The organism is Caulobacter sp. Root655, from assembly GCF_001427665.1.
In the GTDB taxonomy this organism is placed as follows: Bacteria; Pseudomonadota; Alphaproteobacteria; order Caulobacterales; family Caulobacteraceae; genus Caulobacter.
In genome coordinates this window covers 111661-227003 of sequence record NZ_LMHC01000024.1, presented here as the reverse complement: position 1 = coordinate 227003, position 115343 = coordinate 111661, and the positions used below count along the sequence as shown (strand labels likewise).

Below are 115343 nucleotides of genomic sequence, written 5' to 3'. Positions count from 1 at the left end.
CGGGCTTGATGCGACTGAGGATCTTGTCCAGTCGCCGCTCGACCAGGAAGGATTTTAGAGATTCACCGGACTCGGCATGGTTGGCGACCGAGATCTCGGGCTTGAAAAACCGGGGCAGCATCTGGCCCCAGCTGGCGGCCGGCTCGAAGCGCTGGTCGGTGACGGTCGAGTCACCGGCGAGGAACATCGTGGGCACGGTGACGGGCTCGATCCGCAGTCGGCGCAGGGCTGGGGCGGGGCCGCAGAACTCCAGGGTCAGCTTGCCATCCCAGTCGTAGGAATCGATCTCGCGTGGATTGAGCGGCACGCGCGCCCCGCCCGGCGCGTTGGGCGGCGGGGCGGTCAGAATCGGGGTGCGGACATTGACCACGAACTCCACCGTCGCCGTCTTCCCGGGGCGGGTGACGATGCGCTCGGCCATCAGCCGCCGGGACTCGGCCTTGACCGTGGTATCCGACGCCGCCTTGCCGCCAAGTTCCAGGATCACCCGGTAGTCGCCTTCCGCCGCGGCGATCGAGAACAGGAAAGGCCCCGGTGTCGGCGAGGGTTCGAAGCCATAGCCGACCGCGGGATCGTAGGCGGCGTCGCGCGCGACCCGGAGGTGGCCCGGGGCGAGTTGGTTGTCGCCGAAATCGAAAGCCCAGGCCTGCATGAGTCTGGCCGGTTCCGCTGCTCTTGCCGCCACGCCAAGTCCGGAGGCGGAGGCGAGGGCGGCCAGGACGGCGCGTCTATGCAACATCACTGCGTGGCCTCCCTGCGCGATCCTCTCGGCGCGTCACGCTTGTTGACCCTACGAATATCGGGCGGCCCGCGTGGACGCAACGAATTTCACATTTCGAGATGTTATCCCGTAAAATGAAACTCAGGGCATCAGCTGCCCGCCATTGACGTGCAGGATCTGGCCGGTGACGTAGCCGCTGAGGCTGGGCGAGGCGAGGAACAGGATCGGGCCGACCACGTCTCGGGGCTCGCCGATCCGGCCCAGATGCACGGCGTTCTTCATCGCCTCCATCCGGTCGGCCGGTGTCTGGACGTGGAAGGGCGTGGCGATCACACCGGGGGCGACGGCGTTGACCCGGATGTTCCGCTTGGCGAGGTCGCGGGCCATGTGGCGCGTCAGGTTATGCACATAGGCCTTGGCCGAGGCGTAGTGGCCCGAGCCCGGTCCGCCGCCGTCGTTGGCGGCGATCGAGCCGAGGTTGACGATCGCCCCGCCGCCCTGGGCTTCGAGATGCGGCACGACCGCCTGGGAGGCGGCGATCAGTGAGCGGACATTGAGGTTCATCACCGCGTCGAAGGTGTCTTCGGTCCAGTCCATGAACTGGGTCCTGCCGGTCAGGGAACCGGCGTTGTTGACCAGTACATCCAGCCGGCCGAGCGCCTGGGCGGCGGCCTCGACCATCGGTGCGGCCTGGGCTGGATCGCCCAGATCGGCCTGGATCGCCGCCGCGAAGCCGCCGGCCGCCGTGATCTCGTCGACCACGGCCTGGGCGGCGGCGGCGCTGGAATTGTAGTGGACCGCCACCCGCGCGCCCTTGCGGGCGAAGGCCAGGGCCGTAGCGGCGCCGATGCCGGTGCTGGCGCCGGTGACCAACACGCCCCGGCCGTCGAAATCGTCAAACATGGGAACTCCGTTCAGGGCCGTGGCGAGCCGGTTGGGATGGTCAGGGCGGCGGGTTTCAGGCCGGGCGCGCTGGCCTGGACGGTGACGCCGCCACTCGCGCCTGATCCGCGCACGAAGGCGGTGGCCTTGCCGCGATAGGCCTGGCGGGTCGGCGAGGCGAAGATCGTATGGTCGGTCGGGGCGCCGTTGTCGGCGGCGACGAAGCGGCCCCGGCCGCTGACCGTGAAGGTGATCGGGGCTTCGGACGACGGCACGACCACCCCCTTGGCATCGGTCACCTGAGCGCGGACGAAGGCCAGGTCGTCGAAGGTCGACCCCACGCTCGTCACGTCGGCGACCAGTTCGATGCGGGCGGCGGGGCCGGCGGTGCGCAGCCGGTCGCTGGGGCCGCCATCGGCGCAGCGGGCCATGACCTCGCCGGGCGCGAAGGTCACGTTCCACTGGCGCGGCGCGCCGTTGGCGGGCAGGGACTTGGCCCCCAGGGCGCGGCCGTTGAGCGAAACCTCGACGCTGGAACAGTTGCTGTAGACCTCGATGGTCTCTGGATGCGGCGTCAGGTCGGCCGGGGTCCAGTCGTCGAGAATCTCGGTCTTCGGCGGCGGCGTGGCCACCGCGACCATGGTCGGCAGGGTAGGGGCCGGTCCCGCCCCGTCGTTCGAGGGGGGCGGGGCGGCGGGGGCGGCGTTGCGTACGACGTGGATGACCGGACTTTCGGCCCACCAGCCGGCCCGCTGCATGCCCGCGACCTTCAGCGCCCCGGCGCGGTCGAGCAGGCCGGCGGGATTGTCGATATTGGGCCAGCCGCTGCGGTCGGCCTCGCCCAGATAGTCGACCCCGGTCCACAGGAACATGCCAGCATAGGGGGCGTAGTCGCGCACGGCGATCCACGAGCCGCGCGTCTTGCTGTTCTCGGTCCCGACGATCTTGCGGCTGGGCCTGGCCTCGTGGGCGGCGGTCAGTTCGGCCTCGCGATAGTTCTGGCCGACCACGTCGAGCATGTCGGCCAGACCGTTGTCGTAGTCACCGGTCACATTGGGGCGGAACAGACCCATGGTCACCGGTCGGGTCGGGTCGGTGGCGTGCATCACCTCGAGCAGGCTTCTCAGCGCCGCCTTGGCCTGGACCGGATAGGCGGTGTCGTGGATCTCGTTGCCGGCGCTCCACAGGACGACGCTGGGGTGGTTGCGGTCGCGGCGCAGCATGTCGCGGGCGTCGCGCCTGTGCCAGTCGCTGAAGAACAGGTGGTAGTCGCCCGGCGTCTTGGCGACGTTCCACTGATCGAACAGCTCGTCCATGACCAGGAAGCCCATCTGGTCGGCCAGGTCGAGGAACTCTGGCGAGGGCGGGTTGTGGGCGGTGCGGATGGCGTTGACGCCCAGGGCCTTCAGGGCAGTGAGGCGCTGGCGCCAGACCGCCAGCGGCACGGCCGCGCCCAGGGCCCCGCCATCGGCGTGCAGGGCCACGCCCTTCAGCTTGACGTTCCGGCCGTTCAGCCAGAAGCCGGTGTCGGCCTCGAAGCGGGCGTCGCGGACGCCGAAGGCCACGGCCTCATTGTCCTGCACGGCGCCATCGGCGTCGACCACCCGGACGGTCGCCCGGTAGAGGTTTGGGGCCGAGGTGTCCCAGAGCCGTGGCGAGGGGATGTCGAGCTCACCGCCCAGGGTCTGGGTGCGTGCGACGCCAATCTCGGTGGGCGCGACGGTCTTTCGAGCCACGATCCCACCGTCGGGGCCGGTGATGACGATCTCGAGGCCCGTCCGCGACCCGGCCTTGCCGTCATTGACGACATCGACCTGGATGCGGACCGTGCCGCGATCCTTCGTGATCGTCGGCGTGGTAACGAAAACGCCGCCCTGGTCTACATGCAGGTCGCCGGTTTCGATCAGTCGCACGTTCCGGTAGACGCCTGAACCGGCGTACCAGCGCGACGAGGGGGCGGCCGAGGTGTCGGCGCGCACGGCCAGCATGCTGGGGCCATCCGGGTTCAGAAAGTCGGTGACATCGTAGCGCAGGCCGACATAGCCGTTCGGTCGATGGCCCAGGTGGTGGCCGTTAATCCAGACGCCGCTGCGCTCCATCACCCCGTCCAGTTCGACGAACCAGCGGCGACCGGCGACCGGCCGCACGTCCAGGGTGCGGCGGTACCAGGCCACGCCGGTCGCCAGGAAGCCGCCAGCCCCGCCGGCCCGCGCCTCCACGTCGAACGGCCCAGTGATCGCCCAGTCGTGGGGAACCGAGACGCGAGTCCAGCCCGTGTCGTCGAAGCCGGCCGTCTCGGCCCCTTGCGGGTCGCCCTGGATGAAGCGCCAGCTGTCGGCCAGCGGCAGGGTCCGGCGTTCGGCCGCCCGCGCGCCGGCGGACAGTAGCGCGAGGGCCGTTGCGATGAGCAGGGTCGATGTCTTGCGCACGCGCGTACTCCTGAAGTCCGGGCAGTGCCGACGGGAGGGCGCTTCGCCATGACAGCATCCGGCGCCACATCGGCGCCCGCTTCCGGGCGGCAGACCCTCCCTGGACCAGTCCGCCAAGGTCTTCACGCTATCGCGGCCTGGTCGTCTCCAGCACCAGCAGGGATACACCCTGTCGCGGCAGTTGGAAGGTCAGGGTTAGCCCGGACTTGGTCCGAGCCGGCAGTGGACCGTCGAGCACGGCCAAGCCGCTGGCCTGCTCCAAGGTGTCGTACTGGGCCTTGGTTGGGGCCGGTGGCGAGCCCATCCGCCGCCATGCGCCGTAGACATTGCCGTGATCCTCGTCCACCCGGTAGTGGGTCAGCTTGGCGCCGGCGAAAGCCCGCGGCAGGTTTCTGAGGTCCAGGCTAATGTCGGCGGCAGGGCCAGGCACGTCATCGTCGTGGTAGTTCCAGACCAGGATCGCCAGTCGATCGGATCCCAAGCTGGCCAGGGCTCCGATATCGGGTCGTCCGCGGACGCCTTTGCTGAGGATTTCGTCGAGCGGGATTTGCCCCGAACTGACGGCCTCGATCCGCTGTGGCCCCATAAGGCTGAACATTCTGAACACGTTGACCACCGCCAGGTCGAGGCCATTGCTGGACAGTTGGCGGAAGCCCGCGAAATAGGGCTGGTCCTCAAACTCGAAGGCCCAGGTCAGGGCGCCGTCCAGCGTGACGCCGCGCCGGGCCGCCAGGTCATACTTGCGAGCGAAGCTGGCGGCCGTGTAGCTGGAATAGACCGTGCCGTTCCGATAGCTGAAACTGGGTCCTTGGCAGGCGGCGCACCCCTCTGGGTCGGATTCGCCGATCACGATCGGCTTGGCCTTCAAGGGCGGCCGCGCCGCGATCATTGCAAAACCCTTGTCGATGCCGGCCAGTTGTGTGGCGATCCCCATCTGGATGTGGCCATCGACGAAGCGCGGCGCGCCCTTGGCGTGGAAGGCCAGGAAGTCGGTCGGCGTGCCTTTTTGGCCGGTGACGTAGTTGGTCCCATCAGTCACGTGGGTGAGGAAGTCCTCCATGAACTGGCCGCCGCTGCCGGCGACATCGGGCCCGCCCACGCGAGCCGTCGGCAGGGCGCGTCGCACCCCGGCGATGGCGTAGTCGTGCAGCTTGTAAAATTCCTCAGGCGTGCCTTTCCAATAGGCGGGGCCATTGGGTTCGTTCCAGACCTCGAAGTACCAGGTCTCGACCTCGGCACGGCCGTAGCGCTCGACGCAATGGCGCACCCACTGGTAGGCCAATTCTGACCACTTGTCGTAGTCCTTGGGCGGATAGCCCCATCCGCCGCTGATCAGGTTGTAGTCGAAGCCCGGCCGCCAGGCGTGTTGGTAGGGCTCGGGATGGCTCGAGAGCGCTTGCGGCATGAAGCCGATCTGGACGTAGGGCCGGACGCCGTTGGCTAGGTAGGTATCGAACAGCCTGTCCAGGATCGTCCAGTCGTAGACCGGTCGTCCGTTGGCGTCCTCGGTGTAGACGTTGGTGCTGCCCCATTTCAGAGCGGGGGCGCCGTCTCCGGTGTTGAGCAGGTTATGCGCTCGGAAGTAGACGGCCTTGGGCTTGAGCGCGCCCAGATGACCAAGCAGTTTGCGGCCGTCCTTCATGGTTGCGTAGTTCGGCTCGTCGGCTCCAAAGAACCGCCAAATCGGCCGAAGTTCCTCAAGGGGCTTGGCGGCATCGACGGTGATCGAGACGGGAACGGCGGCGGGTGTCTGGGCGAGCGCCGGCGCACCCACGGACAACAGGGCGGCCAGCAAGCCGACACCAGCGCGGTTTCGCATGGGTTCACTCCCCTGACCGACGCCGTGCGTCGCGCCGTTGGTCGTTGCCTAGCACGGATCACGGGAGGCACGAGTGTAATTGTGTGACAATTGTGAGCTCGCCTCGGGAGCCGGCGCCGTCGCGCCGTCGATCTGCCCTCCCTTGGGAACGGCCTTTTGCGCATGAGCGGTGCGGGATATGCCGTTAAGCTGCGGATCAAATTCGACCGACTGGCGCTGCGTGGAATTCGATAGCGCACGGCGCCCCGCCGCTTCATGGAGGGGCGAGGTCGCGTCCAACGCGTCGCCTAGTACGTACCGAAGCGAGTGCGGAGTTCTGGCCGATAGGGCGCCGTATTGTCCGACCAGGACTCGTTGAAAAGGTCGCCGCCATCGTGAACGATTGGCGTCGAAGGTGACAGGATATAGAGAGCTACATTTTGGAAATTATCTAGTAAATCTAATTAGATGGATAGGATAGTCCGTCTATGGCGTCAGATTCTACCGGTGCCGCCTCGGCGCCAGAATGCCACCGGTGTCATTGTGCCGTTGAGGCATCCGTCAAAAATGAATTCTATTTGTCTGAGGAATTGACTTGCCAATTTCCGGTAATGGGATAGGTCCATAGGGCAATGACAACGCTGCCATCTGGCGGTGGTCAACATGGTCCAGTCGGCGCCTTCAGAGCGCCAGGACCCAGGCGCGCCGATGGGAGGGACAAAATGCTTCGGAGGCAGAGCGTTCTACGGGCGATGTTGTTGCAGGGCGCCTCGATGGGCGGCTACCTCGACGACCGCAAGTACATCCGCAGCGGGTTCATCGCCGACCGTCGCGTGAGCGCCAGCCTTCGGCTGTCTTTCTAATTTTTCCTCCCCCTTCGCCCTTCGGCCAGTTTTTCCCCGGCCGAGGGGCGACTTTTTTCTTTCCGGAGGAGGCTCTTGAGTAAGCGAATACTGATCGTTGGCGGCGGAACGGCCGGCTGGCTGGCGGCCGCTTACCTGGCCCGAACCCTGGGCGCGCAGTCTCCCGGCGGCATCGAGATCTCGTTGGCCGAGTCCGCCGAGATTGGTATTCTCGGGGCGGGCGTGGGCGTCTTTCCGATCACACCGACCTCGGCGCGGCCGAGCGTGTCCTGCGCGACTATGTCGGCAAGGCCGGAGATGGGTTGGACGTACGGCATATCGAGTTATGAGGCGCGGCGGTTCGTGCGGCATGTGCGCGACATGATCGGCAAAACCGCTCAAGCCATGCCGCTCCATGCCCAGTTCCTGGAAGGCCTGGCGGCCGCGCCCGCCACGGCCCAGGCGGCCTGCTGATGCGTGGCATGAGAGGCGAACGGCCGAGTGTCAGCGGCGAAAACTCCGAGGACCGCGCGGCATCCTGCGCGCCACCGACGAGGATGTGGGACAAAGGAAGATCTCGGATCGGCGCGGCGACGCTGCGGGTCGGAGCTCACGAGCGTATTGGGGAGGAAGACATGCATCAACGGAACAAGAGCACGCGACGTTCGACGGCTGGACTGGTCTCGGCCCTGGCCTTGAGTCTCGCCGCCGGCGCGGCGATGGCCGAGCCCTTGGCGGTAATGGACCGCAACGGCTCCTACGTCTCGGTCGAGACCTACGCCCCCAACATCGTCCGGGTGACCATCAGCCAGGACAAGGACCTGGCCGCCGCGGCTCCCGGCTACGGCTTCACGGGAGCCAGCGACGCCAAGGGCTGGCGCCATGACCAGAAGAGCGGGGCCGACGTCTTCACCTCCGGCGCCCTGTCGCTGGAAGTGGTCGCCCAGCCCTGGCCGGGTCCGCCTTCCCAGATGGATCGCTATTTCGCCCCGGCCTTGCCGCCGGTGTCGGTGAAGGTGCGCAAAGCGGATGGTTCGGATCTGGTGGCGATGAACGGCTGGGAGATGTCGCCGCACGTGGTCAACGGCGAGCGGACCTATAGAGCCGGGGCCAGCTTCTCGACGACCGTCGACGAACACTTCTACGGCCTGGGCCAGAACCAAGAGGGGATACTCGACCTGCGCGGCCGGGAGATCGACTGCAAGCACGACTACGACGCCCCGCACGGCGAGACGGTCTGCGTGCCGTTCATGGTCTCGAACAAGGGCTACGGAATCCTGTGGGACAATCCGTCCGACACCAAGGTCTATCCGGCCGTCAACGGCCGCACCCTGTGGCAGTCGAAGGTCGGCGAGCGAGTGTCGTTCTTCGTGATCACCGGCGGCAGCTATGACGAGATCTACGCCGGCTACCGCAAGCTGACCGGCGTGACGCCGCTGCCGCCCAAGGCCGCCTTCGGCTACATCCAGAGCAAGGCCCGCTACGAGACGCAGGCGCAGATCCTCGACGTCGCCAAGGGCTATCGCGACCGCGGCTATCCGCTCGACATCATGGTGCTGGACTGGTTCCACTGGACCCGGATGGGCCAGATGGACATCGATCCGGTCGCCTTCCCGGACCCGTCGGCCATGAACAAGACCCTGCATGACGCGGGCGTCTCCAGCATCATCAGCGTCTGGCCGCGCTACGAGAAGGAAGGCCGCTACTTCAATTTCCTGGCCGACAAGGGTTGGCTGCTGAAGGACGCCGACGGCAAGCCGGCGGACGGCCTCGCGTTCCGCAGCGACCGCGCCGGGGCGCTGATCGACAGCACCAATCCTCAGGCCCGCGAGTGGTTCTGGGGCAAGATCCGCGACAACATCGCCTCCAAGGGCTTCGACTGGTTCTGGCTGGACGAGACCGAGCCAGACCTGGTTCCGGACGGCTATTTCTTCTCGATCGGCTCGGGCGACCGCTATCACAACCTGTTCCCGTTGGTGCACACCCAGGGCGTGGCCGAGGGCTCGCGCCGCGACCGGCCCGACAAGCGCAACCTGATCCTGGCCCGGGCCGCCTATATCGGCGCCCAGCGCAACGGCGCGCTGTTCTGGTCGTCCGACATCCAGCCGACCTGGGAAGCCCTCAAGCGCCAGGTGCCGACCGGCCTGAACTTCACCGCCTCGGGCCTGGCCTATTGGGGCAACGACATCGGCGGCTGGCAGTGGCTGCCGCAGACCACGACGGCGACCAAGCCGCCGCTGCTGGATCCGTCCGACGCCCGCGCCGTGGTCGGCCAGAACAACGACTATCCCGAGCTGTTCGCCCGCTGGTTCCAGTACGGAACCTTCACCCCGACCCTGCGGGTGCATGGCATGCGCAAGGACACCGAGGTCTGGACCCTGGGCAAGGGGGCCGAGGGCGTGGTCGCCAAGTACCTGAAGCTGCGCTACGCCCTGATGCCCTACCTCTATTCCATGGGGCATACGACCTACGAGACCGGCGCGCCGTTCATGCGCGGGCTGTTCATGGACTTCCCCAACGATCCCAAGGTGGCCACCCTGGGCGACCAGTACATGTTCGGCCCGGCCTTCCTGGTGGCGCCGATCACCGACCAGGGCGTGGAGAGCCGCGACGTCTACCTGCCGGCCGGCGCCGACTGGTACGACTACTGGACGGGCAAGAAGTTCACCGGCGGCCAGACGATCGGCGTCCATGCGCCGATCGACACCATCCCGTTGTTCGTCCGCGCCGGCTCGATCATCCCGATGGGCGCGCCGATCCTCAATACGGCCACGCCGCAGGCGATCAGCGCCGTGAAGGTCTATCCGGGCCGCGACGCCGAATTCACGCTCTATGACGACGACGGGGTGACCAACGCCTACGAGAAGGGCGTCAGCAAGGTCGTGAAGCTGCGTTGGGACGACAAGGCCGGCAAGCTGACAGCCTCCGGCGACAAGGCGATGGCCGCCCAGGCGTTGGCGGCGGTGCAGGTTGTCTCGCGCTAGGGAGGGCGCGCGCGCGAACGTCGGCATGAGCAAGCACGGCAAGAGGCGGGCCGCCGCCATGCGCGACGCCCTTCGGCCGAACGGCGCGCCGGGCAATTGAGGTGAGCAGAATGAATGAGATCAGCGGTATGAACTTGGACCGCCGCCGCTTCCTATGGACGAGTTCCGCTGTCGCGCTGGTCGGCGCCGGCGGCGCGCCCGGCTTGGCCTGGGCGGACGCGGACCTCGCCGCCCGACCCGAGCGGTTCTACCCCAGGCCTGAGCTCAAGGCGCCGGGCGAGCGGGTGTCGCTGGATCAGGGCTGGCGCTTCCATCTTGGCGACGTGCCGTTTCCGAAAATCAGGGGCCATGGCTGGTCCTATGCCAACGCCAAGGCCGGCAACGCCGGGGGCGCGGCCTCGCCCGAGTACGACGATAGCGACTGGCGCGAACTGGACTTGCCGCATGACTGGGTGGTCGAGGGGCCGTTCGACAAGGACGAGAACCTCGCCCAAGGCTATCGCCCGCGCGGCAAGGCCTGGTATCGCCGCGCCCTGCGGTTGGATCCCGCCGATCGCGGCAAGCACATCTCCATCGCGTTCGGGGCCATCGCCACCCATGCGACGGTCTGGTTCAATGGCAGTGTCGTGGCGCACAACTGGAGCGGCTACAACGCCCTGCAGATCGACCTGACCCCGTTCGCCCGCTACGGCGACGAGCTCAACAGCATCGCCGTGCGCGTCGACGCCGATCCGATGGAGGGATGGTGGTACGAGGGCGGTGGCATCTATCGCCACGTCTGGCTGACCAAGCGCGCCGCCGTGCACATCGTCGACGACGGCGTCCACGCCGATCCGCGACGAGACGGAGCGGGGCGCTGGACCCTGCCGGTGGTCGCCACCCTGGGCAATATCGGCCCCAAAGCCGAGGCGGTCGAGGTCGAGGCCCAGCTGATCGATCCCTGGGGCAAGGTGGTGGGCGCGGGGCGCGTGGCCGCCGAGGCCCCATCGCTGGACCAGGCCGAGGCCCGCCTCGTGCTGGACGTCGCCGCGCCGCGCCTATGGTCGGTCGACGATCCGGCCCTCTACACCGTGCGCACCCGCGTCTTGCAGGCTGGCAAAGTGGTCGACGAGGCGATCACCTCGACCGGCTTCCGCACGCTGCGGTTCGACGCCGCCCAGGGGTTCTTCCTCAACGACCGCGCCTTGAAGATCCACGGCGTGTGCCTGCACCAGGACCATGCCGGGGTCGGCGTGGCCGTGCCCGACAGCCTGTGGGATTTCCGGTTGCGCCGGGTCAAGGCGATGGGCGCCAACGCCGTCCGCTGCGCCCACAACGCCCCGGCCCCGGAGATGCTGGAGGCGGCCGATCGGCTGGGCGTCCTGATCCTCGACGAGAACCGCAACTTCAATCCCAGCCCCGACTACATGCGGCAGCTGGAATGGCTGATCCGCCGCGACCGCAACCACCCCAGCGTCTTCCTGTGGTCGGTGTTCAACGAGGAGCCCATGCAGGGCACCGAGGCGGGCTATCAGATGGTTCGGCGGATGGTGGCGGCCGTCAAGCGCCTGGACGACAGCCGCCCGGTCACCGCCGCGATGAACGACGGGATGTTCAACCCGATCAATGTCTCGCAGGCCGTCGACGTGGTCGGCTTCAACTACCAGTCCGACAACTACGACCGGTTCCACGCCGAGCATCCGCAGTTGCCGATGATGAGTTCGGAGGACACCTCCGCGTTCATGACCCGGGGCGAATGGTTCACCGACCGCTCGCGCAACATCCTGGCCGAGAACGACGAGGAGCCGTCGTCCTGGGGAACCACCCATCGCAAGGGCTGGGAGGCGATCGCCAAGCGTCCGTTCGTGGCGGGCGCCTTTCTGTGGTCGGGCTTCGACTATCGCGGCGAACCGACGCCGCTCGAATGGCCCTCGGCCAGCTCGTTCTTCGGGGCCATGGACCTGTGCGGCTTCCCGAAGATGGCGTTCTTCCTGCACCGGGCGCAGTGGATCAAGGACCGCCCTCTGCTGGACCTGGCTCCGCACTGGACCTGGCCAGGCAAGGAGGGCCAGCCGATCAAGGTGATGGCGCTGACCAACGCCGAGGCGGTGGAACTGCGCCTTAATGGCAAGCTGGTCTCGCGTCAGGCGGTCGATCCCTTCGTCATGCCGTCCTGGACCGTGCCCTATGCGCCCGGGCGCCTGGAGGCGATCGGCTATGTCGGCGGCCAGCCGGTGTCGAAGGCGATCGTCGAGACCGCCGGTCCGCCGGTCGCCTTGCGCCTGACGCCGGATCGAACCGTCCTGACCGGCGACGGCGGCGACGCCGCGCCGATCACCGTCGAGGCCCTGGACAAGGCCGGACGGGCCGTCCCCACGGCCAACCTGGCGGTGACCTTCGAGATCGACAACGGGCGGATCATCGGCCTGGGCAACGGCGACCCCAATTGCCATGAACCGGAAAAGGGCAATGCGCGCAGCCTGTTCAACGGCCTGGCCCAGGTGATCGTGCAGAGCGAGCGCGGGTCCAGCGGCGTCCTGCGCCTGAAAGCGTCGGCGCCGGGGCTGCGAGCGGCGCAAACCCAGCTGTCCGTCCATTCCGGAACGCTGCCGGCGGCGCCGCGGACCCCGCCTATCTCGATCCTGTCCGATTGGCGCGTATCGCCGGTGGCGCGCGTTCGTCCCGACCCGTTGACCAAGCCGGCCGACAACGACATGAATTCCTGGACCTGGGCGAGGCCTGGATTGCTGCAGGACGCCGTTCCCGAGGGCGGGTTCGCGCTCTATCGCGCGATCTTCACGCCGCGCGCGACAGTGCGGCGGGCTGGCGGAAAGCTCCTGTTCAGCCGCCTGACGGGGCCCGCCGAGATCTATGTCGACGGCGTCAAGGTCGCGGCCAAGACGGACACCGCGCCTGGAGCCCTGACCGCACCGCTGCCGGCCAAGGAGGGCGAGCGGACCGTGGCGGTGCTGATGACCGTCGCGCCCGGCGAACCGTTCGGAATGAGCGCATCCGTGATCGTCGGGGAACGCGAATGAACGCGACCGAACGACAGGGAAGCCTCGCCAGATCCTCATCCAACACGTCGACCTCGCCATTCGGGCGGGCTCATGGAGTTTTTCCGCGCATGTGGACTTCGATCCGTGGCGGCCGGTCGCCGCGTTTCGTGAGCAGCCTGGCGGCCCTCGTCCTGGCTTTCGCCGGCGGAGCGGTGGCGGCGGCCGAGGCGCAGCCGACCAACCCGGTTCCGCGCATCGTGACCCGCGACGGCCGCCACGCCCTGTTCGTCGACGGCGCGCCGTTCCTGATGCTGGGCGCCCAGGTCAACAACAGCAGCAACTATCCGGACGTGCTGCCGGAGGTCTGGCCCACGATCAAGCGCATCCACGCCAACACCGTCGAGGTCCCGGTCGCCTGGGAGCAGATCGAGCCCGTCGAGGGTCGGTTCGACTTCTCGTTCGTGGACACGCTGGTGGAGCAGGCCCGCGCCAACAAGGTGCGGCTGGTGCTGTTGTGGTTCGGCACCTGGAAGAACACTGGGCCCAGCTACACGCCGGAATGGGTCAAGCTCGACGGCAAGCGCTTCCCGCGGATGATCACCGCCAGCGGCCAGCCCCACTATGTGCTGTCGCCGCATAGCCGGACCACGCTGGAGGCCGACAAGCGCGCCTTCGTCAAGCTGATGGAGCACATCCGCCAGATCGACCCGCAGAACACGATCATCATGATCCAGCCGGAAAACGAGGTCGGCTCCTACGGCAGCGTCCGGGACTTCTCGCCCGCGGCCCAGAAGCTGTTCGACGGACCAGTTCCCGCCGCCCTGCTCAAGCGCCTGGGCAAATCGCCGGGAAGCTGGAAGGCCGTGTTCGGGGCCGACGCGGACGAATATTTCAATGCCTGGTCGTTCGCCGCCTATGTCGAGGAGATCGCCAAGGCTGGCAAGGCGGTCAAGCCGCTGCCGATGTACATGAACGCGGCCCTGGCTTCGGCCTTCGGCCGGCAGCCGGCCCCGACCTACGCCAGCGGCGGGCCGGTGCATCACGTGATCGACGTCTACAAGGCCGCCGCGCCGTCGATCGACCTGGTCGCGCCGGACATCTATGTCCGCGACCACGCGGCGTACCTGGCCTATCTGGACTACTACTCCAGGCCCGACAACGCGCTCTTCGTGCCCGAAACCGGCAACGACACCGAGTTCGCCCGCTATTTCTTCGCGACCATCGGCAAGGGCGCGATCGGGTTCTCGCCGTTCGGCATGGACGACACCGGCTATTACAACTACCCGCTCGGGGCCAAGGACTTCGACGAGTCCAAGGCCAAGCTGTTCGCCCGGAATTACACCCTGTTCGAGCCCATGGCGCGCGAGTGGGCGGCCCTGGCGTTCGCGGGCAAGACCTGGGGCGTCTCCGAGCCGACCGACCCCAAGGCCAACCACACCCAGGTGATGGAGCTCGGTCCCTATCGCGCCGTCGCCACCTTCGGCCAATGGCAGTTCGGAACGGACAAGCCGACCGGCAATCCCCAGCCCGTGGGCGGCGCGGCGGTCGCCGAGCTTGGTCCGGGCGACTACCTGCTGACCGGTTTCAACACCCGCGTGAAGTTCGAGCCGTCCAAGCCCGAAAGCGGCCAGATGCTCCGCGTCGAGGAGGGCCGGTTCGAGAACGGAAAATGGATCTTCCGGCGGGTCTGGAACGGCGACCAGACCGACAACGGCCTCAATCTGGTCGATCGCCAGCAGGTCCTGCGGATCAAGTTCGGAGCGGCCCAGGGCGCGGCGATTATTCCGGTGGGCAACCCGAACTGATCGTCGGCCAAGCCTCCGGAACGGGGCGCGCGAGAGCAGGAAACGGGGGGGCAATTTCAGGCTTCCACCCGTGAAGGGAAAGGGGACGCACGTGAAAACCGGTTGGGCTTCCATAGCGATGGCCATTCTATTGGCGGCGTCGAGCACGGACTTGCGGGCGGCCTCGCCGTCGCCTCCCGCGGCGAGCGCCAAATCCGTGACCGTCGACCGTATCAAGGTCCACGGCGCGGCCTTGGAGGGCAATCTCGAAGGCGAGTCGGCTGATCGGGATGTCGTGGTCTATCTCCCACCCGGCTATGCCGCCAACCCGTCGCGCCGCTATCCGGTCGTCTACGCGCTGCATGGATATGGCATGACCGCCGACGCGTTCGCGGGATTGCTCCAGACCCCGCGAACCGTCGAGGCCGCCTTCGCGTCGGGCGCGCCCGACGTGATCGTCGTCTTGCCGGACACCCAGACCCTGCACAACGGCTCCATGTACTCGAGTTCAGTGACGATCGGCGACTGGGAAGGGTTCATCACCCGCGACCTGGTCAGCTACGTCGATACCCATTACCGCACCCTTCCGGACCGCCTGAGCCGCGGCCTCGCCGGTCACTCCATGGGCGGCTACGGCGTCGCGCGCATCGGCATGAAGCACCCCGAGACGTTTGGCGCGCTCTACATCATGAGCCCATGCTGCCTTTCGGCCCGCGAGGTTCCGCCGCCAGAAGCCGCCGCGAGTGTTGAAGCCGTCAAAACCCGGGAAGAGGCGACCAAGCTCGGCTTCCTGCCGCGCGCGACCTTCGCCGTCGCCGCCGCCTGGTCGCCGAACCCGAAGAAGCCGCCGTTCTATGTCGATCTGCCGACGTCGAACGGCGTCGTCGACCGGTCGGTGCTGGCGCGATGGGCCGCCAACGCGCCCCTGAGCATGCTCGACCAGTACGTCTTCAATCTGCGGCGATATCAGGCGATCGCCATGGATGTGGGCGACCAGGACGGGCTGAAGGTCGACGCGGCCGAATTGCACGAACGCATGGACGCCTCTGGCGTGGAGAACACTTTCGAAATTTACAGTGGGGACCACGGCAGCGCCGTCGCCAGTCGTTTCCAGAATAACGTTCTGCCGTTCTTTGGGCGCGTACTTCATTCCGTCGGAAAATAGCGGACATCTTGGTCGTCGGGTTCGCGATCCGTAGGTCGCGGTCCAACAGGAATATTCAAAGAAATTTGGGAGTTGAGCATGGTGACGTTGAACAAGCGGCATTTCCTGGGTGTCCCAGCCCTCGCGGCGCTGGGCCTGGCGGGAGCCGCCCAGGCGAGGCAGGAGCCGTCCGCGGACGCCTGCGCCAAGCTGCCGGCGCCGGACTATCGGCTGCCCATGGCCAAGGGCCCGTTCCGCCAGGAGCCCGAGTCCCTGAAGACCTACCAGGCCCCCGACTGGTTCCGCGACGCCAAGTTCGGGATCTGGGCCCATTGGGGCCCGCAGGCCGTGCCGCGCCAGGGCGACTGGTACGCCCGGCAGATGTACGTTCCGGGCCACCCGCACTACGACCACCACCTGAAGACCTACGGCCAGCCTTCCAAGGTCGGCTACAAGGACATCATTCCCTTGTGGACGGCGGAGAAGTTCGATCCCGAGGTCCTCATGGACCAGTACGCCGCCGCCGGCGCCAAGTACTTCGTCAGCATGGGCGTGCATCACGACAATTTCGACCTGTGGAACTCCAAGCATCATCGCTGGAACGCGGTGGCCATGGGCCCCAAGCGCGACATCGTCGGCGCCTGGAAGGCGGCTGCACGCAAGCGCAAGCTGCGTTTCGGCGTATCGGAGCACCTGGGCGCCAGCCACAACTGGTGGCATCCCAGCCATCTCTATAACCAGGCCTGGCCCGAAAACGGCGTGGCCTATGACGGCGCGGACCCCAAGTACGCCGACCTCTACCATCCGCCGCACAACGAGCCTTATCGCGTCGCCCCCGACACCTGGTACACCAAGGATCCGCGGTTCCATCAGATCTGGTTCGACCGCATGCGCGACCTGCTTGACACCTACGAGCCGGACCTTCTGTACTCGGACGGAGGGCTGCCGTTCGGCGTGGTCGGGCGAAGCCTGGTCGCGCACATGTACAACAGCAGCATCGCGCGCGGCGGCAAGCTCGAGGCCGTCTACAATTGCAAGGATCTGGGCTCCGGCGAATTCCACAAGGAATGGGCGGTCCAGGATGTCGAGCGCGGGGTCCTGAACGGCATCAATCCGCTGCCGTGGCAGACCGACACCTCCAACGGCGATTGGTTCTACAGCGACGGCTACAAGTACAAGACCACGTCGGAAGTCATCGCCATGCTGGCCGACATCGTCAGCAAGAACGGCAACCTGCTGCTGAACGTCGTGCTGTATCCGGACGGCAGCCTGCCGCCCGAGTCGCAACTGCTCCTGGAGGAGCTGGCGCCATGGATGGCGGCGAACGCCGAAGCCATTCACGGAACACGGCCGTGGAAGGTGTTCGGCGAAGGGCCGACCGAAGCCGCGGCCGGGGCGTTCCAGGAGAGCGCGGCCTATACCGCTCGGGACATTCGCTTCACGACCAAGGGCGACACGCTCTATGCGATCGCGCTCGGAGAACCGTCGGGCTCCACCGAGATCGCCGCGCTCGCCGCGGGCAATCCCCATGAGCGTCGGCGCGTGGCGCGGGTCGAGATGCTGGGCCGTCGCGGGCCGCTCAAGTTCCGCCAGGGCGCCGGCGCGCTGTCGATCGAGGTCCCGGCGCGCGCGCCGACCCGCCACGCCAGCGTTTTCAAGATCAGCTTCGCCTGAGGCCATTGGCGGTGGGTAACCGCAGCCATCGTCTTCGCGCCCTCTGAATCTCACTCCAAGGGAATCTTCCGTTGTTCAACATCATGATGGCGCTGGCCGTGTCCCAAATCGTCGTGGCCTCGCCCGACAAGAAGGCGGAGATCAGGATCGCGGCCGACGGGGCGAGCTACTCGGTCTATCGCGAGGGCGAACCGATCGTGTCCGCTTCTCCGATGGGCCTGGAGCTGGCGAACGCACCCGATTTCTCGGATCTGGAGGTCGTCGATATTCAAAAGCAAAGTCAGAAGCGCGACCTTGCCTTGACGGCGACAAAGGCCAGCGCGGCGCGAGACTGGCACAATGGGGCGATCGTCACCTTCCGTGAAAAGACCGGCGCCCATCGGACGCTTTCGGTGGAAGCACGGGCCTCCAACGACGGAGTCGCGTTTCGCTATCTGTTGCCCAAGGACGCGCCGGTGGTGCTCAAGGGGGAAAAGACGGCGTACCGCTTTCCGAACGACCCCGCCTGCGAAGTCACCGAATATTCGAGCTCTCATGAGAATTCATGGGCCCTGAAGAAGATCTCCGAACTGGACGGCGCCAAGCTCTATGACGTTCCGGTGGTCTGTTCGTCCGCCTCCGGCCGCACCCACTATGCGATCGTGCAGTCGGGGATAGAGGCCTATGCGGGATCGAGCCTGTCCCCGGTCGACGGCGGGCTGAAGGTCAGGGTGACGCCGCTACCCGACCGCAAGGATGTCGCCGTCAGATCCGCCGCCGGCCTGACCAGCGCCTGGCGCGCGGTCATGATGGCCGACCGCGCCGGCGATCTCATCCAATCCCACCTGATCGGAAATCTCTCCGCCCAGGCCGAGGGCGACTATTCCTGGGTCAAGCCCGGCAAGGTGGCCTGGGACTGGTGGTCTGGACCGACGGCCGGCGAGAAGCCGACCATGGAGCGTTTCCGCCGCTTCATCGATTTCGCGGCCGAGTCCGGCTTTCCCTATTTTCTCATCGACGCAGGATGGCCCCTCAACGCCACTCCGTGCTGCGACGCGGACCCGAAGACCGACATCACCCAGAGCAATCCGGTGATCGATATGCCGGCCCTGGTGAAATACGCGGACTCAAAGGGCGTCGGGCTCATCCTGTGGGCGCACTGGAAGCATGTCGAACCCCGGATGGAGGCGGTGCTCGACACCTATCAGCGTTGGGGGATCAAGGGCGTCAAGGTCGACTTCATGGAACGGGACGACCAGGAGATGGTCCAGTTCTATGTCCGCCTGGCCCAGGAAACCGCCAAGCGCCATCTGCTCCTGGACATGCACGGCGCCTTCCCTCCGGCCGGGCTGGCGCGCACCTATCCCAACTACATCACCCAGGAAGGCGTGCTGGGGCTGGAATACAACAAGTTCGCCTGGGGACAGGTCACGCCCGGGCACAACGTCAAGCTCGCCTATACCCGCATGCTGCTGGGCCCCATGGACTATACCCCGGGCGGTTTCCGCAACAGCACGCCGCAGACCTATGTCGCCCGGGAAGTCATGCCGATGACCCGCACGACGCGCGGCCAGGCCCTGGCCCAGTACGTGGTGTTCGACAGCCCGCTGCAGATGATCTCCGACGACCCCGCGGCCTATGCGAACGCGCCGGGCTTCGAGTTTCTCAAGGATGTTCCGACCGCCTGGGACGAGACGCGGTTCATCGATGGATCGCCGGAAAGCCACGTCGTGGTGGCGCGGCGCAAGGGTCAGACCTGGTACGTCGGCGCCATGACGAACGAGGAGTCACGCACCGTCGCCATACCGCTCGGCTTTCTGGGGGGAGGGAAGTTCAAGGCCGAGATCTGGCAAGACGGCGCTGGGGCCAATGACGTCGAACATGTCGTCAAGTCGATCTCGAACCGCGACGTTCTTCACATTCCCATGAGCGTGGGCGGCGGGGCCGCGATCACCATCAAACCCGTTCACTAGGGTTGGAACGCGCGGTGCGATCCACACGACTTTGCGAGGATACATGACTGAGCAAACTGGGGCGCTCGCCATGCCCGGATCGGCCGCGGCGACGTCGACAGACGCCACCGCGCCGGCGAAGGGCCACTATGTCATCCTCGATGGCTTGCGCGGCGTGGCGTCCCTGATGGTGGTCATCTTCCATCTCTTCGAGGCCTATGCCGGAGGCAATCCACAAAAGCAGATCGTCAATCACGGCTACCTCGCGGTGGACTTCTTCTTCCTGCTGTCGGGCTTCGTGATCGCCTATGCCTATGACGAGCGCTGGGCGGCGGGGATGAGCCAATGGGCGTTCTACAAGCGCCGTCTGGTCCGGCTCCAGCCGATGATCATCATGGGCAGTCTGATCGGCGCGGCCCTGGTCGCCTTCCAGCACTTCTCGATCTTCCCCAAGCTGGAGGCCGTTTCGGCCTGGCAGGTGGTGGCGGTGATGCTGCTCGGCTGCCTGATGGTCCCGCTGACGCCATCGGCGGAAATTCGCGGGTGGGGCGAGATCTATCCGCTCAATGGGCCGGCCTGGTCGCTGTTCTACGAGTACCTCGCCAACATCCTCTACGCGGTGGGCCTGCGGAAGCTGTCGAACCGGGCGCTGGGCGTCCTGGTGGCCCTGGCGGCCTTGGCGCTGATCCACATGCTGGTGTTCGGTCCCAGGGGCGACGTCATTGGTGGGTGGGCGCTCGACGCCGGTGGAATTCGCATCGGCCTGACGCGCGTGCTCTTCCCGTTCTTCGCTGGGGTGCTGCTCATGCGGCTGGGCAAGCGGGTCAAGGTCGGCGGCGCCTTCGCGGTCTGCAGCCTGCTGCTGGTCGCGGCGCTGGCGCTCCCGCGGTTTGGCGGAACGGAGCGGCTGTGGGCCAATGGCCTCTACGAAGCGGCCTGCGTGATCGTGCTGTTTCCGCTGATCGTCATGATCGGGGCCGGCGAGAAGGACGCGAGCGGCCCCTCGGTGCGGATCGCCCGCTTCTTCGGCGACCTGTCCTATCCGCTCTACATCACCCACTATCCCCTGATCTACATCTACACCGGCTGGGTGGTGGACAAGAAGGTTCCCCCGGCGCGGGGCGCCCTGGTGGGGGCCGGCGTGTTCGTGGCCGCTGTCGCGATCGCCTATGCCTGCCTCAAACTCTACGACGAGCCCGCCCGGCGCTGGCTGGCCGACAGGCTGCTGGCCCGCGGTCGCTTCCGATCCTCCAACTGATCACTCCCATCTCCATTTCGATTTCCAGACAGGACACACGCCCATGACGATCATCAAAGGCCGGACTTCAGCCCGGGTCGCGGCCGCCGCCCTCCTCGGCCTCGCCAGCCTGGTCGGCGCGACGCAGGCCCAGGCGGGCGAGAAGGGAGGTTTCCAATGGCATTCCTCAGCGCAGCTGATCGCGCCGTCCGCCAAGGGCGAGCGCTATGCCGGCCTCAAGGATCCCTCGGTGGTCTATTTCAACGGCGCCTACCACGTCTTCATGACCACGGCCGCCCCCGATGGATGGAACCTGGCCTACAGCCGTTTCACCGACTGGTCCGAGGCGCCCAAGGCCGAGGTCGTCAGCCTGAAACAGTCCGGCATTGGCCCCGGCTATCGCGCCGCGCCGCAGGTCTTCTACTTCGCGCCGCAGAAGCTCTGGTACATGGTCTATCAGGGCGGCCCGCCGCTCTACTCGACGACCGCGAACATCGAAGACCCCATGTCGTGGAGCACGCCGAAGCCGTTCTTTTCGCAAACGCCGGCCGTCGTCAAAGACTCGGGTCAGGAGAGCTGGCTCGACTTCTGGGTCATTTGCGACGACGCCACCTGCCACCTCTTCAACACGGGCGACAACGGCAAGCTCTACCGGTCGCAGACGCCCATCGGCCGGTTCCCCGAGGGCTTCACGGACACCAAGATCGTCATGGCCGGCGAGCGCGACGACATCTTCGAAGCCAGCATGCACTACAAGATCGCGGGGACGAACACCTACCTCACCGCGGTCGAGGCCATCAGCCCGCGCGGCCGCTACTTCCGCGCCTGGACCAGCGACAGGCTGGACGGCGAGTGGCGCCCGCTGGCCATCAGCGCCTCGAAGTCCTTCGCCGGGGGGGACAATGTCACGTTCGACGGGCCGGCCTGGGCGGAAGGCGTTTCCCACGGCGAACTGCTGCGCAGCGGCCATGACCAGACGCTGACGATCGATCCCTGCAAGCCCCTGCGGTTCCTCTATCAGGGCCTGGAATCCCACCCGGCCGGCACGGACTACATCAATCTGCCCTACCGTCTTGGCCTCCTGACCGCGACAGGATCCAATCCCATCAGCCAGATGTGTCCGCGATCTGTTGAGTGACGAGGTTCGATCAGCCCCGGCCGAGCCGGAGGGGAGAGTCGTGGCTCAAGCGGCTGGGATGGTGACGACATCCAGGCTCGGCTGGATCGCTCCGGAGATGCGGCGTCGGCTAGGCTCGCTGGTCAATGCCAGGTCTGGTGCGAGGGGGGCTACCTGTCGCGGTTTCGCCGCGACATGTCCATTCTGGGTTCCTTCTCTAGCCCCGCGCGATGGAGGCGTGGATCGGCAATAGCGCGGCGCCCAGAGCGGTCGAACTACCCCCGAAGCTGGACACGGCGATTTCGATGGCGGCGCGGTGTAGGCCCCAAAGAAGTCGATGCTGATTAAGTCGATCCGCCAATCGCGCGACCAGGGACGCTGGTAAAGGGCTCGCGAGAATGATCGCGCCGGGGTCGAACCAGGCGATCCCGCTGTTGACGGCGATTTCCAGCTGATGGGACGCGCGTTCGAGCCAGCGGTCTATGACGTGCTCGTACCCACGCGTCTGTTCCTCGAAATCGGCGACGGAATTGATGTCGCATCCCTCGTCACGCAGCACCGAAAGGAGGTCGAGCGTCGTTGGGCGGGGCCGGTCGCTAGGATAGAGGGTCCCGACCTCGCCGGCGTTGCCGAACTCGCCCTTCAACAGGCGTCCATCGTCGATGACCCCGGCCCCGATGCCATAGCCGAGCAAGAAGACGATCGCGGTGGAGCATCGCCGCAGGAGGCCTCCGAGATAGAATTCCGCCAGCACCGCCGCGGTGGCGTCATTCTCGAGCCAGACCGGCAGGCCGAGCGTTTCGTCCATGATCTGGCGTAGCGGCACGTCGCGCCAACCCGGAAGGGTGTGTACAACGCTCCAACGGTTGCCGTCGCGGGAAAGCGATGGTCCTGGAACGCCTATGCCAACGCCCAACAGGCGGGTTCCGAGCAGGCGATGTTCAACGGCGAGATCGTGGATTCTTCGATCCACCAGCCTGGCGAAGCGGTGCGGATCGGGCGGATCGATCTCTTCGCTGGTCAGTGAAATGATCCCGCCCGCGTAGTCGACTAGGGCTATTTCAAAAACACCCTGATGGACTGTCGCGCCGACGGCATAACCGCCCTCCGCCGCGACACGAAGGGGCGTCGTAGGGCGTCCGCGACCTTGCGGGTCTGGCGATTCCACCGCCTCGATCAGTCCCAAGGCGAGCAGGTTACGGGAGAGCTTGGTGACCGTGGCGTTGCTCACACGCAGCACGGCCGCGAGTTCCGTCCGCCCGGCAGGGCCGTGGGTCCGCAGGCGCCAGAGCAATCGCTTTTCTTCGTCGGACAAATTGAAGGGCGCGGAATTCACCAAGGGTCTCTGTAGGGGCGCGGAGCGGTGAACGGTCAGAATCCGATTTATTTTACAAGTAATAAATAAATATGTCGCAGCGCGCCTCCATACGCCACCCAACCGAAATCCCATGGGGGTACCGATGACCAAGACCATGCTTGCCCGAGGTTGCGCCTTGGCCGCCTTGTGCGCCGCCGCCTTCCCAGTCGCGGCCCAGACCAGCGCTTCACCTGCCACCACGCGACCCGCCGCCGTGGTCGACGCGACGGCCGAAACCTCCTCCCAGGTCGACCAGGTCATTGTCACGGGTTCGGCCCGGGCCGAGCGTCGCTTCGACGTGTCCTATGCGGCGAACGCCCTGTCTCAGAACCAAATCCAGAAGCTGGCGCCGCTGAACATGGCCGATCTGCTCGGAAAGCTTCCGGGCATCCAGGTCGAGCCGACCGGCGGCGAGGTGCAGAACATCACGCGTGTCCGCGGCATTCCCACGGACGGCGGCTATGCCTATTTCCAGCAGGATGGACTGCCGCTTTTCCACGAGATCGACGGCTTCTTCTTCCGCGCCGCCGACCTCGAGCGCTACGATCTGATGACCGATCGCATGGAGGTCGTGCGCGGCGGTCCCGCGCCCATCTACGCCAGCCAAGCGGCCGCGATCGTCAACAACGTCACGGTCTCGGGCAACGACACGACCCGGGGCAAAGCGCAACTGACGCTGGGGACCACGGGCCTCTATCGCCTGGACGCCTATCAAGCCGGGCCGATCAGCGACAAAACCTACTATGCTGTCGGCGGCTTCATCCGGCAGGACGACGGCCATCGTGACAACGGCTTCGCCAACGATCGCGGCGGCCAGATCCGGGCCAATATCAAGCACGACCTCGACAACGGTTCGATCCGCGTCAGCGTCAACTACCTCGACGACCACAACCTCTTCTATCTGCCGATCCCGACCGCCGATCCGCGGGACCCGTCGGTCTCGCTCGACAAGTACATCGACTACTTCGACGGCACGATGAACTCGCCGTCGCTCCGAAACGTCAACCAGAAGTACCGGAACGGCGCTGGCGTGATGCAATACGACACGCGCGATCTCGCGGACGGTCGGCACATGCAGTACGGCAACATCGGCCTGCAGTACGAAGGCGAGTTCGACGGCTGGCTGGTCGCGGCGAAGGGCGGCTTCACCAAGGGGAGCCTGAACTTCGACGCCTTCTATTCGACGTCGAACCCGGCGGACGCGACCACCTTCGCGGCCGGCTTCGTGAGCGCGGCGACCACCGCTTTCGGCGCGGTGAGCCGGCTTGGCTATGCGATCGCCGGCACGAACGGCGCTACGGTCTACAATCCGGCGTCGGCGTCGGGCCTGGTCATGCAGGGCCAGTATCGGGCCGTCGGCTCGGACTTCTACTCGACCCAGGGCGATCTGAGCGTCACCCGCAGGTTCGAAACCGGTCTGGGCTCCCATGACATCAAGGCCGGCGTTTATGGCAGCATCTACGGTCAGACGAGCAAGTCGGTCTATCAAGACTATCTGATCGAGGTCGCCGGCAAGCCGCGGACGCTGGATCTGGTCGCCTACTCCTCGACCGGCGCCGTCCTCGGCTACGTCACCGACAAGGGGGTTCTGCGTTACACCACCACCCTGAACCAGGGGGACGCCGACGCCAAGATGGTCGCGCTCTACGCCAACGATACCTGGGACATCACGGACAAAATCCGCCTGGACGCCGGCGTCCGTCATGAGCGCTACAGCTTCGACGGCTACGCGCTGCTCACCGACCAGACGAACCTCGGCGACACCACCACCCTGGCCGACGACGCCACGCGCTACTTCACGGGCGCGACCCAACCTCACAAGCTGAGCCCCACGGTCACGAACTGGACGCTGGGCGCCAACTACGACTTCACCAGCGACCTGGGCGTCTATGCACGCGCGTCGCACCTGGAAGTGCCGCCCAGCCTGCAGGTCACCGCCTCGGTCAACCCGACCATCGTCAAGACCAAGGCGGACCAGTTCGAAGTCGGCTTCAAGGCCACCTACGGCCGGTCGTACCTGTACGTGACGGGCTTCTACACCAAGTTTGATCCGCTCAACGCCTCGTTCCTCGCCTTCAATCCGGTGACCGGCCGCAACGACCAGACGGTTCCGTTCGTCGGCACGGCGGTCGTCAAGGGCGCGGAGATGGACGGCGCGCTGCGCCTGGCGAACTGGTTCTCGATCGACGGCTCGCTGACGGTTCAAGATCCGCAATACAAGAGTCTCGTCAACGCTGCCGGCGCGGACCCCAGCCAGGTCGAAGGCAACCAGATCATTCGTGAGTCCAAGATTTTCGGCAATATCCGCCCCAACTTCACTTTCGAGACGGCGATGGGCAGCGTCGAGCTCTATGGCCGATACGAATACACGGGCAAGCGATACGTCGATTTCTTCAACAACACCGCTCTGCCGAGCTACGGCGCCTACAGCGCCGGAGTGATGTTGACGAACGGCGCCTGGCGCGCCCAGGTCGTCGGCGACAACTTGACCAATGCCCACGGCTTGACCGAGGGCAACACCCGCACCGACACCCTGTCGGGACAAGGCAGCCGCGAGGCGATCTACGGGCGGCCGATCTTTGGCCGAAGCTTCCGGTTCGTGGTGAGCAAGTCATGGTGAGGGCAGGGCTGACCTCGGCTCTTGTCCTGGCGACGCTGCTGCTGGCGCGGCCGGGGCATTGCGCCCCGGTTGGCGACCAGCAGTGGTCGGTGCTCGCGGCGCGCCTCTTCCCCGCGCTGACCGCCTTGGAGCGGGCCCAGGCCGCCGCCGGCGACAAGGCGTCGAACCTGAGCGCGCCGCTCGCCGAGCGTCGCGGGCGGATGGACGCGTGTCAGCAGGCCCCAGGCTGTCTTTTGCGCGCCGGTCTCTGGAGCGATGCGGAGATCGCGGACGTCGCGGCGCTCGCGGATCACGCTCTGCAAGGACCCGCGCGTCAGGCCGCCTCGGCCGACGACGGCCTTCAGGCCCAGGTCGCGCGCGAACTGAAGGGTCTCAACAGCATCCTGCAGGTCTACGGCCTCGGCGCGCCGCCGCGCTATCCCCAGATCGATGGCCCAATCGACCCCCCAGGCGCCGCCTTGTTCAGCGCGACCCTCGTCGACGCCGTGAGTGTGGCGGAGGCTGGCAAGCAGGATCGTAGCGCGGTGCTTGATCCAAGCATCTCCCTGGCCCTGGCGCTGCTGGACGTGAACGATCGGGGCACGGCGTCGGCGTTCGAGCCGCTCGACGAACGCTACAACGGCGCCGCCCTGGCGCACGCGCGCGCCATCGACTGGCGGCGCTACCGGTTCACGGCGATCATCGTGCCTGGCGTCGGACCCGAGAATCCAGGGCTGACGCTCAGCGCGCGGGGCAAGCTGAACGTCCGCATGGCGGCCCAGCGCTTCGCCGACGGCGCCGCGCCCTTCATCATCCTCAGCGGCGGCGCCGTGCATCCTCGACTGTCGCCCAACGTGGAAGCCCTGGAGATGCGAAATGCGCTGATCGAGCGTTTCGCCATTCCGCCCGAGAGCATCGTGGTCGAGCCTTATGCCCGGCACACGACGACCAATCTGCGCAACGTCACGCGCCGGCTTGTCGCGCTGGGGGCGCCGGTCGATCAAGAGGCCCTGATTGTCACGAATGCCGAGCAGAGCAAATACATCGAGAGCGCCCTGTTCAGCGAGCGCAACAGGATCGAGCTCGGCTATCAGCCGGGCAAGGTCGGAGAGAGGCTCTCGTCTGTCGAACTGACCTTCCGGCCCGCGGCGTCGTCGCTGCGCGTCGATCCCTTGGATCCGCTCGATCCCTGATCGGCGCCGAGCCTCCGCGCGCCCAGCGCGCGGAGGACTCTCGCATGGGCCAGATGTCCGACCGAGAGGTGCGAGAGCACCGGGATGGCGACCATGCCGCCAACGATCGGCACACCGCACGCCAGCGCCTTCATCCCTGCGAGGACCGCCCAGGCTTGATGGGCGCCGGGCGTGTAGCCGAGTTGGCCCAGCGTCCAGCCTATGACACCCGCGGACGCCGCTCCCCCGGCCTTGAGGATCACGAGAACGAGGGCGGGGCGGGCGGCTCGCCGCCCGTGTGGTCTGGTTTCAGCGGAAGACGGGCGTAGAGCCAGACTGGGTGCGGCGGTCGCCCGCCTCGGCCAAGGCCCGGCCAAGCTCGGCGATCCGGCTCTCGCCGCGCACGAGGGCTTCGGCCGAGGTGTGGACCGAATAGTAGCCCATGTGCAGGTCATGCGGGTGCGGTGCGGCCGAACCCAGCACGAAGACGGCGTCCTGGTCGCCCAGCGCGGAGAAGATGATCCTGTCCTGCGACGGGGCGAAGACGGCCATGTCGCCGCCAGACAGCGCCTCGGTGGTCTGAAGCTTGCCGCTGGCGACGGCTACCCAGGCGGCCTCGTGCCCGGCTGGCGGCGTGTACGACCAGGTTTCGCCCGGCCGCAGCGTGACCAGCAGATAGTTGACGCCGGCCGGCGCGCGGACAGGGCTGCCAACGCCCTCGTACTGGCCAAGGATCACATGGGCCGGTCCGACATTGGCGATGCCTTCCGCCGGAATATATTGGCTCTCGGACGGCGCGTTCTCCGTCTCGGGCGGCAGCGCGATCCACAGCTGGAAGCCCTGGATCCGCGCCGAAGCGCCGGCCGACAGTTCCTTGCCATGCCAGACCCCGCCGCCGGCCCGCATCCATTCGACGCCGCCGTAGCCGATCGTGCCTTGCCCGGCGTCCGGGTCATCGAAGCGAAGATCGCCTTGAGTGAGGAGCGTGATGGTGGCGATGCCCGAGTGGGGATGAATCCCCATGCTTTCCGCCATCATCCGGGGATCGGCCTCGAACAGGTCGAGGAAGACGAAGGGCTTCAGCGCCTGACCCAGGTCGCCAGGGCTCATCAGCCGGGTGATCGGTCCGTGGCCGCGCCCCCGCGTGCGGTGAACGATCGGACGCGGGGATGACAGGACGACCGGGGCGGGGTTGAGGGTAGCCAGAGACATGAGGCGCTCCTTGGGCGTGGGTTTGCTGAACCGCTCAGCGCGGGGCGAGGGCGGCGAGATCAGTTGCGTGGGCGGTGAGGATAGCGCGGGCGTCGTTCGCCACCGGCGAGGCCCAGTCGCGAAACAGTTCGGTGACCACGGCCATGGCGGTGTTGGGCGCCGCGCCCGCCTGGGTCAGCCGTTCAACGGCGGTGCGGTGGGCCAACTGCGACATGCCGCCGACGGCGTCGACGACGAAGGTCACGTCATAGCCGTCGGCCATGGCCTCCAGGACGGGGAAGGCCAGGCAGATCTCGGTGTAGAGGGCGCCGAAGATCAGCTTCTTGCGTCCGGTCTTCTCGACGGCCGCGCGAAAGGCCCCGTCTTCCCAGGCGTTCATGGACGAGCGGTCGATGACCTCGACGCCCGACAGTTCGTCGGCGATGGACTGACGGGTTGGGTGGTTCACGCCCATCTTCACACCGACCGTCGACAGGATGACGGGCATGCCGAAGGCCTTGGCGGCCTTGATCAGCAGGCGAACGTTCAGGTCGATCAGGTCGGTGGAGGTTTCAGAACGGACATTGTCGAACATCTCGGTCTGGTAGTCGATCAGCACGAGGGCCGAGTCTTCGTGCCTGAAGACGCGCTGCGAGGTGGTCATTTGGATCTCTCCGGTTGGCAGGGCCCAAATGCCCTCAGTCGATGAGGAGAGATTGGCGTTCCTATATGGGTAATGGTAGATTGACAAAAGCGACATCTGTGTCGCGAAAAGTGGAACGCTATCGATGTTCGACCTGGAAGATCTCGCCACCTTCGTCGAAGTGGCCGACGCCGGCGGCGTGACCGCCGGGGCGAGACGGCTGGGACTTCCCAAGTCGATCGTCAGCCGTCGCCTGAAGCGCTTGGAGGCCGCCCTCGACGTGGAGCTTCTCACACGGACCACACGCGGCGCGGCGCTGACGGAAGCCGGCGCGACCTTTCGCCAGCATGCGGCGCGGGTGGTCGCCGAGATCGAGGCCGCGCGGGACGCCGTCGCCCCGGAAGGCCAGTTGACGGGGCGGTTGCGGATCGCGGCGCCGCTGACGCTGGGACCCACCCACTTCGCGCCGGTGCTAGCGTTGCTGGCGAGTCGACACCCCAAGCTGCATGTTCACACGTCCTACAGCGATCGCTTCGTGGACCTGGTCGGTGAGGGATTCGATGCCGGCATCCGCGTGGGCTACCTGACGGATTCCAACCTGCTTGCACGCCGGATCGCGCCTCTGCGGGGACGCTGCGTCGCCAGTCCCGACTACATCGCCACGCATGGCGCGCCGGAAACGCCCGAGGCGCTGGCCGAACACGAATGCCTCATGCAAGGCACGGAGACGTGGCGGTTCATGACTGGCGGGCAGATGCTTTCGGTTCGGCCCCATGGGCGTTTCAAGGCCGACAACGGCGTGGCCCTGGCCGCCGCCGCGATCCAGGGCCTGGGCATCGCGGCCTTGCCGGATTTCCTGATCCAGGACGCAATCGCCTCGGGCGCCCTGGTCACGGTGCTGGAGGCCTTTCCCTCGCCGCCGGCCGGTATCTATCTTGTCCGCCCGCCGAGCGATTTCCAGACGCGCAAGGTGCGGGTGCTGGGGGATGTGCTGGCCGAGTGCTTCCAGCGCCACGCTGGTGCGGAAGGCGACGATCGACGCACGGGAGCCGCCTCTTGAAGAAGCGGCTCCGCGGCCTGGTCGTCAGGCTCGAAGTTGGTCGCTTGCAAGCAGTTCGCGGGTCCGCTTCAGCGTCGACAGCAGGGCGATCCTGTAGCCGCCGCTGTCGAATTGCTTCTGGTCGGCCTGCTCTTCGGGGCCGTTGGGCTCCTTGTCGCGCAGGCCCAGATAGCAATAGAAGCGCAGTTGCAGCGCTCCAGTCTCATCCTCGAACAGTTCGTTGATGATGGCGCCTTCACGCGGACCGGCGGCCTGGAAGAAGGTGACCTTGCTCCGAGGTTCCAGGGTGACGATCTCGCGGAGGTCGGCGCCGCCGATCGTGGCTTCGCGGACGAAATGGGTCGCGCTTTCCTCCACGACATCGCAGTGCGTGCAGAGGCCCGGCGGCAGGAACAGGCGGGCGTCGCGGGCCTTGAGTTCCAGGCCAGCCCAGACTTGCGCACGGGTCAGCCTGGTTTCGCCTTCCGGGTTCACCGGGACGGTGGCGGTTGAATAGATCATGGTCGTCTTCCTCGGGAGCGTGCTGAGCGGTCAGGCCGACTTGGCGGCGGCCGCGGCGATCTGGGTCGCGAAGTCGCGATAGGTGTGCAGCGGGCGGCCCAGGATTCCGGTCAGGCGCGCGATGTCGCCAGCCTCGGGGAGCATGCCGTCGCCGACAAAGCGCTCGGCCATCAGGCGCATTTCATAGGCCATCCATTTGGGCATGAAGTTCGTCAGGTTCTGCTCGAACGCCGTGGGATCATCGCCGCCATAGACGACCGGGCGGCCCAGGACGTCCGACCAGATCGCCGCCACGTCCGACCCGGTCAGCGTATCGGGGCCGACCAGATTGAGGGTCTCGATCGGCAGCTTGCCCGGGGCCCGGTCGCGGCGGATCAGCTCGATCGCCGCGACCTCGGCGATGTCGCGGGCGTCGACCATGGCCAGGCCCTTGCCGCCAATCGGCATCGGATAGACGCCGTGGTCGAGGACGACGTCCTTGATCGTCAGCTCGTTGTCGATGAAGTAGGCCGGGCGCAGGATCGTGGCGCTGAAGCCCATCTGCTCGATCATCCGCTCGGCGCCGGACTTCACCGCGAAGTGCGGCACGTTCACGAAGCGATCGGCGTGGATCACCGACAGATAGACGACCCGTTCGACGCCGGACTCGCGGGCGACGTTGAGCGCGATCAGCGCCTGGGTGAATTCGTCCGCCGCCACCGCGTTGAGCAGGAACAGCGTACGGACGCCGGCGAACGCCGCGCGCACCGCGTCGATGTCGAGCAGGTCGCCTTGCACGACTTCCACGCCGGCCGGGAAGCTGGCCTTCGAGGGATCGCGGACCAGGACGCGCACGTCGGCGTCGCGCTGCACGAGTTGCTGGACGACTTGGCCGCCGACACGGCCGGTGGCGCCGGTAACAAGGATGGTCATGGAAGATCTCCGGGGTTTGAAGGAACACCCGGGAAATTAGTGATCCACATGCAGACCAATAGACTCTAGATATGAACAGCATGTCTCACTGGTGGAACGCATGGATTTGCTTGCCCTTGCTGACTTCAATCTGGTCGCGCGGCATGGAGGGGTCGGCCGAGCCGCGCGCGCCGCCGGGCGGCCCAAGGCGACCTTGTCGCGCAGGGTCGTCGAGCTTGAGGCTAGCCTCGGCCTGCGCCTCTTCGAGCGTGGCGGGCGGACGCTGAAGCTCACCCAGGAGGGACGGGCGCTCCATGAGCGAACCGCCGCGTTGCTCACCGAACTCGACGAGACCGCGGCGGGGATTGCTTCCGGCGGGAGCACCCCCCGCGGATTGCTGCGGATCAGCGCGCCCTTGCTGTTCTCGCAGATCGCGATGGGAAGGCTGGCCGCCGAGTTCGCCATGAAATTCCCGGACGTCCGCCTGGAGGTGACGACGGAAGATCGAGCCGTCGACATGGTCGAGGAAGGCTACGATCTGGTGATCCGCGTGAATCCGGACCCGGACGAGACCCTCGTCGGGCGCGCCTTCATGCGTGATCGCCTGGTGGTCGTGGCCAGCCCCGATCTTGCCCGGCCCACGGACGGATCGGCCGTCCCCGCCATCGTGCGCGGGGCAGGGTCCGGAACCGAGGCCTGGAAGGTGGCGAACGCGACTGGGCGTTCGACCATCGTGGTCGATCCCGTCCTTGGTCTGTCATCGATGATCATGGTTCGCGATGCGGTTCGGGCTGGTGTCGGCGTCGCGCGACTTCCCGTCTCGCTGGTTGGTCCCGACTTGGCGGCGGGCCGCCTGTTGCACTGGGGTGACATCGACGGGCCAGAAATTGCCCTTTGGACGCTCTACCCGTCGCGGCGCCTGCTCAGCGCGCGGGTGTCGGCGTTCCTTGATCACCTCAAGTCCGCATTTCCCACGGGAGAGCCGGAAGAACTGGCCGCCTTTGTCCGAATTTGAGGGCGGCGAGGCGACATGCCTGCTTAGTAGGCCTGCCCATTGTGCTAGATGGGCGCTCATGACCTGAGAGCTACGGGCTGAAAGTCGTGTTGTTGGAATGCTCCGCGAGTCCGCTATTGGCGGCGTTGCCGACGGCCAGGCGTACTCGTAGTGATCGGCTTCGTCCGACAGCGGGCGCCAATTCGGTACCAAACTGCGAACGTCTAGCGCCGCCGGCTCCACGCCGCCGTTCGACGCCAGCGTCCGTAGCAATTCGATCTTGGATGTCTTTGAAAACAATGCGTTATAATGGTGCCGGTTACAGGAATCGAACCCGTGACCTTCGGTTTACAAAACCGCTGCTCTACCAGCTGAGCTAAACCGGCCAATCCGCTGCGCCGAGCGGGGCTTCTCCTTAGCCGCAACGATGGGCGGCGGGCAAGGGCGTCTCCAAGTTCTCCCTTGGAGGGGGACGATTTCCTATCGTCATTGCCGATGGGCCAAACCAAGCTAAGGTGCTCTCAAACAACTGTTCGGGGGCAGTGGATGCGGGTTCGGCTGACGATGGCGGCGGCGATGGCCGTCCTGACCCTGGCGGGCGGTCCCGCCTGGAGCGCCCCGAAGGCCGCGCCGGTCGCGATCCTGACGTCCGCCGAGCCCCAGGCCGTCGGCTTCTCGCCCGAACGCCTCAAGCGCCTGGACGCCTACATGCAGGGCCTGGTCGACCAGGGCCACCTGCCGGGCGCCACCACCCTGATCGCCCGCCACGGCAAGGTCGTCAGCTTCGAGACCTTCGGCCGGAAGGCGATCGGCGGCGCGCCGATGACCAAGGACACGGTCTTCCGGATCTATTCCCAGACCAAGCCGGTGACCGGCGTGGCGATGATGATCCTGTTCGAGGAGGGCAAGTGGCGCCTCGACGATCCGGTCACCAAGTTCGTGCCCGAATTCGCCGACCTGCGGGTCTACAAGGGCCAGAACCCGGACGGGACCTTCATCACCGAACCCGCCTCGCGGCCGCCGACCATGCGCGAGATCATGAGCCACACGGGCGGCTTCGCCTATGGTCTGCGCACCGACCAGCCGGTCGAGAAGGCCTATCGCGACAGCGGCCTGCTCAGCTCCAAGACCCCGCGGGCCTTCATCGACACCCTGTCCAAGCTGCCTCTGGCCAGCCAGCCGGGCACGGAGTGGCGCTACAGCGCCTCGGTCGACGTGCAGGGCTATATCGTCGAGAAGCTGTCGGGCCAGAGCCTGGCGGACTTCATGCAGAGCCGGATCTTCGGCCCGCTGAAGATGGTCGACACCGGCTTCTGGCTGCCGCCGGCCAAGACCGACCGCCTGGCTACGCTCTACGCGATCGACCCGAAGGCCAAGAAGCTGGTCGTGGCCGACAACTTCATGGTGCTGGACGTCAGCAAGCCGCCGCCGGTGGCCTCGGGCGGCGGCGGGCTGGTCTCGACCACCGCCGACTACGCCCGCTTCGCTCAGATGCTGCTGAACGGCGGCCAGTTGGACGGCGCGCGGATCCTGGCCCCGGGCACGATCGCGCTGATGGCCGGCAACCACCTGTCCGACCCCGTCATGGGCGCGCCGGGGGCGATGTTCTCGCCGGCCCGCGGACTGGGCTTCGGCCTCGACGTCGCGGTGGTCACCGACCCGGTCCGAGCGGGAACGTTGCAGGGCGAGGGGACCTATAGTTGGGGCGGGGCGGCCGGCACCTGGTTCTGGATCGACCCCAAGAACGACCTGTTCATGCTGGGAATGATCCACATCCTGGGCAAGGAGGCCGATCCGACCCTGGCCCGTATCGATCTGGACGCCGCCACCCTGGTCTACCAGGCCCTGGTCGATCCAACCAAGTAACCGCCCCGTTTTGGGCCAACGAAAACAGAAGCTTAGGGAGCGCCCCATGAAGGCCGCCGTCTATTACGAAACCGGTTCGCCGGACGTGTTCCGCTATGAGGACCTCGCCGATCCGGAATGCCACGCTGGCGGCGTGGTGATCCGCGTCGAGGCGGTCAGCATCGAGGGCGGCGACACCCTCAACCGCGGCGGCGGCCAGATGGCCGGCAGCCCGCACATCGTCGGCTACCAGGCGGCCGGCGAGATCGTCGAGGTCGGGGCCGAGGTCACGCACCTGAAGGTCGGCCAGAAGGTCGTCACCGTGAACGCCTTCGGCTCGCACGCGGCGCTGCGCGGCGTGCCGGCTCGCAACGCCTGGTCGATCCCCGACGGCTTCGACATCCGGCAAGCCTCCGCCATCCCGGTGCCGTTCGGTACGGCGCATGAGTGCCTGTTCGGGACCGGCCGCCTGAAGGCCGGCGAGACCGTGCTGGTCCAGGCCGGGGCCGGCGCGGTCGGCATCGCCGCCATCCAGCTGGCCAAGCGGGCCGGGGCGACGGTGCTGGCCACCGCCTCCAGCGACGAACGGCTGGAGAAGCTGAAGGCCTTCGGCCTCGACCACGGTATCAATTACGGCCGCGACGACGTGGTCGAGCAGGTCATGAAGCTGACCGGCGGCAAGGGCGTCGACCTGGTGGTCGATCCGGTCGGCGGCCAGACCTTGCAGGGCAGCATCCTGGCCCTGGGCTACCGCGGCCGCATCTCGCTGGTCGGCATGGCCGGACGCGAGCCGACCAAGGTGGACGTGTCGTCGCTGATGGGCGGCAACCGGTCGCTGTCGGGCGTGTTCCTGGGGGCCGAGATCATGACCGACCGCGTCCACGACATGATCCAGCAACTGATCGACGAGGCCGCGCGCGGCGAGCTTCAGGTGGTGATCGACCGGACCTTCCCGCTGTCGGAGGCCGCCGCCGCCCACGCCTATATCGAGAGCCGCCAGGCCGTCGGCCGGGTGCTGCTGATCCCCGAAGCGCCCGCCAAATGAGTAATCGCGTCCTGGCCCACACGGGCGCCAAGTACCCCATCGTCCAGGCCCCGATGGGCTGGATCGCCCGCTATCCCCTGGCCAGCGCCGTCTCAAGGGCCGGGGGATTGGGGATCATCGAGACCTCGTCCGGCGAGACCGAAAACTGCAAGGCCGAGATCCGCAAGATGGCCGACAGCGGCCTGCCGTTCGGGGTCAACCTGCCGATCCTGTTCCTCAAGGACGACGCCATGCTGCGTTTCGTCTGCGAGAGCGGCGTCAAGTTCGTCACCACCTCGGCCGGCAGCCCGGCCAAGTTCATCGGGCCGCTGAAGGACGCCGGGATCGTCGTCTACCACGCCGTGCCGACGGTCGACGCCGCCGTGAAATGCGCCGAGGCCGGGATCGACGGCCTGGTGGTCGAGGGGGCCGAGGGCGGGGGCTTCAAGAACCCCGAGGAGGTCTCGACCCTGGTCTTGCTGCAGGCCATCCGGGCCCGGGTCGACGTGCCGCTGATCGCGGCCGGCGGCATCTGCGATGGTCGCGGCATGGCCGCCGCCTTCGCCCTGGGGGCCGAGGCCGTGCAGATGGGCACCCGCTTCGTCAGCGCCGCCGAGAGCCCGGTGCACGACAACTACAAGGCCGCCATCACCGGCTCCAAGGAGACGGGCACCTGGATTCTCAACAAGAAGGCCAGCCCCTGTATCCGCGCCCTGAAGTCCGAACGCACGCGGGAAATCCATGAGGCCGGCCTGATGCCGCCAGACGCCCTCAAGGGCATTCTGGGCGTCTATTTCGGCGGCGACATGGAGGCGGCGCCCGCGCTCGCGGGGCAGACGGTCGGCCTGATCGACGAAGTGAAACCCGCCGCCCAGATCATCGACGAAACCGTCGCCGAATTCTTCGCCATCACCCAACGGCTCGGCGCGCTCAGCGCCGCCAGACACTTTTGAACCCACTTCTGAAAGACAAGGCCATGATGCAGAACCTGTTTTCCCTGAAGGGCCGCGTCGCCCTGGTCACCGGCGGCTCGCGCGGCATCGGCAAGATGATCGCCGAGGGCTTCCTCACCTACGGCGCCCGCCGGGTCTATGTGTCGGCCCGCAAGGCCGCCGCCTGCGACGCCGCCGCCGAGGAACTGTCGGCGATCGGCGAGTGCGTCTCGCTGCCGGCCGACGTCTCGACCCTGGAGGGGATCAACGGCCTGGTGGCGCGGATCGCCGAGCGCGAGGACAAGCTGGACATCCTGGTCAACAACGCCGGCGCCGCCTGGGGCGCGCCCTTCGACGAGTTCCCCGAGAGCGGCTGGGACAAGGTCGTCGACCTCAACATGAAGACCCCGTTCTTCCTGACCCAGGCCCTGATCGGCCACCTGCGCGCGGCCGGCAAGGACCACGTCGCCAAGGTCATCAACATCGCCTCGATCGATGGCCAGTCGGTGGCTGGCGAGGAGACCTATCCCTACGGCGCCAGCAAGGCTGGCCTGCTGCACATGACCAAGCGCATGGCCCTGCGCCTGGCGGGCGACAACATCGCCGTCAGCTGCATCGCGCCCGGCGCCTTCGCCTCGGACATGAACAAGGTGGCCCGCGACCACGCCGAGGCGGTGTCGCAGCGCATCCCGGCCGGCCGCATCGGCACGACCGAGGACATGGCCGGGACGGCGATCTTCCTGGCCTCGCGGGCCGGGGACTATGTGACGGGCTCGGCCGTGACCGTGGACGGCGGGGTGAGTTTCGCGCGGTAGGTCAGTGCGTCCTTCGAGGCCCGCTGCGCGGGCGCCTCAGGATGAGGAGCTTTGTTGCTCTGACTTCCTCATCCTGAGGTGCGAGGCGAAGCCGAGCCTCGAAGGACGCAAAGCGCCTAAGGCTTCCCCGGCGACGGGAAGCCCGCCAGTTCCGCCGGCTCGGCGTCGCTGAGTTCCACCCCGGCAGTGGTGGATCCGCCGCCGCCGACCGGCTTGGGCGGCCTCGCGCCGCGTTCGCGGGCCGACATCAGGGCCCAGCCGCCGGGCTTGAGGATCTCCAGCGGCGAGAAGCGGGCCTTGTAGGCCATCTTCTCGCTGCCCGGCACCCAGTAGCCCAGATAGACATAGGGCAGGTTGTTGATCTGGGCCTGGAGGATGTGGTCCAGGATGATGAACGAGCCCAGGCTGCGCTTGACCAGGGTGGGGTCGTAGAAGCTGTAGACCAGCGACAGGCCGTCGGCGAGGACGTCGACCAGCACGCAGGCGATCAGGTCGCCGGGGCCGCGGTCCTGCGAGCGCAGGCGGTATTCGATCAGGTGGGTGCGGACCGCCGTGTCCTCGACCATGGCCACGTAGTCAGGCCAGGTCATCTCGGCCATGCCGCCGTCGGCGTGGCGGGTCAGCAGGTAGCGGCGCAGCAGCTCGAACTGCTCCAGCGTGGCCTCGGCCTCGACCAGGTGGCGCTCCAGGTCGGTGTTGCGGACCAGGGCCCGGCGCTCGGAGCGCGAAAATACGTAGTCGCCGGCCGGGGCGCGGGCCGACTGGCAGGCGCGGCAGGTCTCGCAGGCGGGGCGGTAGGCGATGTTCTGCGAGCGGCGGAAGCCGACCTGGGTCAGGCTGTCATTGACCGTGGGGCCGTCGGACAGCGGCAAGTGGGCGAAGACCTTCCGCTCCTCGCGGCCGGGCAGGTAGGGGCAAGGCGTGGGCGCCGTCAGGAAGAACCGCAGCTGTCGCGTCGGAAAATGCTGCGTCACGGAAAGCGCCTGTTCCCTCTAGTGGTTCGGCCAGCCGATCCTGGCCGATAGCCGATTAGGGGGCATCCGCGCCGCTTGCGCAAGCCATGCCGGCGAGGTCAGCGGCATCGCGTCACAGGCTCCCGTCAAAGGCCATCGGGCAGCACGGGCTTTTCGCGCAGCAGCACGATCGAGATGCGCCGGTTGCCGGCCAGGGTGGGATCGTCCGCGTACAGCGGCTCGGAATTGGCCTTGCCCGACACCTGGTAGATGCGGTCCTCGTCGACGCCGGCCCCGCGCAGGATCTGGCGCGAGGCGTCGGCGCGCCCGGCCGACAGGGCCCAGTCCGAGTCGGCCCGCTTGCCGGCGGCGCTGGCGCTGGTGTGGCCCGAGATGGTGATGCGGTTGGGCAGCTGGTTGATGATCTTGGAGATGGCGCGCAGCAGGATGCGGGCCCGGTCGTTCGGCTCGCGCGAGTTCTCCTTGAACATCGAGCGGCCGTCCTGGTCGATCAGCTGGATGCGCAGGCCCTCGGGGGTCTGGTCGATCATGATCTGCTTGGACAGTTCGGCCAGCTCCGGCATTTCCTGCAGCGACTGGCGCAGCGACTGGGCGGCCGAGGCGAAGCTGTCCTGCTCCTTCTTGGCCAGGGCGTCGCGCAGAGCCTGCTCGCTGGCCGAGTCGAGGCTGGCGGTGGTCGAGCTCTGGCCGTCCTTGCTGGTTTCCGTCGGGGCCTCGGGGGCCATCTGCTGGACGACCGACATCTTGCCGTCGGCCTTGGCGCCGTCGTCGCCCAGCGACGTGCCGCCGAGAATGCCGCCCGAACCGCTGGTGGTCTGCGAGATCGAGGCCGGCGCGAAATAGTCGGCGATGCCCTGTTTCTGCTCGGGGCTGGTGACGTTCAGCAGCCACATCAGCAGGAAGAAGGCCATCATCGCGGTCACGAAGTCGGCATAGGCCACCTTCCAGGCGCCGCCGTGGTGACCCCCGCCGACGACCTTCTTGACCTTCTTGATGACGATCGGCTGTTCGCCGCTGACGGCCATTGTGCTTAAGCCTGCTTAACCCTGTTCCCCGGAACCTGGGGCCTGGACGTTAAAATGCCGTTGCGATCGCGGCCGCGAAGGGCGATGTCGCGGGGAAGGGCGCAGGCCATGTGAGGAGTTCGACCATGAAGACGGCGTTTATCGGCCTGGGCGTGATGGGCTTTCCGATGGCCGGCCACCTGAAGGCGGCCGGCCACGACGTCACGGTCTTCAACCGCAGTCCGGAAAAGGCCGCGCGCTGGGTCGAAAAGCATGGCGGCGGCGCCAGGCCGACCATCGCCGAGGCGGTGGCGGGCGCGGAACTGGTGGTGCTGTGCGTCGGCAATGACGATGACGTCCGCGACGTCGTGGCGCAGGCTCTGCCGGCGATAGCGGCGGGCGGGGTGATCGTCGACCACACCACCACCTCGGCCACCGTGGCCCGCGAGATGGACGCGGCGGCGCGCGCCGCCGGCCGGTGGTTCATCGACGCCCCGGTGTCGGGCGGTCAGGCGGGGGCCGAGAACGGCCAGCTGACGATCATGGCCGGCGGCGACGAGGCCGCCTACGCCCGGGTCGAGCCGGTGCTGGACGCCTACGCCAAGGCCATCCGCCACATGGGACCGTCGGGCGCGGGCCAATTGACCAAGATGTGCAACCAGATCGCCATCGCCGGGGTCGTGCAGGGCGTCGCCGAGGCCCTGCACTTCGCCAAGCGCGCCGGCCTGCCGACCGACGACGTGCTGGCGGCGATCTCCAAGGGCGCCGCCCAGTCGTGGCAGATGGAGAACCGCTGGAAGACCATGTCGGAGGGCAAGTTCGACTTCGGCTTCGCGGTCGACTGGATGCGCAAGGACCTCGGCATCGCCCTGGGCGAGGCGGCCGTCAACGGCGCCCGGCTGGAGACCACGGCTCTGATCGACGGCTTCTACCAGGAGGTCCAGGCGATGGGCGGCCAGCGGTGGGACACCTCCAGCCTGGTGGCGCGGCTAGAGAAGTAGGGGTAGGCGCCATGACGTACCACCCCACGGTCGGCCGGATCCGGGCTGGTGTGATGAGCTTAAAACCCTCTCCCATGGGGAGAGGGAGGGACCCAAGCGAAGCTTGGGAGGGTGAGGGGTTTTGACGCCTAACGGCGTGCCGGTAGGGCGTTGAGGAAAACGGTGAGGGTGTAATCCCTCACCTTCCCACCGCTACGCGGCGGGCCCCTCCCTCTCCCGCTGGGAGAGGGTTTCTCGAACACTACTCCACCTCGTCCAGATACGTCTTCACCCGCCCGAACAGGTCCTCGAACATCGGCGTTGTCAGCCGCCCGGTGTTGGTGTTCAGCCGCGAGCAGTGATAGCTGTTGAACACCCGGTACGGCCCGGCCTGGAACTCCGAGCCGTGGCCGGGGATGCCCGCCGAGGCCTTCAGGCCCAGGGCCTTCAGCAGGTTCCGTCGCGAGACGTCGCCCAGGGTGACAATGGCCTTCAGCTTGGGGAACATTTCCAGCCGTGCGGTCAGGAAGGGGCGGCAGTTGTTCTCTTCCGAGGTCTCGGGCTTGTTGCCGGGCGGGGCGCAGCGCACGGCGTTGGTCACCGCGCTGCCGACCAGTTTCAGGCTGTCGTCGGGCCGGGCTTCGAACTTGCCGGTGGCGAAGCCGTACTTGATCAGGGTGTCGTAGAGCAGGGTCCCGGCATAGTCGCCGGTGAACGGCCGGCCGGTGCGGTTGGCCCCCTTGCGGCCCGGAGCCAGGCCGACGACCAGCAGCCGGGCGTCCCTGTCGCCGAACGACGGGGCGGGGCCGTTGAACCAGTCGGGATAGAGGTCCTGGTTCTCGCGACGATAGGCCACCAGCCGCGGGCACAGCGGGCAGTCGCGCGGCGGCTCGGCGCGTGAGGGCACGACCTCGCCGGGGATGTTGGAGTGCTGGGCCATCCTAGTCTTCGTCGTCCATGTCGCGGTCTGGCATGTCGCGTTCCGACGATCGCGCCGGCTCGGTGACGAAGCGGGGCAGGGGATTGCCGCGCTGCGGGCGGCCGATGATGGCGCCCAGGTCGGCCAGGTCGACGAAGTTGTCGGCCTGGCGGCGCAGGTCGTCGCTGGTCATCGGCGGCTGGCTCTTCATGGTGGAGACCACGGTGACGCGGCGGCCCTTGCGCTGCACGGCCTCGACCAGGGCGCGGAAGTCGCCGTCGCCGGAGAACAGCACCAGGTGATCGACCGTGGCGGCCATCTCCAGCATGTCGACGGCGATCTCGACGTCCATGTCGCCGCGCCAGCGCTTGCGGCCCTGGCTGTCGGTGAATTCGCGGGCCGGCTTGGTCACCAGGGTGAAGCCGTTGTAGTCGAGCCAGTCGACCAGCGGCCGGATCGGGGAATACTCCTCGTTTTCGGCGATGGCGGTGTAGTAATAGGCCCGCACCAGCACGCCGCGCTTGCGGAACTCGTCCAGCAGCTTGCGGTAGTCGATGTCGAGGTTCAGGGCCTTGGCGGCGGAGAAGAAATTGGCCCCGTCGATGAACAGCGCCAGGCGCTCGGTCGGATAGAAGGTCACTGGGTCGGAATTCCTTGAAAAATCAGTTCGATCAAAATTGGCTGGATGACGTGACGGTGGTGGCGCTGGGCTGCAGCCTGGCGGGAGCTTACCCGAGTCGCGAGGCTCTGTTGGACGCCGCAGTCGAGGCCCTGGCGTCCGAGGGGCTGAAGGTCGCGGCCTGCTCCTCGTGGTGGACCTCGGCCGCCTGGCCCGACCCGACCGCGCCAGCCTATCTCAACGGCGTGGCCCTGGTCGAGACGACGCTGGCGGCGGACGCGGCGCTGGCGGCGCTGCATCGCATCGAGGCCCGCTTCGACCGCCGGCGCGGCCAGCCCAACGCCCCCCGCACCCTGGACCTCGACCTGGTCGCCCACGGCCGGACGGTGCTCAAGGGCGAGGTGGTCGTGCCCCATCCCCGCGCGCGGGAGCGGCTGTTCGTGATGGGCCCGCTGGCGGAGATCGCGCCGGGTTGGCGGCATCCGGTCGGCGGACGAACGGCTGGCGAGCTGGCGACGGAAGCGACGGTCGGGACGGACGCCGCGCCAGAGTTGGGGACACCCACCCACCGCTAACACGACGGCAGGATCGCAGGACGCTCTGGGGTGAGCGTGTGTCCCCGGTCGTCCGTCAACATTGCCAAACTTTAATTCGCGGCCCGCCGGCCTCGGCTCAATAGTCCGCCCAAACTTCGCGTTGAGCGTCGTCGCGCCGCCCGGCGCGCGCGCCTTGGGGAATTTTCTCGCATGTCCTTCACACGTTCGCTGCTCGCCTGCGCCGCCGCCTGCGCGTTGCTCTCCGCCGCTCCGCCGTTCGTTTCGGCCGCCTTCGCCGGCGACAAGAGCGGCGTCGACCAGACCAGCTTCGACAAGGCCGTCGCCCCGGGCGCCGACTTCTGGACCTACGCCAATGGCGAATGGGTCAAGGCCCATCCGATCCCGGCCGACCGCAACAGCTACGGCAAGAGCGCGGTGATGGTCGAGGAGGCCGCCAAGCGGACGGTCGACCTGATCCAGACCGCGGCGAAAGCTGGCGGCGCGGGCGACGGCCAGAAGGTCGGCGACTACTACGCCAGCTACATGGACGAGGCGGGCATCGAGGCCAAGGGGACGGCGCCGCTGAAGGCTGGCCTGGCCCGCATCGCCGCGATCAAGGACAAGACGGCCCTGGCCGGCGTGCTGGGCGGCAACCTGCGGGCCGATGTCGACGCCCTCAATTCCACCGATTTCTACACCGACAACGTCCTGGGCCTGTGGGCCTCGCCGGCCTTCGACGACACGACCAAGTACGCGCCGTTCCTGCTGCAGGGCGGGTTGGGCATGCCCGACCGCCAGTACTATGTGGGCGACAGCGCCTCGATGCAGGAGGCCCGGACCAAGTACCAGGCTCACATCGCCAAGATCCTGACCCTGGGCGGGATCGCCGACGCCGAGGCCAAGGCCGCGCGGATCATGGCCCTGGAGACCAGGCTCGCCCAGGCCTCGGGCAGCCGCGCCGACAGCGCCGACGTCCAGAAGGCCAACAACAGCTGGACCCCGGCCGACTTCGCCGCGAAGGCGCCTGGGCTGGACTGGAAGGCCTTCTTCGCCGCCGCCGGCCTGTCCGACCAGCCGCGCTTCATCGTCTGGCACCCGACCATGGTCACGGGTCTGGGCAAGGTCGCCGCCGACGAGAGCCTCGACACCTGGAAGGACTATCTGACCTTCCACCTGCTGGACCACTACAGCAACCTGCTGCCCAAGGCTTTTGTCGACGAGCGCTTCGCCTTCTACGGCACGGCCCTGCAGGGCACGCCGCAGCTGGCCGCCCGCTGGAAGCGCGGGGTCAATTCGACCAACGCCGTGCTCGGCGACGCGGTCGGCCAGCTCTATGTCGCCAAATACTTCCCGGCCCAGTCGAAGGCCGAGGTCTCGGCCATGGTCGACACCATGAAGGTCGCCTTCGAAAAGCGCATCGACAGCCTGGACTGGATGGCGCCCGAGACCAAGGCCGAGGCCCATCGCAAGGTCGACGTGCTGAAGGTCGGCGTCGGCTATCCCGACAAGTGGCGCGACTATTCGGGGCTGAAGGTCGTGCGCGGCGACGCTCTGGGCAATTTCCAGCGCTCGGAGGTCTTCGACTACCAGACCACCCTGGCCAAGCTGGGCAAGGCGGTCGACCGCGGCGAGTGGGTGATGACGCCCCAGACCGTCAACGCCGTGAACCTGCCGATGCTGAACGGCCTGAACTTCCCGGCCGCCATCCTGCAGGCCCCCAACTTCGACGCCAGCTATGACGCCGCCGCCAACTACGGGGCGACCGGCGCCACCATCGGCCATGAGATCAGCCACAGCTTCGACGACCAAGGCGCGCAGTTCGACTCGCAGGGCCGTCTGCGCAACTGGTGGACGCCGTCCGACTTCGACCACTTCCAGAAGGCGGGCACGGCCCTGGCCCTGCAGTTCGACGGTTACAAGCCGTTCCCCGACCTGGCCGTGAACGGCAAGCAGACCCTCAGCGAGAACATCGCCGACGTCGCCGGCCTGGCGGCGGCGCTGGACGCCTACCACGCCTCGCTGGGCGGCAAGCCGGCGCCGGTGATCGACGGCCTGACCGGCGACCAGCGGTTCTTCCTGGCCTACGCCCAGAGCTGGCTGACCTATGCGCGGCCGGCGGCCCTGCGCCAGGCCCTGGTCACCGACGGCCACGCCCCGGCCCAGTACCGGGCCCTGACGGTGCGCAACCTCGACGCCTGGTACGCCGCCTTCCAGATCAAGCCCGGCGACCCGCTGTACCTGTCGCCCGAGCAGCGCGTGAAGGTCTGGTAGGTCCCGCCTTCAAGCTCGTCGTCCCGGGCCGCGCGCCCGGGACCGTTCGTCCGCCGTCCGAGGATCATTGATGGCTGCAATCGAGGTCGATCCGGCGCGGGTCCATGAGTTCGTGGACGCCGACGCCTTCTACGCCTGGCTCGCGCGCCATCATGACCAGGAGAGCGAGGTCTGGATCAAGATGCACAAGGTCGCATCGGGTCTGCCCTCGATCACCTGGGCGCAGGCGGTGGGCGTGGTGCTGTGCTGGGGGTGGATCGACGGGGTGCGCAAGGGCTTCGACGACAAGAGCTTCCTGCAGCGCTACACGCCGCGCGGCAAGAAGAGCATCTGGAGCCAGATCAATGTCGACAACGTCGCCCGCCTGATCGCCGAGGGCCGGATGACCGAGCATGGCCTGCGCGAGGTCGAGGCGGCCAAGGCCGACGGACGGTGGGGCCGGGCCTACGGCAGCGGCAAGGACATGAAGATCCCCGACGACCTCCAGGCGGCGATCGACGCCAGCCCGGCGGCCAAGGCGATGCTGGAGCGGCTGTCCGCCCAGAACCGCTTCGCCCTGGCCTTCCGCACCCACAACATGAAGACGGAAGCCGGACGCAGGAAGAAGATCGAGACGTTCGTCGCCATGCTCGAACGCGGCGAGACGATCCATCCGCAGGGGAGGCGGTAGGGACTCGGCGACCGGGGACGCGCACTCACGGCACGCGCTCCACGCATGTGGCTGAGGCCGTTGCGTGAGAGCATGTCCCCGACCGCTAGCACCTCGGCGGCGCCCTACTTCTTCTCGAAAGCCGCGCTGATATTGATGGTCGTGGCGTCGCTGATGACGGGAACCCACTTGGCGATTCCGAATTCCGAGCGGTTGATCTGGCCTTGGGCTTTGAAGCCGATGGTGAAGACCTTGGAAAACTGATTGGGCCCCGCGCCGGTGAAGGTGGCGTCGAGCACGATTGGCTTCGTGACGCCATGCAAGGTCAGGTCGCCAGCGACCTTGGCCGTCGTCGGTCCCGTGCGGCTCACCGAGGTCGAGACGAAACGCATTTCGGGATACTTCGCCGCATCGAAGAATGTCGAGGACACGAGCTGAGTGTCGAGGTCCTTGTTGGTCGTAGACACCGTGGCGATCGGCACGGCGACGTCGAGCTTGGCGCCATCGAGCGACTTTGGATCGATCACCAGCGTCCCCTTGGCGCCGGGAAAGGTGCCCCAGAACTCGTTGATGCCCATGTGGATGGTCCCGTAGCGGACCAGCGTCTCCTTCGAGTCGATCGTGTAGGTCCCCGCCGGCGCCTCATCGGGATTGAAGAGCGCCTGGGCGCGAGCCGGATCGATGGCGGCGGCTATCGTCAGAGCGGCCGCGAGGCAAGGCAGCATTCGGGTCATTCAGGGGTCTCCCAGGTGAGGTGCGTCTCAGTCAAAGGCGCGGTCGCGCCACGGCGCCGGCCGTTCACCGCGGCGCTTGGCCAAGGTGCCGACCACCGTTGCGGAGGTCCTGAATGGTCTCCTGAAAAGCTCTGAAAACTTCGGTTGAGGAAGATCGGCCGTTGCGATTTTCGCCCTTGGCCCTTGACGTCTCCCGCGTTCGCGAGACCTTCGCACGTCCCGCCTGCGGCTCTCAGGCCTGTTCAGATTCCGGAGATTCCGCAGAGACATGAGCCCCTTTCCTGGATCCGCCTTCCGCGTCGGCGCCTGGTCGGTCGATCCCAAATCCGGCCAGATCGCTCGCGACGGCGAGCGCTTGCGCGTCGACGATCGGTCAATGCGACTCCTCGTCTGCCTCGCCGAGCACGCCGGGCGGACGGTCACCATCGACCATCTCCTCGACGAAGTCTGGGCGGGCGCCGTGGTATCCCAGGACTCCGTCTACCAGGCGGTCACGTCGCTCCGCCGCCTGCTCGGGGACAATCGCAAAGAGCCGGCCTACATCGCCACCGTGCCACGCCAGGGTTACCGCCTGGTGGCCTCCGTCGCGACGGACGTCGGGCCCGCGGCTTCCGCGCCGATGGCGTCGCCGCCATCGCGGCGCCGGCTCGGGCTGCTTGCGGGTTGCGCCGCGGCCGCGGCCGCGGCCGTGGCGCTGGGGTTTGTCGTCCTGAGCCACGGCGCCGCCGGCGATGCCCCCTCGTCACCGTCGCCCGCCGTTCCACGGCAGCCCACACGGGCCGTGGCTGTCCTTCCGTTCCTCGACCTCACCAGCCAGGCCATGAACGAGGAGTATTTCGCCGATGGCATGACCGAGGAACTGATCACGCGCTTGAGCCATATGGAGGGTTTGCGGGTGACCGCGCCCACGGACTCCTTCGCGCTGAAGGGCAAGAAGATGACGGTCGCCGAGACGGCGAAGGTGCTGAACGTCGACTATGTGGTCGACGGCAGCTTGCGCAAATCTGGAGACACGCTGCGGGTCTCGGCGCGCGTCGTGCGCGCGGCCGATGGTGTCGTGGTCTGGTCGCAGAGCTATGATCGCTCGTCGCGCGATCTCCTGAAGGCGCAGGACGACGTCGCCGGAGATGTGACCGAGGCCATTCGACGATGCTGCCAGGGCTAGCTCTACCCGTCGCGGAAGAGCTCCAGCACACATTGCGGGCCATGATCCAGCCGAGGAGGCGGGACGTGCTCTCATGGCAAGGACTCGAAAATCGAATTCCAAGACTGGGGGTGAGTGCGTGTCCCCAATTGCATCCATGGCCTTGAAAGCAACGCAGCAAATCCGTGGGGACACGCACTCACTGCAAGCACGGTGCGCATGCGGCTGAGGCTCTGGCGTGAGTGCATGTCCCCCTTGGCTCACCCCCTGAAAGGAGCCGACCAGCCTGGAGCCTGATCTCCAAGGCGGACGCCGAGACTCCCAGCGGTCGCTCAAAGCCCGCGCCGGTTCCGTCCCGCTGGACTTCTCCCCGCGAACGCGGCATAAGCGCCCCCTCGCGAAAGCTGGGACTCCACCTCTGCGGCGTTGCACAACGCCGCGTGGAACCCTATTTTGCGATAACCAAGGCTCACAGCCCGAGGAATTCATGGCCCGCGTCACCGTCGAAGATTGCGTCGAGAAGGTTCCCAACCGCTTCGCTCTGGTCCTGCTGTCCGCCCATCGGGCGCGCGGCATCTCGGCCGGCGCCTCGCTGCTCGTCGATCGCGACAACGACAAGAACCCCGTCGTCGCCCTGCGCGAGATCGCCGACGACGTGGTCGATCACGAGGGCCTCAAGGAACAGCTGATCACCACGCTGCAGCGCGTGGACGAGCACACCGAAGCCGAGGAAGAGGCCGAAACCCTCGCCCTGCTGGCCGATCCCACCCACATGCAGATGAGCGAACTCGAGCTGGTTCGCGCCCTGCAGAGCGACCGCGACGGCGGTCAGGAGGAGCGGTACTGAGCCCCGACGGCGCAGACCCTCTCATTCTCGAAGCGGCGCCCGCCGCCGCTCCTTCCGAACGCGCGCCCGAAGCTTCTCCATCTCTTGGGGGGGAATCGGGCGCGTCTTCGTCTGTGGTCCCCGTCGAGCCCGCCGCGGCTCCGGTTGCGACCCCGGCCGCCAAGCCCCGCCAGAAGTTCCTTCGCCAGTACGAGTTGATCGAGCGCGTCCACGCCTACGATCCGACGGCCGACGAGGCCCTGCTGAACCGCGCCTATGTCTACGCCATGCGCATGCACGGCTCGCAGACCCGGGCCAGCGGCGACCCCTACTACGCCCACCCGATCGAGGTGGCCGGCATCCTCACCGAATATCGCCTCGACACCGCGACCATCGTCACGGCGCTGCTGCACGACGTGATCGAGGACACCCCGGTCACCAAGGAGGAGATCGCGGGCCTGTTCGGCGAGGAGATCGCCGAGCTGGTCGAGGGCGTCACCAAGCTGTCGAAGCTGGAGCTGCAGGCCGAGCACTCGCGCCAGGCCGAGAACCTGCGCAAGTTCATCCTGGCCATCTCCAAGGACGTCCGCGTCCTGCTGGTCAAGCTGGCCGACCGTCTGCACAACATGCGGACGCTGCATTTCATCAAGAGCGAGGCCAAGCGCGAGCGGATCGCTCGCGAGACGCGCGACATCTACGCGCCCCTGGCCCGCAACATCGGCTGCCACCGCATCTGCACCGAGCTGGAGGAGCTGTCGTTCGAGCACACCAATCCGGTGGCCCGCAACGCGATCATCCGCCGGCTCGACACCCTGCGCGCCGAGCAGGGCGGGGCCGTCGCCCTGGTCAGCCAGGAGATCGCCGCGCGGCTGGAATCGGCCGACGTGCCGGCCCGGGTGTTCGGCCGCGAAAAGTCGCCCTATTCGATCTGGCGCAAGCTGCAGAGGAAATCGATCGGCTTCTCGCAGATGTCCGACATCTACGCCTTCCGGGTGATCGTCGACAGCGAGGAGGACTGCTACCGCGCGCTGGGCGTCGTCCACCGCGCCTGGTCCAGCGTGCCCGACCGCTTCAAGGATTTCATCTCGACCCCCAAGCGCAACAACTACCGCTCGCTGCACACCACGGTGGTGGGGCCGCGCGGCATGCGCATCGAGATGCAGATCCGCACCGAGGCCATGGACCGGGTCAACGAGGAGGGCGTGGCCGCCCACTTCCGCTACAAGGACGCCTCCTACGGCCTGGACCTGGAAGGCATGGAGGCGGCCGGCGGCCGCGATCCGCTGGCCAACCTGCGCCAGCTGGTCCAGGTGCTGGAACACGGCGGCGACGCCGAGGAACTGGTCGAGCACGCCAAGCTGGAGATGTTCCTCGACCAGGTGTTCGTGTTCACGCCCAAGGGCAAGCTGGTCAGCCTGCCGCGCGGCGCCATGCCGCTGGACTTCGCCTACGCCGTCCACACCAGCGTCGGCGACACCTGCATCGGCGTGAAGATCAACGGCGAGCTGAAGCCCCTGCGCACCGGCCTCAACAACGGCGACGTGGTCGAGGTGATCCGCGGCTCCAAGCCGGTGGTGCCGCCGGACTGGCGTTCGCTGACGGTGACCGGCCGGGCGCGCTCGGCCATCCGCCGCCACATCCGCCAGACCGAGAAGGAAGAGTTCCTGCGCCTGGGCAAGGCCTCGGTGGAGCAGGTGTTCGAGCGGGCCGGCAAGAAGCTGAAGGACGTGTCGCTGCGGCCGATCCTGGAGCGCTACGCCCTGGACACCGAGGACGCCCTGTTCGACGCCGTCGGACGCGGCCGGGTGTCGCCCAGCCAGGTGCTGGAGACGGCCTTCCCAGGCATGAAGGACACCGACGTGGCCGTGGCCACGGCGCGGCGCAAGATCGAGGGCGGCAAGGGCGCGCGGCTCTATGTGCGCGGCGGCGGCCTGACCCCCGGCGTCTCGCTGCACTTCGCCCACTGCTGCAGCCCGGTGCCGGGCGACCGCATCGTCGGCATCCTGCGCGAGGACGGTGAAGGGCTCGACGTCCACACCATCGACTGCCCGAAACTGGCCGAATACGAGGACCGCGAGGACCTCTGGCGCGACCTCAACTGGACGCCCGAGGCCGAGCGCGAGACGGTGTCCCTGGCCCGCCTGCACGCCACCATCGGCAATGCGCCGGGCGTGCTGGGCCAGGTCTGCACGATCATCGGCGAGGCTGGCGGCAACATCGTCAATCTGCGCATGCACCATCGGCAGAGCGACTTCTTCGACGTCGACATCGATGTGGAAGTGCGCGACGCCAAGCACCTGACCAACATCTCGGCGGCGCTGCGGACCTGTCCGACCGTCGAGACGGTGGACCGGACGCGGGGCTAGGGTGGCAGAGCTTGACGCTGCGGATCTCGCCCTGGCGCGTTCCTGCGTGGACACCGATCCGGAGGTCGATCCCGGTGAAGAAGGCGATGACCCCTGGTGGCGCTTGATCGAACTGGTCGCCGACGACTCCCACAGGGCGCTCAATGTCGCCTTGGCCGTCTCTGAACTGACCGACGACGTCAACGTGCTCGCCGTCTTGGGTGCGGGAGCGGTTGAGGAGCTCCTCACCAAGGCGACCGACGAAAATCTTGAACGAATTTTGTTGGAGGCTCGCCGGCGGCCGAGCTTTCGCATGGCTTTCCGCTGCGTCTGGACAAGCAGCATGCCGCCGGCGGTGAAAGCCCGGGTGGACGAGGCTCTGGCCGCCTATGGCGGAAACCTCTAGCGAAGCGCCCGAACCCTGACCGCCTTGCCGCGTTCGCGCGACGGGGGCACTCTCCCCGGCGTGTAGCGCGTGAGGGAGCGAAGATGGTCGCCGTCCGGGTCTATTTCGCCACCAACAGGAACCAGCAGCCCGAGAACAAGAAGCTGGTCTTCGGCCCGCGCTTCAATCCCGACGGCGTGGCGGCCTTGAGGTTCGGCCACGTGGATTTTCCCGACGGGGCCGAGAGCCTGCAATCGGGGTCGGTGTTCGTCTATCCCGACATCAAGGGCGAGCCCGACATCACCAAGACCGGCGGCGGCGCCTTTCTCGAAGACCTGCGCAAGACGATGATCGACGGGGGCTGCGACACCCTGGTGTTCATTCACGGCTTCAATGTCAGCTTCAACGGCGCCCTGGAGGCCGGGGCTAGGCTGGCGCGCGACGTGCGGGTCCGGGCCGCGGCGACCGACGCCGGCCGGCCGGTGAACGTGGTGGTGTTCAGCTGGCCCTCGGACGGCGAGGCGGTGCCGCTGATGTCGTACTACAGCGATCGCGAGGACGCCCGGGCCTCGGGACCCGCCCTGGCGCGGACCTTCCTCAAGCTGCGTGAGTTCCTGTTCAGCATGTCGGTCGAGGATCGCTGCCAGCGCAGCGTCCACCTGCTGGCCCACAGCATGGGCGCCTATGTGCTGCGCCAGGGCCTGCAGGCGACGATCGCCAAGCAGCCCGACAGCCTGACGCGGGCCTTCGACCAGATCCTGCTGGCCGCGCCCGACGAGGACGACGACACCTTCGAGCGCGACGACAAGCTCAAGCTGCTGCCGCGCCTGGCGCGACAGGTGACCGTCTATTTCAACCCGGCCGACCGCGCGCTGACGATCTCCGACAAGACCAAGGCCAACCCCGACCGGCTGGGCTCGGACGGACCGCGCATGGTCGACCTGTTGCCCAAGAAGGTGGTGCTGGTCGATTGCCGCAACGTGGCCCGCCACGCCGACCCCACGGTCCAGCACGGCTATTTCGCGCGCAGTCGCGCCATGGCGTTCGACATCGGGGCGGTGTTGGCGGGGCTCGACGCCGAGGCGATCGGCAACCGCGACTATATCCTGCCGCTGCGGGCCTGGCGGCTGGCCAAGGAGCTTTAAAGAGCGGCCACGGCGTCCTGGGTCGCCCGGGTCAGCGGCGAGGGCAGGGCGTCCAGCGCGAACCATCCCCAGTCGGCCAGGGCCTGCGGCTCTTGGACCGCCGGCTGGCCCTCGAACCGCTCGGCGCGATAGGTCACCGCCACCCAGTGGTGGTCGGGCGCGATCATGTCGGTGACGGCCAGCACGGCCCCGGCGACGACGGTGATCCCCAGTTCCTCGGCGATCTCGCGTTCGGCGCAGGTCCGGGCGCTTTCGCCCCAGTCCAGCTTGCCGCCCGGCACGCCCCAGTGGTCGGCTTCGGGGGCGCGGCGGCGCTGGACCAGCAGCAGGCGGCCCTGGGCGTCGAGGACGGCGGCGCCGCAGCCTATGCGAGGACGGGGCGGGGGAAGCGATTCATCCGACATGGTCCTTTCCTACACCGGCCAGGGCGTCGTGATAGTCCATCGTCTCGGAGATCTTGGCGACGGCGGCGGCCACGCGGTTCGCATTGGCCACGCGGCGGTAGATGCTGGCATGTCCGGGACTGTTGGCCTTCAGGGCGAGCAGGTCGAGCTCGTCGGCCTTCAGGTACAGGCTGGCCGAGGTCGCGACGGTGTCGTGGGCCATGGAGCCACCTTTGGGTTGCTCGTCATGTCCGCGGTCGCGGACCGGCTGGGCGTCGGGAGTTTTCGCGCACGCGCCTTTCGCCGGCGGTGGCCGTCGCGCCTCACGGGGTTGTCCGGGGCGACTCGTGTCCGCCTCACTCACGCGGGGACCAGACCATAGCGGTTGGGTTTGGCTTTTGTTCCCCTGATCGGCGAGTTGGCGGCCCTCACGCCACGTCGCGATTTGTAGACTCGCGCGGGTTCGCTATATCCACGTCTCATGACCAACGACGACGTCCTCGACGAATTCCGCGCCGCCGGCGCCTTGCGCGAAGGCCACTTCGTGCTGTCCTCCGGCCTGCATAGCCCCGTCTTCCTGCAGAAGAACCTGGTGTTCATGCGGCCCGAGCGCTGCGAGCGCCTCTGCAAGGCGCTGGCCGAAAAGATCATCGCCACGGTGGGCCAGCCCGACGTGGCCGTGTCGCCGGCCGTCGGCGGGATCATCCCCGGCTACGAGACCGCCCGCCACCTGAACGTCGCCTCGATCTATGTCGAGCGCGAGGGCGGGGCCTTCAAGTTCCGCCGCGGCTTCCACCTGGAGCCCGGCCAGAAGGTGGTGATGGTCGAGGACATCGTCACCACCGGCCTGTCGTCGCGCGAGTGCATCGCCGCGATCCAGGAGGCCGGCGGCGACGTCATCGCGGCGGCCTGCATCGTCGACCGTTCGGGCGGCAAGGTCGATGTCGGCGTGCCGCTGGTCTCGCTGTGCAGCCTCGAGGTCCCGGCCTATCCGGCCGACGCCCTGCCGCCGGAACTGGCGGCCGTGCCGATCGAGGATCCGGGCAGCCGGCGGCTGAGGGGCTGACGACCATGCTGCGGCTCGGCGTCAACATCGACCACGTGGCCACGATCCGCAACGCGCGCGGGTCCAGCTATCCGGAACCGGTGCGGGCCGCCGAGCTGGCCCTGGCGGCGGGGGCCGACGGCATCACCGCCCACCTGCGCGAGGACCGTCGCCACATCAGCGACGCTGACATCGCCCTGCTCAACGCCCTGTGCCTCAAGCGCGGCAAGCCGCTGAACTTCGAGATGGCGGTCACCGACGAGATGGTCGGCATCGCCCTGGCCGCCCGGCCGCACGCCGCCTGCCTGGTGCCCGAGCGGCGCGAGGAGGTGACCACCGAGGGCGGCCTCGACGTGGTCCGCGGCGCCAATCGCATCGCCGACGCCACCAGCCGCCTGCGCGGCGCCGGGGCCCGGGTTTCGCTGTTCATCGAGGCCGACCCGGCCCAGATCCAGGCCTCGGCCGACGTCGGAGCCCAGGTCGTGGAACTGCACACCGGCGCCTATTGCGACGCCGCCCGCGACGGCCACGCCGACCGCGCCGCCGCCATCCTGGAACGCCTGAAGGCCGGCGCGGTCCTGGCCGCCGGCCTCGGCCTGGAAGTCCATGCTGGCCACGGCATCGACTACGCCACGGTCAAGCCCATCGCCGCCATCCCGCAGATCGCCGAACTCAACATCGGCCACTTTCTCATTGGCGAGGCGATTTTCGTCGGCCTGCCCCAGGCCATCCTGCGGATGCGGACCCTGATGGACGCGGCGCGCATGGAGGCGTTGGCATGATCATCGGGATCGGTTCGGACCTGTGCGACATCCGCCGGATCGAGAAATCCCTCGAACGGTTCGGCGACCGCTTCACCAACAAGGTGTTCACCGAGACCGAGCGCAAGCGGTCCGAGCGCAAGCCCGACCGCGCCAGTAGCTACGCCAAGCGCTTCGCCGCCAAGGAGGCCTGCTCCAAGGCCCTGGGCACGGGGTTGAAGCGCGGCGTGCACCTGGCCGGCATGGGCGTGGTCAACCTGCCGTCGGGCAAGCCGACCATGGCCTTGACCGGCGGCGCGGCCGAGCGGCTGGCGCAACTGACCCCGCCGGGCATGACCGCCGTGGTCCACCTGTCGCTGACCGACGACCATCCCTACGCCCAGGCCTTCGTGATCATCGAGGCGGTGGCGGCCGGAACCTAAGTCCTCCCCCCGTGGGGGAGGTGTCGGCGAAGCCGACGGAGGGGGGCGTTCGCGCCGCCCGCCGTCAAGGGGGTGAAGATCCCATAAGTCCCCCCACCGGTCGCTGCGCGACCGCCTCCCCCACGGGGGGAGGACCTTCTTCCGGCCTCCGCCTTGCAATCCATCCCCCGAGACGCCGCCAACGGCGCCGTTGTGGGACGGGGCGATGACTTTGTGGGTCGATACCGAATCGAGGACGTGTCGGACGGCGAAGGCGCGCGCTCGTCGCGCCCTGATGCCCTGGCAGGAACGGCCGTTCGCCTGGCTGCTGGCCGGCTGGGGATTCGTCGCCCTGACGTTGCTGGCCGCCTTCGCCACAATTTAGGCCCCGGTCTCACGGTCAAGCTGAACGCGGAGCCGGTTCGCCCCGAACACGCCATGAAGGCGAGTTAACGGGCGCCAAGCTTGCTCCCGTCGTAAAGCCCGTCTAGCTAGGCTCGTCGGGTCCGTCCCGAAGCCCATTCCGTCGAGAGCTCCCGCGCGCATGACCGACACCGCCGACATCGAGACCGCCGAAGACAAGAACGGGGCGGTCAAGGAGTTCATCGAGATCGTCAAGACGGTCGCCTACGCCCTGGGCATCGCCCTGGTGCTGCGGATCCTGCTGTTCCAGCCCTTCACCATCCCGTCGGCGTCGATGGAGCCCAACCTCTACCAGGGCGACTACATCATCGTTTCGAAGTTCAGCTACGGCTATTCGAAGCACTCGATCCCGTTCAGCCCGCCGCTGTTCGACGGCCGCATCCTGGGCAAGGCCCCGACCCGCGGCGACATCGTGGTCTTCAAGCTGCCGCGCGACCCCAATGTCGACTACATCAAGCGCCTGATCGGCATGCCCGGCGACAAGGTGCAGGTGCGCGGCGGCGTGGTCTACATCAACGGCCAGGCGCTGAAACGCGCCGAAATGCCCTCGGTGCTGGCCGACACGGGCTACGGCACGCGCAGCATCCAGCGCTTCGAGGAAACCAATCCCGAGGGCCGCAAGTACGCCACCCAGGACTATGGTCCCGACGGCGACGCCGACAACACCGGCGTCTATACCGTGCCGGAGAACTGCTACTTCTTCATGGGCGACAACCGCGACAACTCGCTGGACAGCCGCTTCGACCCGCAGGTCTCGCCGTTCAAGACCGGCTCGGGCGTTTGCGCCTGGGACCCGGGCAACGACCAGTACATCGGCATGCAGGAAGGCGTCGGCTTCGTGCCGGCCGAAAACCTGGTGGGCCGCGCCCAGCTGATCCTGCTGTCGTGGAACGCCGACGCCCACCTGTTCAAGCCCTGGACCTGGTTCATGGACGCCCGTCCGAGCCGCTTCTTCCGCGTTCTAAAGTAGTGGACAGGCGCGCAGTCGCCGTCGGCGACCTCGAGCGCCGGATCGGTCACACCTTCGGCGATCGCAAGCTGCTGGAGCAGGCGCTGACTCACGCCAGCGTCGGCGACGGAGCCAAGAAGACGGCCGACAACGAGGTGCTGGAGTTCATCGGCGACCGCGTGCTGGGCCTGCTGGCCGCCGAGGCCCTGGCCGAGCGCTTTCCCAAGGCCAAGGAGGGCGAGCTGGCCCCGCGCCTCAACGCCCTGGTCAGCCGCGAGACCTGCGCCCGGGTCGCCCGCGCGGCCGAGATGGGCCCGGCGCTGCGGCTGTCGGCCTCGTCCAGCAAGATCGGCGGCCGCGAGACCGACTCGATCCTGGCCGGCGCCGCCGAGGCGCTGATGGCGGCGCTTTATCGCGATGGGGGGCTGGAAACGGCCCGCCGGGTGTTCCTCGACCTGTGGTCCGGCGAGTTCGACAAGGCCGGCGAGGGCAAGCCGCGCGATCCCAAGACCGCCCTGCAGGAATGGGCCCAGGCCCAGGGCAAGCCCCTGCCGACCTATGCCGTCAAGGACCGCAAGGGCCCCGACCACGCGCCGGTGTTCACCGTGCAGGTGACCGTGGTCGGCGTCGACCCGGTCCATGCCGAGGGGCGCTCGCGCCAGGAGGCCGAGAAGGCGGCGGCCAAGGCGCTGCTGGAGCGGGAAGGGGCGGGGGTTTGATAGGTCCTCCCCCTTTGGGGGGGGCGGCCGAAGGCCGGTGGGGGGAGTTTTAGGGCGTCCAACCTTGCCGTTGGCCGTCCGCCGAACACTCCCCCCACCGTCGGCTTCGCCGACACCTCCCCCACGGGGGGAGGCTTTTGGTCCCCCCACCGATCACTTCGTGATCGCCTCCCCCACAGGGGGAGGAGTGTGCTACACGCACCCGCAATGACTGAAACCACCCCCCAAAGCACCCGCGCCGGGTTCGCCGCCATCATCGGCGCCCCGAACGCCGGCAAGTCCACCCTGGTCAACCGCATGGTCGGCGCCAAGGTCTCGATCGTCACCCAGAAGGTCCAGACGACGCGCTTCCCCGTGCGCGGCGTGGCCATGACCGGCCAGACCCAGATCATCCTGGTCGACACCCCCGGCATCTTCACCCCGCGTCGGCGGCTGGACCGGGCCATGGTCCGCTCGGCCTGGAGCGGCGCCGAGGACAGCGAAGTCGTCGTCCACCTGGTCGACGTCCAGGCCGAACTGGCCGCTCGCGAGCGCCGCGCCTCGGCCGGCGAGCACCGCTCGGTGCAGGACGTCCAGACCATCATCGAGGGCCTGAAGGCCGCCAACCGCCAGGTGATCCTGGCGCTCAACAAGATCGACGGCGTCAAGCGCGACACCCTGCTGGCCGTCACCCAGGACCTGTTCGAGACCGGCGTCTATTCCGAGGTCTTCATGATCAGCGCCAGCACCGGCGCGGGCGTCGACGACCTGATGGCCAAGCTGGCCTCGCTGATGCCGGAGGGGCCCTGGCTCTATCCGGAAGACCAGACCGCCGACCTGCCGGCCCGCCTGCTGGCCGCTGAGATCACCCGCGAGAAGATCTATCTGCGCGTCCACGAGGAACTGCCCTACGCGGCGTCCGTCGAGACGACCGCCTTCGAGGAACGTCCGGACGGCAGCGCCCGCATCGAGCAGACCATCTATGTCGAGCGCGACGGCCAGCGGGCCATCGTGCTGGGCAAGGGCGGCGAGGTGATCAAGTGGATCGGCAAGACCTCGCGCGAGGAGCTGGAGCAGATCCTCGACCGCAAGATCCACCTGTTCCTGCACGTCAAGGTCAAGGAGAACTGGGCCGAGGAACGCGGACTGTTCAACGACATGGGGTTGGACTTCGACGTTTAGGCCCAACCACAATCCGCTCATCCCGGCGAACGCCGGGACCCAGATCCCATAGCGGTGTGGATGATTGGAAGAGCGCGGCGCTCGTGGCGTCCACCTTCGAGCCATCCCATCTGGGTCCCGGCATTCGCCGGGATGAGCGGTGTGGGGGAGGCTTGACTTCACCGCCGACACCCTGTCCTTGGACCGTGAACAGACAGGGAATATCGCGCCCGTGAGCAAGCTCGACATCGCGCCCGCCGAAGCGGCTTCTCCCTCGGTCGATCTCGACGCCTATTTCGCTCGCATCGGCTATGACGGCCCGCGCGAGCCGACGCTCGCGGTGCTGCGCGCCATCCACCAGAAGCACCCCGACGCCATCCCGTTCGAGAACCTCGACGTGCTGCTAGGCCGGCCGATCGACCTGGACCCCGCCGCCATTGACGCCAAGCTGATCGGGGCCGGGCGCGGCGGCTACTGCTACGAGCAGAACGGCCTGCTGAAGCGGGTGCTGACGGCGCTCGGGTTCGACGTGCGGGGCCTGATGGCCCGGGTCTGGTGGATGAAGCCCGCCGACGCGCCCACGCGCGCCCGCTCGCACATGGTGCTGAGCGTGAAGATCCCGGGCGAGAGCGAAACCTGGTTGGCGGACGTCGGATTCGGCGGCTGTGTGCTGACCGCGCCGCTGCGGTTGTTCTCCGACGAGGTGCAGGAAACCCCCAACGGCGCGTTCCGCCTGGAGACGGTCGCGCCGGACATGGGTGGCGAGCGGCTGGTCCTGGCCGACCTCTCGGGGCATTGGGCGCCGACCTATCAGGTGGCGCTCGGGCCCCTGGCCGACGTCGATTACGAGCACGCCAACTACTACACCTACGCCCATCCCGACTCGCACTTCACCTGGAGCCTGACGGCGGGCCGCACCACGCCCACCGCGCGCTACGCGATGAAGAACAACCGCCTGACCCATCGCGACGTCACCGGCGCGCTGGTCGAGCAGCGCGACCTGTCGGTCGACGAGCTGGAGGCGACCCTGCGCGACGTCATCGGCCTGCCGGTTGAGCCCTCGTGGCGGCCCGTGCTGGAGACAGTCGTGGCCTGGGGGACGTCAGGCTGATGGAATGGGAGGACGAGGCCTTCGTGCTGTCGGCGCGCGCCCACGGCGAGACCGGGGCGATCGTCGAACTGCTGACCCAGGACCGCGGCAAGTTCGCCGCCCACGTCTCGGGCGCGGCCTCGCGGCGGATGAAGCCGTTCCTGCAGGCCGGGGCGCGGGTCATCGCCCGCTATCGCGCCCGGATGGACGGCCAACTGGGCGGGGCGACCCTGGAGCCGATGGGCGAGGGGCCCTCGTCGCTGTTCGACGAGCCGCTGGCCTTGTCCGGCCTCTCGGCCGCCGCCGCCGTCGCCGCCGGGGCCTTGCCGGAGCGGGAACCGCACCCCGGCGCCTTTCATGCGCTGGAGGCGATGATCGCCGCCCTGGCCATTCCCGAGATCTGGCCGGCGGTCTATGTGCGGTTCGAGGCCGGCCTGCTGCAGGACCTGGGTTTCGGCCTGGACCTCTCGCGGTGCGCCGCCACCGGCTCGCTGGACGACCTGGTCTATGTCAGTCCGCGCACCGGCCGGGCGGTTAGCCGGGCGGCGGGCGCGCCCTATCACGACAAGCTGCTGCCGCTGCCGCCGTTCATGCTGTCGGCCCAGGGCGGGCTGGCCCCGGGCGACGTCAAGGCGGGGCTCGACATCACCGGCCATTTCCTCGAGCAGTTCGTGTTCCACCCGCTGAACAAGCCGCTGCCGCCGGCCCGGGTGTGGCTGCTGGACCGGTTGGCCGAGGCGGGGCGGCTTTAGCTATTTCTTGGCGACGGCGGATTCGATGTCCTTTTCCGTCGCGGTCTGGATGGCAGAGAGGCCGGATATGACGTTGCAACGACCATGGTAACGCATGACGTCAGCAAGGGCGACTTCTAAGGGCCAATCAGGATAGGGTTGTTTCTTCATGCTATCAATGAGCTGGAGTCGGTAAGGCTCACGCGCCGCGCGAATACCGGTCAGGATGACTTCGGCTCCGCGGCCGGCCAGGATGTTTTCGTCCATCTTCCCCGATGCACCGCCTGCCGCTCCGGAAAGCGCGGACAGGGTGCGGGCGCTATCCGCGTCGGTGACAATGGATCCCGCTGCGCCAAGTACAACGGTAGAGAGGCTGAATGTGGTTCGCCAAGTTGCCTGGTTCCCTCTCAGATTTTCGACGTAGATGTCGCAATTCCTTTCGGACGCCGCGAGCAAAGCCCCGACGACGGCGTTTCGTTTTGGCTGCGTTGGGTCGGTGTTGAACTTGGCTAACGCGGTTTCCAGGGAGTCGGCACTACTGCCCCCCAGCAGAATTGGCAGGCTTAGCTGCATCGGGAGGTAGGGCTTGTTTTTATTCGCGGAGAGCATGGGCGACGCCGCAAATGTCCACGGCCCTCGATCAGCGCAACCGACTAGGCTGAGCACTAGCGGGATCAGGGTGAAGTATCGAATGCGCATCAAGCCCCCCAAGGACAAGAATGAAACTCAACTATAAGGAACGTAATTAATAATTAATCAACCAAAAGCGCGGGCGGCGTTTTGACTTTTGAGATCGAACCGTCACAAAGCGCGGCTATCGGGCAGGACCCCCTCCGGAGTCCCGTCCCATGTCCGTCCTGCTCGACCGCTACGCCTTCAACCGCCGCCGCCTGCTGAAGACCTTCGGCGCCGCCGCCGTCACGGCGATGTCGATCCCGCTGGCCGGCAACCAGGCCTTCGCCCAGGCGGTGTTCGTCCAGTATCCTTTCCAGCTGGGCGTCGCCTCGGGGGACCCGTGGCCGGACGGGTTCGTGATCTGGACCCGCCTGGCCCCGGAGCCGTTCGAGATCGGCTACGGCATGCCGACGGCGCCGGTCGAGGTGAGCTGGGAAGTCGCCGCCGACCGCGGGTTCAAGACCGTCGTCGCCAAGGGAACGGCCGTGGCCATGCCCGAGCTGGGCCACGCCGTTCACGTCGAGGTGGCGGGTCTCGAGCCCGGGCGCGACCATTGGTACCGCTTCACGGCCGGCAAGGAGCGCAGCCTGGTCGGTCGGGCCCGCACGGCCCCTGCCGCCGGCGCCGCCGTCGACCGCGTGCGCTTCGCCGTCGCCGGCTGCCAGCACTATGAGGCGGGTTACTACACCGCCTATCGCAAGCTGGCCCAGGACAACCCCGACTTCGTGTTCTGCTATGGCGACTACATCTATGAGGGCCGCGGCGCCCGGGTCTCGAACAGCGCCGAGGGCCCGCGCGAAAACGTCCGCCAGCATTTCGGCGGCGAGATCTACAGCCTCGACGACTACCGCCGCCGCTACGCCCAGTACAAGATGGACGCCGATCTGCAGGCCGCACACGCCGCCGCCCCGTGGTTCGTGGTCTGGGACGACCACGAGACCGACAACAACTGGGTCTCCGACCTCGACCAGGACGGCACGGACCCCAAGGTCTTCAACCTGCGCCGCCAGGCCGCCGCCCAGGCCTATTACGAGCACATGCCGCTGCGGATGAGCGCCTTCCCGGTCGGGACCTCCATCCAGATCTACCGCCGCGCCGCCTATGGCCGGCTGCTGGAGCTGAACCTGCTCGACACCCGCCAGTTCCGCACCGACCAGCCGTGCGGCGACAGGTTCGCGGCCTGCAACGAGCTGGACCGGGCCGACGCCGAGATGATGGGCCTGCGCCAGGAGAAGTGGCTGACCGAGGGGCTGACCGCGTCCAAGGCTACCTGGAACGTCCTGGCCCAGCAGGTGATGATGATGGACCTCGACCGCGATCCGGGTCCGGGCGTGCTGGCCAATCCCGATAGCTGGGCCGGCTACCGCACGCCGCGCGAGCGGCTGCTCAAGACGCTTCGCGACCGCAAGATCGCCAATCCCGTGGTGCTGACCGGCGACGAGCACCAGAACTTCGCCGGCGAACTGCAGCTGGACGGCGCCCATCCGGCCGCCCGGCCGATCGCCACCGAGTTCGTGGTCACCTCGATCTCGTCGGGCGGCGACGGCGTCGACCAGACCGCCGAGTTCGTGAAGATCCAGGCCAGCAACCCGCAGCTGAAGTTCAACAACAGCCAGCGCGGCTACGCGATCTGCGACGTCACGCCCGAGCGCTGGGTCACCGAGTTCAAGGTGCTGGACGCCATCACTCGCCGCGACGGCGCCCTGACCACGCGCAAGACACTGGCGATCGAAGCGGGGGACCCGCGTCTGGTCGAAGCTTGAGAACAAAAGGCGTTCAAGGGGAGGATTTGCCGCGCGGGATTGGCTAGGGTGCCTTCCACGCGTAACGAATCTCCCCAATGAACAAACCAGTCCTCCCCCCTGGCGGCCCCGGCGACGGCGACCGCATTCTCGACGAACCGCTGAGCGAGGCGCTGTCCAAGCGCTACCTGGCCTATGCGCTGTCGACGATCGGCTCGCGAGCCCTGCCCGACGTGCGCGACGGCCTCAAGCCGGTGCATCGTCGCGTGCTGCACGCCATGAACAACATGCGCCTCAACCCCGAAGGCGCCGCGCGCAAGTGCGCCAAGGTGGTCGGCGAGGTGATGGGTAACTTCCACCCGCACGGCGACCAGTCGATCTACGACGCCCTGGTCCGCCTGGCCCAGGACTTCGCTCAGCGCGTGCCGCTGGTCGACGGCCAGGGCAATTTCGGCAACATCGACGGCGATAACCCCGCCGCCATGCGCTACACCGAGTGCAAGATGACGGCGGCGGCCATGCTGCTGCTGGACGGCATCGATGAGGACGCGGTCGACTTCAAGCCGTCCTATGACGGCCAGGACGAGGAGCCGGTGGTCCTGCCGTCGGGCTTTCCCAACCTGCTGGCCAACGGCTCGTCGGGTATCGCCGTCGGCATGGCCACCTCGATCCCGCCGCACAACCCGGCCGAGCTGATCGACGCCTGCCTGCTGCTGCTGTCGCGCCCCGAGGCGACCACCGCCGATATCCTCGAACGCGTGCCGGGCCCGGACTTCCCGACCGGCGGCGTGATCGTCGAGTCGCGCGAGAGCCTGCTGGAAACCTACGAGACCGGCCGCGGCGGCGTGCGCACCCGCGCTAAGTGGGAGAAGGAAGACACCGGTCGCGGCACGTACCAGATCGTCGTCACCGAAATCCCGTACCAGGTGAAGAAGTCCGACCTGGTCGAGCAACTGGCCGACCTGATCGACTCCAAGAAAGCGGCCTTGCTGGGCGACGTCCGCGACGAAAGCGCCGAGGACATCCGGCTGGTGCTGGAGCCCAAGACCCGCAACGTCGAGCCCGAAGTGCTGATGGAGAGCCTGTTCAAGCTCTCGGCGCTGGAAAGCCGCTTCCCGGTCAACATCAACGTGCTGGACGCGCGCGGCACCCCCGGTGTCATGGGCATCAAGCAGGCGCTGGTCGCCTTCCTGGCCCACCGCCGCGACGTGCTGACCCGCCGGGCGCGCAACCGGCTGAGCAAGATCGAAGCCCGCCTGCACATCCTGGACGGCCTGCTGATCGCCTACCTCAATCTCGACGAGGTGATCCGCATTGTCCGCTACGAGGACGAGCCCAAGAAGAAGCTGATGGAGGCCTTCTCCCTCAGCGAACTTCAGGCCGACGCCATCCTCAACACCCGCCTGCGCCAACTGGCCAAGCTGGAAGAGATGGAGATTCGCCGCGAGCACGCCGAGCTGGTGGAAGAGCGCGACGGCATCATGGCCATGCTGGCCAGCGACAAGCTGCAGTGGGACCTGGTCGGCACGGGCCTGCGCCAGGTGCGCGCCGTGCTGCTGAAGATCAAGCACCCGCTGGACAAGCCGCGCCCCACGGGAACGTTGGGCCGCTCGGTGTTCGAGGACGCCCCGGTGGTCGACGCCGAGGCCGCCCTGGAGGCGATGATCGTGCGCGAGCCGATCACCATCATCCTGTCGGATCGCGGCTGGATCCGCGCCGCCAAGGGCAAGGTCGAGGACCCTTCGGAGCTGAAGTTCAAGGAAGGCGACAAGCTGGGCTTCCTGGTCCCGGCCGAGACCACCGACAAGCTGCTGCTGTTCACCAGCGACGGCCGGTTCTTCACGCTGCCCTGTTCCAACCTGCCGTCGGCCCGCGGCCATGGCGAGCCGGTGCGGATGATGATCGAGCTGGACGACAAGGTGAAGATCATCGACGTCTTCCCGTTCAAGGCCGGGCGCAAGCGCTTCCTGGCCTCCAAGCAGGGCTACGGCTTCCTGCTGCCGGAAGAAGAGGCCCTGGCCAACCGCAAGGCCGGCAAGCAGGTGCTGACGGTCGATGCGGCCGGCGCGGCCTTCTGCCTGGAAGCGGTCGGCGACCAGCTGGCGGTGATCGGCGACAACGGCAAGATCCTGATCTTTCCGCTGGAGGAACTGCCGGAAATGCCGCGCGGCAAGGGCGTCAAGCTGCAGGCCTACCGCGAGGGCGGCCTGCGCGACGCCATCTCGTTCAACACCGACGTCGGCGCGTTCTGGATCGACACCGCCGGCCGTCGTCGCGACTGGGTCGAGTGGCGCGAGTGGATCGGTCGTCGGGCCGGGGCCGGCAAGCTGTCGCCCAAGGGCTTCCCGACCTCCAAGCGCTTCCGGCCGAAGTGATGGGCGGGGCGGTCGAGCGCTTCTCCCTCCCCCTGGAGGGGGGAGGGGCAGGAGTGGGGGTGGCGCCGCCGGCGGAAGCCGCTGCGTTGGCGTTCTATCCTGAAGCTCTTCCACCCCCATCCCCGACCCTTCCCCCCTCCAGGGGGAAGGGAGCATGAGCTTCATCCGCAAGACCGCCGGCGCCTTGGCCGCGCTGCTCGGACTGAGCGCCGCCGGAGCGGTCTCGGCCGCGCCCCTGCCGCGCGCCAAGCCCGAGGCGATGGGCTTCTCGGCGGTCAAGCTCAGGAAGCTGGACGAGACGATGCAGACCCTGGTCGACCAGGGCCAGATCGCCGGCGGGGTGACCCTGCTGGGCCGCCACGGCCGCGTCGTGTCGCTGAAGACCTTCGGCAAGCGCAGCCTGGAAACCGGCGAGGCCATGCCCGTCGACGCCATCTTCCGCATCCGCTCGGAGACCAAGCCCGTCACCGGCGTGGCCATGCTGATCCTCTACCAGGAGGGCAAGTGGAAGCTGGACGACCCGGTCACCAAGTACGTGCCCGAGTTCGCCAACCTGCGCATCGCCTCCGGCGTCGACGCCGAGGGCCGTCCGATCCTGACCCCCGTCAGCCGCTCGCCGACCATGCGCGAGCTGATGACCCACACGGCCGGCTTCGCCTATGGCCTGGCCGACGACCCCGGCAGCATGGCCGACCAGGCCTATTACCGGGCCGGGGTGCTGCAGTCGGAGTCGCTGGAGCAACTGATCCAGAAGGTGTCCACCCTGCCGATGTACGCCCAGCCGGGCACGCTGTGGCGCTACAGCGTCGCCGCCGACATCCAGGGCTACATCGTCGAGAAGCTGTCGGGCCAGTCGTTGCCGGTGTTCATGGAGCAGCGGATCTTCGTGCCCCTGGGCATGAAGGACACCGCCTTCTGGGCGCCGCCCGAGAAGCTCTCCCGAGTCGCCGCCGTCTATGACGCCGATCCGGCCACCGGCAAGCTGATTCCGGCCGGCGAGGGCCCGTGGCGCGACATCACCCAGCCGCCGCCCGCCCCGTCGGGCGGCGGGGGGCTGCTGTCCACCGCCGGCGACTTCGCCCGCTTCGCCCAGATGATCCTCAACGGCGGCCAGCTGGACGGCGTGCGGGTGCTCGAGCCCGAGAGCGTGGCCCTGATGCGGCTGAACCACCTGCCGGCCAGCTTCCAGATCACCACCAACGGCACGGCCAACGTGCTGCGGCCGGACAAGAAGCCGTTCCCGTTCGGGGCCGGCATGGGCTATGGCCTCGACATCGCGGTGGCGGTCGATCCGCGCGCCTCGGGCGCGCCGGTGGGGGCGGGCACCATCAGCTGGGGCGGCAGCGCCGGCACCTGGTTCTGGGTCGACCCGACCAACGACCTGTTCTTCATCGGCATGATCCAGCGCCTGGGCGGGGTCGGCTCGGGCCTCGACGCCACGACGCGCACGGTGGTCTACCAAGCTTTGGAAAGGCCGCCGGTCAAGGAAGCGCGCCTGAACTCTTCAACACAGTAGAACATTACAATCCGTTCATTTGTGAATTAGGCGTCATGAAGCAGACGTAACGGGCGTTCCTCAAGTCTTGCCGGCATAGATTTCCCAACAACGACGCGGACGGCGTCGGGATTACAGGGAATGTCGCCATGGGAACGTTCATCGCCAAGGTCTCCACCGCCGCGATCCTGGCCCTGGCGGCGCTTCCCGCGCTCGGCCTGGCCCAGGCGGCCCACGCCGCGCCGACCGCGCCGGTGGTGCGTATCCCGATCGGCGACCTCGACCTGAGCCGGGCTGACGACGCCCGCATCTTCAAGGCCCGTATCGACGCCGCCGGCGAGGCGATGTGCGAGACCCGCACGCGCCAGGAAAAGCTGGGCGCCTGGTCGGCCCATGCCTGCCGCCTGGATTTCCAGGACGATCTTCGCGCGCTGCTGACGCGTCCGCAGATGCGGGCTCTGCGGTCGGTCGGGGGCTAGGGCATTTTCGAGCGAAGTGGACACCGGTTCGCGTGAAGAAAATGCGCAAAAACAAAAACCTAGAGCGCCCGGCCTGATGCAATCAGGTCGGGAAACGCTCTAGGGCGAAATCCTCCCCCCGGGGAGGGGCGTGGAGCGCCGCAAGGCCGGTTCCCCTCATCGCCCGCGAGACCTGCCCCGGTCCTCGCGGGGCTCCCGCCGATAACATCCCCGAACTTCCTGAACCCTCTCCCCTCCGGGAGAGGGCGCAAGAAGGGGCCAACTTCGCGTGCTGTTTGCGCCTAACCGGCTGAATTCCCTCAACCCGCACCCCGCCTGTCCTCCCCCTCAAAACCCGCCGTATGCTCATCTCACCTCGTCGCGGGGAAAGGGCGCATGGCCAGCGACCGATGCGGCGGCGGGGGGCGATCGAGCGGGAAGCTCTGTCGGCGGTCCTTCGGGACCAACCTTGCGTCTCTGGTGCTGGTCGAGCGTGGAACACAGATACGACGTGATGCGAGGGTCGGCGGAACAACAGGCGGGCGTTTAGCGCTCGCGGTCCGGGACCGGGNACCTTGCGTCTCTGGTGCTGGTCGAGCGTGGAACACAGATACGACGTGATGCGAGGGTCGGCGGAACAACAGGCGGGCGTTTAGCGCTCGCGGTCCGGGACCGGGGGCGTTGCCCTGGCCCGCCCGTCGGAGGCTTCAAGGCGGCGAGGCCCTAACAAAGGCTCAGCGCCGCAGGCTTCCGGAAAACGATGGCGCGGAGCGACTGGGCTTCGTCGAAACGGTATTGTTTTTCAAACTCCGGACGGTGTCCGGCGCTCCGCGACCCTTTCCGATAGCTCAGCGGGTTTCCGCGTGAGGTCGCGAGGCCGTGCCTTCCAGGTCCTCCCCCCGTGGGGGAGGCGATCGCGCAGCGATCGGAGGGGGGAGGGATCGGCCAATGGCCACGACCCGGATCAAAGACCCCAAACCTCCCCCCACCGGCCTTCGGCCGCCTCCCCCACAGGGGGAGGGCCTTGGTTCTGGAGGCGGCTAGGGCAGGGCGCTTTCGTTTCCGCGCCCCAGCTTCTATATCCAACCGCTCCCCGCGACTCCCGAAAGACCGACCGCCCCATGGCCCGCATCCTGATCACCTCCGCCCTGCCGTACATCAACGGCATCAAGCACCTGGGCAATCTGGCGGGTTCGATGCTGCCGGCCGACGTCTATGCGCGGTTCCAGCGGGCGCGGGGCAACGACACTCTCTATATCTGCGCCACCGACGAGCACGGCACTCCGGCCGAACTGGCCGCCGCCGCCGCCGGCCAGGACGTGGCCACCTACTGCGCCGAGCAGCATGTCCTGCAGCACGACGTCGGCCGGGCGTTCGGCCTGTCGTGGGACCATTTCGGCCGCTCGTCCTCGCCGCAGAACCACCGCCTGACCCAGCATTTCTGCGAGGTGCTGGAAGCGCGGGGCCTGATCGAGGAGCGCGTCGACCAGATGGTCTATTCCATCGACGACGCCCGCTTCCTGCCCGACCGCTACATCGAAGGCACCTGTCCGCACTGCGGCTTCGAGAAGGCGCGCGGCGACCAGTGCGACAACTGTGGCAACCTGCTGGACCCCACCGACCTGAAGGACGCCTATTCGGTGATTTCCGGGTCGCGGAACCTGGAGGTGCGCGACACCCGCCACCTCTATCTCCTTCAGACCAGGATGGCCGACCGCATCCGGGCCTGGGTCGACGGCCACGCCGACTGGCCGCTGCTGGCCAAGTCGATCGCCTACAAGCACCTGGACGAGGGCCTGATCGATCGCGGCATCACCCGCGACCTGGCTTGGGGCATCCCGGTGACCAAGGGCGAATTTCCGCGTCCGGGCTTCGAGGACAAGGTGTTCTACGTCTGGTTCGACGCGCCGATCGAATATATCGCCGCCACCCAGGAGTGGGCCGAGGCCGGTCCGGGCCGCGACTGGAAGTCGTGGTGGCGCACCGATGAGGGCGCCGATAACGTCCGCTACGTGCAGTTCATGGGCAAGGACAACGTCGCCTTCCACACCGTCAGCTTCCCGGCCACGACCCTCGGCTCGGAAGAGCCGTGGAAGAGCGTCGACATGCTCAAGGCCTTCAACTGGCTCAACTGGTACGGCGGCAAGTTCTCGACCAGCAACAGGCGCGGCGTGTTCATGGACGCGGCGCTGGAGATCCTGCCGCCCGACTTCTGGCGCTGGTACCTGACCTCCAACGCGCCCGAGAGCAGCGATACGGCCTTCACCTGGGAGCAGTTCGCCAGCGCCATCAACCGCGACCTGGCCGACGTGCTGGGCAATTTCGTCAACCGCATCCTGAAGTTCACGGAAGGCAAGTTCGACGGCGTGATCCCCGACGGCGGCGCGCCCGGCCCGCTGGAGGAGAAGCTCTACGCCGACGTCGCCGCGCGCCTGGCCGACCTGACCGAGCAGATGGATGGCATCGAGGTGCGCAAGAGCGCCCAGGCCCTGCGGGCGCTGTGGGTGGTCGGCAACGAGTACCTGCAGGAAGCCGCCCCGTGGACGGCGATCAAGACCGACCGCGACCGCGCCGCCGTGATCGTCCGTACCGCTCTGAACCTCGCGGCGCTGTACGCCCGCATCTCGGCGCCGTTCATCCCGTTCGCGGCCGAGAAGATCGCCGAGGCGTTCGCGCTGTCGTGGCCGCCCGAGTGGCCGACGACCGACGCGGCGGCCGAACTGTCGATCCTGCCCGTTGGCCTGCCGGTGCGGGCGCCGGAGGTGCTGTTCAGGAAGATCGAGGACGACCAGATCGCCGAATGGACGGCCCAGTTCGGCGGGGCGGAGTAGGGGTGAGGGCCGGGCGCCGCCCCCTGAACCCTCTCCCTCTGGGAGAAGGTGTTTGAAGGCGTCCTCCGCTTCCCGCCTCGGCTTGTTCTACGTCGTCTCCTACCTCGGCACCGGCGTCAGCCTGCCGTTCATCGCCACCTATTTCCACGCCCGCGGCCTGACCGGCGCGCAGATCGGCCTGATCCTGGCCCTGCCGATGCTGATCCGGCCGTTCACCGGACCGGCCCTGGCGGTCTGGGCCGACGGCTTCACCCTGCGGCGCACGCCGATGGCCTGGCTCGCCCTGGGGGCGGGGGCTGGCTACATCGCCATGCTGGCCGCGCCGGGCTTTCCGACCCTGCTGCTGTGCTGGCTGGTCGGCATGACCTGCCTGACCACCCTGACGCCGCTGGTCGACGTGATCGCCCTGCGGCGCTCGCGGATCGAGGGCTTCAACTACGGCCTGCCGCGCGGGGCCGGCTCGGCGGCCTTCATCGTCGGCAACCTGGCCATGGGGGCGATCCTGACGGTCGCCGCGCCCAGCATCATCCCGATCTGGATCACCGTGGCCGTCCTCGGCTGCGCCCTGCTCGCCGCCACCGTCGTGCCGCCGGACCGGGTCCACGAGGCCGAGGTCGCGCCCGACAAGGCCACGCGCTGGAAGGGGCTGGGCGTGCTGCTGCGCGACAGGACCTTCCTGTTGGCCGTGATCACCGTCGGCCTGATCCAGGGGACCCACGCCTTCTACTACGGCTTCTCGACCCTGCTCTGGCGGCGTGAGGGGATTTCCGAGCCGATGATCGGCGTACTGTGGGGCGTCGGCGTCGCCGTCGAGGTCGGCTTCATGTGGTTCGCCGAGCCGTGGCGGCGCAAGGTCGGGCCTGAGCGCCTGCTGGTGCTGGGCGGGGCGGCGGCGGCGATCCGCTGGACGGCCCTGGCCTTCGCCCCGCCGCTGTGGCTGCTGTTCCCGCTGCAGGCCCTGCACGCCCTGACCTTCGCGGCCAGCTTCATGGCCTCGCTGCGGCTGATCGAGCGCCTGGCCCCGCCGCAAAGCGCTTCGGCCGCCCAGGCCATCAACTCGGCCCTATCGGCCGGTTTCATGCTGGGCGTCGCCACCCTGGCCTCGGGCCCGCTGTTCGACGCGTTCGGCGTGAAGGGCTACCTGGTGATGGCCGTCATGGGCGGTCTGGGGTTGATCGGGGCCTTGAGGCTGACGCGGCTCGCGCCGCCCCGGATGGGGGCGTGACCCAGCCGTGAACCTCTACCCCACCCGTCGCCCCGGCGAAGGCCGGGGCCCAGGTGAAACCCACGAGAGGCTCCGGCTGAATCTGGGTCTCGACCTTCGTCGGGAAAACGGAAGAAGAAGGGAGCGGCTAGATCTCGTAATCCAGCTCGCCTTCCAGCCAGGCGACGATCCGCTCGGCGGCTTCGACCGGGCCGATGGTGGTCGTGTCGATCCGCAGCTCCGGATGCTCGGGCGCCTCGTAGGGGCTGTCGATGCCGGTGAAGTTCTTCAGGTCGCCGGCCCGCGCCTTCTTGTAGAGGCCCTTGACGTCGCGTTGCTCGGCCACGGCCAGCGGCGTGTCGACGAACACCTCGACGAACTCGCCGTCCTTGAGGATCTCCCGCGCCAGCCGGCGTTCGGCCCGGAACGGCGAGATGAAGGCGGTCAGCACGATCAGCCCGGCGTCGACCATCAGCTTGGACACCTCGGCGACCCGGCGGATGTTCTCGACCCGGTCCTCCTCGGTGAAGCCGAGGTTCTTGTTGAGGCCGTGGCGAACATTGTCGCCGTCCAGCAGATAGGTGTGGCGGCCCAGGGCGTGCAGGCGCTTTTCGACCAGGTTGGCGATCGTCGACTTGCCGGCGCCCGACAGGCCGGTCAGCCAGACCACCCGGCCGCGCTGACCCTTGAGGGCGGCGCGCGAGGCCTTGCTGACGTCGGTATGCTGCCAGTGGATGTTATCGGCCCGGCGCAGGGCGAAGTTCAGCAGGCCGGCCCCAACGGTGCGGTTGCTGATCCGGTCGATCAGGATGAAGCCGCCCAGGTCGCGGTTGACCGTATAGGGCTCGAAGGGGATAGCCTGGTCGAGCGACAGGTTGACCTCGCCGATCTCGTTGAGCTCCAGCCGCTTGGCGGCCAGGTGCTCGAGCGTGTTGACGTTCACCCGGTGCTTGATCTCGGTGACGCTGGCCCCGACCGTCCGTGTGCCGATCTTCAACAGGTAGGAGCGGCCCGGGGGCAGGGGCTCGTCGTCCATCCAGACCACGGTGGCTTCGAACTGACCGGCGACGGCGACGGGGTTGTCGGCCGCGACCAGGATGTCGCCGCGGCTGACATCGATCTCGTCGGCCAGGGTGATCGTCACCGACTGGCCGGCGAAGGCCTCGGGCAGGTCGTCGGGCAGGGTGACGATGCGGGCCACGGTGCTTTCGCGGCCCGAAGGCAGCGACTTGACCTTGTCGCCCGGCTTGACCGTGCCGGCGGCGATCTGGCCGGAGAAGCCGCGGAAGTCGAGGTTGGGCCGGTTGACCCACTGCACGGGCATGCGGAATGGCTGGCTCCGCAGGTCGTCCTCGACTTCGACGCCCTCCAGCCAGTCCATCAGGATCGGACCGTCGAACCAGGGCGAGTCCTCGCCGCGGCTGGCCATGTTGGCCCCGGTCAGGCCCGAGATCGGGATCGGGGTGAAGACCTCCAGCCCGATCTGGTCGGCGAAGGCGCGATAGTCGGCGACGATCTCGTCGAACACCGCCCGGTCCCAGCCGACCAGGTCCATCTTGTTGACCGCCAGCACCACGTGGCGGATGCCCAGCAGCTTGACGAGATACGAGTGGCGGCGGGTCTGGGTCAGCACGCCCTTGCGGGCGTCGATCAGGATCACGGCGGCGTCGGCGGTCGAGGCGCCGGTGACCATGTTGCGGGTGTACTGCTCGTGGCCGGGGGTGTCGGCGACGATGAACTTGCGCTTGTCGGTCGCGAAGAACCGGTAGGCGACGTCGATGGTGATGCCCTGCTCACGCTCGGCGGCCAGGCCGTCGACCAGCAGGGCGAAGTCGATCGCCCCGCCTTGCGTGCCGATCCGTTTGGAGTCCGCTTCGAGAGATGCAAGCTGGTCCTCGAAGATCATCTTGCTGTCGTAGAGCAGCCGGCCGATCAGGGTCGACTTGCCGTCATCCACCGAGCCGCAGGTGATGAAGCGCAGCAGCGACTTGTGCTGGTGGGCCAGCAGATAGGCGTCGATGTCGTCGGCGATCAGATCGGAGGGCTTGTAGATCGCATTCAAAGTGGGGGGAGGCATCAGAAATAGCCCTCCTGCTTCTTCTTCTCCATCGAGGCGGACTGGTCATGGTCGATGACCCGGCCCTGGCGCTCGCTGGTGGTGGTCAGCAGCATCTCCTGGATCACCTCGGGCAAGGTCGAGGCCGTGCTCTCGACCGCGCCGGTCAGCGGATAGCAGCCCAGGGTGCGGAACCGCACGCTCTTCATCTGCGGGACCTCGCCGGGCCGCAGGCGGAAACGGTCGTCGTCGACCATGATCAGCGCGCCGTCGCGCTCGACCACCGGCCGCTCGGCCGCGAAGTACAGCGGCACGATCGGGATGTTCTCCAGGTGGATGTATTGCCAGACGTCCAGCTCGGTCCAGTTGGAGATCGGGAACACCCGCAGGCTTTCGCCGGGGTGCTTGCGGGTGTTGTAGAGCTTCCACAGCTCGGGTCGCTGGTCCTTGGGGTCCCACCGCTGCTCGGACGAGCGGAAGCTGAACACCCGCTCCTTGGCGCGGCTCTTCTCCTCGTCGCGGCGGGCGCCGCCGAAGGCCGCGTCGAAACCGTACTTGGCCAGGGCCTGCTTGAGGCCCTCGGTCTTCCACAGGTCGGTGTGCAGGGCGCTGCCGTGGTCGAACGGGTTGATGCCGCGCGCCTCGGCTTCGGGATTCTTGTGGACCAGCAGGTCGAAGCCCAGCCGCTCGGCGATGGTGTCGCGCAACTCGTACATGGCCCGGAACTTCCAGGTCGTGTCGACGTGCAGCAGCGGGAAGGGCGGCTTCGAAGGATAGAACGCCTTGGCGGCCAGGTGCAGCATCACCGCGCTGTCCTTGCCGATCGAATACAGCATGACCGGCCGCTCGCACTCGGCGGCGACCTCCCGCAGGATGTGGATGCTCTCGGCTTCCAGCCGCTGCAGGTGCGTCAGCCTCGCCGGGGTCAAGAGGGCCGGAGTCGGCGCGGTCATCGACTGATCCGTGAAGGCGTCGTGCGACAGAGAAGCGACTTGGGTAGGGGGCAAAACGCGCATCCGCAAATGGAAAGCTCCGCCCCCGCGCATAAACGCGAGGCCGATCGATGATCCTGTGGCCTGGACCTAGGTCTCGGGGACGGGACGAGCAAGGCGGTGAAAACTGCAGGCGCTGTGAGCTTCGATGGCAGACAGGCCGGCGCGCGTCGTTTTTCATGACCAAAAGTTCATTCGGGCCTGGCCGCGAACTATCGCATAACGTCGCTATCGGAATATGGGTCCGCCGATGTCCGCCTTGGCTGAATTCTTCGCCGCGATCATGCTCTGGCTTTCGGCCATGGCGCTGTGCCAGTTCGGCGTGGTGGTGGACCGGCAGGTCAAGGCTCCCCCGAAAGCCGAGCGAACCATCGCGCGCACGCCCCGCCAGCAGGCCATCGAAAGCTCGACGGCCTGTCCCCATCGGCAGACCGCGGCCGTCAGCGCCTGAACCCCTTGCGGGGCAACCTTCGCCCGTGACGGGAAAACCGCCGGAACCCGCTATGCGCGCGGGCTTTTCGTCGCTAGGTTTATTCGTTGCGCGAGGGTGGGGCGTCCGCGCGGCGGAAGTTCATCCGGCCCCATGCCGTTCGCCCTGGGACTATGGCTGCGTATGAAGCCTAAGAAGCGCCAACCGCTTGATTTCTCCGGCATTCCTCTGGAACCGCCGGTCGAGGATTTCGGCCGCCAGGCCGAGCCCGAGGCGGATGCGCCGGTCAGCGAACCCGACCTGGATCTCGACATCGCGGCCGTGCCGGAAGCTCCGACCCCGCCGAATCTCGATCGCGGCCCGCTGGGTCTCGATCCCGAACCCGCGCCGATCCCGACGCCGGAGACGCCCCGCGCCAGCGCCCGGCGCGGCTTCTTCTCGTCCACGCCCAAGCCGCAGCCCAAGCCGCCGGAACCCGCGCCCGAGCCCGAGCCCGAGGCTGTCGCCGCCCCGGAACCTGAAGCTCTGGAGCCCGAAGACAGGACGCCGGAGTTTCAGCCCCCGGAATTCAAGGCCCCGGAACCTCAGCCCGAACCCGCGCCGTTCACGCCGTACGCTTCGCGCGTCAAGCGCAACGCCCGGGTCGAACCCGAGCCGCATGCGCCGCTACCATCCTTTCTGACGGCGTCGGTCGCGCAGCCGCCCGCCCCGGTGGCCGAGCCCGAACCGCCAACCCTGTCGCGGCGTTCGGAAGCGGCGGTCTCCCCGCCGCGCGAAACGCCGCCGGCCTCCCAGGTCGCTCCGCAGCCCACGCCCTTGTCGACCTATGGGGACAAGAAGCCGATGCCGGCCCCGCTGTTCTGGAGCCTGGCCGTCGCGGCCGCCGCGCTCTGGACCCTGGCGCCGCTGGCCTTCGCCCTCGGCTACGGGGCCGGTGTGCCGGCCCTGAAGGTCGACCAGTTCGCCCTGTTGGTGTTCGCGGCCCTGGCGATCGGGCCGGCCATCTTCACCCTGCTGGGCGCCTACATGCTGCGTCAGGCCATGGGCGTCTCGGCCGAACTGAAGCGCAACCGCGTCATGACCGACCGGCTGCTGACCCCCGCCGCTCTGGCCGCGGTCGGCGTCACCAACGCGGTCGAAGGCATCCGCGCCGAGATCGACGCTGCCACGGCCGCCGCCGATGAGGCGCGGGTCCGCGTCCAGGCGCTGCGCGAAGCCCTGGCCGAAGAGACCCTGGCCCTCACCCAGGCGACCGGCGAGTCGGCCCGCATGGCCAAGCAACTGGCCGAGGGCCTGGGCCACGAGCGTCAGGCGATGCATGCCCTGTCGACGTCGCTGGACGCCCAGTCCACCGCCGTGGTCGACGCCATCGGCAGCCAGGCCCGCATGGTCGCCGAGGCGTCCGACCTGGCCGAGACCCAGCTGCGCGAGGCCGAGGCCGCCCTGGCCGCCCGCGCCGCCGACCTGGCCGCCGCCGCCGGCGAGGCGTCCGACGCCGCGCGGGTCGGGGCCGAGGACCTGTCGCGCCAGATCGCCCGCCTGGAAACCGCCGGCCAGGGGGTCGGCGACCAGATGTCCGCCGTCGAACGCAACCTGGCCCAGCAGCGCGCCGCCCTGGTGGCCGCCAGCCAGTCGCTGCGCACCGACCAGGAGGACTTCGCCTCGGAGGCCGAGACCCGCACCGCCCAACTCACCGAGTTCATCGGCCACACCCGGGCCGGCGCCACCGAGATGGGCGACATGGCGGCCATGGGCGCCGAGGTCCTGCGCGGCCTGATCGGCGCGGCGGCCGAACAACTGCGCGAAGTCGCCGAGACCGCCCGCGCCGAGCGCGAGGCCCTGGCGGCGGAAACCTCCAGCGCCATCGCCGCCCTGGCCAGCGCGGCCGGCGGTCAACGCGGCGATCTGGAGAGCGCGCTCAACCAGGCGCTCGACGCCATGGCCGCGGCCGCCCGCAAGGCCAGCGAAGGGGTCGAGCAACGGGTCGAAACGGCGCGTGGCCGGGTCGACCAGCTCAACGAGATCGCCTTCGCCGCCGGCCAGAAGGCCGACACGGTGTTCGAGTCCCGCATGGACGAGGCCCGCGACCTGATCGAGCAGTCGGCTCAGGTGGTCGAGCAGGCCGGAGCCCGCACGGCCCTGAAGCTTGCCGAAAGCGTCGAGACCGCGCGCACCACCATCGCCGAGATGGAGTCGATGCTGGCTGATGTCGGCCGTCGCACCGCCGACCTGCCGGCCGAGGCCCTGGCGCGGGCCAACGAGGTTCGGGCCCAGATCGACCACGGCATCGAGTCCCTGCGGCTGGCCGCGCGTCAGACGGCCGAGGAGACCGCGGCGATCGACCAGGCCTTCCAGGAACGCGTGCGGCGCAACTACGACATGCTCAGCGAGGCGGTCAGCCGGATGGGCGCGGCCGCCCCCACGCCCCAAGCGCCGGCGCGAGCTCCGCCGCCGCTCCGCCAGGCGCAGGCCGCTCCACCGCCGTCCGTCCCGCCACCCGTGGCTCCGCCGCCCGTCGCGCCGCCGGCTAACGAGCCCGGCGCCGAGGACATCGGCCTGCGTCCGCGCCTGCGCCTGACGCCCACCGCCACCGACGACGAGTTCCGCTCGGTGTTCGACGCCGCCGGTGGCCGCAACGCCGCCCCGCAAGCGCCGGCTCCGTCGAGCGAACGGGCCGAGCCGCCCGGTGGCTGGTCATGGCGCAACCTGCTGTCGGGGCTGGAAAGCGCCGCGCCGGGCGACGCCGCCCTGGGCGAGAAGATGGCCGCCGAGATCCTGGCCATGGGCATCGACCCGGCGGCCCTGCTGCCGCGCGGCCGCATCGACGAGATCGCCGCCACCATCCAGACCCATGACGGGGCCGGGGCGCGCGAAGTGGTCAAGAAGCTGGCGCCGGCCGCCATCCGCCGGCTGGTCCGCCGTCTGTTCTCCGACGCGCCGTTGCGGGCCGACGCCGAGCGCTTCCTGCGCCGCTATGCGGGCATGATGGACGAGGCCTCGGAGCAGGATCGCGAAGGCTTCCTGGTGGCGGCCCTGCTGTCGTCGGACGCCGGCCGCGCCTATCTGCTGCTGGACGCCGCGTTCGGCGACCTGGCCTAGGGACGTGGGCCTGACGTGAAACGTCTCTTCGACGTGGCGGCCTCGGGCGCGGCCCTGCTGGTGCTGGCCGCGCCGCTGCTGATCCTGGCGGCGATCGTGCGCTTGAGTTCACCGGGGCCGGCCCTCTACTGGTCGCAGCGGGTGGGGCGCGACAACCGGCTGTTCTCGATGCCCAAGTTCCGGACCATGCGGATCGACACGCCCGAGGTCGCCACCCATTTGCTGGATGACCCCGACTGCTGGTTGACGCCGCCGGGGGCTTTGCTGCGCAAGACCAGTCTCGACGAGCTGCCGCAACTGTGGAGCGTACTGGTCGGGGACATGAGCCTGGTCGGGCCGAGGCCGGCCCTGTTCAACCAGCATGACCTGGTGGCCCTGCGCACCGAGGCCGGCGTCGAGGTTCTTCGTCCCGGCGTAACCGGCTGGGCGCAGATCAACGGCCGGGACGAGATCGCCATTCCCCAGAAGGTGGCCCTGGACGCCGAATACCTCCAGCGGCAGGGGTTCCTGTTCGACCTGAGAATCCTGCTGGCCACCGTGGCGCCGGTGGTGACGGGCAAGGGCGTGACGCGGTAGATTCCTCGACCAAATCCCGTTGTCATCCCGGCTGTAGCGAAGCGAAAGGCCGGGACCCAGGGCGACCGCGGTGCGCCGGCCCCTGGGTCCCGGACAGCCTCTGCGAGGCTTCCGGGATGACAACCAGAGGGAATTAACCGAGTTCGGCGTAAGCCGTCTCCAGCGCCGCCACGAACACCGGGTTGCCTGCCAACGCCCGGCTGAACACCGGCTCCAGCTTCAGGAACTGGCCGACGTCGGCGTGGGCGTCGCCGGTACAGGCGGCCGCCGTTTCGACCAGGCGACCGGCCAGCGGATCGACGATCGCCACGCCCTCGGCGGCGCGGCGGCGCACGAAGTGCATCCAGGCGGCCAGGGGCAGGGCGAGGCGGTCGACCGGGCGGCCGGCGGCCAAGGCGTCGGCGACCGTGCCGAGGATGCGGAACGGCAGCTTCTGCGAACCGTCCCAGGCGATCTGGGCCAGCAGGTGGCGGATTTCGGGATTGCGGAACCGGCCGAGGATCGCCTGGGCGTAGGCGGCCAGGTCCAGGCCGCGCGGGGCGGTCAGGGTCGGGATGATGTCCTGGACCATCAGGTCCTCGGCGATCCTGGCCAGGTCCGGGTCGCTGATCGCCTCGAACACCGTCTCAAAGCCCTTCAGCAAGCCGACATAGGCGATGGTCGAGTGCACGCCGTTCAGCAGCCGCAGCTTGGCGCGTTCGAAGCCGCGCACGTCGTCGGTCAGGGTGACGCCGACGCTGGCCAGGTCGGGCGCGCCCCCCTTCGCCGAAGCATCGCCCAGCACGTCCTCGACCACCCATTGGGTGAAGGCCTCGCGCTGGATCGGCCAGGCGTCGGTCAGGCCGGTGGCGGCTTCGACCCGGGCCCGCAGGGCGTCGTCGGTGGCGGGGGTGATGCTGTCGACCATGGTGCGCGGGAAGCGGGCTTCGGTCTCGATCCACGCGGCCAGGACCGGGTCCACGGCCTGGGCGAAGGCCACGGTCGCCGCCTTCAGCCGCCAGCCATTGTCGGCGAGGTTGTCGCAAGCCACCACGGCGTAGGGGGCCAGGCCAGCCTGATGGCGGCGGCGCAGGCCCTCGACGATGTAGCCGATGGCGCTGACCGGCTCGCGCGGGCTGGCCAGGTCATGGACGATGTCGGGGTGGGCGGTGTCGAGCTTGCCGTCGCCGGTCAGGCAATAGCCCTTCTCGGTGACGGTCAGGGTGACCATGCGCGTATGCGGCGCGGCCAGGCGGGCGAACACGGCCGGCGGGTCCTCGGGCGCGACCAGCACCTCGAGGATCGATCCCACGACGCGGAAAGTGGTCTCGGCGTCGAGCTGGGCCAGGGTGTAGAGGCCGTCCTGCGGTCGCAGGGCATCGCGGACGCCGGGGCTCTTCAGCGACACGGCGCTGATCCCCCAGCGCGGGTCCTTGGCCAGCAATTGGTCGAAATAGAAGGCCTGGTGGGCGCGGTGGAAGGCGCCGGGGCCGAAGTGCACGACACCGACCGTGACCTTGTCGCGGTCATAGGCGGGCAGGGCGACGCCGGGAATGGCGGCGGGAAAGCTGACGGCGTTCAGGCGCAGCGGGCGGGAGAGCGTTTGGGTCGTCAAAGCGTTACACCTGTCTTCCAGATGGCGATTTCGCGTTCGCCGTTGAGTTCGGCCTTGGTCGGCTGGCCCGAGGCCGTGGCCACCACCAGATCCATCAGGGAGTCGGCCGCCGCGTCCATGGTCTGGCCTGACAGCACGACACCGGCGTCGAAGTCGATCCAGCCAGGCTTGCGGACGGCCAGGGCGCTGTTGGACGCGATCTTCAGGGTGGGGGCGGGGAAGCCCAGCGGCGTGCCGCGCCCAGTGGTGAACAGGATCACGGTCGCCCCCGCCGCCGTCAGGGCGGTGGACGAGACCGCGTCGTTGCCGGGCGCCTCCAGCAGGGTCAGGCCGTGCGGCCCCACCTGCTCGCCGTAGCGCAACACCGAGGCCAGGGGCGAGCGTCCGCCCTTCTGCACCGCGCCCAGGGACTTTTCCTCGAGGGTGGTGATGCCGCCGGCGATGTTGCCGGGCGAGGGGTTTTCGTAGATCGGCTGGTGGTTGTCGATGAAGTAGCGCTTGAAGTCGTCGATCACCCGCACCGCGCCGTCGAACACATCCTGGCTGGCGGCGCGCGACAACAGCACCTGCTCGGCCCCGAACACCTCGGGGATCTCGGTGAGCACCGGCGTGCCGCCGGCGTCGGAGACCTTGTCGGCGATGCGCCCGACCAGCGGGTTGGCGGTGACGCCGGAGAACCCGTCCGACCCGCCGCACTTGAGGCCGACCACCAGGTCCGACAGCGGTGAGGGCGCGCGGCGGTCGCGTTCGGCGATCTCGACCAGGGCCTCGATGGCCGCCAGGCCGTCCTCGAACTCGTCCTCGACCATCTGGGTGGTGAAGGACCGCAGGCGCTGAGGATCCAGGCCCGGCGCCGAGTCCAGCAGGGCCTTCAGCTGGTTGTTCTCGCAGCCCAGGCCGAGAATCAGCACGCCGCCGGCGTTGGGATGGGCGGCCAGGCCGGCGATCAGCTTGCGGGTATGGGTCAGGTCGTCGCCCAACTGCGAGCAGCCGAACGGGTGGGGGAAGGCGAACACTCCGTCGACGCGGCCGGCGAATCGGGCGTTGGCTTTCTCGGCGATCCGCCGTGCGGTGTTGGCCACGCAGCCGACGGTGCACAGCACCCAAATCTCGTTGCGGGTGCCGACCCGGCCGTTCCCGCGGCGATAGCCCAGGAAGGTCCCGGCGGGCGGGGTGTCATGGGCGGCCGGAACGGACGCGGCATAGACGAAATCCTCGACGCCCGACAGTCGCGTCTCGACATTGTGGACGTGCACATGGTCGCCGACCGCGATGTCGGCCGTGGCCCGGCCGATCGGCCAGCCGTATTTCAGCACGTCGCCGCCGGAGGCCACGGCCGCCACGGCGATCTTGTGGCCCTTGGGGATGTCGGCGCGGGCGGTGATCGCGACGCCGTGCAGGTCGAGAGTCTCGCCGGCCGCCAGGTCGCGCAACGCCGTCGCCACGTGGTCGCGCGGATCGACGCCGTGGATCGATTCGGAGGGGGTGGAGGTCGGTTCAGTCATCAAAGTCTTGGTCATCGCGACGTTTCGTGTTGCCATCCTCGTCAGTGCGCCGAGGAAACCGGTGTCACCATAGAGCAATTACGCCTGTCAGGGCATCTGTAGCGAGGCCGCCCTCGGTAGAGTATGACAAAACAGAACAACGATCGCCGCATGGAAACGCCTTGACCTTGTCCAAGCCCCCCCTGACGGCCGCCGACAACGCGGAATTCGACACCGACCGCGAAGGCGGGGGCCTCGAAGGCGGGCGCAAGCGCGCCACGATCAACGACATCGCCCGTCTGGCCGGGGTGTCCAAGAAGACCGTCTCGCGAGTCATCAACCAGTCGCCGTTCGTACGCGACGAGACGCGCGAGCGGATCGAGGCGGTGATCGCCGAGTGGGGCTACGCTCCCGACCCCCAGGCTCGGGGGCTGGCGTTCCGCCGCTCGTTCCTGATCGGCATGATCTACGACAACCCCAACCCGCAATATGTCGTCAACATGCAGCTGGGCCTGCTGGACGGCATCCGGGGTTCGGGGTTCGAGCTGGTGGTCCACCCTTGCGACCGCTCCAGCCCGACCTTCCTGCTGGACGTGCGCACCTTCGTGGAGCGCCAGAAGCTGTTCGGCGTCGTGCTGCCGCCGTCGGTTTCGGAAGACGAGCGGGTGGCCAAGCTGCTGCGCGAGATCGGCTGCGAATATATCCGCATCGCCTCGGTCGAACTGGACGCGCCCGAGCACATGATTGTCGGCCATGACCGGCTGGGCAGCGAGGCCATGGGGCAGCACCTGGTCGAGTTGGGCCACAAGAAGATCGGCTTCATCACCGGCCTGCCCAGCTTCCGATCGTCGCACGAGCGGCGAGGGGGCTTCGAGGACGCCCTGACCAAGGGCGGCCTGAAACTGGATCCCGACTACGTCGTGCAGGGCGCCTACACTTTCGAGTCGGGCCTGGCTTGCGGCGAGGCGCTGCTGGCCAAGACCCCGCGGCCGACCGCGATCTTCGCCGGCAACGACGAAATGGCCGCCGGCGTGCTGCAGGCGGCGCGTCGCGCGGGCCTGCAGGTGCCGGCCGACCTGACCGTGGTCGGGTTCGACGACTTCCAGATCGCCCAAGCCGTCTGGCCGCCGCTGACGACCATCCATATCCCGACCCGGGAAGTGGGGCGGATCGCCGCCGAGAAGCTGATCGGCGCCGCGGCGCGCGAGAAGCGCGACCCCAACAGCACGATCCCCTATCTTGTCGTTCGCGAGTCGTCCGGTCCCCCGCCCTCGGTATAGGGTGGGGCGAGCCCCTGCGGCTTGCATCATGTCATGACACCGGTTACCAAGCGCGTCGAAGCGGCCCGCGAAGGCCGTCGGCGGATTAGGGAGTAGAGAGCAGCCATGGCTCGGCCTCTGGTATTTCACGAAGACCGCCTGTTTCCCGCCGACGAGCGGACGCGGGGCATCGCCCGGGCGCTGTACGGGCAGGTCAAGGACCTGCCGATCATCAGCCCGCACGGCCATACCGACCCGTCGTGGTTCGCGACCAACGATCCGTTCGAGGACGCCACCGACCTGCTGCTGGCGCCCGACCACTACCTGTTCCGCATGCTCTACAGTCAGGGGGTCTCGCTCGAGAGCCTCAAGGTGCGCTCCAAGGCCGGCGTCCCGGGCACCGATCCGCGCGCCGCCTGGCGGCTGCTGGCGCAGAACTTCCACCTGTTCCGCGGCACGCCGTCGTGGATCTGGCTGAACCACGTGTTCAGCAAGGTATTCGGCTTCGACGTCTTCCTGGGCGCCGACACCGCCGACCTCTATTTCGACAGGATCAACGAGGCCCTGGCCACCGAGGCCTTCCGCCCGCGCGCCCTGTTCGACCGCTTCAACATCGAGACCCTGGCCACCACCGAGGGCCCGCAGGACAGCCTCAAGCACCACCACGCCATCCGTGAGAGCGGTTGGGGCGGTCATGTGATCACCGCCTATCGCCCCGACGCCGTCATCGATTTCGAGGACGAGCGCTTCGGCCGCGCGTTCGACCGCTTCGCCGAGGTCTCGGGCCAGGACGTCACCAGCTGGCGGGGCTATCTGGAGGGCCACCGCGTCCGCCGGGCCGCCTTCATCGACGCCGGCGCCACGTCCAGCGACCACGGCCACCCGACCGCCGCCACCGCCGACCTCAGCGACATCGAGGCCGAGGCCCTGTTCCAGAGCCTGCTGAAGGGCGAGGTCACCCCGGCCAAGGCCGAACTGTTCCGCGCCCAGATGCTGACCGAGATGGCCAAGATGAGCCTGGACGACGGGCTGGTCATGCAGATCCACCCCGGCTCGCACCGCAACCACAATGTCAGCCTGCTGGCCAGCCATGGCCGCGACAAGGGCGCCGACATCCCGATGCGCACCGAATATGTCGATGCGCTGAAACCTTTGCTCTCCAAGTTTGGCGCCGACCCGCGCCTGTCGATCATCCTCTTCACCCTGGACGAGACGGTCTACAGCCGCGAACTGGCCCCGCTGGCCGGCCATTATCCGGTGCTTAAGCTGGGCCCATCCTGGTGGTTCCACGACAGCCCCGAGGGCATGATGCGGTTCCGCGAGCAGGTCACCGAGACGGCGGGTTTCTACAACACCGTCGGCTTCAACGACGACACCCGCGCCTTCCTGTCGATCCCGGCCCGCCACGACGTGGCCCGCCGCGTCGACAGCGCCTTCCTGGCCCGGATGGTCGCCGAACATCGCATGGACGATGTCGAGGCCGCCGAACTGATCGTCGACCTGACCTACAACCTGCCCAAGCGGGCCTACAAACTCGATCAACCGCGACCGGCGCCCACGCCGGCCGCCGCCAAGCACGCCGCCGACTAGATTTTCCGGAGCTTCCTGATGTTCGCCAAGACCTACCACGCCACCCACCCCGACATGATGTACGCGGTCAGCAACGACGACCTGCGTGATCGCTACCTGATGCAGGGCCTGTTCGCGGCCGACGAGATCGTGCTGCAGTACAACCATGCCGAACGCTTCGTGATCGGCGGCGCGGCCCCGGTCTCCAAGGGCGTCAAGCTGCCCGACCAGACCGAGCCCGCCTCGGCGGCCGGCCACCCGTTCCTGGAGCGTCGTGAGCTGGGCGCCATCAATGTCGGTGGCGGCAAGGGCAAGGTCACGGTCGACGGCGTCGTCTACGACATCGAGCCGCGTGACGGCATCTACGTGACCATGGGCGCCAAGGACGTGGTGTTCGAGAGCGTCGACGCCGCCAACCCGGCCCGCTTCTATCTCACCAGCCTGCCGGCCCACGCCGCCTTCGAGACCAAGAAGCTGGAATTCGCCAACGCCGTTCCGCTGGAGCGCGGCGCGCTGGAGACCTCCAACGAGCGCACCATCTACCAATACATCGTGCCGACCACCTGCAAGTCGGCCCAGTTGCTGCTGGGCATGACGGTGCTGAAGCCGGGCAGCGTCTGGAACACCATGCCGCCCCACCTGCACGACCGCCGGTCGGAAGCCTATTTCTACTTCGGTCTCGGCGAAAACGACCGGGTGTTCCACTACATGGGCGAGCCGGACGAGATGCGTCACATCGTGATCGCCGACCAGGAAGCGGTGATGAGCCCGCCGTGGTCGATCCACATGGGCTCGGGCACCTCGAACTACACGTTCATCTGGGCGATGGGCGGCGAGAACCTCGACTATACCGACATGAACGTGCTGGACATCTGCCAGCTGAAGTAGGAGCGAAGGCTCCCGCGCTTTTCCCGTGTCATCCCGGGCGAAGCGCAGCGAAGACCCGGGACCCAGGAGCCGCGCGCGCCGCCCCTGGGTCCCGGACAGCGGCTTCGCCGCTTCCGGGATGACAACAATTTGGATCAGGAAAACAGCACCATGGCCCATTCGTTCAGCCTCGAAGGCAAGGTCGCCCTCGTCACCGGCGCCAACACCGGTCTTGGCCAGGCCGTGGCCGTGGCCCTCGCCGAAGCCGGCGCCAATGTCGCCGCCGCCGGCCGCAGCGCGCCGACCCAGACCCAAGCCCTGGTCGAGGCGACCGGCCGCGAGTTCCTGTCGATCCAGGCTGACTTCGGCTCGATCGAGCCCGTGCAGCGCGTTGTCGACGAGACGGTCGCCGCGTTCGGCAAGGTCGACATCCTGGTCAACAACGCCGGCATCATCCGCCGCGCCGACAGCATCGAGTTCTCTGAGGCCGACTGGGATGCGGTGATGGACACCAACCTGAAGTCGGTGTTCTTCCTGACCCAGGCCTTCGCCAAGCAGGTGCTCAAGCAGGGCGGGCAGGGCAGCATCGGCAAGGTCATCAACATCGCCAGCCTGCTGTCCTTCCAGGGCGGCATCCGCGTGCCCAGCTACACAGCCAGCAAGAGCGGCCTGGCGGGCCTGACCAAGATCCTGGCCAACGAGTGGGCGTCCAAGGGCATCAACGTCAACGCCATCGCCCCGGGCTATTTCGACACCAACAACACCGAGGCCCTGCGCAACGACGCCGACCGCAACGCCTCGATCCTGGCCCGCATCCCGGCCGGCCGCTGGGGCCAGCCAGGCGACCTGGGCGGGGCCGCGGTGTTCCTGGCCTCGTCGGCCGCCGACTACGTCCAGGGCATCACCTTGCCCGTCGATGGCGGCTGGTTGGCCCGCTAGGGAATATTTCTGCGCCAAACGGCGTTTGGTACCGCAACCATGCCGCTCGCCGCCTTTTCGCGATGCACAAAGCGCGGTAAGGGCGCCGCTACGGCAGCGAGGGCTAACGCCCTCCCGCCGTTTCGTACGTTTCTTACCTGATGAGCCGTCGCGTCTCGCGGCGGCCGCGGAGCTTCGCGCATGCGCAACCCCCTGTCGCTCGGCCTCTCGTCGCCAGAGGGGGATCGCCCCACCAGCCGCCACGTGCGGCAGAACGCCAACCTGCTCAGCGACCTGCTGAACGAGGCCATCGCCTATCTCGACGGCGATGCCGCCGCCGAGCTGGTGGCCACGGCTCGCAAGGCCGCCTCGCAGGAAAGCTCCGACGGCGAAGCCGCGCGGCTGGACCATCTGTTCGCCGACCTGTCGAGCGACCAGGCGATCTTCCTGGCCCGGGCCCTGGCCAGCCATTCGATGCTGGCCAATATCGGCGAGGATGTCGCTGGCCGCCGCCGTCACGCCGAGGCCGACGCCCAGCCGGGCGACGAGCGTCCGCGCACCCTGGTCGACGCCGTCGAGCGGCTGATCAAGGCCGGCAAGACCAAGGCCGAGCTGACCCGGGTCCTGGCCTCGATGAACGTGGTGCCGGTGCTGACCGCCCACCCGACCGAGGTGCGCCGCCGCAGCATGGTCGACCGCGAGACCGAGATCTCGCGGCTGATGGCCCTGCGCCGCCACCACCTGCCGGCCGACCTCGACGCCGACATCCGCGAGCGGCTGTTCCGCGAGATCGCCCTGATGTGGCGCACCCGGCTGTATCGTCCCGAGCGGATCACCGTGAAGGACGAGATCCGCAACGCCCTGTCGATCGTCCGCACCTCGATCCTGCCGGCGATCATCGACCTGTACGGCGACTGGTCGCGGCAGGTCGGTGAGCATGGCCAGATGGCCCCGTTGCTGAAGATGGGCTCGTGGCTGGGCGGTGACCGCGACGGCCATCCCGGCGTCAACGGCGACACCCTGAAGCTGGCCCTGGCCTCCCAGGCCCGGGTGATCCTCGACTGGTACGCCGGCGAGGTGCGCAAGCTGTGGTCCAACCTGGCGGTTTCCACCGCCTATACGCCGGTGTCGGAAGAGGTGCTGGCCCTGGCCGCCCAGGCCAGCGACCCGTCGGTGCACCGCCTGGACGAGCCCTATCGCCTGGCGCTGGAACTGATCTTCGATCGCCTGAACGCGGTCTCCAAGAAGCTGACCGGCTCGCGGGTGATCTTCGCCACCGAGGACGCCAAGGTCGACCCCTACGGCCATCCCGAGGCCTTCGTCTCCGACCTCAAGGTCATCATCGACTCTCTGGGGCGCCACGGCGGCGAACGCCTGGTCGGTAGTTCGCTGCGCACCCTGGTTGAGGTGGCCCAGGCCTGCGGCTTCCACCTGATGAGCCTGGATCTGCGCCAGAACGCCGACGTCCACGAACGCACTCTGGACGAACTGTACCGGCGGGCCGGGGCCGGTGTGAAATACCTGGAGCTCGACGAGGAGGCCCGTTCCAAGCTGCTGATCAGCGAGCTGTCGCACCAGCGGCCGCTGGTCTCGCCATTCACCGCCTATGGCGAGGAGACCACCCGCGAGCTGGCGACCATGGAGGCCGCCGCCCAGATGGTCCGCGACTACGGTCACGGGTGCCTGGGCGCCTATGTGATCTCCAAGTCGGCGACCCTGTCGGACATCCTCGAGCCGCTGGTCCTGCTCAAGCAGGTCGGCCTGGTCTGGGGCGGTGCCGCGCCGCGCGCCTCGGTGAAGATCAGCCCGCTGTTCGAGACCATCGGCGACCTGGAGAACGGCCCCCGCGTGCTGCGCCAGTGGCTGGAGCTGCCGATCTCGCGCACCATCCTGGGCGACCGGCCGGTGCAGGAGATCATGCTCGGCTATTCCGACAGCAACAAGGACGGCGGCTACGTGGCCTCGCGGCGCGGCGTGGCGCGCGGCGCCTCGGCCCTGGCGTTCGAGGCCGAGCGCATGGGCGTGGGCCTGCAACTGTTCCACGGCCGGGGCGGCTCGGTCGGACGGGGCGGGGGGCCGGCCGCCGAGGCGGTGATGGCCCAGCCCTCGGGCACCGTCCAGGGCCGCATCCGCATGACCGAGCAGGGCGAGATGATCGCCCGCCGGTTTGGCGACCAGCCCACCGCCCGCCGCAACCTCGACGGCCTGGCCGCCGCGGTGCTGATGGCCAGCGAGCGTGAGCCTCACCGTCCCGACCCCAAGGTCGAGGCGGCGATGACCGACTTGGCGCAGGCCTCGTTCCATGGCTTCCGGGCCCTGGTGTACGACGACCCGGCCTTCGAGGATTTCTTCTGGTCGGCCACGCCGATCGGCGAGATCGTCGGCCTCAACATCGGCAGCCGGCCCGCCTCGCGCACCGCCAGCCGCAAGATCGAGGACCTGCGGGCCATCCCGTGGGTGTTCAGCTGGTCGCAGGCCCGCTTCATGCTGCCCGGCTGGTACGGCTTCGCCTCGGGCGTCGAACGGGCCGGGCTGTCGACGGGGCAGCTGCAGGACCTGGCGGGTGGCTTCGACTTCTTCGGAGCCCTGTTGTCGAACATGGAGCTGGCCCTGGCCCAGAGCCACATGGGCATCGCCGCCCGGTACATGGCCCTGTCGCCCGACAAGGCGAATGCCGAACGGATCTTCGCTGCCATCCACCGGGAGCACGACAACGCCAGCCAGATCGCCTTGGCAATCCGGGGCGGCAGCGCCTTGCTCGACAACCAGCCGGAGCTGGCGGAGTCCGTCGCCCTGGCCGGGCTGTCGGTCGATCCGCTGAACCACCTGCAGCTGGAACTGCTGACCCGCCGCCGGGCCGGCGACCAGGACGAGAACGTGCGCCTGGCCATCCAGCTGACCGTGGCCGGCATCGCGGCGGGCCTGCGCAACACCGGGTGAGGGCGGGGGCTGGATCGGGGACACACACTCACTCCACGGCGTCGCCAGACTTGGCCGCGTGCTTGCCGTGAGTGTGTGTCCCCACTCGTGTCCCCGGCTCCCGCGCGTCGTTTTCGTCAATCTTGTCAAAACACGAACACCGTTTTTAACCCGCTTGCACAAGGCGAGGCTTCGGAGTAAATTCCTCGATGACACCGGTGACAAAGTGGTCAGACCACTTTTTCTCCCGGTCTCATGACGTTTCGGACTGGTCTGCCCGGTCCCAAGCGTTCGCGGCTCTTTCTGAGTTCGCTCCTGCGCAAACTCGGGCGTCGGGCTTTGGCCCGACGCCCTTTATTTGAGGCGGCCTCAGCGCCAGGACCCGAGGCAATCGGGACGGCGCCCCGGGCGGGATGGAAACGAAGGACGATCACGAGAGAGTCATGGAATTGGCGTCGGGAATTGACGCTGGGGGAGCCTCCGGTGTGGCGTCCGCCCGCGACGCGGTCTAAACGGTCGCCCAGCGCCGATCGCGGCGAAATCTTCCACGCCGAGGCCCGCCAGCAGGGCCAGACGCAAGATCGATCCTTTGAGGAGCAGTACCGATGGTGAAAGACCGCATGGCCGTTCTGACGGCGCTGATGGACCAGGGCGTCATCCCGGTGTTCTATCACCCCGACGTCGAGGTCTGTAAGAAGGTGATCCAGGCCTGCGCCGACGGCGGCGCGCCCTGCATCGAGTTCACCAACCGCGGCGACTTCGCCAGCCACGTCTTCTACGAAGTGACCCGTCACTTCGCCTCGGCCGACCCGCGCGTGATCATGGGCGTCGGCTCGATCGTCGATGCGCCGACCGCCGGCATCTACATCGCCAACGGCGCCAAGTTCGTGGTCGGCCCGATCCTCAACGCCGACGTCGCCAAGGTCTGCAACCGCCGCAAGATCCCGTATTCGCCCGGCTGCGGCTCGGCCTCGGAAATCTCCTACGCCGAAGAACTGGGCTGCGAGATCGTCAAGGTGTTCCCCGGCTCGTCGGTCGGCGGCCCGGACTTCATCAAGGCGGTGCTGGGCCCGATGCCCTGGACCCGCATCATGCCGACCGGCGGCGTCGATCCGGACGAAGCCTCGGTCACCAAGTGGTTCGGCGCGGGCATCGTCGCCGCCGGCATGGGCTCCAAGCTGATCACCCAGGAGCTGCTCGATGCGGGCGACTACGCCGGCATTACCAAGAAGGTCCGCGAGACGGTGGACCTGATCAAGAAGGTTCGTGGAAAGGCCTGATCCCGCATGACCGATAACGTCCTCAAGATCCGCCCCGCTTCGGAAACGAAGTGGGACTGCGCCAGCTTCGGCGAAGTGATGCTGCGCTTCGACCCGGGCTTCGGCCGAGTGCGCAACAGCCGCCAGTTCCAGGTCTGGGAAGGCGGCGGCGAGTACAACGTGGCCCGCGCCTTCAACAAGTGCTGGGGCAAGCGCTCGACCGTGGTCACCGCCCTGCCGGAGAACGACCTCGGCTGGCTGGTCCAGGACCTGATCAACCAGGGCGGCGTGGACATGTCCCACGTCATCTGGCGCGACTTCGACGGCCTGGGCCGCAACACCCGGGTCGGCCTGAACTTCACCGAGAAGGGTTTCGGCGTGCGTCCCGCCCTGGGCTGTAGCGACCGGGGCCACTCGGCCGCCTCGCAGATCCGTCCCGGCGAAGTGAACTGGGAAAAGCTGTTCGGCGAGGAAGGCGTCCGCTGGTTCCACACCGGCGGCATCTTCGCGGCCCTGTCCAGCAACACCGCCGAAGCCGTGATCGAAGCGGTGGAAGTGGCCCGCAAGTACGGCACCGTGGTCTCCTACGACCTCAACTACCGGGCCTCGCTGTGGAAGAGCCAGGGCGGCAAGGCCGGCGCCCAGGTCGTCAACCGCAACATCGCCCAGTATGTCGACGTGATGATCGGCAACGAAGAAGACTTCACCGCCTGCCTGGGCTTTGAAGTCGAAGGCCTGGACGAGCACATCTCGTCGATCGATCCGGCCAACTTCAAGAAGATGATCCAGACGGCCGTCGCCCAGTTCCCCAACTTCAAGGTCGCGGCGACGACCCTGCGCAACGCCAAGACCGCCTCGATCAACGACTGGTCCGCCATCCTCTATGCCGGCGGCGAATTCTATCAGTCGATGATGCGCGAGAACCTGGAGATCTACGACCGGGTCGGCGGCGGCGACGGCTTCGCCTCCGGGCTGGCCTACGGCTTCATGGAAGGCAAGGGTCCCCAGGCCGCCGTCGAGTACGGCGCGGCTCACGGCGCCCTGGCCATGACCACCCCCGGCGACACCTCGATGGTGCGCAAGGAAGAGGTCGAGGCCGTGATGAAGGGCAAGGGCGCGCGGGTCATCCGCTAGTCCTCGACTTCGTCGCTCCAAGCAGAGCCCCTGGCCGCGAGGTCGGGGGCTTTTTGCTGGGCGTGGCCGTGCTCGTGGGGATAGAGGAGGTCCAGGCGTCGCCGGATTTCCCGCAGCACATATTCGCGCCTGCGTGGGGAAGGGCGCTTTTCCCAGGGTTCGGGCGGCTCTTGCGGCGGGCGGCGGTCGCGGGATTTGGGCATGAAGAACTCCTTTCTGATTAACGCCTCCCCCTGTGGGGGAGGTGGTCGCGCAGCGACCGGTGGGGGGAGTTTGGGGATCGTCGATCGTAGATCTGGCCATCTGCCGATCACTCCCCCCACCGTCGGCTTCGCCGACACCTCCCCCACAGGGGGAGGACTTATGAACACGACTTCGCCGCCTCACGCGGAAAGCCGCTGAAGGTGTGGGGAGGGACGCGGAGCGCCGGGCTGGGCCCGGAGTTTGATTTGGAAATACCGTTTCGACACAGACCGACGCTCCGCGCGGTGCGTTTTCCAGGAGCGTCCGGCGGGTGGCCCTCTTAAGGCCTTACCGGGTCTATGCCCCCGGCGGGCGGGCCGGGCCAACGACGTATCCCCCGCACGCCTGTCGCCCTCGCCAGCCCCGTCATGCTCCGCCGTTCCTGTCGTCCATGGGCGGCTCCCCATAGGTGGCATGCGGGTCGCGGCTCTTTCGAACCGCCGCCGACGAGCGCTACCCGCTCGACCGCACCCAAGGCCACGAAGGTCGCTGGCCACGCGCCCTCCCCATGCCTTGAGGTGGGTTGATTATGCGGGGGCGTGAGAGGGGGAGGATAAGTTGATTTTTGGCGTTGAATTCGTTGGGGAATGATGGCGGGGGCGATGGGGATAGACCAATTCCTCCCCCTGTGGGGGAGGTGTCGGCGCAGCCGACGGAGGGGGGAGGTCCACGGCCTCGACCGCCCGCAGGACCGACCTGCCCAAGCTCCCCCCACCGGCCTTCGGCCGCCTCCCCCACAGGGGGAGGACCGGTTTGGGCGTGCGCCGAGAAATTAATTTTCGCCCGCTCCGCTCGACCCATTGACGCCGGCCCGCACAGGTCCACTCTGCGTACAGATCAACTCCAGCGCGCGGCCACCCCCACCCCATGAATCCCCTGGCCGCCGCGCGGAAAGCGCGCCGTCGAGCGACGTCGCCTGACACCCTCCCGACGCCCGTTCGCGGCGGTGGACGGTGAGCGAACCGACGATCTTCTTTTCCGAGGTCAACGAACGGCAGGGCATGTTCCACCGCCGGGCCTTCCTGATGGGCGGCCTGGCCGGGGCGGGGCTGCTGGCCCTGGGCGGACGCCTGGCCCAGTTGCAGCTGGTCGAGGCGCGGCGCTACCAGAAGCTTTCGGCCGGCAACCAGTTCAACTACCGCCTGGTGTCGCCGCCGCGCGGCCAGATCCTCGACCGCAACGGCGTGTCGCTGGCCTCCAACCGTCCCAATTTCCGGCTGCTGGTCACCAAGGACAAGGGCTTCGACGCCGAGGCGACGCTGGATGAGCTGGCCCAGCTGGTGCCGATCGATCCGGCCCGCCGGACCCGCATCCTCAAGGACCTGGCCCACGCGCCGAAGAAGGCGCCGGTCGCGGTGATGGAGGACATGACCTGGGAGGAGTTTTCCCGCGTCAACATCCGCGCTCCCGAGCTGCCCAACGTGACGGCCGACATGGGCGAGGTGCGGGTCTATCCGTTCGGCGGGGCCTTCGCCCACGTGATCGGCTATGTCGCCAAGGTCTCGGACCGCGACCTGGAGAGCGCCAGGGCCGACCCCGGCCAGGACCAGGACCTGCTGCACCACCCGGGCTTCCGGATCGGCAAGCTGGGGGTGGAGAAGGCCTTCGACGCCGCCCTGCGCGGCCATGCCGGGGCGACCAAGGCCGAGGTGGACGCCCAGGGCCGCACCGTGCGCCTCGACCCCGAGGGCGACATCGCGCCGGGGCCGGGCGCCGACATCCGCCTGACCCTCGACGCCGACATTCAGAACCGCGCCCTGGAAGTGATGGGCGACGAGAGCGGGGCCATCGTGGTGATGGATTGCCGGACCGGCGACCTGCTGGCCATGGCCTCGGCCCCCAGCTTCGACGCCAACCGTTTCGTGAAGGGCCTGTCGGGGCCCGAGTACAAGGCCTTGGCCGAGTACGAGCGCAAGCCGCTGCTCGACAAGGTGATGACCGGCACCTATCCGCCCGGCTCGACCTTCAAGCCGACCGTGGCCATGGCGGCCCTGACCGCCGGGGTCGATCCGACCGAGCGGGTGCTGTGCACCGGCGGCTGGGCGTTCGGCGGCCGGGTCTGGCACTGCCACAAGAAGGGCGGCCACGGCGTGCAGGACATGCACGCCGCCATCAAGAACAGCTGCGACGTCTATTTCTACCAGATGGCCCTGCGCATCGGCCCCGACCCGATCGCGACCACCGCCAAGGCCTTCGGCTATGGCGGGACGTTCGACATCGGCATCCCCGGCCAGAAGAAGGGCCTGGTCGGCTCGCGCGAGTGGAAGCGCCAGACCTTCAAGCGCGACCCGACCTGGCATCCGGGCGACAGCGTGCCCTACGGGATCGGCCAGGGCTATATCAACGTCAACGCCCTGCAACTGGCGGTGATGACCGCGCGGCTGGCCAATGGCCGCAAGGCGCTCAATCCCCGGCTGGTCAAGTCGGTGGGCGGGGTCGAGCAGCCGCATGGCGACGCGGCGCCGGACCTGCCGTTCAGCCAGGCGCATCTCGACATCGTTCGCAACGGCATGGCGGCGGTGGCCAACGACCCGACGGGCGGGGCTTTCAAGCAGAGCCAGCTGGGCCTGGGCGACGTCAAGATGGCCGGCAAGACCGGCACCGCCCAGGTGCGCCAGTACGCGGCCGGGGCCTCGCGCGGCAACCAGGGCGTGGCCTGGAAGCTCAAGGACCACAACCTGTTCATCGCCTTCGCCCCCTACGACAACCCGCGCTACGCCCTGTCGGTGATCATCGAGCACGGCGGCCAGTTCGGCTCCAGCGCCGCGGCCCCGCGGGCGCGGGAGGTGATGCGGGTGGCGCTGCTGAAGGACCCCGAGATCCGGGCGCGGATCGAACGGCCAATGCCGATGCCCGAGGCTCCGGAGACGGAGGAGGGGGATGTGGGAGCGAGTGACGCGCCGGTGGCGGCGGACGAAGGCTGAGCTTCCCCATTATCCGCTCATCCCGGCGAAAGCCGGGACCCAAGCCGAGTCCGGAATTTCGCGCTAAGCCCTGTCTGGGCAAGCCGCTTGGGTCCCGGCTTTCGCCGGGATGAGCGGAGTATTTTGAGCGGTGGGCTACGCCCCCAGCACCCGCCCCAGCACGTCCACCACCAGTCCGTGGTCCTCGACCTGGGGCAGGCCCGAGACCGTGATCGCCCCGATGCAGCCCAGCCCCGCCAGGATCAGCGGAAAGCCGCCGCCATGGGCCGCGTGGTCCCGTAGCTGCAGGCCGTAGCGCTGCTCCAGGGTCTCGCCGGACACCTTCAGCTTCAGCCCTACCGCCAAGGTGCTGGTTCCCAGCGTCAGCACCGTGTTGCGCTTGCGGCGGACCCAGTCGGCGTTGTCGGGGCCCGCGCCGGGCAGGGCGGCGTGGAACAGTGGGCGCTCGCGCAGGCTGATGTCGATGGCCACCGGCGCGGCGCGGGCGACGGCGGCGTCGCGCAGGGCGGTTCCCAGGGTCCAGGCGGTCTCCAGGGTGAAGCGCTCGAACACCAGGGTGTTTTCCTGGATGGCGATGGCGGCCAGCAACTCGGCGTCGGTCCCATTCTTCATAGTCACAGGCGCAGCTCCCGGCCCTCGGCGGCGCTGCGGGCGGCCAGGTCGATCAGTTCCATCACCGCCAGGGCCTCTTCCGGCGGGGCGGGGTTGTCGCCATGGCCCAGCAGGGCGTCGCGGATGCCGGCGTAGTAGGCCAGGTAGTCGCCCGGCGCGCCCGCGACCACGCGGCTGGCCGTGCCTTCGCCGTCCGGCACGGTCAGGGTCCCGGGACGCGGATCGACGCCCCAGCCTTGCGAGCCCGGAATGACCCCGGCCTTCAGGGCGTTCTCCTGCGGGTCCAGGCCCTGCTTGAGGAAGCTAGCCTTGGTCCCGTGCACGGCCATGCGCAGGTCGCTGGCCACGGTCATCTGGCTGGCGTGCAGCAGCACCCGCAGGCGCGGATAGCGCAGCAGCAGGTGGAAATAGTCGGGGGCCTTGCCGCCGTCCTTCTGGATGGCGAGGTCGGCGAAGACCGAGGTGGGCGGACCGAACAGCTTCAGGGCCTGGTCGATCAGGTGCGGACCGAGGTCGAGCAGCGCCCCGGCTCCGGGAGCCTCGCGCCAGCGGTCGCGGACCACCGGGCGGAAGCGGTCGAAATGGCTCTCGTACTGGACGATCTCGCCCAGCGACCCGTCGGCGATCAGGCCCTTGAGGGTCAGGAAGTCGCTGTCCCAGCGGCGGTTGTGAAAGATGCTCAGCAGCTTGCCGGCCCGGGCGGCGTGGTCCGCGACGGCGCGGGCCTCTTCCAGGGTGACGGCGAACGGCTTGTCGATCACCACGGCTTTGCCGGCGTCCAGGGCGGCGTGGGCCTGGGGGGCGTGCAGTGGATCGGGGGTGGCGATCACCACCAGGTCGACGGCCGGGTCGGCCAGGGCGGTCGCCAGGTCGGGAACGACCTTGGCGACCGGGTGGTCGGCCAGCACCTTGACCGGGTCGCTGGAGACCACGGTGTGCAGGACCAGACCCGGGGTGGCGACGATCAGCGGCGCGTGGAAGGTCTTGCCGACGAAGCCGTAGCCGACCAGGGCGACGTGGATGGGGAGGGGGGAGGACATGGGATTCTTATAACCCTCTCCCAGCGGGAGAGGGAGGGGCCCGCGCTCGAAGAGCGTGGGAGGGTGAGGGATCACGCTGTCACCGTTTTGACGTAGCGCTCTGCCGGCACGCCGTCAGGTTCACCACCCCCTCACCCTCCCACCGCTTCGCGGCGGGCCCCTCCCTCTCCCMGYGGGAGAGGGTCTCCGCGACGACACCAAAGAAAAAGCCCCCGGCCTTCCGACCGGGGGCTCATCATCTTGAAACCGAAGCGAAGACCTAGATCTTCACCGGTTCCATCTTCGGCGTGAGGATGTGCACCACCAGCAGCGCGATCAGATAGGCGCTGCCGGCGACCAGGAAGATCGGGGTGTAGGTGCCGATCTGGTCGAGCACCTGGCCGATGTACTTGGAGAACACCATGCCGCCGAAGGCGCCGAGCATGCCGCCGATGCCGACGACGGAGCCGACGGCGCCGCGCGGGAAGACGTCGGACGGCAGGGTGTAGAGGTTGGCCGAGAAGCCCTGGTGGGCGGCGGTGGCCACCCCGATGATCAGCACCGCGACCCACAGGCTGTCGACATTGGCGGCGAACACCACCGGCGTGGCCAGCAGGGCGCAGATCAGCATGGTGGTCTTGCGGGCCCGGTTGATCGTCCAGCCCATCTTCATGAACTTGGACGACAGCCAGCCGCCGCCGACGCTGCCCACGTCGCTGAGCAGGTAGATGGCGATCAGCGGCGGGCCGAAGCTCTTGAGGTCCAGGCCGTAGCGCTTGCCCAGGAAGTCGGGCAGCCAGAACAGGAACATCCACCAGATCGGGTCGATCAGGAACTTGCCCAGGGCGAAAGCCCAGGTTTCCTTCTTGCCCAGCAGCTTGAGCCAGCCGATCTTCTCGACCGGGTCGGCCGGGTCCTGCTCGATATGGGCCAGTTCGGCCGCGCCCAGGCGCTTTTGCTCACGCGGCCGGCGATAGACGATCAGCCACAGCGGCAGCCAGACCAGGCCGGCCACGCCGGTGACGATGAAGGCCATCTGCCAGCCGAAGGCCAGCACGATGCCCGGCACCACCAGCGGGGTGACGATGGCGCCGATATTGGTGCCGGCGTTGAAGATGCCGGTGGCCAGGGCCCGTTCGTTCTTGGGGAACCACTCGGCCACCGCCTTGATGCCGCCCGGGAAGCCGCCGGCCTCGCCGATCCCCAGCCCCATGCGGGCGATGGCGAAGCCGCCGAAGCCGCGGGCCAGGGCGTGGCTGATATGGGCCACCTGCCAGATCAGGAAGGCGATGCCGAAGCCCCAGCGGGCCCCGATCTTGTCCATGATCTTGCCCCAGGCCAGATAGGCCACCGCGTAGGCCAGCTGGAAATAGAACACCAGGTCGGCGTAGTGCTTCTCGTCCCAGCCGAACTCGGTGGACAGGTCGTGCTTCAGCAACCCGATGGTCTGGCGATCGACGTAGTTGATCACCATCGCCAGGAACAGCAGGCCGACAATCACCCACCTGTACCGCCCGATCCTTTCAGAGGGGGCGGGCATCGTTGGAGCGTCCATGGACACGGCTTCCTTACCCTTGTGGTCTTGTTGTTCTTCCGGCGCCCCCGCCGGTTTTTCGTTCTTAAGCCGGAACGGCGACGCAGGCCACGCTTCCAAGCTGTCCGAAGTCTACGCGGGCGCTGTCGCCGGCCGCAATGTCATGAATGCCGGTGCTGGCGCCGGTGGTGACCAGCATGCCCTTCTTCAGCGGCCGGCCGCGCGAGGCGACGTGGCCCAGCAGGAAGGCCAGGGCCGCCAGGGGCGAGCCGGGGATCGAGAACGCGCCGCCCTTGCCGACCGATACGCCGTTGATGAAGGTCTCGGCGGGCATGTCTTCCCAGGCGATGACGCGCCAGTTCTCGATGACCGTACCGAGGATCTGGCCGTCGTTGTTGCCGAAGTCGGAGGCGACGATGGGGGGGCCGAGCTGGTTGATGGTGGCCAGCGGGCTGCCGGCGATCTCGACGCCGACGATCATCTCGCCGACATAGTCGGCGGCTTCCTCGGCGGTCCATTCGGTCTTGCCTTCGGGCGCGTCCTTGCCCAGGCGGACGATGAACTCGGCCTCGACGGCCGTGAAGCCGCCGGCGATGGCGCGGAACGGGGTGGGGGCGTCGCCCGCTTCCCAGACGTTCTTGCTGAAGATGCAGCCGGCCAGGCGCTCGGCGCCCAGGCGCTCGCGATGCTGCGGGGGCACCAGGCCCACCTTCCAGCCGACCAGTTCGTCCGGCCACGAATCGATGGCCAGGTCCTGCACGGCGTAGCCTTCGGCCATGGTCTGGGGCAGGACGCCGCCCGGATAGCCGGGAACCGACACGCCCTTCAGGCGCGCCTCGACAAACTGTGGGGCAATGGACGCCGGCGCGAACACTTCGCTCTCGGCCTCGGAAACGGTCACGCCGCGAATCCTCCCTCGCACACACACTCCCGTTCGACGGGCTTTGATCGTGCATAATGGAAACCGGTGTCATTGACAATCGGCCAACCGACACCGGTGGCCGGCGTTTGTCAGGCCTTCGATCTGGGCGTTGCCTGGCCACCATGGTCGGCCTGTCCATCCTTCACCGCCTGGCCAGGCTGGGCCGGGGGAACCCTGAACGCTCCGGCGGTTTTCCGTAACGGACGAGGAGCGCGCCATGCCCCAGGGACAGCTCACCGAATATCGCCGCAAGCGCGACTTCGAGAAGACCGCCGAACCCAGCGGCGACGCGGCCGTGGCGCCGGCTCCGCACGCCCGGTTCGTGATCCAGAAGCACGACGCCACGCGGCTGCACTACGACTTCCGGCTGGAGGTCGACGGGGTGCTGAAGTCGTGGGCGGTGACACGCGGGCCGTCGCTGGACCCGGCCGACAAGCGGCTGGCGGTCGAGGTCGAGGACCATCCGCTCGACTACGGCGACTTCGAGGGCACGATCCCCAAGGGCCAGTATGGCGGCGGCACGGTGCAGCTGTGGGATCGCGGCTTCTGGGCGCCCGAGCCGGGCTTCGAAGACGTGGCCAAGGCGCTGAAGAAGGGCGAGCTGAAGTTCGTGCTCGAGGGCGGGCGGCTGCACGGCTCCTGGGTGCTGGTGCGGATGGCCTGGGACCGCGACGCCAGGGACGGCGTCAAGCGACAAGGAGGGGGAAAACGCTCCAACTGGCTGCTGATCAAGCACGAGGACGAGGCGGCGCGGCCGGGCGACGGCGCGGCGATCCTGGACGAGGACGCCTCGGTCGCCTCGGGCCGGACCATGGCCGACATCGCGGCCGGCAAGGGCCGGGGCCCCAAGCCGTTCATCCTGAAATCGAAGGGCAAGGGCGACGCGGTGTGGGAGAGCCGGACGAAGGCGGAGCGGGAGATGTTGGCCAAGGAAGCGGAGGAAACGCGGACGTTTTCAGAGCCTCCCACGTTGTCATCCCGGGCGAAGCGAAGCGCAGACCCGGGACCGACGCCAGAGCGCCGCGCTTCCGGCGGTCCCGGATCTTCGCGCTCCGCACTCGTCCGGGATGACAGCAAGAAGGGGAAGAAACTCGCCGTCCTCCCCGACTTCATCGAACCCCAGCTGTGCAAGTCCCTCGACCGTCCGCCGTCCGACCCCGGCTGGGCGCACGAGATCAAGTTCGACGGCTATCGCCTGCAACTGCGCGTCGAGGACGGCCGCGCGACCTTGCGCACCCGCAAGGGCCTGGACTGGACCGCCAGGTTCGCGGCGATCGCCAAGGCCGCCGCCGGCCTGCCCGACGCCATCCTCGACGGCGAGGTGGTGGCGCTGGACGCCGCCGGCCAGCCTCACTTCGCCGGCCTGCAGGCGGCGCTGGCGGACGGCGACACGGGTGACCTGATCTTCTTCGCCTTCGACCTTCTGGCGGAGGACGGCGAGGACCTGCGCGCCCTGCCGCTGCGCGAGCGCAAGGCCCGGCTGAAGGTGATGCTGGGGCAGGGCGACCCGCGCCTGCGCTTCGTCGACCACTTCGAGGCGGCCGGCGACGCGGTGCTGCTGTCGGCCTGCAAGCTGGAGCTGGAGGGGATCATCTCCAAGCGGCTGGACGCGCCCTATCGCAGCGGCCGCGGCGAGACCTGGACCAAGGCCAAGTGCCGGGCCGGGCACGAGGTGGTGATCGGCGGCTATACGACGACGGGCAGCGCCTTCCGCTCGCTGATCGCCGGGGTAATGCGCGACGGCAAGCTGGCGCATGTCGGCCGGGTCGGCACGGGTTTCGGCCGCGACACGGTCGAGGGCCTGCTCCCCAGGCTGAAGGCCCTGGAGACCGACACGTCGCCGTTCGAGGGCAAGGGCGCGCCACGCGGGGCCAAGAACGTCCGCTGGGTGAAGCCGGAACTGGTGGCCGAGATCGAATATGCCGGCTTTACCGCCGACGGCGCGATCCGCCAGGCCGCCTTCAAGGGGCTGCGCGAGGACAAGCCCGCCGCCGAGGTCGAGGCCGAGGTTCCGGCCAAGGCCGAGACGGCCGAGTTGGCGACGCCGACTCCGAAGGCGGTGTCCAAGGCCGGACCGGCGACGATCTCGACGGCGAAGGGCGACAGTGTCGTGCTGGGCGTGACGATCTCAAAGCCCGACAAGCCGCTGTGGCCCGACGTCGATGGAGCACCGGGCACCAAGATCGAGCTGGCTCGCTACATGGCGGCGGTCGGCGATTGGATGCTGCCGCACCTGAAGGGCCGCCCCGCCTCGATCCTCCGCGTGCCCGACGGCATCGGCGGCGAGACCTTCTTCCAGCGCCACGCGATGCGCGGGATGTCGTCGCTGATCGAGCTGGTCTCGGTGAAGGGCGACAAGCAGCCCTACCTCCAGTTCGACCGCGTCGAGGCCCTGGTCGCCGCCGCCCAGATCGCCGCCGTCGAGATCCACCCCTGGAACTGCCAGCCGGGCGATCCCGAGGTGGCCGGCCGCCTGGTCTTCGACCTCGACCCGGCCCCGGGCGTCACCTTCGACGATGTGATCGCGGGCGCGCGCGAGATCCGCGACCGGCTGGAGGAGGTGGGGCTGGTTGGCTTCTGCAAGACCACCGGCGGCAAGGGGCTGCACGTCGTCACGCCCTTGTCCGACAAGGTCCCGTGGGACGCCGCCAAGGCCTTCGCCCGCGAGGTCTGCGCCCGGATGGCCGCCGATAGCCCGGACCGGTACCTGATCACCATGAGCAAGGCGGCGCGCGAGGGGCGGATCTTCCTCGACTACCTGCGCAACGACCGCACCAGCACCGCCGTTGCGCCGCTGTCGGCTCGGGCGAGGCCCGGGGGGAGCGTATCGATGCCGCTGAACTGGACCCAGGTGAAGGCCGGGCTGGATCCCGCGCGGTTCACGATCCGCGCCGCCCCGGCCCTGATCGCCAAGAGCACGGCCTGGGCGGACTATTTCGACGCGGCCAAGCCGCTGAAGGCAGCGATCAAGCGGCTGGGGTGACCCCCGGCCTGTCATCCCGGACGAAGCGCAGCGAAGATCCGGGACCGACGCCAGGGCGCAGCGTTTCCGGCGGTCCCGGATCTTCGCGCTCCGCGCTCGTCCGGGATGACAGGAAAAATGAAGTCCCCACAACACCGCCCCACCTTCGCCCCGTCATGGTCAAGATTGGAGCGTGTCGTGGCGGCATGGTCCTCCGCGCCGCCCTGGCCCTGCTCGCCACGCTGTTCCTGACCGCCCCGTCCCAGGCCTCGTCGCCGGACGACCGTGTCGCGGCCCTGCGGCTGGTCGAGACCTCGGCGCCCGGCGACACCCTGGCCGTGCTCTATTCGGGCGACGGCGGCTGGGGGCCGCTGGACCGCGACGTCGCCAAGGTGTTGGCCAAGGGCGGCGTGCCGGTGATCGGCGTCGATTCCCTGCGCTACTTCCTGACGCCGCGCTCGCCGCAAGCCGCGGCCGACGACCTGACCGCGTCGCTGCGCCGCTACCAGCGGAGCTGGGGACGCCGCGAGGTGGTGCTGGTCGGCTACTCCTTCGGCGCCGACGCCTTGCCGGCCATCGTGCCGCGCCTGCCGCCCGACGTACGGGCCCAGGTCAAGACCATGGTGCTGATCGGAACCGGTCCCGACGGCGACCTGGCCTTCCATCTCAACAGCTGGCTGAACCGGCCGTCGGCGGACTCCTACCCGGTCGCCCCGGCCATCGAGGCGCTGAAGGGCCTGCCGATGACCTGTATCTACGGCGACAAGGAGCGGCGCGACGTCTGCGCCGACCTGCCCGCGACCACCATTCGTCAGGTCAGGCTGGCCGGAAGCCACCACTTCAATGGCGACTACGAGGCCCTGGGTCGGGCCGTCCTGCGGGCCGTTTCGCTCTAGCGGCGATGGACAGTAGAGGCTGTTTTCGCCGTGCGTCCTTCGAGGCTTCGCCTTCGGCTCGCACCTCAGGATGAGGAGCTCTGTTGCTGACTTCCTCATCCTGAGGCGCCCTCCAAGGGAGGGCCTCGAAGGACGCAGGGCGGTTCCCCAGCCGTCCATAGAACCCGGAGGCCGGCGCCCGCGCACGCCCCCGTGAGCGGATCGTGACCGGGCCCCGTCGCGCCCGAACGGATCGAAACCCCGTCAGCGCGCGTTCTTGAGGCTTACAGTTTCGGAGAGGCCTCATCGCCATGACCGCGTCCGGGTCAGCCGTTCGGCATGCGCCGACCGACTTGCCGCCACCCCCCATCGCCCTGCCGCCCCGCGCGGCGCTGTTTCTGGATCTCGACGGAACCCTCGCCCCGATCATGCCCCGGCCCGACGACGTCGGGCCGGACGCGCGGCGCGCGGCGTTGCTCGACGACTTGTCGCGGGCGCTGGACGGTCGGCTGGCCGTCGTCAGCGGCCGGGCGCTGGAAGATCTCGACCGCATCCTGGAGGGCCGGGTGGGCGCCATCGCGGCCGTCCACGGCCTGGTGCGGCGCGGGGCTCATGGCGTCGACCGCGTCCAGCCGCACCCCGACCTCGACCATGCCCGCGAGGTGCTGCGCGACCTGGCGCGGAGCGACAGGGACCTGCTGTTCGAGGACAAGGGGCTGAGCGTCGCCCTGCATTACCGCAATGTCCCCACGGCCGCCGACGCGGTGGTCGAGGCCGCCGAGCGGCTGGCGCGATCCTCCGACCTGGTGCTCCAGCTGGGCGACATGGTCGCCGAGCTGCGCACGCCCGGCCAGGACAAGGGCAAGGCGGTCGCCGCCTTCCTGCGCGAGGCCCCGTTCGTCGGCGCCGTTCCGGTGTTCGTCGGCGACGACCTGACCGACGAGGACGGCTTCGCCGCCGCCGCCAGCCTGGGCGGCTACGGCGTGCTGACCGGTCCCGAACGTCCCACCCAGGCGACCTATCGCCTGAACGATTTCAACGCCGTGCTCGCCTGGCTGAGCGCCGCCATCAAGGAGGCGCCCGCATGAGCCGTCTGATCGTCGTCTCCAACCGGGTCAATCCGCCCACGGGCAAGGGCGAGGAGAGCGTCGGCGGCCTGGCCATGGCCCTGGCCGCCGCCTTGCGCGAATATTCCGGCATCTGGTTCGGCTGGAGCGGCAAGACCACCACCGAGTTCACCGGCCAGCTCAACATGCAGAAGGCCGACGGCGTCACGGTGGCGACCGTCGACCTGGAGGAGGGCGACTATCAGGAATATTACAACGGCTACGCCAACAAGACCCTGTGGCCGCTGTTCCACTACCGCGTCGACCTGACCGCCTACGACCGCTCGTTCGGCGAGGGCTACGACCGGGTCAACAAGCGGTTCGCCGAGACCCTGCTGCCGCTGATCGAGCCGGACGACATGATCTGGGTGCATGACTACCACCTGATCCCGATGGCGCGGGAGCTGCGACGGCTGGGGGTGACCAACCGCATCGGCTTCTTCCTGCACATCCCCTGGCCGGCCCACCAGCTGGTGGTGACCCTGCCGCGCCACCGGCCGCTGGTCGAGGCGATGTTCCACTACGACCTGATCGGCTTCCAGACCGAGGAGAGCGTCCAGGCCTTCGAGGGCTACGTGTTCAACGAGGTCGGCGGCGAGCGCACCGAGGATGGGCGGCTGACGGCCTTCGGCCTGAGTACTCAGGCCGGGGCTTTCCCGATCGGCATCGACGCCGAGGACTTCGCCCGCATCAAGGACAGCTTCCGCGCCAGCCGGGTCTATGACCGGCTGATGGCCCACAGCGTGTTCCGCAAGATGATCGTCGGCGTCGACCGCCTCGACTATTCCAAGGGGCTGGAGGAGCGGCTGATCGGCTTCGAGCGCTTCCTGCACGACAACGAGGACGCCCGCCGCGAGGTGATGCTGCTGCAGATCGCCCCGGTGTCGCGCGACGAGGTCGAGGCCTACCAGGACCTGCGCGCCCGGTTGGACGGCCTGATCGGCCGGATCAACGGCGAATATGCCGACATGGACTACAACCCGATCCGCTACCTCAACCGCAGCTACCGCCGCGACGAGCTGGCGGGGGTCTATCGCGCCTCCAAGGCCGCCCTGGTCACGCCGCTGCGCGACGGCATGAACCTGGTGGCCAAGGAGTATGTCGCCTCGCAGACGCCGGACGATCCCGGGGTGCTGATCCTGTCGCGCTTCGCCGGCGCCGCGCGCCAGCTGAAGGAGGCGCTGATCATCAACCCCAACAGCCCCGAGGAGATCTCCGACGCCCTGACCCGGGCGCTGAGCATGGACCTGGCCGACCGCAAGCGGCGCTGGGAGGCGCTGATGGACAACGTCACCCGTCATGACGTCACCGCCTGGCGCGACGACTTCGTGGCCGCCCTGCGCGAGCCGGCCCACACGAGCACGAAGGAGGCCTTGCCCAAGGCCGCTAACGCCACGCCGGCCCTGACCGTGCGGGCCGGGGGGAGGGGCTGACATGGCCCCGCGGCCCACCTGGCAAGGCCATCTGCGCCTGTCATTGGTGAGCTGTCCGGTGGCGATGTACACGGCCGTCAGCCCCGGCGGCGAGGTGCGGTTCAACCTGCTGCACCCCAAGACCCACAACCGCATCAAGATGGTCGCCACCGACCCGGACCTGGGGCCCGTGGACCGCGCCGACCTGGTCAAGGGCTACGAGTACGAGAAAGGCCACTACGTGATCCTCACCCCCGAGGAGATCGACAGCGTCCGGCTGGAAAGCACCCGCACCATCGACATCGAGCGCTTCGTCGACGCGGCCGACATCGATCGTCTGTACTGGGACAACCCCTATTTCCTGGTCCCCGACGGCAAGCTGGCGACCGACGCCTACACCGTGATCCGCGACGCCATGGCGGGGGCGGGCAAGATCGCCCTGGGCCGGGTGGTGATGCACACCCGCGAACGCCTGATGGCCATCGAGCCGCGCGACAACGGCCTGGTCGCCTACACCCTGCGCAGCCACGACGAGGTGCGCGACCCCGCCGAGCTGTTCGACGACATCCCCGACCGCAAGGCCGACCCCCAGATGGTGGCCATCGCCGAGAAGATCATCGAGCAGCAGGAAGGTCCCTTCGATCCCAGCACGTTCAAGGACCGCTACGAGGACGCCCTGCGGGCCCTGATCAAGCAGAAGGAAACAGGCGGCGAGTCCAAGGTGACGGTGGAAGAGCCGGAAACCACCAATGTCGTCGACCTGATGGAGGCCCTGCGCAAGAGCCTGGGCCACAAGCCGGGCGCGCCGGCCAAGAAGCCGGCGTCGCGCAAGAAGGCGTCCTAGGCTTTCTTGCACTCCAGGGTGTCGCCCAGGACGAGCGGCGCGCCGGCTCGCGAAATCATCCAGTCCACGGTCATCGTCGCCGGACCGGTGCGGACATAGACGAACTGCTCGCCCGGCTCGCCGATCCCGGTGCGGGTCCAGGTCCAGCGGTCGCCGTCCCAGCCCGGCGAGGCGTACCAGCGCAGGCCGCTGAAGCCGTCGGCGATGCTGGCGCGGAAGCCGCCGGCCGCCCGGGCGAAGCTCCAGGTCTCGGCCGCCTTGTAGGTTCCCGGCGCGGCGTCGCGATGCTGCTTGAGCAGGGCGCTGGTGTCGGGGTCGCGGCTGAAGACCATCGCCGAGGCCAGGGGCTTCTTCGACGGCTCGAAATGGCCCGCGCAATTCCAGGCGCCTTCGAAATAGATCAACGGATCGGTCGTGGCGGGTTCGGCGGAAGCGGCGGCCAGCAGGCTGGCGACCAGGAGGCTTGTCGGCATGGGACCTCGTGACGGGTGACGGGGAGCTTCGCGGCCGGGAGAATGGAACGGGGACAGGGGCCCGTCCAACCTCATTGTGTCCTGGCCGCTCGGCGCCCCAGCCATCGCCGGACGGGAACGTCGTAAAACCGCCACGCGATCCAGGCGACCAGCGGCGTGACCAGCAGCGCCAGGCCGCAGAACCACAGGGGCTGCGCCAGGTCCTCCCGCGGAAAGACCCGCAGCATCACCGCCCAGATCGCCCAGTGCAGGGCGTAGACCGGATAGGAAAGCTCGCCTGCCCGCCGGCACAGCGCGCCCGCCGCGCCGCCCGGGTCATGGGCGCCCATCAGCACCACCAGCGGGAACAGCAGCGTGACGCAGGCCAGGTCGTAGACCTCGTTGCGGACGGGCAGGATCGGCGCGACCATCGCCGCCGTCAGCACGACGGCCGCGACCAGCAGGCGGGGGCGCGAGACCAGGGCGCGATGGCGCCAGGCCAGCCAGCCGAGGGTGAAGCTGTAGGCGGCGCGGCAGAAGCCGATCCAGAAGGTCGCCCGGTCCCAGCCGGTCTCGATCCCGTGCATGCCCGACGCGGCCCACAGCATCACCGCGAAACAGGCGATCAGGATGGTCAGAAGGCCCGCGTCGATCAGCCGGCGGAGCGGGAACCACAGGGCGCTGACCACCACCTCCAGGCACAGCGACCAGGCCGGCGGGTTGAACGGGAACAGGGAGGGAAAGGTCCCGTAGGGTGTCGGGTCGAGGCGGGGGATCAGCAGCAGGTTGCGGACCAGGTTGGGCCAGAACGGCGGGCTGTGCCGCGAGGTGAGGATCGCGCCGATGACGGTCGACAGCACCAGCAACGGCCAGATCCGGACGACCCGGATGCGCAGATAGGCGGCCCAGCCGATATCGCCTTGCTGGAAGGCGTGGGCCAGGACGAAGCCACTGAGGCAGAAGAAGAAATCCACCGCCAGATAGCCGTGGGCGAAGCCGCCCGGCCGGCCCGACCAGCCGGCGAAGTGATAGAGCAGCACCCCCGCCGCCGCGACGCCGCGCAGGCCGTCCAGGGCGGCGAACCTTTGGGTGTCGTGCTTCACCCTTCGGTTCTTGAGGATCGTGGCGTTTTTCGCAAGAGGGGGCGCGTCAACGAAACCCTCTCCCTCTGGGAGAGGGTTTCTTCTACCGCACCGACGTCCATGGCCGGCTCAGCAGCACCGCGCAGTTGATCAGCCCGACCAGCGAATAGGTCTGCGGGTAGTTCCCCCACAGCTCGCCGTCCGCGAAGCCGATGTCCTCCGACAGCAGGCCGGCGGTGGTTCGCCGCGCCAGCATTTCCTCGAACAGGTCGCGGGCTTCCTGGATGCGGCCGGCCAGGTAGAGGGCTTCGATCAGCCAGAAGGTGCAGATGTTGAACGCCGTCTGCGGGGCGCCGAAGTCGTCGGGGATGGCGTAGCGCAGCAGGTAGGAGCCCTTGCGCAGGCCGGCCTCGATGGCCGCCACCGTGGCGGCGTTGCGCGGATCGTTGGCCTCGATGAAGCGCAGGTCGACCAGCTGCAGCAGGCTGGCGTCCAGCTCGTCGCCCTCGAAGGTGGCGGCGAAGCGGCCGAGGTCCTCGTTCCAGGCCCGCTTGTCGATGGTGGCGCGGACCTGGGCGGCGCGGGCGTTCCAGAAGTCGGCGCGGTCGGCCAGGCCCAGCTTGGCGGCGGCGTTGCCCAGGCGGTCGCAGGCCGCCCAGCACATCACCGCCGAATAGGTGTGGACATTGGCCCGGCCGCGGAACTCCCACAGGCTGGCGTCGGGCTGGTCGTGCAGCTGGAAGGCCCGCTCGCCCACCGGTTCCAGGTTCTGGAAGTCCTCCACCGTGCCCGGCCGCAGCAGGCGCTCGTCGAAGAAGGCCTGGGTCGAGGACAGGATGATCTGGCCGTAGACATCGTGCTGCTGGTGCTCGAAGGCCTGGTTGCCGATGCGCACCGGCCCCATGCCGCGATAGCCGGGCAGGTCGGGGGCGAAGCGCTCGGTCAGCTGCGGCTCGAACCCCACCCCGAACAGCGGCTGGATGTGGCCGCCGGCCGCCCGGTCGACGATGTTGCGCAGATAGCCCAGATAGTTCTCGAGGATGTCCACCGCGCCCAGCCGGTTCAGGGCCTGGACCACGTAATAGGCGTCGCGCAGCCAGCAGTAGCGATAGTCCCAGTTGCGGCCGCTGCTGGCGTGCTCGGGGATCGAGGTGGTCAGGGCCGCGACGATCGCCCCGGTCTCCTCGTGCATGCAGAGCTTCAGGGCGATGGCGGCGCGGATCACCGCGCCCTGGTAGTCGAGCGGCACGGCCAGGCCTCGCACCCAGTCCATCCAGTATTCCTGGGTCTGCTGCAGCATGCGATTGCAGGTGGCGCCGATGTCGGCGTTGAAGCCCTCGTCGGCCCCCAGGAACATGGCGATCGGCCGCTCCAGGCGGAAGGTGCGCTCCTCCAGGATGTGCGACACCGGCCCGTCGGTGGAGAGGCGCAAGGTCATGTCCGAGCACAGGTAGCGGATGTGGTTGGAGCCGCTGGTGTGCTCGGCTAGGTGCGCGCCCCACGCGGCGGTCGGCCGGGCGCGCAGGGTGACGCGGCAGACGCCGCTGATCGGCCGGATCAGGCGGATGAAGGCGGTGGGGCGGAAGATCCGGCCGAACTGCTGGTAGCGCGGCGAGAAGTCGAGGATCTCCAGACTGGCCCCGTCGGCGTCGGTGATCACCGTGCGCAGGATCGGCGTGTTGCGCAGATAGGCCTGCTCGACCCCCGTGACGCCGTCCACCGCCACCTCCCAGGTCCCCTTGGCGACCGGGTCGCCCGGCTCCAGCCCGCCCAGCAGCGAACTGAACACCGGGTCGGAATCGACGCGCGGCATGCAGGCCCACACGAAGCGGCCGCAACGGTCGATCAGGGCGCTGACGGTGCAATTGCCGATCGGGAAGAGGTCGAGGGTCTGGGGCATGGGGCCTCTAGCTTCGGATCAGGATCGGAACGGTGGAATGCTTGCCCGCCTGGGCGGCGACATAGCCGCCGATGTGCTCGAAGGTGATGTCGGTCAGGCCGCCGCCGACGCACAGCCCCTCGATCGACAGGTGGTCGATGCCGATCGGCAGGCGGGGATCGGTCAGGTGGATCTCGCCCTTCCAACCGTCGACGGTGACGCCCAGGCAGGCCTGCAGCATCATGAAGGCCGAGCCCGCCGCCCAGGCCTGGGGCAGGCAGGCCACCGGATAGGCCACCGGCGGCTCGCCCGGCTGACGCGGGAAGCCGCAGAACAGCTCGGGCAGCCGCATCTCGTAATGGGCGGCGGTCTCGAACAGGCCCGAGGTCATCTCCACCACCCCGTCGCGGTTGCCGTAGCGCGACAGGCCCATGGCGCAGATGGCGGTGTCGTGCGGCCAGACCGAGCCGTTGTGGTAGCTCATCGGATTGAAGCGCGGCTCGCCCTGGGCCAGGGTCCGCACGCCGAACCCGTTGTGGAACGCCGCCGACAGCAGGGCGTCGGCCACCTTCGCGGCCCGCTCCGGCGACGGCAGGCCGCAGAACAGCAGGTGGCCGGGATTTGAGCCCCTCACCCGGCAGGGCTGGCCATGGCCGTCGATGGCCATGGCGTAGAAGCCCTTGTCCTCCATCCAGAAGCGGTCCTCGACCTCCTGGCGCAGGTGTTCGGCCTTGGCCCGCCAGCGCGCGGCGTTGACGGGATCGCCGCGCCGCTCGGCCAGGTCGGCCATGCCCCTGAAGGCCGCGAAGGCGTAACCCTGGACCTCGACCACGGCGATCGGCCCGTCGGGGAAATGGCCGTCGGCGTGGAACACGCTGTCCTCGCTGTCCTTCCAGTTCTGGTTCGAGAGGCCGGAGTCGAGGCCGCGGGCGTAGTCGATCAGGCCGTCGCCGTCGCTGTCGCCGAAGTGCTCGATCCAGGCGATGGCGTTGAGCAGGGGCTCCCACAGGCTTTCGATGAAGGCCAGGTCGCCGGTGCGTTCGGCGTAGGCGCAGGCCAGGGCCACGAACAGCGGCGTGGTGTCGACCCCGCCGTAATAGCGGCCGAACGGCAGCTCGCCGAGCGCGGTCATCTCGCCCTTGCGGGTCTCGTGCATGATCTTGCCGGGCGCGCTGTCGCGGAAGGCGCTGACCTCCTCGGCCTGGTGCTCGGCCAGGTAGCCCAGCACGCCGCGCGCCAGGCTGGGCTCGATCCACAGCACTTGCCAGGCGGTGATGATGGCGTCGCGGCCGAACGGGGTCGAGAACCATGGGATGCCGGCATAGGGATAGGGGCCGGTGGCGAACTCGGTGGTCAGCAGGGCCAGGTCGGCCCGCGACTTCTCCAGCCAGTCGTTGAACAGCCGGCCGGAGGTGTGCAGCCGCGCCCCGCGCCGCCGGCGCTTGCGCATGTCCAGCCGGGCCCGGGCGGCGGCGGCTCGCCAGCGCTCGCGGCTGGGCGTCTGGTCCGGGGCCGTGCCGACCTCGACATAGAGGTCGAAATGGGTTTCCGGGGTCAGCATGAACATGAAATCGGCGCATCGCGGGCCCAGCCGTCCCGGCGGTTCCGAGAACGAGATGACGCTGGTGCGCCGCACGCCGTCCAGGCCGTCATAGGCGTAGGTGACGCTGCGGCCGTTCATCTGGGCGGGCAGCACGCGGCCGCGACCGGCCGGGCGCGTGGAGCCGCGCACCTCGAACATGTCGTGGAAATCGGCGTCATATTCCAGCCCGACCGGCAGGATGACCATGTCGCGGCTGTAGTTGACGAAGCGCAGGCGCTCGAACAGCCGCTGGTCCCACAGGAGGCGCTTGCGCTCGATGTGGATCGCCCCGTGCGGGGCGGCCGCGCCGCCCAGGGCCGGCAGGGGCTCGTTGGTCGAGTGGGAGGTGAAATAGACATTGTCCTGCGACACCGCCGCGCTCAGCAGGGCCGGGGGCCGACCGCCGATCAGCAGTCGCAGGCGCGACAACAGGCGGGTGTCGTCGTGGAACAGGCCGTCGGCCGCGCCCAGCACGTCGCCGAACGCGTCGGCCACCAGGAAGGTGTCCTTGTCCTTCAGCGCGAACAGGTTGGAGGGCGTCCGGGGCTCTGTCGTCTCGCCCTGTTCGATCGTGCCAGCCGGGGCCGGCGTCAGATCATCCATGGTCTCGGCCCCATGCGCTGAAGTCCCTCGAAAGCCCGCCGCGCCGCGCGGATACGGCGGGCGGGTTCTCGTTTCCTAAAACCCGATCGTGTTCCGGACGCGGCGGTCGCGTGGCCGAAACGGTCAGGCGCTTTGGGCCAGCGTCAGGCGCTTCGGCGCGGACGCTTCTTCCAGGCGATCATAGAGGTTCAGGTAGCGGCGGGCCATGGCGACCGCCGAGAACCGGGTCTCGAATCGCCGGCGCACGTCGAACCGGTTGATCCGGTCCAGGCGGCGCCCGGCGGCCACGGCGCCGTCCTCGTCCCGGACGATGAAGCCGGTCAGGCCGTCCTCGATCACCTCGGGCACCGAGCCGCAGTCATAGGCGATCACCGGCGTGCCGCAGGCCATGGCTTCGATCATCACCAGGCCGAACGGCTCGGGCCAGGCGATGGGGAACAGCAGGGCGTCGGCGCCGCCGAGGAAGGCCGATTTCTGGTGGTCGCCGATCTCGCCGATGAACTCGATCAGCGGATCGTCCAGCAGGTATTCGATCTCGTCGTGGAAATAGGCGCGGTCGGCGGCGTCGATCTTGGCGGCGATCTTCAGCGTCTTGCCCAGGCGCTTGGCGATGGCGATGGCGCGGTCGGGGCCCTTCTCGGGGGAAATGCGGCCGAGGAAGGCCAGGTAACCCTCGGATCTCTCGCTGAAATCATAGATCTCGGCGGCCATGCCGTGCAGCACGGTGCCCGCCCAGTTGGCGAAGGGCAGGGGTGCGCGCTGGGCGTCCGAGATCGAGACCAGCGGATATTGCGGCCAGCGGCGGTAGACGCCCGGCAGGTCCTTGAGGTCGAGGCGGCCGTGCAGGGTGGTCAGGGTCTTTTCCGGCATGTCCTCGAACATCGGGAACTGGATCATGTCGGTGTGGAAATGGATGACGTCGAAGCGGTGGGCGTGGCGACGGACCTCGGCCAGCATCGCCATGTGGGCGGCCAGATCCGACTTCAGCGGGGCGGGGTCCAGGCGGATCGCCTGGTCGCGCACCACCACCAGCTCGGCCTTGGTGCGGGCGTCGCCCGAGGCGAACAGGGTGACCTCGTGCCCCAGGTCGACCAAGGCGTCGGTCAGGTGCGCCACGACCCGCTCGGTGCCGCCGTAGAGACTCGGCGGGACGGCTTCGTACAGCGGCGGAACCTGGGCGATCTTCATCGGGTTGAAGTCCTGATGCGGAAACGCGCGGGCGCGCGCCCCGACCTCGGATCAAACCGCCGGTGTGGCCTTAAGGTTCCGCGTGGAAAATAAAGAACCTGAAGCTGTTTCAACCGTTCGCCTTCCACGATACTTGCATTAACGAGCAAGAGACGTAACGGCCATTTGAAGCGACGCGGACCGGCCGCGTGCGAGCGTGCGGCGAGACTTTTTGACGGTGATGAAGACCTGGACCAAACGGGGCGCACTGCTTGGCGGCGCGCTTTCTTTCCTGTCGATCGCGGCGGCTCGCGCCCAGGTCCAGAACCCGCCGCTGGTGAGGGCGCCGCAGCAGCCTCAGGTCTTCACGCCGCCGCCGACCAGCGTGGTGCTGCGGCCCGACCAGGTCGAGTTGCTGACGCGGACCCTGGCCCAGGCCCCGACCCACGGTTTCGAACCCGGAGACTTCTCGGCCGACGCCATCCTGCCGATGCTGGGCGCGCGCGACACCGCCACCCGCCAGGCGGGCCAGGCGCAACTGATCCTCAACATCCTGCGCTACGCCAAGGCCGTGCGTTCGGGTCGCCTGGCGTCGGACGCCTTCCTGGGCGACTGGGGCCTGCGCCCGGCCGCCTACGACCCTGGCCCCGACTTCGTGCAGGCCGCCGGCCAGGATCGCCTGGGGCCCTGGCTGGATAGCCTGCCGCCGCCCTATACCGGCTACCAGACCCTGCGGAAGGGCCTGGCGACCTATCGCGACATCGCCGCGCGCGGCGGCTGGAAGCCGCTGGCAGCCGGAACGCCGCCGCTGAAGCTGGGCGCGAAGAACGATCCGCGCATCGCGGCCCTGGAGGCCCGGCTGGCCGTCGAGGACCCGACCATCGCCGTCGACGGCGCCCCGGTGTTCGACGAGGCCCTGCAACAGGCGCTGATGCGGGCCCAGAAGCGCTTCGGCCTCAATCCCGACGGCGGGCTGGGTCCGCAGACCCTGACGGCGCTGAACGTGCCGGTCGAACGCCGCATCGACCAGATCCTGGCCAATATGGAGCGCTGGCGCTGGCTGCCCCAGCAACTGCCGGCCGATCGCATCCAGGTCAACATCGCCGCCGCGGTGATGAGCGTCTTCCACGACGACGCCCCGAACCTGACCATGCGGGCGGTGACCGGCCGGCCAGGCGACGAGACGCCGATGCTGTCGTCGACGATCCACTCGATCGTCCTCAACCCGCCCTGGAACGTGCCGTCCTCGATCGCCGCCAAGGAGCTGTGGCCCAAGCAGCGGGCCAATCCGCGCTATTTCGCCAACAACGACTTCATCGTCATCCAGACCGAGGGCGGCGGCTCGCGCCTGCAGCAGAAGGCCGGTCCCAAGGCGGCCCTGGGTCTGGTGAAGTTCGACTTCAACAACCCCTACGGCGTCTATCTGCACGACACCCCCAGCCGCTCGAAGTTCGCCAGCTTCAGCCGCCTGGCCAGCCACGGCTGCGTGCGCCTGGAAAAGCCGATCCCGCTGGCCAAGCAGCTGCTGGCCGCCGACCCGGCCTGGAGCCCGGAGGTGGTCGACGAGACCATCGCCGCGGGCAAGACCGTGCGGGCCCCCCTGGCCCAGCCGATCGCCGTATTTCTGCTGTACTGGACCGCTTATGTGACCCCAGACGGGCAGGTGAACTTCCGCGACGACCCCTATGGCTGGGACAGGGAGCTGGTGCTGCGTATTGCCGCATCCGCCCCCGGCGCAGCTTGACCCGGGGTCCCGCGTAAGGCCTCTTTCCCGTCTCGGTCCTTTCCAGTTCGGAAAGGACTTTGGCGTTCTAGTGCTCGCGTGAGGGCCGCCAAGTGCGGTGGCCCGCCTTCCGGCCATCGCGCGAAGTTAGTCGGGAAAGCGTACCATGATCGATCGACGCAAGCTGCTTGGGCTTGGTTTCGGCGTGCTCGGCGCGAGCATGGTCGGGCCCATGGCGGCGCTCGCCCAAGCCAAACTCGCCGATAGCGACCCGATCGGCGACCTGCTGCTGCGCCAGTCGCAACTGCCCGAGGGTCTGCCCGTCGAAGGCCTGCCCGCGGAAGCCGCGGCGACCCAGGCGGCGGTTCCCCTCGGCTCCTACCGCCCCGCCGCGACCGCCCAGCGCTGGCTGAAGCTGCACAACATCCACACCCAGGAACGGCTGGAAGCGGTCTATTTCGAAAAGGGCGAGTACGTGCCCGACGCCGTCCAGGCCCTGGACAAGGTGCTGCGCGACTTCCGGACCGGCGACGTCCACCCGATGAACCCCCGGCTGTTCGACACCCTGGCCGACCTGGCCAGGAAGACCGACACCAAGGACCACTTCCAGGTGATCTCCGGCTACCGCTCGCCCAAGACCAACGCCATGCTCAACGAACGCAGCGGCGAGGTCGCCAAACGCAGCCTGCACATGGACGGCAAGGCTATTGATATCTATCTGGAGGATGTCGCTCTGGATCGGGTAAGGGCCGCGGCCCTGGATCTCGGACGTGGCGGTGTGGGTTATTATCCCACGAGCAACTTCGTCCACGTCGACGTCGGACCTGTCCGGCGTTGGGTCGGCTCCTAAAAGAGGGCCGCAGATCAGAGGATAGTCCCGGATGGCCAAGGCCGAACGCAAGAGCAATCCGTTCGGATGGATCGTCGTGGGGGCGCTGGTGGGGGCGATCGCCACCATGGGCGTGCTGATGATCGCCAGCTCGATGACGTCCGACCGAGGCTATCAGGACGGTCCGACCGAAATTCGCACCGCCGCCGATGACGCCGCCAGCGCCGCCGCCGCGCGGCCGCCGGTCGCGATCGCCGCGCCCAAGCCCGAGCAGCCGGGCGCCCCGGTCGCCACGATCCCGGCCCCGGCCGCCGCCCAGCCGGCGCAGACCGTCGACGCCCAGATGGCCGACGACGCCGCCGCCGCGGGCATGACCTCGCGGGCGGGCTCCGAGCAACCGATAAATTAGGTTGTAAGGGCGTTAGGCCGCTTCGTCTTCCCGCGGCCGGGGCGGGGCCGCGTAGCGCGAAATATGGCGCATGACGCTGAGCTGCTGCTCAATCGCCTCTATGCGCTCGGCCTGTTTGATCACCAGGCGTTCCAAATCCTGCAGACGTTCCTCGATGCGTTCAGTCATGGGCTGTCTCCAACCACCAGGGCAGCCATCGAACGCGCCTGACCCGGCGAGGTCAAGTGCGTTTGTGCGTTTGCACCCAGTCCAAACGCACGCGGCCCCGGAGCGGTCCGGGGCCGCGTTGTAACGCTTGGGATCGTGAACCTTACGACTTCGGCGCGGCCATCGCCGGCAGTTTGTTCGCCGCGCCCTTCATGGCCTCGTGCTGGGCCGGGGGCAGGGGGATCAGGCCGCGGCCCTGCAGGTAGCCGCCCCGGCCGGTGGCCGAGTCGGAGACGAACTCGGCGATGAACTCCTTCAGGCCGGGCGTCACGCCGATCTGGTCCTTCTTGACGTAGATGTAGAGCGAGCGGGCCAGCGGGTAGGAGCCGTTGGCGATCGTCTGGGCCGAAGGCTTCACGCCGTTGACGCTGGCGGCCTTGATGCGGTTGGCGTTCTCCTCGAGGAAGGAATAGCCGAACACGCCCAGGGCGCCCGGGGTCTTCTCGATGGTGCCGACGATGGCGTTGTCGTTCTCACCGGCGTCGACCCACGGGCCGTCGGTGCGCAGCGGGTCGACCTTGGCCTTGAAGGCCTTCTCGTCGCTGTCGTGCAGGGCCTTGGCGGTGGGGAACTTCTTGGCCCCGCCCTCGATGGCCAGTTCGACGAAGGCGTCGCGGGTGCCGGAGGTGGGCGGCGGGCCGTAGACCAGGATGCGGTTGGCCGGCAGGCCGGCGCCGATGTCCTTCCAGGTCTTGTAGGGGTTGGCCACGAACTGGCCGCCGCGCAGGGCGTTCTGGGCCAGGCCCAGATACAGGTGCTCGACCTTGAAGTTGTAGTCTGGCGCCTTCTTGTCCATCGCCACGACGATGCCGTCGAAGCCGATCTTCAACTCGACGATGTTGTTGACGCCCTTGGCCTTGCAGGCTTCGAACTCGGACTTCTTCATCGGCCGCGAGGCGTTGGCGATGTCGGGGAACTTCTCGCCCATGCCGCCGCAGAACATCTTGATGCCGCCGCCGGTGCCCAGGCTTTCGATCTTCGGCGACTTCTTGCCGGTCTTCTTGCTGAAGTTCTCGGCGGTGCGGGTCGAGAACGGGAACACGGTCGACGAGCCGGCGGCCCAGACATAGTCGCGGGCGGCGTGGGCGCTGGACGCGCCGGTCAGCAGGGCGAGCGCGGCGGCGGTTCCGAGCAGGGTCTTCATGACGGCATCCTACTTTCGAGGGGGCGAGAAGGAGGGGACGCGTGAAATCTACGTCCTATGCGGTCGTCATTTGTCACAGTTTGGCGACAGATTTGCGACAGCGTCCGTTCACGGACGATCGTCGGGTCAGCCCTTGGACCGCACGACCTCGCCGTCTTC

General features: G+C 68.1%; 94 protein-coding genes, 1 tRNA gene and 1 pseudogene (2 of these 96 only partly in view). 61 read left to right on the top strand and 35 right to left on the bottom strand.

Annotated elements, in window-relative coordinates:
* From ASD79_RS18855 to ASD79_RS18840, 4 genes are all read right to left on the bottom strand, one after another.
* Window positions 1-652 carry the 5' portion of a rhamnogalacturonan acetylesterase gene (locus tag ASD79_RS18855; protein WP_235524520.1) on the bottom strand. It extends 539 nt beyond the left edge of the window, so only the first 652 of its 1191 coding nucleotides appear in the window; the start codon lies at window positions 650-652; its stop codon lies off the left edge, out of view.
* A gap of 210 nt (window positions 653-862) precedes the next feature.
* Window positions 863-1624 (bottom strand): SDR family NAD(P)-dependent oxidoreductase, encoded by a 762-nt coding sequence (locus tag ASD79_RS18850; RefSeq protein ID WP_056724480.1) that lies wholly within the window; start codon window positions 1622-1624, stop codon window positions 863-865.
* An 11-nt stretch (window positions 1625-1635) separates the two neighbouring features.
* Window positions 1636-4032, bottom strand: a complete 2397-nt coding sequence (locus ASD79_RS18845; protein WP_056724477.1) for a glycoside hydrolase family 2 TIM barrel-domain containing protein — start codon at window positions 4030-4032, stop codon at window positions 1636-1638.
* Between the two features lie 127 nt (window positions 4033-4159).
* Complete coding sequence (locus ASD79_RS18840; protein ID WP_056724475.1) at window positions 4160-5851, bottom strand: beta-xylosidase; 1692 nt, start codon at window positions 5849-5851, stop codon at window positions 4160-4162.
* A 701-nt stretch (window positions 5852-6552) separates the two neighbouring features.
* Between ASD79_RS18840 and ASD79_RS24085 the strand changes: the two genes are divergently transcribed.
* The 10 genes from ASD79_RS24085 to ASD79_RS18795 all read left to right on the top strand — a co-directional run bounded on the left by ASD79_RS24085 (window position 6553) and on the right by ASD79_RS18795 (window position 21542).
* Window positions 6553-6693, top strand: a complete 141-nt coding sequence (locus ASD79_RS24085; protein ID WP_156400582.1) for a hypothetical protein — start codon at window positions 6553-6555, stop codon at window positions 6691-6693.
* Between the two features lie 75 nt (window positions 6694-6768).
* The gene (locus tag ASD79_RS25555; protein ID WP_056724472.1) at window positions 6769-7146 is read left to right on the top strand and encodes a tryptophan 7-halogenase; all 378 of its coding nucleotides are present in this window, start codon (window positions 6769-6771) and stop codon (window positions 7144-7146) included.
* A gap of 161 nt (window positions 7147-7307) precedes the next feature.
* A complete protein-coding gene (locus tag ASD79_RS18830) occupies window positions 7308-9656 on the top strand; it encodes a glycoside hydrolase family 31 protein (protein WP_056724470.1) in 2349 nt (782 codons plus the stop codon).
* Between the two features lie 128 nt (window positions 9657-9784).
* A complete protein-coding gene (galA, locus tag ASD79_RS18825) occupies window positions 9785-12673 on the top strand; it encodes a beta-galactosidase GalA (RefSeq protein WP_082585038.1) in 2889 nt (962 codons plus the stop codon).
* An 89-nt stretch (window positions 12674-12762) separates the two neighbouring features.
* Window positions 12763-14439 (top strand): DUF5597 domain-containing protein, encoded by a 1677-nt coding sequence (locus tag ASD79_RS18820; protein WP_056724465.1) that lies wholly within the window; start codon window positions 12763-12765, stop codon window positions 14437-14439.
* Window positions 14440-14530: 91 nt separating this feature from the next.
* Window positions 14531-15583, top strand: coding sequence for an alpha/beta hydrolase family protein (locus ASD79_RS18815; protein ID WP_235524519.1), 1053 nt, complete (start codon window positions 14531-14533; stop codon window positions 15581-15583).
* A 78-nt stretch (window positions 15584-15661) separates the two neighbouring features.
* Window positions 15662-17236: an alpha-L-fucosidase gene (locus ASD79_RS18810; protein WP_056724461.1), complete on the top strand. Its 1575-nt coding sequence runs from the start codon at window positions 15662-15664 to the stop codon at window positions 17234-17236.
* A gap of 71 nt (window positions 17237-17307) precedes the next feature.
* Window positions 17308-19188, top strand: coding sequence for a glycoside hydrolase family 97 protein (locus tag ASD79_RS18805; protein WP_082585021.1), 1881 nt, complete (start codon window positions 17308-17310; stop codon window positions 19186-19188).
* Window positions 19189-19231: 43 nt separating this feature from the next.
* Window positions 19232-20425 (top strand): acyltransferase, encoded by a 1194-nt coding sequence (locus ASD79_RS18800; RefSeq protein ID WP_082585020.1) that lies wholly within the window; start codon window positions 19232-19234, stop codon window positions 20423-20425.
* A gap of 43 nt (window positions 20426-20468) precedes the next feature.
* On the top strand, window positions 20469-21542 hold the full coding sequence (locus ASD79_RS18795; RefSeq protein ID WP_082585019.1) for a non-reducing end alpha-L-arabinofuranosidase family hydrolase: 1074 nt from the start codon (window positions 20469-20471) through the stop codon (window positions 21540-21542).
* A 196-nt stretch (window positions 21543-21738) separates the two neighbouring features.
* Here ASD79_RS18795 and ASD79_RS18790 read toward each other — a convergent pair whose 3' ends face one another.
* Window positions 21739-22857, bottom strand: a complete 1119-nt coding sequence (locus ASD79_RS18790; RefSeq protein WP_235524518.1) for an ROK family transcriptional regulator — start codon at window positions 22855-22857, stop codon at window positions 21739-21741.
* Window positions 22858-22981: 124 nt separating this feature from the next.
* Between ASD79_RS18790 and ASD79_RS18785 the strand changes: the two genes are divergently transcribed.
* Both ASD79_RS18785 and ASD79_RS18780 read left to right on the top strand, forming a co-directional pair.
* Window positions 22982-25498: a TonB-dependent receptor gene (locus ASD79_RS18785; protein WP_056724458.1), complete on the top strand. Its 2517-nt coding sequence runs from the start codon at window positions 22982-22984 to the stop codon at window positions 25496-25498.
* Window positions 25492-26670 carry a YdcF family protein gene (locus ASD79_RS18780; RefSeq protein ID WP_082585017.1) on the top strand — a complete coding sequence of 393 codons (1179 nt, stop codon included), beginning with the start codon at window positions 25492-25494 and terminating at the stop codon, window positions 26668-26670. The genes ASD79_RS18785 and ASD79_RS18780 overlap by 7 nt, the downstream gene beginning before the upstream one ends.
* Window positions 26671-26958: 288 nt before the next feature.
* Here ASD79_RS18780 and ASD79_RS18775 read toward each other — a convergent pair whose 3' ends face one another.
* Both ASD79_RS18775 and ASD79_RS18770 read right to left on the bottom strand, forming a co-directional pair.
* Window positions 26959-27861 (bottom strand): pirin family protein, encoded by a 903-nt coding sequence (locus ASD79_RS18775; RefSeq protein ID WP_056724455.1) that lies wholly within the window; start codon window positions 27859-27861, stop codon window positions 26959-26961.
* A gap of 34 nt (window positions 27862-27895) precedes the next feature.
* Window positions 27896-28504: an isochorismatase family protein gene (locus ASD79_RS18770; RefSeq protein ID WP_056724453.1), complete on the bottom strand. Its 609-nt coding sequence runs from the start codon at window positions 28502-28504 to the stop codon at window positions 27896-27898.
* Window positions 28505-28628: 124 nt separating this feature from the next.
* Here ASD79_RS18770 and ASD79_RS18765 point away from each other — a divergent pair, with 124 nt between their 5' ends.
* Window positions 28629-29543: a LysR family transcriptional regulator gene (locus ASD79_RS18765; RefSeq protein ID WP_056724450.1), complete on the top strand. Its 915-nt coding sequence runs from the start codon at window positions 28629-28631 to the stop codon at window positions 29541-29543.
* 24 nt (window positions 29544-29567) lie between these two features.
* Here the strand turns inward: ASD79_RS18765 and ASD79_RS18760 are convergent, their stop codons facing one another.
* Together ASD79_RS18760 and ASD79_RS18755 are read right to left on the bottom strand one after the other, a co-directional pair.
* The gene (locus tag ASD79_RS18760) at window positions 29568-30044 is read right to left on the bottom strand and encodes an SRPBCC family protein (protein ID WP_056724448.1); all 477 of its coding nucleotides are present in this window, start codon (window positions 30042-30044) and stop codon (window positions 29568-29570) included.
* Window positions 30045-30074: 30 nt separating this feature from the next.
* Window positions 30075-30956 (bottom strand): SDR family oxidoreductase, encoded by an 882-nt coding sequence (locus tag ASD79_RS18755; RefSeq protein ID WP_056724446.1) that lies wholly within the window; start codon window positions 30954-30956, stop codon window positions 30075-30077.
* Window positions 30957-31056: 100 nt separating this feature from the next.
* On the opposite strand from ASD79_RS18755, the gene ASD79_RS18750 reads away from it, so the two are divergent.
* Window positions 31057-31950, top strand: a complete 894-nt coding sequence (locus ASD79_RS18750) for a LysR family transcriptional regulator (RefSeq protein WP_056724444.1) — start codon at window positions 31057-31059, stop codon at window positions 31948-31950.
* Between the two features lie 289 nt (window positions 31951-32239).
* On the opposite strand, the gene ASD79_RS18745 is transcribed toward ASD79_RS18750, so the two are convergent.
* A tRNA-Thr gene (locus ASD79_RS18745) sits at window positions 32240-32315 on the bottom strand.
* Between the two features lie 160 nt (window positions 32316-32475).
* On the opposite strand from ASD79_RS18745, the gene ASD79_RS18740 reads away from it, so the two are divergent.
* From ASD79_RS18740 to ASD79_RS18725, 4 genes are read left to right on the top strand one after another with little or no spacing between them, the layout of a single operon-like run.
* Window positions 32476-33795, top strand: a complete 1320-nt coding sequence (locus ASD79_RS18740; protein WP_056724442.1) for a serine hydrolase — start codon at window positions 32476-32478, stop codon at window positions 33793-33795.
* A gap of 46 nt (window positions 33796-33841) precedes the next feature.
* On the top strand, window positions 33842-34819 hold the full coding sequence (locus ASD79_RS18735; protein WP_056724440.1) for a zinc-binding alcohol dehydrogenase family protein: 978 nt from the start codon (window positions 33842-33844) through the stop codon (window positions 34817-34819).
* Entirely contained in the window at window positions 34816-35751 is a 936-nt protein-coding gene (locus tag ASD79_RS18730) for a nitronate monooxygenase family protein (RefSeq protein WP_056724438.1), read from the top strand. Before ASD79_RS18735 ends, ASD79_RS18730 begins: the two co-directional genes overlap by 4 nt.
* A gap of 26 nt (window positions 35752-35777) precedes the next feature.
* Window positions 35778-36545 (top strand): SDR family oxidoreductase, encoded by a 768-nt coding sequence (locus tag ASD79_RS18725; protein ID WP_056724758.1) that lies wholly within the window; start codon window positions 35778-35780, stop codon window positions 36543-36545.
* Window positions 36546-36661: 116 nt separating this feature from the next.
* Here the strand turns inward: ASD79_RS18725 and ASD79_RS18720 are convergent, their stop codons facing one another.
* Together ASD79_RS18720 and ASD79_RS18715 are read right to left on the bottom strand one after the other, a co-directional pair.
* Window positions 36662-37519, bottom strand: a complete 858-nt coding sequence (locus tag ASD79_RS18720) for an arginyltransferase (protein ID WP_056724436.1) — start codon at window positions 37517-37519, stop codon at window positions 36662-36664.
* A 125-nt stretch (window positions 37520-37644) separates the two neighbouring features.
* Complete coding sequence (locus ASD79_RS18715; RefSeq protein WP_056724435.1) at window positions 37645-38544, bottom strand: flagellar motor protein MotB; 900 nt, start codon at window positions 38542-38544, stop codon at window positions 37645-37647.
* A gap of 125 nt (window positions 38545-38669) precedes the next feature.
* Between ASD79_RS18715 and ASD79_RS18710 the strand changes: the two genes are divergently transcribed.
* Entirely contained in the window at window positions 38670-39524 is an 855-nt protein-coding gene (locus ASD79_RS18710; RefSeq protein WP_056724433.1) for an NAD(P)-dependent oxidoreductase, read from the top strand.
* Window positions 39525-39765: 241 nt separating this feature from the next.
* On the opposite strand, the gene ASD79_RS18705 is transcribed toward ASD79_RS18710, so the two are convergent.
* Both ASD79_RS18705 and ASD79_RS18700 read right to left on the bottom strand, forming a co-directional pair.
* On the bottom strand, window positions 39766-40443 hold the full coding sequence (locus ASD79_RS18705) for a uracil-DNA glycosylase (protein WP_056724431.1): 678 nt from the start codon (window positions 40441-40443) through the stop codon (window positions 39766-39768).
* A gap of 1 nt (window position 40444) precedes the next feature.
* Window positions 40445-41062: an NYN domain-containing protein gene (locus tag ASD79_RS18700; RefSeq protein ID WP_056724429.1), complete on the bottom strand. Its 618-nt coding sequence runs from the start codon at window positions 41060-41062 to the stop codon at window positions 40445-40447.
* A gap of 56 nt (window positions 41063-41118) precedes the next feature.
* Here ASD79_RS18700 and folK point away from each other — a divergent pair, with 56 nt between their 5' ends.
* The 3 genes from folK (at window position 41119) to ASD79_RS18685 (ending at window position 44518) form a co-directional block, all read left to right on the top strand.
* Window positions 41119-41616 carry a 2-amino-4-hydroxy-6-hydroxymethyldihydropteridine diphosphokinase gene (gene folK / locus ASD79_RS18695; protein ID WP_082585037.1) on the top strand — a complete coding sequence of 166 codons (498 nt, stop codon included), beginning with the start codon at window positions 41119-41121 and terminating at the stop codon, window positions 41614-41616.
* A 171-nt stretch (window positions 41617-41787) separates the two neighbouring features.
* Complete coding sequence (locus ASD79_RS18690) at window positions 41788-43848, top strand: M13 family metallopeptidase (protein ID WP_056724426.1); 2061 nt, start codon at window positions 41788-41790, stop codon at window positions 43846-43848.
* A 70-nt stretch (window positions 43849-43918) separates the two neighbouring features.
* Entirely contained in the window at window positions 43919-44518 is a 600-nt protein-coding gene (locus tag ASD79_RS18685; protein ID WP_056724424.1) for a YdeI family protein, read from the top strand.
* Window positions 44519-44622: 104 nt separating this feature from the next.
* Here ASD79_RS18685 and ASD79_RS18680 read toward each other — a convergent pair whose 3' ends face one another.
* Window positions 44623-45231, bottom strand: a complete 609-nt coding sequence (locus ASD79_RS18680) for a YceI family protein (protein ID WP_056724422.1) — start codon at window positions 45229-45231, stop codon at window positions 44623-44625.
* A gap of 268 nt (window positions 45232-45499) precedes the next feature.
* Here ASD79_RS18680 and ASD79_RS18675 point away from each other — a divergent pair, with 268 nt between their 5' ends.
* The 5 genes from ASD79_RS18675 to ASD79_RS18655 all read left to right on the top strand — a co-directional run bounded on the left by ASD79_RS18675 (window position 45500) and on the right by ASD79_RS18655 (window position 51076).
* Window positions 45500-46396 (top strand): FlgO family outer membrane protein, encoded by an 897-nt coding sequence (locus tag ASD79_RS18675; RefSeq protein ID WP_056724420.1) that lies wholly within the window; start codon window positions 45500-45502, stop codon window positions 46394-46396.
* A 466-nt stretch (window positions 46397-46862) separates the two neighbouring features.
* The gene (rpoZ, locus tag ASD79_RS18670) at window positions 46863-47222 is read left to right on the top strand and encodes a DNA-directed RNA polymerase subunit omega (protein WP_007671240.1); all 360 of its coding nucleotides are present in this window, start codon (window positions 46863-46865) and stop codon (window positions 47220-47222) included.
* A gap of 113 nt (window positions 47223-47335) precedes the next feature.
* A complete protein-coding gene (locus tag ASD79_RS18665) occupies window positions 47336-49567 on the top strand; it encodes a bifunctional (p)ppGpp synthetase/guanosine-3',5'-bis(diphosphate) 3'-pyrophosphohydrolase (protein ID WP_056724418.1) in 2232 nt (743 codons plus the stop codon).
* A 46-nt stretch (window positions 49568-49613) separates the two neighbouring features.
* Window positions 49614-49952, top strand: a complete 339-nt coding sequence (locus ASD79_RS18660) for a DUF6869 domain-containing protein (protein WP_156400581.1) — start codon at window positions 49614-49616, stop codon at window positions 49950-49952.
* 83 nt (window positions 49953-50035) lie between these two features.
* Window positions 50036-51076 carry an alpha/beta hydrolase gene (locus ASD79_RS18655; RefSeq protein ID WP_056724415.1) on the top strand — a complete coding sequence of 347 codons (1041 nt, stop codon included), beginning with the start codon at window positions 50036-50038 and terminating at the stop codon, window positions 51074-51076.
* On the opposite strand, the gene ASD79_RS18650 is transcribed toward ASD79_RS18655, so the two are convergent.
* Both ASD79_RS18650 and ASD79_RS18645 read right to left on the bottom strand, forming a co-directional pair.
* Window positions 51073-51480, bottom strand: a complete 408-nt coding sequence (locus ASD79_RS18650) for an NUDIX domain-containing protein (protein WP_056724413.1) — start codon at window positions 51478-51480, stop codon at window positions 51073-51075. The two genes, ASD79_RS18655 and ASD79_RS18650, sit on opposite strands and share 4 nt — an antisense overlap.
* The gene (locus tag ASD79_RS18645) at window positions 51470-51682 is read right to left on the bottom strand and encodes a hypothetical protein (protein WP_056724411.1); all 213 of its coding nucleotides are present in this window, start codon (window positions 51680-51682) and stop codon (window positions 51470-51472) included. Before ASD79_RS18645 ends, ASD79_RS18650 begins: the two co-directional genes overlap by 11 nt.
* Window positions 51683-51940: 258 nt before the next feature.
* On the opposite strand from ASD79_RS18645, the gene pyrE reads away from it, so the two are divergent.
* From pyrE to recO, 8 genes are all read left to right on the top strand, one after another.
* Complete coding sequence (gene pyrE / locus ASD79_RS18640) at window positions 51941-52525, top strand: orotate phosphoribosyltransferase (RefSeq protein ID WP_056724409.1); 585 nt, start codon at window positions 51941-51943, stop codon at window positions 52523-52525.
* A gap of 5 nt (window positions 52526-52530) precedes the next feature.
* The gene (locus tag ASD79_RS18635; protein ID WP_056724407.1) at window positions 52531-53286 is read left to right on the top strand and encodes a pyridoxine 5'-phosphate synthase; all 756 of its coding nucleotides are present in this window, start codon (window positions 52531-52533) and stop codon (window positions 53284-53286) included.
* On the top strand, window positions 53283-53687 hold the full coding sequence (gene acpS / locus ASD79_RS18630; protein ID WP_056724405.1) for a holo-ACP synthase: 405 nt from the start codon (window positions 53283-53285) through the stop codon (window positions 53685-53687). Before ASD79_RS18635 ends, acpS begins: the two co-directional genes overlap by 4 nt.
* 523 nt (window positions 53688-54210) lie before the next feature.
* Window positions 54211-55059, top strand: a complete 849-nt coding sequence (gene lepB, locus ASD79_RS18625; RefSeq protein WP_056724402.1) for a signal peptidase I — start codon at window positions 54211-54213, stop codon at window positions 55057-55059.
* A complete protein-coding gene (gene rnc, locus ASD79_RS18620; protein WP_056724400.1) occupies window positions 55059-55757 on the top strand; it encodes a ribonuclease III in 699 nt (232 codons plus the stop codon). Before lepB ends, rnc begins: the two co-directional genes overlap by 1 nt.
* Window positions 55758-55964: 207 nt before the next feature.
* On the top strand, window positions 55965-56918 hold the full coding sequence (era, locus tag ASD79_RS18615; RefSeq protein WP_056724398.1) for a GTPase Era: 954 nt from the start codon (window positions 55965-55967) through the stop codon (window positions 56916-56918).
* 226 nt (window positions 56919-57144) lie between these two features.
* On the top strand, window positions 57145-58008 hold the full coding sequence (locus ASD79_RS18610; protein WP_156400589.1) for an arylamine N-acetyltransferase: 864 nt from the start codon (window positions 57145-57147) through the stop codon (window positions 58006-58008).
* Window positions 58008-58739, top strand: coding sequence for a DNA repair protein RecO (gene recO, locus ASD79_RS18605; protein ID WP_056724394.1), 732 nt, complete (start codon window positions 58008-58010; stop codon window positions 58737-58739). The genes ASD79_RS18610 and recO overlap by 1 nt, the downstream gene beginning before the upstream one ends.
* Here recO and ASD79_RS18600 read toward each other — a convergent pair whose 3' ends face one another.
* Window positions 58740-59327: a hypothetical protein gene (locus ASD79_RS18600; RefSeq protein ID WP_056724391.1), complete on the bottom strand. Its 588-nt coding sequence runs from the start codon at window positions 59325-59327 to the stop codon at window positions 58740-58742.
* 239 nt (window positions 59328-59566) lie between these two features.
* Here ASD79_RS18600 and ASD79_RS18595 point away from each other — a divergent pair, with 239 nt between their 5' ends.
* The 6 genes from ASD79_RS18595 (at window position 59567) to ASD79_RS18570 (ending at window position 69519) form a co-directional block, all read left to right on the top strand.
* Window positions 59567-61156, top strand: a complete 1590-nt coding sequence (locus ASD79_RS18595) for an alkaline phosphatase (protein ID WP_056724389.1) — start codon at window positions 59567-59569, stop codon at window positions 61154-61156.
* A gap of 77 nt (window positions 61157-61233) precedes the next feature.
* Complete coding sequence (parC, locus tag ASD79_RS18590; RefSeq protein ID WP_056724387.1) at window positions 61234-63510, top strand: DNA topoisomerase IV subunit A; 2277 nt, start codon at window positions 61234-61236, stop codon at window positions 63508-63510.
* 154 nt (window positions 63511-63664) lie between these two features.
* Entirely contained in the window at window positions 63665-65026 is a 1362-nt protein-coding gene (locus ASD79_RS18585; protein ID WP_056724385.1) for a serine hydrolase, read from the top strand.
* A 128-nt stretch (window positions 65027-65154) separates the two neighbouring features.
* Complete coding sequence (locus ASD79_RS18580) at window positions 65155-65484, top strand: UrcA family protein (protein WP_056724383.1); 330 nt, start codon at window positions 65155-65157, stop codon at window positions 65482-65484.
* 1100 nt (window positions 65485-66584) lie between these two features.
* A complete protein-coding gene (gene metG, locus ASD79_RS18575; protein ID WP_056724381.1) occupies window positions 66585-68294 on the top strand; it encodes a methionine--tRNA ligase in 1710 nt (569 codons plus the stop codon).
* Between the two features lie 52 nt (window positions 68295-68346).
* Window positions 68347-69519 (top strand): MFS transporter, encoded by a 1173-nt coding sequence (locus tag ASD79_RS18570; RefSeq protein WP_056724380.1) that lies wholly within the window; start codon window positions 68347-68349, stop codon window positions 69517-69519.
* Between the two features lie 127 nt (window positions 69520-69646).
* Here the strand turns inward: ASD79_RS18570 and cysN are convergent, their stop codons facing one another.
* Window positions 69647-71575, bottom strand: a complete 1929-nt coding sequence (gene cysN, locus ASD79_RS18565; RefSeq protein ID WP_056724377.1) for a sulfate adenylyltransferase subunit CysN — start codon at window positions 71573-71575, stop codon at window positions 69647-69649.
* Window positions 71575-72507, bottom strand: coding sequence for a sulfate adenylyltransferase subunit CysD (gene cysD, locus ASD79_RS18560; protein ID WP_056724375.1), 933 nt, complete (start codon window positions 72505-72507; stop codon window positions 71575-71577). Before cysD ends, cysN begins: the two co-directional genes overlap by 1 nt.
* 289 nt (window positions 72508-72796) lie before the next feature.
* Here cysD and ASD79_RS18555 point away from each other — a divergent pair, with 289 nt between their 5' ends.
* The 3 genes from ASD79_RS18555 to ASD79_RS18545 all read left to right on the top strand — a co-directional run bounded on the left by ASD79_RS18555 (window position 72797) and on the right by ASD79_RS18545 (window position 76651).
* Window positions 72797-72997 (top strand): hypothetical protein, encoded by a 201-nt coding sequence (locus ASD79_RS18555; RefSeq protein ID WP_156400580.1) that lies wholly within the window; start codon window positions 72797-72799, stop codon window positions 72995-72997.
* A gap of 162 nt (window positions 72998-73159) precedes the next feature.
* On the top strand, window positions 73160-76075 hold the full coding sequence (locus tag ASD79_RS18550) for a polar localization protein TipN (protein WP_235524517.1): 2916 nt from the start codon (window positions 73160-73162) through the stop codon (window positions 76073-76075).
* 15 nt (window positions 76076-76090) lie between these two features.
* A complete protein-coding gene (locus ASD79_RS18545) occupies window positions 76091-76651 on the top strand; it encodes a sugar transferase (RefSeq protein WP_056724369.1) in 561 nt (186 codons plus the stop codon).
* A 133-nt stretch (window positions 76652-76784) separates the two neighbouring features.
* Here ASD79_RS18545 and ASD79_RS18540 read toward each other — a convergent pair whose 3' ends face one another.
* Together ASD79_RS18540 and ASD79_RS18535 are read right to left on the bottom strand one after the other, a co-directional pair.
* Window positions 76785-78245 carry a mannitol dehydrogenase family protein gene (locus tag ASD79_RS18540; protein ID WP_156400579.1) on the bottom strand — a complete coding sequence of 487 codons (1461 nt, stop codon included), beginning with the start codon at window positions 78243-78245 and terminating at the stop codon, window positions 76785-76787.
* On the bottom strand, window positions 78242-79750 hold the full coding sequence (locus ASD79_RS18535; protein ID WP_056724754.1) for a UxaA family hydrolase: 1509 nt from the start codon (window positions 79748-79750) through the stop codon (window positions 78242-78244). Before ASD79_RS18535 ends, ASD79_RS18540 begins: the two co-directional genes overlap by 4 nt.
* Before the next feature lie 161 nt (window positions 79751-79911).
* Here ASD79_RS18535 and ASD79_RS18530 point away from each other — a divergent pair, with 161 nt between their 5' ends.
* From ASD79_RS18530 to ASD79_RS18500, 7 genes are all read left to right on the top strand, one after another.
* On the top strand, window positions 79912-81009 hold the full coding sequence (locus ASD79_RS18530; RefSeq protein ID WP_082585014.1) for a LacI family DNA-binding transcriptional regulator: 1098 nt from the start codon (window positions 79912-79914) through the stop codon (window positions 81007-81009).
* 105 nt (window positions 81010-81114) lie between these two features.
* Window positions 81115-82578 carry a glucuronate isomerase gene (gene uxaC / locus ASD79_RS18525; RefSeq protein ID WP_056724367.1) on the top strand — a complete coding sequence of 488 codons (1464 nt, stop codon included), beginning with the start codon at window positions 81115-81117 and terminating at the stop codon, window positions 82576-82578.
* 18 nt (window positions 82579-82596) lie between these two features.
* Window positions 82597-83445 carry a 5-dehydro-4-deoxy-D-glucuronate isomerase gene (gene kduI, locus ASD79_RS18520; protein ID WP_056724365.1) on the top strand — a complete coding sequence of 283 codons (849 nt, stop codon included), beginning with the start codon at window positions 82597-82599 and terminating at the stop codon, window positions 83443-83445.
* Window positions 83446-83595: 150 nt separating this feature from the next.
* Window positions 83596-84363, top strand: coding sequence for a 2-dehydro-3-deoxy-D-gluconate 5-dehydrogenase KduD (gene kduD, locus ASD79_RS18515; protein WP_056724363.1), 768 nt, complete (start codon window positions 83596-83598; stop codon window positions 84361-84363).
* A gap of 180 nt (window positions 84364-84543) precedes the next feature.
* On the top strand, window positions 84544-87282 hold the full coding sequence (ppc, locus tag ASD79_RS18510) for a phosphoenolpyruvate carboxylase (RefSeq protein WP_056724361.1): 2739 nt from the start codon (window positions 84544-84546) through the stop codon (window positions 87280-87282).
* 584 nt (window positions 87283-87866) lie between these two features.
* On the top strand, window positions 87867-88541 hold the full coding sequence (locus ASD79_RS18505; RefSeq protein ID WP_007665729.1) for a bifunctional 4-hydroxy-2-oxoglutarate aldolase/2-dehydro-3-deoxy-phosphogluconate aldolase: 675 nt from the start codon (window positions 87867-87869) through the stop codon (window positions 88539-88541).
* 6 nt (window positions 88542-88547) lie between these two features.
* The gene (locus ASD79_RS18500) at window positions 88548-89654 is read left to right on the top strand and encodes a sugar kinase (protein WP_056724358.1); all 1107 of its coding nucleotides are present in this window, start codon (window positions 88548-88550) and stop codon (window positions 89652-89654) included.
* Here ASD79_RS18500 and ASD79_RS24075 read toward each other — a convergent pair.
* Window positions 89651-89857 carry a hypothetical protein gene (locus tag ASD79_RS24075; RefSeq protein ID WP_156400578.1) on the bottom strand — a complete coding sequence of 69 codons (207 nt, stop codon included), beginning with the start codon at window positions 89855-89857 and terminating at the stop codon, window positions 89651-89653. The genes ASD79_RS18500 and ASD79_RS24075 overlap by 4 nt on opposite strands.
* A 993-nt stretch (window positions 89858-90850) precedes the next feature.
* On the opposite strand from ASD79_RS24075, the gene mrdA reads away from it, so the two are divergent.
* Window positions 90851-92821 (top strand): penicillin-binding protein 2, encoded by a 1971-nt coding sequence (gene mrdA, locus ASD79_RS18495; protein WP_056724355.1) that lies wholly within the window; start codon window positions 90851-90853, stop codon window positions 92819-92821.
* Between the two features lie 135 nt (window positions 92822-92956).
* Here mrdA and ASD79_RS18490 read toward each other — a convergent pair whose 3' ends face one another.
* Together ASD79_RS18490 and ASD79_RS18485 are read right to left on the bottom strand one after the other, a co-directional pair.
* Entirely contained in the window at window positions 92957-93433 is a 477-nt protein-coding gene (locus ASD79_RS18490) for a heme-degrading domain-containing protein (protein ID WP_056724353.1), read from the bottom strand.
* 2 nt (window positions 93434-93435) lie between these two features.
* The gene (locus ASD79_RS18485; protein WP_056724350.1) at window positions 93436-94473 is read right to left on the bottom strand and encodes an oxidoreductase; all 1038 of its coding nucleotides are present in this window, start codon (window positions 94471-94473) and stop codon (window positions 93436-93438) included.
* Window positions 94474-94569: 96 nt separating this feature from the next.
* On the opposite strand from ASD79_RS18485, the pseudogene ASD79_RS25205 reads away from it, so the two are divergent.
* A pseudogene (locus ASD79_RS25205) lies at window positions 94570-94656 on the top strand (hypothetical protein); the annotation flags it as partial.
* A gap of 76 nt (window positions 94657-94732) precedes the next feature.
* Here ASD79_RS25205 and ASD79_RS18480 read toward each other — a convergent pair.
* Window positions 94733-96007 carry an MFS transporter gene (locus tag ASD79_RS18480; protein WP_056724349.1) on the bottom strand — a complete coding sequence of 425 codons (1275 nt, stop codon included), beginning with the start codon at window positions 96005-96007 and terminating at the stop codon, window positions 94733-94735.
* Between the two features lie 64 nt (window positions 96008-96071).
* Window positions 96072-96887, bottom strand: coding sequence for a 2-keto-4-pentenoate hydratase (locus ASD79_RS18475; RefSeq protein WP_056724347.1), 816 nt, complete (start codon window positions 96885-96887; stop codon window positions 96072-96074).
* A gap of 238 nt (window positions 96888-97125) precedes the next feature.
* Here ASD79_RS18475 and ligD point away from each other — a divergent pair, with 238 nt between their 5' ends.
* The 5 genes from ligD to ASD79_RS18450 all read left to right on the top strand — a co-directional run bounded on the left by ligD (window position 97126) and on the right by ASD79_RS18450 (window position 104107).
* Window positions 97126-99891 carry a DNA ligase D gene (gene ligD / locus ASD79_RS18470; protein ID WP_056724345.1) on the top strand — a complete coding sequence of 922 codons (2766 nt, stop codon included), beginning with the start codon at window positions 97126-97128 and terminating at the stop codon, window positions 99889-99891.
* A gap of 185 nt (window positions 99892-100076) precedes the next feature.
* Complete coding sequence (locus ASD79_RS18465) at window positions 100077-100766, top strand: virulence factor (protein ID WP_235524516.1); 690 nt, start codon at window positions 100077-100079, stop codon at window positions 100764-100766.
* 290 nt (window positions 100767-101056) lie between these two features.
* On the top strand, window positions 101057-101833 hold the full coding sequence (otsB, locus tag ASD79_RS18460; protein WP_056724341.1) for a trehalose-phosphatase: 777 nt from the start codon (window positions 101057-101059) through the stop codon (window positions 101831-101833).
* A complete protein-coding gene (locus ASD79_RS18455; RefSeq protein ID WP_056724339.1) occupies window positions 101830-103284 on the top strand; it encodes a trehalose-6-phosphate synthase in 1455 nt (484 codons plus the stop codon). Before otsB ends, ASD79_RS18455 begins: the two co-directional genes overlap by 4 nt.
* A 1-nt stretch (window position 103285) precedes the next feature.
* Window positions 103286-104107 (top strand): Ku protein, encoded by an 822-nt coding sequence (locus ASD79_RS18450; RefSeq protein WP_056724338.1) that lies wholly within the window; start codon window positions 103286-103288, stop codon window positions 104105-104107.
* On the opposite strand, the gene ASD79_RS18445 is transcribed toward ASD79_RS18450, so the two are convergent.
* The 5 genes from ASD79_RS18445 to ASD79_RS18425 all read right to left on the bottom strand — a co-directional run bounded on the left by ASD79_RS18445 (window position 104104) and on the right by ASD79_RS18425 (window position 110893).
* Entirely contained in the window at window positions 104104-104580 is a 477-nt protein-coding gene (locus tag ASD79_RS18445) for a hypothetical protein (RefSeq protein ID WP_056724336.1), read from the bottom strand. The two genes, ASD79_RS18450 and ASD79_RS18445, sit on opposite strands and share 4 nt — an antisense overlap.
* 71 nt (window positions 104581-104651) lie before the next feature.
* Window positions 104652-105662 (bottom strand): acyltransferase, encoded by a 1011-nt coding sequence (locus tag ASD79_RS18440; RefSeq protein WP_056724334.1) that lies wholly within the window; start codon window positions 105660-105662, stop codon window positions 104652-104654.
* A gap of 82 nt (window positions 105663-105744) precedes the next feature.
* Entirely contained in the window at window positions 105745-107541 is a 1797-nt protein-coding gene (locus ASD79_RS18435; RefSeq protein ID WP_056724333.1) for a glycoside hydrolase family 15 protein, read from the bottom strand.
* A gap of 7 nt (window positions 107542-107548) precedes the next feature.
* Window positions 107549-109705, bottom strand: a complete 2157-nt coding sequence (locus ASD79_RS18430; RefSeq protein WP_056724330.1) for an amylo-alpha-1,6-glucosidase — start codon at window positions 109703-109705, stop codon at window positions 107549-107551.
* A gap of 123 nt (window positions 109706-109828) precedes the next feature.
* Window positions 109829-110893, bottom strand: a complete 1065-nt coding sequence (locus tag ASD79_RS18425) for a glycosyltransferase family 4 protein (RefSeq protein WP_056724326.1) — start codon at window positions 110891-110893, stop codon at window positions 109829-109831.
* 220 nt (window positions 110894-111113) lie between these two features.
* Between ASD79_RS18425 and ASD79_RS18420 the strand changes: the two genes are divergently transcribed.
* The 3 genes from ASD79_RS18420 to ASD79_RS18410 all read left to right on the top strand — a co-directional run bounded on the left by ASD79_RS18420 (window position 111114) and on the right by ASD79_RS18410 (window position 113833).
* Window positions 111114-112616, top strand: coding sequence for a murein L,D-transpeptidase (locus ASD79_RS18420; RefSeq protein WP_056724324.1), 1503 nt, complete (start codon window positions 111114-111116; stop codon window positions 112614-112616).
* 145 nt (window positions 112617-112761) lie between these two features.
* Entirely contained in the window at window positions 112762-113445 is a 684-nt protein-coding gene (locus tag ASD79_RS23500; protein WP_082585013.1) for a DUF882 domain-containing protein, read from the top strand.
* Between the two features lie 31 nt (window positions 113446-113476).
* Window positions 113477-113833 (top strand): hypothetical protein, encoded by a 357-nt coding sequence (locus ASD79_RS18410; protein WP_056724323.1) that lies wholly within the window; start codon window positions 113477-113479, stop codon window positions 113831-113833.
* A gap of 12 nt (window positions 113834-113845) precedes the next feature.
* Here the strand turns inward: ASD79_RS18410 and ASD79_RS24070 are convergent, their stop codons facing one another.
* From ASD79_RS24070 to arsC, 3 genes are all read right to left on the bottom strand, one after another.
* Entirely contained in the window at window positions 113846-114001 is a 156-nt protein-coding gene (locus tag ASD79_RS24070) for a hypothetical protein (protein ID WP_007673360.1), read from the bottom strand.
* 142 nt (window positions 114002-114143) lie between these two features.
* Window positions 114144-115184, bottom strand: coding sequence for a substrate-binding domain-containing protein (locus tag ASD79_RS18405; protein ID WP_056724321.1), 1041 nt, complete (start codon window positions 115182-115184; stop codon window positions 114144-114146).
* Window positions 115185-115310: 126 nt separating this feature from the next.
* Window positions 115311-115343, bottom strand: partial view of an arsenate reductase (glutaredoxin) gene (arsC, locus tag ASD79_RS18400; RefSeq protein WP_056724319.1) — the final stretch only. Its footprint extends 384 nt past the window's final position; only the last 33 of its 417 coding nucleotides appear in the window; its start codon lies beyond the right edge, outside the window; the stop codon is at window positions 115311-115313.

What these genes read in the sequence shown, in the direction of transcription:
- ASD79_RS18850 (WP_056724480.1), bottom strand. Translation starts at nt 1,624, where the DNA reads ATGTTTGACGATTTCGACGGCCGGGGCGTGTTGGTCACCGGCGCCAGC.
- ASD79_RS18840 (WP_056724475.1), bottom strand. Translation starts at nt 5,851, where the DNA reads ATGCGAAACCGCGCTGGTGTCGGCTTGCTGGCCGCCCTGTTGTCCGTG.
- ASD79_RS24085 (WP_156400582.1), top strand. Translation starts at nt 6,553, where the DNA reads ATGCTTCGGAGGCAGAGCGTTCTACGGGCGATGTTGTTGCAGGGCGCC.
- ASD79_RS18830 (WP_056724470.1), top strand. Translation starts at nt 7,308, where the DNA reads ATGCATCAACGGAACAAGAGCACGCGACGTTCGACGGCTGGACTGGTC.
- galA (WP_082585038.1), top strand. Translation starts at nt 9,785, where the DNA reads ATGAACTTGGACCGCCGCCGCTTCCTATGGACGAGTTCCGCTGTCGCG.
- ASD79_RS18820 (WP_056724465.1), top strand. Translation starts at nt 12,763, where the DNA reads ATGTGGACTTCGATCCGTGGCGGCCGGTCGCCGCGTTTCGTGAGCAGC.
- ASD79_RS18810 (WP_056724461.1), top strand. Translation starts at nt 15,662, where the DNA reads ATGGTGACGTTGAACAAGCGGCATTTCCTGGGTGTCCCAGCCCTCGCG.
- ASD79_RS18800 (WP_082585020.1), top strand. Translation starts at nt 19,232, where the DNA reads ATGACTGAGCAAACTGGGGCGCTCGCCATGCCCGGATCGGCCGCGGCG.
- ASD79_RS18795 (WP_082585019.1), top strand. Translation starts at nt 20,469, where the DNA reads ATGACGATCATCAAAGGCCGGACTTCAGCCCGGGTCGCGGCCGCCGCC.
- ASD79_RS18785 (WP_056724458.1), top strand. Translation starts at nt 22,982, where the DNA reads ATGACCAAGACCATGCTTGCCCGAGGTTGCGCCTTGGCCGCCTTGTGC.
- ASD79_RS18780 (WP_082585017.1), top strand. Translation starts at nt 25,492, where the DNA reads ATGGTGAGGGCAGGGCTGACCTCGGCTCTTGTCCTGGCGACGCTGCTG.
- ASD79_RS18775 (WP_056724455.1), bottom strand. Translation starts at nt 27,861, where the DNA reads ATGTCTCTGGCTACCCTCAACCCCGCCCCGGTCGTCCTGTCATCCCCG.
- ASD79_RS18770 (WP_056724453.1), bottom strand. Translation starts at nt 28,504, where the DNA reads ATGACCACCTCGCAGCGCGTCTTCAGGCACGAAGACTCGGCCCTCGTG.
- ASD79_RS18765 (WP_056724450.1), top strand. Translation starts at nt 28,629, where the DNA reads ATGTTCGACCTGGAAGATCTCGCCACCTTCGTCGAAGTGGCCGACGCC.
- ASD79_RS18760 (WP_056724448.1), bottom strand. Translation starts at nt 30,044, where the DNA reads ATGATCTATTCAACCGCCACCGTCCCGGTGAACCCGGAAGGCGAAACC.
- ASD79_RS18755 (WP_056724446.1), bottom strand. Translation starts at nt 30,956, where the DNA reads ATGACCATCCTTGTTACCGGCGCCACCGGCCGTGTCGGCGGCCAAGTC.
- ASD79_RS18750 (WP_056724444.1), top strand. Translation starts at nt 31,057, where the DNA reads ATGGATTTGCTTGCCCTTGCTGACTTCAATCTGGTCGCGCGGCATGGA.
- ASD79_RS18740 (WP_056724442.1), top strand. Translation starts at nt 32,476, where the DNA reads ATGCGGGTTCGGCTGACGATGGCGGCGGCGATGGCCGTCCTGACCCTG.
- ASD79_RS18735 (WP_056724440.1), top strand. Translation starts at nt 33,842, where the DNA reads ATGAAGGCCGCCGTCTATTACGAAACCGGTTCGCCGGACGTGTTCCGC.
- ASD79_RS18730 (WP_056724438.1), top strand. Translation starts at nt 34,816, where the DNA reads ATGAGTAATCGCGTCCTGGCCCACACGGGCGCCAAGTACCCCATCGTC.
- ASD79_RS18725 (WP_056724758.1), top strand. Translation starts at nt 35,778, where the DNA reads ATGCAGAACCTGTTTTCCCTGAAGGGCCGCGTCGCCCTGGTCACCGGC.
- ASD79_RS18715 (WP_056724435.1), bottom strand. Translation starts at nt 38,544, where the DNA reads ATGGCCGTCAGCGGCGAACAGCCGATCGTCATCAAGAAGGTCAAGAAG.
- ASD79_RS18710 (WP_056724433.1), top strand. Translation starts at nt 38,670, where the DNA reads ATGAAGACGGCGTTTATCGGCCTGGGCGTGATGGGCTTTCCGATGGCC.
- ASD79_RS18705 (WP_056724431.1), bottom strand. Translation starts at nt 40,443, where the DNA reads ATGGCCCAGCACTCCAACATCCCCGGCGAGGTCGTGCCCTCACGCGCC.
- ASD79_RS18690 (WP_056724426.1), top strand. Translation starts at nt 41,788, where the DNA reads ATGTCCTTCACACGTTCGCTGCTCGCCTGCGCCGCCGCCTGCGCGTTG.
- ASD79_RS18685 (WP_056724424.1), top strand. Translation starts at nt 43,919, where the DNA reads ATGGCTGCAATCGAGGTCGATCCGGCGCGGGTCCATGAGTTCGTGGAC.
- ASD79_RS18680 (WP_056724422.1), bottom strand. Translation starts at nt 45,231, where the DNA reads ATGACCCGAATGCTGCCTTGCCTCGCGGCCGCTCTGACGATAGCCGCC.
- ASD79_RS18675 (WP_056724420.1), top strand. Translation starts at nt 45,500, where the DNA reads ATGAGCCCCTTTCCTGGATCCGCCTTCCGCGTCGGCGCCTGGTCGGTC.
- rpoZ (WP_007671240.1), top strand. Translation starts at nt 46,863, where the DNA reads ATGGCCCGCGTCACCGTCGAAGATTGCGTCGAGAAGGTTCCCAACCGC.
- ASD79_RS18655 (WP_056724415.1), top strand. Translation starts at nt 50,036, where the DNA reads ATGGTCGCCGTCCGGGTCTATTTCGCCACCAACAGGAACCAGCAGCCC.
- ASD79_RS18650 (WP_056724413.1), bottom strand. Translation starts at nt 51,480, where the DNA reads ATGTCGGATGAATCGCTTCCCCCGCCCCGTCCTCGCATAGGCTGCGGC.
- ASD79_RS18645 (WP_056724411.1), bottom strand. Translation starts at nt 51,682, where the DNA reads ATGGCCCACGACACCGTCGCGACCTCGGCCAGCCTGTACCTGAAGGCC.
- pyrE (WP_056724409.1), top strand. Translation starts at nt 51,941, where the DNA reads ATGACCAACGACGACGTCCTCGACGAATTCCGCGCCGCCGGCGCCTTG.
- ASD79_RS18635 (WP_056724407.1), top strand. Translation starts at nt 52,531, where the DNA reads ATGCTGCGGCTCGGCGTCAACATCGACCACGTGGCCACGATCCGCAAC.
- acpS (WP_056724405.1), top strand. Translation starts at nt 53,283, where the DNA reads ATGATCATCGGGATCGGTTCGGACCTGTGCGACATCCGCCGGATCGAG.
- lepB (WP_056724402.1), top strand. Translation starts at nt 54,211, where the DNA reads ATGACCGACACCGCCGACATCGAGACCGCCGAAGACAAGAACGGGGCG.
- era (WP_056724398.1), top strand. Translation starts at nt 55,965, where the DNA reads ATGACTGAAACCACCCCCCAAAGCACCCGCGCCGGGTTCGCCGCCATC.
- recO (WP_056724394.1), top strand. Translation starts at nt 58,008, where the DNA reads ATGGAATGGGAGGACGAGGCCTTCGTGCTGTCGGCGCGCGCCCACGGC.
- ASD79_RS18600 (WP_056724391.1), bottom strand. Translation starts at nt 59,327, where the DNA reads ATGCTCTCCGCGAATAAAAACAAGCCCTACCTCCCGATGCAGCTAAGC.
- ASD79_RS18595 (WP_056724389.1), top strand. Translation starts at nt 59,567, where the DNA reads ATGTCCGTCCTGCTCGACCGCTACGCCTTCAACCGCCGCCGCCTGCTG.
- parC (WP_056724387.1), top strand. Translation starts at nt 61,234, where the DNA reads ATGAACAAACCAGTCCTCCCCCCTGGCGGCCCCGGCGACGGCGACCGC.
- ASD79_RS18585 (WP_056724385.1), top strand. Translation starts at nt 63,665, where the DNA reads ATGAGCTTCATCCGCAAGACCGCCGGCGCCTTGGCCGCGCTGCTCGGA.
- ASD79_RS18580 (WP_056724383.1), top strand. Translation starts at nt 65,155, where the DNA reads ATGGGAACGTTCATCGCCAAGGTCTCCACCGCCGCGATCCTGGCCCTG.
- metG (WP_056724381.1), top strand. Translation starts at nt 66,585, where the DNA reads ATGGCCCGCATCCTGATCACCTCCGCCCTGCCGTACATCAACGGCATC.
- cysN (WP_056724377.1), bottom strand. Translation starts at nt 71,575, where the DNA reads ATGCCTCCCCCCACTTTGAATGCGATCTACAAGCCCTCCGATCTGATC.
- cysD (WP_056724375.1), bottom strand. Translation starts at nt 72,507, where the DNA reads ATGACCGCGCCGACTCCGGCCCTCTTGACCCCGGCGAGGCTGACGCAC.
- ASD79_RS18555 (WP_156400580.1), top strand. Translation starts at nt 72,797, where the DNA reads ATGTCCGCCTTGGCTGAATTCTTCGCCGCGATCATGCTCTGGCTTTCG.
- ASD79_RS18550 (WP_235524517.1), top strand. Translation starts at nt 73,160, where the DNA reads ATGAAGCCTAAGAAGCGCCAACCGCTTGATTTCTCCGGCATTCCTCTG.
- ASD79_RS18535 (WP_056724754.1), bottom strand. Translation starts at nt 79,750, where the DNA reads ATGACTGAACCGACCTCCACCCCCTCCGAATCGATCCACGGCGTCGAT.
- uxaC (WP_056724367.1), top strand. Translation starts at nt 81,115, where the DNA reads ATGGCTCGGCCTCTGGTATTTCACGAAGACCGCCTGTTTCCCGCCGAC.
- kduI (WP_056724365.1), top strand. Translation starts at nt 82,597, where the DNA reads ATGTTCGCCAAGACCTACCACGCCACCCACCCCGACATGATGTACGCG.
- kduD (WP_056724363.1), top strand. Translation starts at nt 83,596, where the DNA reads ATGGCCCATTCGTTCAGCCTCGAAGGCAAGGTCGCCCTCGTCACCGGC.
- ppc (WP_056724361.1), top strand. Translation starts at nt 84,544, where the DNA reads ATGCGCAACCCCCTGTCGCTCGGCCTCTCGTCGCCAGAGGGGGATCGC.
- ASD79_RS18505 (WP_007665729.1), top strand. Translation starts at nt 87,867, where the DNA reads ATGGTGAAAGACCGCATGGCCGTTCTGACGGCGCTGATGGACCAGGGC.
- ASD79_RS18500 (WP_056724358.1), top strand. Translation starts at nt 88,548, where the DNA reads ATGACCGATAACGTCCTCAAGATCCGCCCCGCTTCGGAAACGAAGTGG.
- ASD79_RS24075 (WP_156400578.1), bottom strand. Translation starts at nt 89,857, where the DNA reads ATGCCCAAATCCCGCGACCGCCGCCCGCCGCAAGAGCCGCCCGAACCC.
- ASD79_RS18490 (WP_056724353.1), bottom strand. Translation starts at nt 93,433, where the DNA reads ATGAAGAATGGGACCGACGCCGAGTTGCTGGCCGCCATCGCCATCCAG.
- ASD79_RS18485 (WP_056724350.1), bottom strand. Translation starts at nt 94,473, where the DNA reads ATGTCCTCCCCCCTCCCCATCCACGTCGCCCTGGTCGGCTACGGCTTC.
- ASD79_RS18480 (WP_056724349.1), bottom strand. Translation starts at nt 96,007, where the DNA reads ATGGACGCTCCAACGATGCCCGCCCCCTCTGAAAGGATCGGGCGGTAC.
- ligD (WP_056724345.1), top strand. Translation starts at nt 97,126, where the DNA reads ATGCCCCAGGGACAGCTCACCGAATATCGCCGCAAGCGCGACTTCGAG.
- ASD79_RS18465 (WP_235524516.1), top strand. Translation starts at nt 100,077, where the DNA reads ATGGTCCTCCGCGCCGCCCTGGCCCTGCTCGCCACGCTGTTCCTGACC.
- otsB (WP_056724341.1), top strand. Translation starts at nt 101,057, where the DNA reads ATGACCGCGTCCGGGTCAGCCGTTCGGCATGCGCCGACCGACTTGCCG.
- ASD79_RS18455 (WP_056724339.1), top strand. Translation starts at nt 101,830, where the DNA reads ATGAGCCGTCTGATCGTCGTCTCCAACCGGGTCAATCCGCCCACGGGC.
- ASD79_RS18450 (WP_056724338.1), top strand. Translation starts at nt 103,286, where the DNA reads ATGGCCCCGCGGCCCACCTGGCAAGGCCATCTGCGCCTGTCATTGGTG.
- ASD79_RS18445 (WP_056724336.1), bottom strand. Translation starts at nt 104,580, where the DNA reads ATGCCGACAAGCCTCCTGGTCGCCAGCCTGCTGGCCGCCGCTTCCGCC.
- ASD79_RS18435 (WP_056724333.1), bottom strand. Translation starts at nt 107,541, where the DNA reads ATGCCCCAGACCCTCGACCTCTTCCCGATCGGCAATTGCACCGTCAGC.
- ASD79_RS18430 (WP_056724330.1), bottom strand. Translation starts at nt 109,705, where the DNA reads ATGGATGATCTGACGCCGGCCCCGGCTGGCACGATCGAACAGGGCGAG.
- ASD79_RS18425 (WP_056724326.1), bottom strand. Translation starts at nt 110,893, where the DNA reads ATGAAGATCGCCCAGGTTCCGCCGCTGTACGAAGCCGTCCCGCCGAGT.
- ASD79_RS18420 (WP_056724324.1), top strand. Translation starts at nt 111,114, where the DNA reads ATGAAGACCTGGACCAAACGGGGCGCACTGCTTGGCGGCGCGCTTTCT.
- ASD79_RS23500 (WP_082585013.1), top strand. Translation starts at nt 112,762, where the DNA reads ATGATCGATCGACGCAAGCTGCTTGGGCTTGGTTTCGGCGTGCTCGGC.
- ASD79_RS18410 (WP_056724323.1), top strand. Translation starts at nt 113,477, where the DNA reads ATGGCCAAGGCCGAACGCAAGAGCAATCCGTTCGGATGGATCGTCGTG.
- ASD79_RS24070 (WP_007673360.1), bottom strand. Translation starts at nt 114,001, where the DNA reads ATGACTGAACGCATCGAGGAACGTCTGCAGGATTTGGAACGCCTGGTG.
- ASD79_RS18405 (WP_056724321.1), bottom strand. Translation starts at nt 115,184, where the DNA reads ATGAAGACCCTGCTCGGAACCGCCGCCGCGCTCGCCCTGCTGACCGGC.